This is a genomic window from Streptomyces sp. NPDC002133 (assembly GCF_040296405.1).
In the GTDB taxonomy this organism is placed as follows: Bacteria; Actinomycetota; Actinomycetes; order Streptomycetales; family Streptomycetaceae; genus Streptomyces.
In genome coordinates, this window is record NZ_JBEOXF010000008.1 from 57,434 (window position 1) to 168,532 (window position 111,099).

Genomic DNA, 111,099 nt, shown 5'->3' on the forward strand with positions numbered 1-111,099 from the left:
TGGGCGTCCACGGCGAGGCAGCGGTCGGCGTCACCGTCGTGGGCGATGCCGAGGTCCGCCCGGTGCTCGACGACCGCGGCCTTCAGCAGGCCCAGGTGGGTGGAGCCGCAGTTGTCGTTGATGTTGAGCCCGTCCGGCTCGGCACCGATCGTGACGATCTCCGCCCCGGCCCGTGCGAACGCCTCGGGCGAGACCCGGGCCGCCGCACCGTGCGCCTCGTCGAGGACGACCTTCAGCCCGTCGAGCCGGTTCGGCAGGACCCCGATCAGGTGGGCGACGTACTTGTCGAAGCCCTCGTCGTAGTCGCGCACACGGCCCACCCCGGCGCCCGTCGGCCGGTCCCACGGCGCGCCGGTGCGGTGCTCCTCGTACACGGACTCGATACGGTCCTCCAGCTCGTCGGCCAGCTTGTGGCCGCCGCGCGCGAAGAACTTGATGCCGTTGTCGGGCATGGCGTTGTGGCTCGCGGAGAGCATCACGCCGAGGTCGGCGCCCAGCGCGCCGGTGAGGTACGCCACAGCGGGGGTGGGCAGCACACCGACGCGCAGGACGTCCACGCCCGCGCTCGCGAGACCCGCCACGACGGCGGCCTCCAGGAACTCCCCGGACGCGCGGGGATCACGCCCGACCACCGCCGTCGGCCGATGGCCCTCGAACGTGCCCGCCTCGGCGAGCACGTGCGCCGCCGCGACCGACAGACCGAGCGCGAGCTCCGCCGTCAGATCCGCGTTGGCGACACCGCGCACACCGTCCGTGCCGAAGAGTCGTCCCACTGGTGTCCTCCGAAAATGCTCCGAAAACGAGGGGCCTCGTAGCGTTGTCCTGTGTTTATACGCCCGAGGCATCGAGTTGTGTCACCCCGGGGGGTCACCCCGGGTCCGTTCCCGTCCGTTCAAACGGAACGCCCCGGCAGCACGGAGTGCCGCCGGGGCGAACGTATGCCGTATGTGGCAAGCAGGCGGGATTAGCGCTTGCTGTACTGCGGCGCCTTACGGGCCTTCTTCAGACCGGCCTTCTTGCGCTCGACCGCACGGTCGTCGCGGCTCAGGAAGCCGGCCTTCTTCAGCGGGCCGCGGTTGTTGTCCACGTCCGCCTCGTTCAGCGCGCGGGCCACGCCGAGGCGCAGGGCGCCGGCCTGGCCGGAGACGCCGCCACCCGAGATGCGGGCGATGACGTCGTAGCGGTTGTCGAGCTCGAGCACCTTGAAGGGCTCGTTGACTTCCTGCTGGTGCACCTTGTTGGGGAAGTAGTCCTCAAGGGTGCGACCGTTGATCTTCCACTTGCCGGTGCCCGGAACGATCCGGACGCGGGCGATGGCGTTCTTCCGACGGCCGAGGCCGGCGGCCGGCTGCGGCTCGCCGAAGCGGGACGCGAGCGACTCGCTGGTGTACTCGCCCTCGACGGGGGTCTCGGACTCGAAGGTGGTGACCTCTGCGTAGGTCTCTTCGCCCTCGAGCGGAACTTCGGTGGTGGTCTCGTCGGCCACGATTCTCCTCAGAATTCTCTTCGTCTTAGGGGGTGGCCGGACTTACTGCGCGACCTGGGTGATCTCGAACGGGACCGGCTGCTGAGCAGCGTGCGGGTGGTTCTCGCCCGCGTAGACCTTCAGCTTCGAGAGCATCTGACGGCCCAGGGTGTTCTTGGGGAGCATGCCCTTGACGGCCTTCTCGACGGCCTTCTCGGGGTTCTTCTCGAGGAGCTCGTCGTAGCGGATCGAGCGCAGACCACCCGGGTAGCCGGAGTGACGGTACGCCATCTTCTGGGTCCGCTTGTTGCCGGACAGGTGCACCTTGTCGGCGTTGATGATGATGACGAAGTCACCAGCGTCAACGTGCGGCGCGTAGATCGGCTTGTGCTTGCCCCGCAGAAGGGTGGCGGCAGTGGTCGCCAGACGACCCAGGACGACGTCCCGGGCATCGATGACGTGCCACTGGCGGGTGACATCGCCGGGCTTGGGGCTGTACGTACGCACGGTCGTAGCCTTCGCTTCTCAGTGTTGGGGTATCCCCAAGCCCTAGGGCTTAGGGGAAGGGTCCTAAGGCCACCCGGACGATCACGACAGCCTTGGCCGCACATCGGGGACGCAACCCGAGTGCATGCCGCTGGTCATCGGCCCGGTGAACCGGCGTAAGGGCCCCTCGCGTGAGAACGACCAAGCCAATACGCATAACGAACCAGAAGAATACCTTCGGGCACCCACGCGGGTCAAAACGCCTCGGCCCACAGCCGGGGACGCGGCCGAAGGCCCAGGCGGCGCTACCGCTCCCGTTCCACCCGCCGCTCGTCCCACACCGGCTCCGCCGTCTCCCGTACGCGACCGTCCGCGCCGAAGACCAGATACCGGTCGAAGGACTTCGCGAACCAGCGGTCGTGCGTGACCGCCAGCACGGTCCCCTCGTACGCCTCCAGGCCCTCCTGCAGCGCCTCCGCCGACTCCAGGTCCAGGTTGTCCGTCGGCTCGTCCAGCAGCAGCGCGGTCGTCCCGCGCAGCTCCAGCAGCAGGATCTGGAAGCGCGCCTGCTGCCCGCCCGACAGACGGTCGAACGACTGGTCGCCCTGCTGTTCCAGCTCGTACCGCCGCAGCGCGCTCATCGCCCCGCCCCGGTCCTTGGCATGCTCCGTCCAGAGAATGTCGACGAGGGGGCGGCCCAGCAGCTCCGGGTGTGCGTGGGTCTGGGCGAAGTGCCCGGGCACGACCCGCGCCCCCAGCTTCCACTCCCCCGTGTGCGACACGCCCTCCCCTGCCAGCAACCGCAGGAAGTGGGACTTGCCCGAGCCGTTCGACCCGAGCACCGCGACCCGCTCCCCGTAGAAGACCTCCAGGTCGAACGGCTTCATCAGGCCCGACAGCTCCAGACCGGAGCAGGTCACCGCCCGCACACCCGTCCGCCCGCCCCTCAGCCGCATCCGGATGTCCTGCTCGCGCGGCGGCTCCGGCGGCGGGCCGGCCTCCTCGAACTTCCTGAACCGCGTCTGCATCGCCCGGTACCGCGACGCCATGTCGGGGCTGTTCGCCGCCTGCTGCCGCAGCTTGAGCACCAGCGCCTTCAGCCGCGCATGCTCCTCGTCCCAGCGCCGCTTCAGCTCCTCGAAGCGCGCGAACCGCTCCCGTCGCGCCTCGTGGAAGGTGTCGAAACCGCCGCCGTGCACCCACACCGTGCTGCCCGAGGGCCCCGGCTCCACCGCCACGATCTTCTGCGCGGCCCGCGACAGCAGCTCCCGGTCGTGGGACACGAAGAGCACCGTCTTACGCGTCTCGCGCAGCCGCTCCTCCAGCCACCGCTTGCCCGGCACGTCCAGATAGTTGTCCGGCTCGTCCAGCAGCAGCACCTCGTCCGGCCCGCGCAGCAGCGCCTCCAGCACCAGCCGCTTCTGCTCACCGCCCGACAGCGTCCGTACCAGCCGCCACTGCGCCTTCTCGTAGGGCATCCCGAGCGCCGCCGTGGTGCACATGTCCCAGACCGTCTCGGCCTCGTACCCCTGCACCTCGGCCCAGTCGCTCAGCGCCTGCGCGTACCGCATCTGCGCGGACTCGTCGTCGACGGACATGATGAGGTGCTCGGCCTCGTCGACCGACCGCGCCGCGTCGCGGATCCGCGGCTGGGCCACGGACACCAGCAGGTCCCGGACCGTGCGTTCGTCCCGCACCGAGCCCACGAACTGCTGCATCACGCCGAGCCCGCCGCTCCCCGACACGGTCCCGCCGTGCGGCTTGAGCTCCCCGGACAGAAGCCGGAGCAGTGTGGTCTTGCCCGCGCCGTTCGCGCCGACGAGCGCGACCACCGCGCCCTCCCCCACCCGGAAGGAGACGTCGCCCAGCAGCGGCCGCCCGTCCGGCAGGTAGTACTCCAGATGTCCGGCCTCGAGATGTCCCATGGCTGGCATTCTCACCGCCGGACACGCTCCCGCCCAACCGGTTTAGGATGCGCGGCATGAGCTTTGGGGGACCCCAGTGGCCGCAGGAGCCGCACCAGCACGCACAGCAGCCGCAGACACCCGACTGGGCCGCGCTGGCGGAAGCGTCCGCAGCGCGCGCCCGGCGCAGAAAGTGGTTGCTCATCGGCGGCGGCGCACTGGCGACGGCGGCGATCGCCGCGATCGTCGCCACGGCCGTCGTCTCGATGAACAAGGACACCGGCGACCCCGGCAAGAACGCCGGTGACCTGCCCACGGCTCCGGATCTGCCGAACGAGACGGGCCGGCCCGAGCCCTCGTTCTCGTCCGTGGCACCGCCTCCCCCGCCCAACCCCAAGGACTTCATATCCAACGAGAAGAAGGACACGGCGCCGCTCAGCGCCGACACCCTCTTCCCCGGCAAGAAGCTGACCATGGGCGACCGGGTGTACGCCAAGGGCCCGACCGCCCGCACCACCAACTGCGCAACGGCCACCCAGGGTTCACTCGGCGCCGTCCTCACCGCCAACGCCTGCGACCAGGTCATCCGTGCCACGTACACCAGGGAAGGCGTGGCCGTCACCGTCGGTGTCGCCGTCTTCCCGACGGAGGCTCAGGCCCGGGCGGCCGTCAAACGGTCCGTCAAGAATGTCGCCCCGCTGGCCGGCTCCGGCGTGGCAGGCTTCTGCAAGGGCGGCCCGGTCTGCCGCTTCGTGGGCAACTCCTACGGCCGGTACGCCTACTTCACGGCCACCGGCCATCTCAACGGAAAGTCCGTCACCAAGGGCGACACCAAGGCGTTCCAGCCGGGCGACGACCTGGCCGAGTTCACGTTCCGTCAGATCGTCGCGCGGGGCGAGATGCAGGCGTCAGCAGCAGCCACCGCTCCCGCCGGTCAGTGAGCCCGGCAGCGACCGCTTGTTGCGGGCCTCCAGGTTCCTGGCGGCCAGCAACTCGTCGGCCGGATAGCCGACTTCCTCCAGCGTGAGCCCGTGCGGCCGTACGACGTGCACGGCCGAGTCCCGCACGCCGGCGGCCAGCACCTTCCCCGGCCAGTCCGCCGGCCGGTGCCCGTCGCCGACGAACAGCATGGCGCCCACCAGCGCGCGCACCATGTTGTGGCAGAAGGCGTCGGCCCTCACGGTCGCGGTCAGGATCCCGTCCGCACCCCGCACCCAGCGCAGCTCCTTCAGCGTCCGGATGGTGGTGGCACCCTCGCGCTTGCGGCAGTACGCGGCGAAGTCGTGCTCCCCCAGCAGCCGTTCGGCGGCGGAGTTCATGGCGTCCACGTCCAACGGCCAGTCGTGCCAGAGCACATGGCCGCGCAGCAGCGGGTCGACACCGCCGGGGTGGTCGGTGACGCGGTAGGCGTACCGCCGCCAGACCGCCGAGAAGCGCGCGTTGAACCCCGCCGGGGCCTCCTCGGCCTTCCACACCCGCACATCGTGCGCGAGCCGACCGGCGAGCCTCCGCAGCAGCTTCTCCCGGTGCTCGTCCCACAGGGACTGCGGGAGATCGACGTGGGCGACCTGTCCACGCGCGTGCACCCCGGCGTCCGTGCGGCCGGCGACGGTCAGCTCGTACGTCACGGACGACCGGGTCACCGTGCGGATCGCGTCCTCGATCTCGCCCTGTACGGTCCGCTGCCCCCGGGTCTGCCGGGCCCAGCCGGAGAACTCCCTGCCGTCGTACGACAGGTCCAGCCGCACCCGCACGAATCCGGGCTTCACGTCGTCGCTCACGTCTCATATCCCTTTCACGGGAACGGGCCCGCCCCCCGATGGGGAACGGGCCCGCTCAGCCGTACAGCCGATCAGAACGCTCAGGCGTCCTTGGCCTCGTCAGCCGGCTTGGCGTCCTCGACGACCTCGGCCTCGGCGGCCTTGGTCTCCTCGGCCTTGGCCTCGTCGGACTCCTTGACCGCGCGCTTGGTGGCGGCCTCGGCCTCGGCGACGGTGGCCTTCTTCGCGATCTCGCCCTCGACGAGCTCGATCACGGCCATCGGGGCGTTGTCGCCACGACGGTTGCCGATCTTGGTGATCCGCGTGTAGCCACCCGGACGCTCGGCGTAGCGCGGGGCGATCTCGGTGAAGAGCGTGTGGACGACGCCCTTGTCCGTGATCGTCTGCAGCACCAGGCGACGGTTGTGGATGTCGCCCTTCTTCGCCTTCGTGATCAGACGCTCCGCGACCGGACGCAGGCGGCGGGCCTTGGCCTCGGTCGTGGTGATGCGGCCGTGCTCGAACAGCGACTTCGCGAGGTTCGCGAGAAGCAGCTTCTCGTGCGCGGCGCTGCCGCCCAGACGGGCACCCTTGGCGGGCTTCGGCATGGTTCTTCTCCTTGAGATCTGCACCGGCCGTATCAGGTACCGGTGTCAGGGCCCCGCAGGCGGACGCCTGCGGGCAGCTATCAGTACTGCTCGGTCTCGACGAACCCGGCGTCCGCGTCGTCGTCGGCGCCGAAGGCGTCGGCGGCGGCGGTCGGGTCGAATCCGGGCGGGCTGTCCTTGAGGGCCAGGCCCATGCCGGCCAGCTTCGCCTTGACCTCGTCGATCGACTTCGCACCGAAGTTGCGGATGTCGAGCAGGTCGGCCTCGGAGCGGGCGACGAGCTCACCCACGGAGTGGATGCCCTCGCGCTTGAGGCAGTTGTACGAGCGGACCGTGAGCTCCAGCTCCTCGATCGGCAGCGCCAGGTCTGCGGCCAGGGCGGCGTCCGTCGGGGACGGACCCATGTCGATGCCCTCGGCGTCGATGTTGAGCTCGCGCGCCAGACCGAACAGCTCGACCAGGGTCTTGCCGGCCGACGCCATGGCGTCACGCGGACGCATGGCCTGCTTGGTCTCGACGTCGACGATCAGCTTGTCGAAGTCGGTGCGCTGCTCGACACGGGTCGCCTCGACCTTGTACGTGACCTTGAGCACCGGCGAGTAGATGGAGTCGACCGGGATACGGCCGATCTCCTGGCCCACCTGCTTGTTCTGCACGGCGGAGACGTAGCCGCGACCGCGCTCGACGGTGAGCTCCATCTCCAGCTTGCCCTTGCCGTTCAGCGTGGCCAGGACCAGGTCGGGGTTGTGGACCTCGACACCGGCCGGGGGCGCGATGTCGGCGGCGGTGACCAGACCCGGACCCTGCTTGCGCAGGTACATCACGACCGGCTCGTCGTGCTCGGAGGAGACGACCAGCTGCTTGATGTTCAGGATCAGGTCGGTGACGTCCTCCTTGACGCCCGGCACGGTGGTGAACTCGTGCAGGACACCGTCGATCCGGATGGACGTGACAGCAGCGCCCGGGATCGAGGAGAGGAGCGTACGGCGGAGCGAGTTGCCGAGGGTGTAGCCGAAGCCCGGCTCCAGCGGCTCGATGACGAACCGGGAGCGGTACTCGTCGACAACCTCTTCGGTCAGCGAGGGGCGCTGAGCGATCAGCATGTCTTCAGTTCCTTCAGTCGTGGGCGCCCGCTATTTGACGCCCTCGGATACAGCAAGGGTACGGGCGGTACGTCCCCGAAGGGCCGTACCGCCCGAAAGAAACCCCTACAGGGTCGGACGCGGCGGCACCGAGCTGCGAATCGTGGGGATGACCCCCACGCCCCCAGCCGGAGGCCACCCGCCTCAGCCCTGTGTCAGACGCGACGGCGCTTCGGCGGACGGCAGCCGTTGTGCGGCGTCGGGGTGACGTCCTGGATCGAGCCGACCTCGAGGCCGGTGGCCTGAAGGGAACGGATCGCGGTCTCACGGCCGGAGCCGGGACCCTTGACGAAGACGTCGACCTTGCGCATGCCGTGCTCCTGCGCGCGGCGGGCGGCCGACTCGGCGGCCATCTGCGCGGCGAAGGGGGTGGACTTGCGCGAGCCCTTGAAGCCGACGTGGCCGGCGGAGGCCCAGGAGATCACGTTGCCGGACGGGTCCGTGATCGAGACGATCGTGTTGTTGAACGTGCTCTTGATGTGCGCGTGGCCGTGAGCGACGTTCTTCTTTTCCTTGCGGCGCACCTTCTTGACTGCGCCCTGGCGTCCCTTGGGGGGCATGTATTTCTCCCGTGGAGGTGGTCGGTCCTACAGCGAAGACCGTGGACAGTCGTCCGCTGTGGACTACTTCTTGCCCGGCTTCTTCTTACCGGCGATGGCGCGACGCGGGCCCTTGCGGGTGCGAGCGTTCGTGCTGGTGCGCTGACCGCGGACCGGCAGGCCACGGCGGTGGCGCAGACCCTGGTAGCAGCCGATCTCGACCTTGCGGCGGATGTCGGCCTGGATCTCGCGGCGGAGGTCACCCTCGGTCCTGAGGTTGGCGTCCACGTACTCGCGGATCTTGACCAGGTCCTCTTCGCCCAGGTCACGAACGCGGGTGTTCGGGTTCACACCGGTCGCGGCGAGGGTTTCCTGCGCCAGCGTGCGGCCGATGCCGAAAACGTAGGTGAGTGCGACCTCCACGCGCTTGTCGCGCGGGATGTCAACACCGGAAACGCGTGCCATTCAATGGCTCCTGTGGTGTTCGGGGGTCTTCCGCAGAACCGCTCCCGACCGCCGACCTCTCCTGATCGAAGAGGTGGTACGTCCGGGTCCCCGGCCCCCGCCGGAGGTGCCGCCGACCCTTGCGGGCTGGGCGGGTTCTGCGTATCTACATGTACTGCTCGCGTCGCGCGAAGTAACTGCGAAATGCAGGAGGTCGTGCGTCAGCCCTGGCGCTGCTTGTGGCGCAGGTTGTCGCAGATGACCATGACCCGGCCGTGACGGCGGATCACCTTGCACTTGTCGCAGATCTTCTTGACGCTCGGCTTGACCTTCATGGGATGTGAGGTTCTCCGGGTCAGTGCCAGCACCCCACGGGAGGGGTGAGGGCAAGATCTACTTGTACCGGTAGACGATCCGGCCACGCGTCAGGTCGTACGGAGAAAGTTCCACGACAACCCGGTCGTCCGGGAGGATACGGATGTAGTGCATCCGCATCTTGCCGGAGATGTGCGCGAGGACTTTGTGACCGTTCTGGAGCTCTACCTTGAACATGGCGTTCGGCAGGGACTCGATCACGGTGCCCTCAATTTCGATGGCACCTTGCTTCTTGGCCACTCTTCGCCCTTCGAATCGGCTACCTTGATCGACTCTCGTTGTCACCTGTCCGCGAGCGGACATACGGGTACACGAGAGCCGACACATCAGTCTACGTCAGGCTCCCGGGAAAAGACGAATCCGGGAAGTTTGCCCATAGGGACAGATCATCATGCGAGGGGATCCGGAGCCGCCGTGACGCCCAGTTCCGCGAGCTTCGCCCGGCCGCCGTCGACGGCGGTGAGGACCAGAGGGCCCTTCTCGGTGAGCGCCACCGAGTGCTCCCAGTGCGAGGACCAGGTGCCGTCCGTGGTGATGACGGTCCAGTCGTCCGAGAGCACCTCGGTGTGCGGGGTGCCGAGGGAGACCATCGGCTCGATGGCCAGGCAGAAGCCGGGGACCAGCTTCGGGCCCTTGCCGCGCTTGCGGGTGACGTAGTTCAGCAGGTGGGGGTCCATGTGCATCTCGGTACCGATGCCGTGGCCGCCGTACTCCTCGATGATTCCGTACTTGCCGCCGGCGGGCCTCGGCTGGCGACGGATGTACGTCTCGACGGCGCGCGAGATGTCGACCAGCCGGTTGCCGTTCTTCATGGCGGCGATGCCGGCCCACATGGACTCCTCGGTCACCCGGGAGAGCTCGAGCAGCTCCGGGGCGTGCCCGTCGCCCACGAAAGCCGTGAACGCCGCGTCGCCGTGCCAGCCGTCGACGATCGCGCCCGCGTCGATGGAGATGATGTCGCCCTCCTTGAGGACGGTCTTCTCGTCGGGGATGCCGTGGACCACGACCTCGTTCACCGACGTGCAGATGGTGGCGGGGAACCCGCCGTACCCGAGGAAGTTCGACTTCGCGCCGTGGTCGGCGATCACCTTGCGGGCGACCTCGTCCAGATCCCTGGTCGTGGCTCCGGGGACCGCTGCCTCACGGGTCGCCGCATGGATGGCGGCGACGACCAGTCCCGCCTCGCGCATCTTCGCGATCTGCTCGGGGGTCTTGATCTGCACCATGGGGGCCGGCGCCTTTCCGGGTCGGGAGCGTAGTCGTGGGTGATCAGCGTGTGGGTAATCAACGATACGGCCGCGGCGTCCAAGGGACACCGCGGCCGTATCGCGTACAACTCAGTGAATGACCGTTGTCAGGCCTGCGGGGCCCGGTCGCTACGGAGAGCCTCCATCGCCCGCTCGGTCACGTCCGCGACCTTGCCGAGCGCGGAGATCGTGACCACCAGGTCCTGCGCCTTGTAGTAGTCGATGATCGGCTCGGTCTGCGTGTGGTAGACCTCGAGTCGCTTGCGCACCGTCTCCTCGGAGTCGTCGTCCCGCTGGTACAGCTCGCCGCCGCAGGCGTCGCAGACGCCCCCGGTCTTCGGCGGCGTGTACGTCACGTGGAAGACGTGCGCGCTCTCGTTACGACAGACACGGCGGCCCGCGATCCGCTTCACGACCTCGTCCTCGGGGACCTCCAGGTCCAGCACCGCGTCGAGCTTCACTCCGTCGGCCTCCAGGGCGGCGTCGAGCGCCTCGGCCTGGGAGACGTTGCGGGGGAAGCCGTCCAGCAGGAAGCCGTTCTGGGCATCCGGCTGAGCCATGCGGTCCCGTGCCATCCCGATGGTGACCTCGTCGGGCACCAGGTTGCCGGCGTCCATGTACGCCTTGGCCTGCTTGCCGAGTTCCGTGCCCTGGCTGATGTTGGCCCGGAAGAGGTCGCCCGTGGAGATGTGAGGGATCGACAGGTTCTTGGCAAGAAACGCAGCCTGCGTTCCCTTGCCGGCACCGGGCGGTCCGACGAGGACGATTCGCATCAGCGGAGGAACCCTTCGTAATTGCGCTGCTGGAGCTGGCTCTCGATCTGCTTCACGGTCTCGAGACCGACACCCACGATGATGAGGATGCTGGTGCCACCGAACGGGAAGTTCTGGTTGGCGCCACCGAAGCCTGCCAACGCCATCGTCGGCACAAGAGCGATCAGACCCAGGTACAGCGAGCCCGGCCAGGTGATCCGGTTGAGCACGTAGCTCAGATACTCGGCGGTAGGTCGACCAGCCCGGATACCCGGGATGAAGCCACCATACTTCTTCATGTTGTCCGCGACTTCCTCGGGGTTGAACGAGATGGCCACGTAGAAGAACGCGAAGAAAACGATCAGGAGGAAGTAGGCGGTGATGTAGTACGGGTGGTCACCGGTGACGAAGTGGGATTCGATCCACGTCTTCCAGCCGGAGGTCCCGCTGGAGAACTGGGCGATCAGCGCCGGAATGTAGAGCAGCGACGAGGCGAAGATGACGGGAATCACACCCGCCTGGTTCACCTTGAGCGGGATGTACGTGGACGTACCGCCGTAGGACCTCCGGCCGATCATCCGCTTCGCGTACTGCACCGGGATCCGGCGCTGGGCCTGCTCGACGAAGACGACGAGCGCGACCATCACGAAGCCGATCAGGATGACCGTGCCGAACTCGATCCATCCCTTGGCGAGCTTGCCGCTCACCTTGATGGCCCACAGCGCGCTCGGGAAGCCGGCCGCGATGGAGATGAACATCAGGATGGACATGCCGTTGCCGATACCGCGGTCGGTGATCAGCTCGCCGAGCCACATGACCGCGGCGGTACCCGCGGTCATGGTGATGACCATGGTGATGGTCACGAAGATCGACTGGTCGGGCACGATCTCGCTCGCGACGGGGCAGCCCGAGAACAGCGCACCGCTGCGCGCGGTGGCGACGAGGCCGGTTCCCTGCAGCACGGCCAGGGCGACCGTGAGGTAACGCGTGTACTGCGTGATCTTGGCCGTGCCGGCCTGGCCCTCCTTCTTGAGGGCTTCGAGGCGCGGAATGACCACGGTCAGCAGCTGCAGGATGATGCTCGCCGTGATGTAAGGCATGATGCCGAGCGCAAAAATGGTGATCTGCAGCAGCGCTCCGCCGCTGAACAGATTGACCAGACCCAGCAGGCTGCCGTTGGACCGCTGTGCCTGGTCGACACAGATCTGGACGTTCTCGTAGCTCACGCCGGGGACCGGGATGTGCGCACCGATCCGGTACAGCACGATGATGCCGAGCGTGAAGAGGATCTTCTTGCGCAGGTCGGGCGTCTTGAACGCCCGGGCGAACGCGGTGAGCACGGTGCCTCCTGCGACCCCCGCGCAAAGCGTCAGAGGTGACGGTCTTGAGGTTCGACGAATACGTGGTTGGTCAAGAACCGCTCGGGACCCTGGTGGGGCGGACCTCGCGGCCGGTGTTCCGAGGGTCACCCCCCGGCATATACAGCAACAACGCACGCCACCTTACCGGCGAGTGCGCCCCCCTTGGAACGACCAACCGGGGATGCCCCATTTGCGAGGCATCCCCGGAAGGTGTTCAGGCCATCGGCTCGTCTCAGACGAGCTCGGTGACGGTGCCGCCGGCAGCGGCGATCTTCTCCTTGGCGGAGCCGGAGACGGCGTCAACCGAAACCTGCAGCGCCACGGAGATCTCGCCCTGGCCCAGGACCTTGACGAGGCTGTTCTTGCGCACCGCACCCTTGGCGACCAGATCGGCCACCGTGACCTCGCCACCCTGCGGGTAGAGCGCGGCCAGCTTGTCCAGGTTCACGACCTGGTACTCGGTGCGGAACGGGTTCTTGAAGCCCTTCAGCTTCGGGAGACGCATGTGGAGGGGCATCTGCCCACCCTCGAAGCGCTCCGGAACCTGGTAGCGGGCCTTCGTGCCCTTGGTACCACGACCGGCCGTCTTACCCTTCGACGCCTCACCACGACCCACACGGGTCTTGGCGGTCTTGGCGCCCGGGGCGGGACGGAGGTTGTGGATCTTGAGCGGGTTGTTCTCCGCCATGATCAGTCGACCTCCTCGACCGACACGAGGTGGCGGACGGTGTGCACCATGCCGCGGAACTCGGGGCGGTCCTCCTTGACGACCACGTCGTTGACCCTCTTCAGGCCAAGCGAACGCAGCGTGTCGCGGTGGTTCTGCTTGCTACCGATGTACGACTTCGTCTGCGTGATCTTGAGGCGAGCCATTACGCACCCGCTCCCGCACCGGCACGCGCACGCAGCAGAGCTGCGGGGGCGACGTCCTCGAGCGGCAGACCACGGCGCGCCGCGATCTCCTCGGGACGCTGCAGACCCTTCAGGGCCGCCACGGTGGCGTGCACGATGTTGATCGCGTTGGACGAGCCGAGCGACTTCGACAGGATGTCGTGAACGCCGGCGCACTCGAGCACGGCACGCACCGGGCCACCGGCGATAACGCCGGTACCGGGGGAAGCCGGCTTGAGCAGGACGACGCCCGCAGCCTTCTCACCCGTGATCGGGTGCGGGATGGTGCCCTGGATACGGGGGACCTTGAAGAAGTGCTTCTTGGCCTCCTCAACACCCTTGGCGATGGCGGCCGGCACCTCCTTGGCCTTGCCGTAACCGACACCCACGGTGCCGTCACCGTCGCCCACCACGACCAGCGCGGTGAAGCTGAAGCGACGACCACCCTTCACAACCTTGGCGACACGGTTGATCGCGACAACGCGCTCAACGTAAGCGGTCTTCTCGGCGGCAGCTGCGCCGCCGTCACGGCCCTTCCGGTCCCGCCGCTCGCCGCCACCGGCACCGCTTCCGCGGCGCTGGGGTCCAGCCATTGGAATTACCTCTCTTCGTTTTCCGCTGAGCTACGGAACCGGCTCAGAACTTCAGGCCGGCTTCGCGGGCGGCGTCCGCCAGGGCGGCGATGCGCCCGGCGTACTGGTTGCCGCCACGGTCGAACACGACAGCCTCGACGCCGGCGGCCTTGGCACGCTCGGCCACGAGCTGGCCGACCTGCTTCGCCTTCGCCGACTTGTCGCCTTCGCCGCCGCGGATGGACGAGTCCAGGGTGGACGCCGACGCGAGGGTGTGACCCGCGAGGTCGTCGATGACCTGAGCCGTGATGCCGCGGTTGGACCGGGTGACGACCAGACGCGGACGCGCCGGAGTACCCGAGATCTTCTTGCGGATGCGGATGTGGCGACGCTTCAGGGAAGCGCCCTTGTAGGCCTTGCCCTTGGCAATCTTCACGCCGTATGCCATGGCTTACTTACCAGCCTTTCCGACCTTGCGGCGGATGACCTCGCCCGCGTACTTCACGCCCTTGGCCTTGTACGGGTCGGGCTTGCGCAGCTTGCGGATGTTCGCGGCGACCTCGCCGACCTTCTGCTTGTCGATGCCCTCGACCGAGAACTTGGTCGGCGACTCGACCTTGAAGGAGATGCCCTCGGGCGCCTCCACCAGGATCGGGTGGCTGTAGCCGAGCTGGAACTCCAGGTTGGAGCCCTTCGCGGCAACGCGGTAACCGACACCGCTGATCTCGAGCGCCTTGACGTACCCCTGGGTCACACCGGTGATCATGTTGGCCACCAGCGTGCGGGACAGGCCGTGCAGGGCCTTGTTCTGACGCTCGTCGTTCGGGCGGGTGACGTTCAGAACGCCGTCCTCACCCTTCACGATCTCGATCGGCGCGGCAACGGTGTGGGTCAGGGATCCCTTGGGACCCTTCACCTGGACCGTACGGCCATCGATGGTGACATCCACGCCGGCGGGAACCGAGATGGGGAGCTTGCCGATACGCGACATGTTTCTTCTCCTCCGTTCCCGACTACCAGACGTAGGCGAGGACTTCCCCGCCCACACCCTTCTTGCTGGCCTGCTTGTCGGTCAGGAGCCCGTGCGACGTGGAGATGATCGCCACGCCCAGGCCACCCAGCACCTTCGGCAGGTTGGTGGACTTCGCGTACACCCGGAGACCGGGCTTGGAGATCCGCTTGATGCCCGCGATGGAGCGCTCACGGTTCGGCCCGAACTTCAGCTCGAGGACGAGGTTCTTGCCGACCTCGGCGTCCTCGACGCGCCAGCCCGTGATGAAGCCCTCCTGCTGGAGGATCTCCGCGATGTGAGACTTGATCTTGCTGTGCGGCATCGTCACGGAGTCGTGGTACGCCGAGTTCGCGTTCCGCAGACGCGTAAGCATGTCTGCGATCGGATCAGTCATGGTCATGAATTGGCCTTCGGCCTCTCTCGCCGGGGTTTCCTGTATGCGCCATCCCTCTCCCCACACATGGGCGGGACGGGTGCGGCGCGGGGACCTACGGCGTAGTAAGTCGATCAGGGCGGCAGGCGCCCAACCCCACAAGCCTACGGCATGTGGAGGTGGGCCCCGCCGACCCGTTGCTTACCGAGAGTCTCCGGTAATTCCCGTGAAAACGGGGATTACCAGGAGCTCTTGGTCACGCCCGGCAGCTCGCCACGGTGAGCCATCTCACGAAGGCACACGCGGCAGAGGCCGAACTTGCGGTACACGGAGTGCGGGCGGCCGCAGCGCTGGCAGCGGGTGTACGCACGCACACCGAACTTGGGCTTACGAGCAGCCTTGGCAATCAGAGCCTTCTTCGCCATCTCGCTTACGCCTCCTTGAACGGGAAGCCGAGGTGACGGAGAAGGGCACGGCCCTCAGCGTCGTTGGTCGCCGTGGTGACCACGGTGATGTCCATACCCCGGACGCGGTCGATCTTGTCCTGGTCGATCTCGTGGAACATGACCTGCTCCGTGAGACCGAAGGTGTAGTTGCCACGGCCGTCGAACTGCTTCGGGGACAGGCCGCGGAAGTCGCGGATGCGCGGCAGCGCGAGCGACAGGGTGCGGTCCAGGAACTCCCACATGCGGTCGCCACGGAGCGTGACGTGGGCACCGATCGGCTGACCCTCACGCAGCTTGAACTGCGCGATGGACTTGCGGGCCTTGGTGACGGCCGGCTTCTGACCGGTGATCGTGGTGAGGTCGCGGATGGCGCCCTCGATCAGCTTGGAGTCGCGGGCGGCGTCGCCCACACCCATGTTGACCACGATCTTCACGAGGCCGGGAACCTGCATGACGTTCTCGTACGAGAACTCCTCACGCAGCTTGCCCGTGATCTCCTCGCGGTACTTCGTCTTGAGACGCGGAGTGGTGGTGGTAGCCATCAGATGTCCTCACCCGTCCGCTTGGCAACGCGGATCTTGTTGCCCTCGTCGTCAAAGCGGTAACCGACGCGGGTCACAACCTTCTTGCCGTCCTTCTCCACGACGAGCTGAACGTTGCTCACGTGGATGGGGGCCTCGGTGGTGACGATGCCGCCGGCCTGCGAGGCACGGCCCGGCTGGTTGGCCTTGGTGTGCTTCTTGACCCGGTTGACACCCTCGACCAGGACGCGGTCCTCGCGGGGGAAGGCCGCGATGACCTTGCCCTGCTTGCCCTTGTCCTTGCCGGTGATGACCTGGACCAGGTCGCCCTTCTTGATCTTCATGCTTACAGCACCTCCGGCGCGAGCGAGATGATCTTCATGAACTTCTTCTCGCGCAGCTCACGGCCGACGGGGCCGAAGATACGGGTGCCGCGAGGGTCGCCGTCGTTCTTCAGAATGACGGCGGCGTTCTCGTCGAAGCGGATGTACGAGCCGTCCTGACGGCGACGCTCCTTGACGGTGCGAACGATGACCGCCTTGACGACGTCACCCTTCTTCACGTTGCCACCGGGGATCGCGTCCTTGACGGTGGCGACGATGACGTCACCGATGCCCGCGTAGCGGCGACCCGAGCCACCGAGAACACGGATGCAAAGGATCTCCTTGGCACCAGTGTTGTCGGCGACGCGCAGCCGCGACTCCTGCTGGATCACGTCTATCTCCTGATCGTCTGCCGGTTCCCGACGGGGTGCCGGTGAGGGCACCCCGCCGAGCCTGGCGGAACTAGTGCTGGGGACTCGCCCCCGGAGGGGTTCCCCCAGCGGGGGGCATGCGGGGGGCGTCGGCCCCCCGCAAAATTACTTGGCCTTCTCGAGGATCTCGACGACGCGCCAGCGCTTCGTCGCGGACAGCGGCCGGGTCTCCATGAGGAGGACGCGGTCGCCGATACCCGCGGCGTTCTGCTCGTCGTGCGCCTTGAGCTTGTTCGTACGGCGGATGACCTTGCCGTACAGCGCGTGCTTCACGCGGTCCTCGACAGCGACGACGACGGTCTTGTCCATCTTGTCGCTGACGACCAGACCCTCACGGGTCTTGCGGAAACCGCGCTCGGTCTTGTTCTCAGTCACGTTGCTCTCGCTCATCAGGCGCTCTCCACCGTTTCGATGCCCAGCTCGCGCTCACGCATCAGGGTGTAGATCCGGGCGATGTCCTTGCGGACGGCCTTCAGCCGGCCGTGGTTCTCGAGCTGACCGGTCGCCGCCTGGAAACGGAGATTGAACAGCTCTTCCTTGGCCTCGCGGAGCTTGGCAACAAGCTCCTCGTTGCCCAGCTCGCGCAGCTCGGACGCCTTGGTACCGGCCGACATCACGCTTCACCTGCCTCGCGCTTGACGATCCGGCACTTCATCGGCAGCTTGTGGGCCGCACGAGTCAGAGCCTCACGCGCAATCTTCTCGTTCGGGTAGGACAGCTCGAACATGACCCGGCCCGGGTGCACGTTCGCCACCCACCACTCGGGCGAACCCTTACCGGAACCCATGCGGGTCTCGGCGGGCTTCTTCGTCAGCGGGCGGTCCGGGTAGATGTTGATCCAGACCTTGCCGCCACGCTTGATGTGACGGGTCATCGCGATACGAGCCGCCTCGATCTGGCGGTTCGTCACGTACGCCGGAGTCATGGCCTGGATGCCGTACTCGCCGAACGCAACCGTCGTACCGCCCTTGGCCATACCGCGGCGCTTCGGGTGGTGCTGCTTGCGGTGCTTGACCCTACGGGGGATCAGCATGTCGGTCAGGCCTCCGTTCCGGTGCTCTCAGCAGCCGGAGCAGGGGCAGCGGCCTCGGCCTTGGGGGCCTCGGCAGCGGCGCTCTGCTGCGGCTTGCGACCGCGACCGCCACGCTCGCCACCGCGGCCACCACGGGCCGGGCGGTCGTTGCCGCCACGGGCCGGGCGGTTGCCGGCGCGGGCAGCGGCGTTCTCGGCGCGGACCTCGGCGATGTTCTTGACGTCGCCCTTGTAGATCCAGACCTTCACGCCGATGCGGCCGAAGGTGGTCTTGGCCTCGAAGAAGCCGTAGTCGACGTTCGCGCGGAGCGTGTGCAGGGGCACACGGCCCTCGCGGTAGAACTCCGAGCGGGACATCTCGGCGCCGCCGAGGCGGCCACCGCACTGGATCTTGATGCCCTTGGCGCCGGCCTTCATCGAGCTCTGCATGCTCTTGCGCATGGCACGACGGAAGGAGACGCGGGAGGAGAGCTGCTCGGCGACGGCCTGGGCCACCAGCTGAGCGTCCACCTCGGGGTTCTTGACCTCGAGGATGTTCAGCTGGACCTGCTTGCCGGTCAGCTTCTCCAGCTCGCCACGGATGCGGTCGGCCTCGGCGCCACGGCGGCCGATGACGATGCCCGGGCGGGCGGTGTGGATGTCAACGCGGACGCGGTCGCGGGTGCGCTCGATCTCAACCTTCGAGATACCGGCCCGCTCCATGCCCTTCGTCATCATGCGACGAATGGCGACGTCTTCCTTGACGTAGTCCTTGTACAGCTTGTCGGCGTACCAACGGGACTTGAAGTCCGTGGTAATGCCGAGCCGGAACCCGTGCGGGTTTACCTTCTGGCCCATTACCGGGTTCCTTCCTTGCTGCTGACGACCACGGTGATGTGGCTGGTCCGCTTACGGATCCGGTAGGCACGGCCCTGGGCACGCGGACGGAACCGCTTCAGGGTCGGGCCCTCGTCCACGTACGCCTCGCTGATGACCAGCGAAGAGGCGTCGGTGTGGTCGTAGTTGTGTGCAGCGTTGGCGATGGCGCTGTCCAGCACCTTGCCAACCGGCACGCTCGCGGCCTGCGGGGCGAAACGCAGGACCGCCTGAGCCTCCGTGGCGTCCATGCCACGGATGAGGTCCACCACGCGGCGGGCCTTCATGGGCGTGACGCGGATGTACCGCGCCTGGGCCCTGGCTTCCATGGTTGTCCCTTCAGTGTCTGACACGTTCGTCATAGTCGGTTTCACCCCGCTGCTAGCGGCGCTTCGACTTCCGGTCTTCCTTGACATGGCCTCGGAAGGTGCGGGTCGGCGCGAACTCGCCGAGCTTGTGGCCGACCATCGACTCGGTGACGAACACCGGGACGTGGGTCTTGCCGTTGTGCACCGCGATCGTGTGGCCCAGCATGGCCGGGACGATCATCGAGCGACGGGACCAGGTCTTGATGACGTTCTTGGTGCCTGCCTCGTTCTGTACGTCCACCTTCTTGCTCAGGTGGTCGTCGACGAAGGGCCCCTTCTTGAGACTGCGCGGCATCTGAACCCGCTCCTAGCGCTTCTTGTTCGTCTTGCGGCGGCGGACGATGTACTTGTTGCTCGCCTTGTTGCGATCCCGAGTACGCATTTCCTTCTTGCCCCAGGGCGACACCGGGTGGCGACCACCCGAGGTCTTGCCCTCGCCACCACCGTGGGGGTGGTCGACCGGGTTCATCACGACACCACGCACGGTCGGGCGGATGCCCTTCCAGCGCATACGGCCGGCCTTGCCCCAGTTGATGTTCGACTGCTCGGCGTTGCCGACCTCGCCGACAGTGGCGCGGCAGCGGGCGTCGACCAGGCGGATCTCGCCGGACGGCATACGAAGGTGGGCCATGGAGCCCTCCTTCGCCAGCAGCTGCACGGAGGCACCCGCGGAACGGGCGAACTTCGCGCCGCCGCCGGGCCGCAGCTCGATGGCGTGGATGGTCGTACCGACCGGGATGTTGCGCAGCGCCAGGTTGTTGCCGGGCTTGATGTCGGCACCGGGGCCGTTCTCGATCCGGTCACCCTGGTTCAGGCCACGCGGGGCGATGATGTAGCGCTTCTCGCCGTCCGCGTAGTGCAGGAGCGCGATGCGCGCGGTGCGGTTGGGGTCGTACTCGATGTGCGCGACCTTGGCCGGAACGCCGTCCTTGTCATGACGGCGGAAGTCGATCACCCGGTACGCACGCTTGTGGCCGCCACCCTGGTGGCGAACAGTCATGCGTCCCTGGTTGTTACGGCCGCCCTTGCTGTGCAGGGGGCGGACCAGCGACTTCTCCGGCGTGGACCGCGTGACCTCGACGAAGTCGGCGACGCTGGCGCCACGACGGCCCGGAGTCGTCGGCTTGTACTTGCGGATACCCATTTCTCAGTCCTCGTCCGATATCGGACGATCCGGACCGCCCTTAGGCGGTCGGACCGCCGAAGATGTCGATTCGGCTGCCCTCGGCAAGGGTCACGATGGCGCGCTTGGTGTTGGCGCGCTTGCCGAAACCGGTGCGGGTGCGCTTGCGCTTGCCCTGGCGGTTGATCGTGTTGACCCCGGTGACCTTGACCAAGAAGACCGCCTCGACGGCCTGCTTGATCTGGGTCTTGTTGGCGCGCGGGTCGACGATGAACGTGTACTTGTTCTCGTCCAGCAGCGCGTAGCTCTTCTCGGAGACGACCGGCTTGACGAGAATGTCGCGCGGGTCCCAGAACGTCTTGCTGGTGACGACGGCCTCAGTCATCAGGCCTCGCTCCCTTCGGTCTCAGCGGCCTTGGGGCCAGACACGAAGGACTCGAGAGCGGCCTGGGTGAAGACCACGTCGTCCGAGACGAGCACGTCGTACGTGTTCAGCTGGCCCGGCTCCAGGATGTGCACCTGGGGCAGGTTGCGGGCGGACAGCCACGCGGCCTCGTCGCTGCGCTCGACGATCAGGAGCAGGTTCTTGCGCTCCGAGATCTTGCCGAACAGCGTCTTGGCGGCCTTGGTGGAGATCTCACCCTCGACCACGCCGGAGACGACGTGGATACGGGAGTGGCGGGCCCGGTCGGTGAGGGCACCGCGCAGCGCGGCGGCCTTCATCTTCTTCGGGGTCCGCTGCGAGTAGTCACGCGGCACGGGGCCGTGGACGACGCCACCGCCGGCGAACTGCGGCGCACGGGTCGAACCCTGACGGGCGCGGCCGGTGCCCTTCTGGCGGTAAGGCTTCTTGCCACCGCCACGGACCTCGCCGCGGGTCTTGGTCTTGTGCGTGCCCTGGCGGGCAGCGGCCAGCTGTGCGACGACGACCTGGTGGATCAGCGGAACGCTGACCTTGGTGTCGAAGATCTCCGCGGGGAGCTCGACACTACCGGCCTTCTCGCCAGCGGGCGAAAGGATGTCAATGGTGCTCATCGTTACCTCAGGCCCCCTTGGCCGCGGTACGGACCAGGACGAGGCCGCCGTTCGGACCGGGAACCGCGCCCTTGATGAGCAGCAGTCCCTTCTCCGCGTCAACGGCGTGGACGGTCAGGTTCTGGGTGGTCACACGCTCGTTGCCCATGCGACCGGCCATGCGCATGCCCTTGAAGACACGGCCCGGAGTGGCGCAGCCACCGATGGAACCGGGCTTGCGGTGCACGCGGTGCGCACCGTGGGAGGCCTTGCCGCCACGGAAGTTGTGACGCTTCATGACACCGGCGAAGCCCTTGCCCTTGCTCTTACCGGTGACGTCGACCTTGATGCCCGCCTCGAAGGTCTCCGCGGTGATCTCCTGGCCGAGCGTGTACTCGCCGGCGTCGGAGGTGCGGAGCTCCACCAGGTGGCGGCGCGGGGTCACGTCGGCCTTGGCGAAGTGGCCCTTGAGGGGCTTGTTCACCTTGCGCGGGTCGATCTCGCCGAAGGCGATCTGGACCGAGTCGTAGCCGTCGGTGTCGTTGGTGCGGACCTGGGTGACGACGTTGGGGCCGGCCTTGACGACGGTGACCGGGACGACACGGTTGTTCTCGTCCCAGACCTGAGTCATGCCGAGCTTCTCGCCCAGGATGCCCTTGATCTGCTTAGCCATCTCGCGCGTCACCTCAGAGCTTGATCTCGATGTCGACGCCCGCCGGCAGGTCGAGGCGCATGAGCGAGTCAACCGTCTTCGGCGTGGGGTCGAGGATGTCGATGAGGCGCTTGTGCGTGCGCATCTCGAAGTGCTCGCGCGAGTCCTTGTACTTGTGCGGCGACTTGATGACGCAGTACACGTTCTTCTCAGTGGGCAGCGGCACCGGGCCTGCGACCGACGCACCAGTGCGGGTCACCGTCTCGACGATCTTCTTCGCCGAGGAGTCGATGACCTCGTGGTCGTAGGCCTTGAGCCGGATGCGGATCTTCTGTCCCGCCATGGCTACTTCGTAGTCCTGTCTGTCTCGTAACGCTCTGGAACCCGGTGTTACCAGCCTTCTCCTCCGACCCACGCGGTCGGGCGTGTCGCACTCCCGCTACGCAGATATCCGGTGACGGATTCCCTGCTCGAGGGGCTTGCGAGTCGCAGAAGAGACCGCGTGAACGAGGGCGAAGGCCCACCGGGTGCCTGGTCGGAGCCCCGCTGACGCTTCCCGGAAGATTCCCGTACGTCCGCCCCAGCGCTGCCGTGAGGCAGTTGGGGCGACGAGTACTGTGGGACTCGCTTCCGGTCCTCCCGGCGGGAGGCGCGCAGCATCGGCACTCAACCGAGCAACCCGGACAGTCTGCCATACAGGGCGGCGGGGGCGCCAATCGAGCCGAAGAGATTACCCCGCGGGGGTTGCGTGTCAAACCGGGGCACGCGCAAGGGTCCTCTACGTGCGGGAGGTCGCCGCGCCGGAACCTGATCGGGGCCTTCGATCAGGTTCCGCCGAAGATGACTCATGCCCCTGCTACCTGGTTCCCAGCGGAGAAAAGGGCCCTGAGCCTCCGGGATCAGGTCAGCGGAGCACGGGGTGTCCCGGGCGGGCGGCATGAGCGCGGTGACAGGGAGCAGCACAGCAGACGTCCCGGACACCGTGTCGGGACAACAGGTCACCATGCGTAACCGCACCAGGGTGTTCACCGACGTGACGCGGTCCGCCCTCGCCTCCGACGATCCCACCCGCGCTGCCGACGCACCTCCCACCCACCTCGTAGCGGTGATATCGGTCGACTCCGACGCCCGCGACGAGGAGCTGCGGGTGGTGTGGGGAGCCGGAGCAGGCGACAGAGACCGACAGCCTTGAGCTCCCCTCCCCCTCGAACGGCTTCGACGAGCCCGACCGGCTGGACGCATCCCTGGACGCCGTGCGCCGGAGCACGGCCGCCTCGGCCGACAAGGCAGCACTCCAGGCCCCGGCCCGCTCCGGCGCGGAGCCCCAGGACCGCCAGCTGGACCCGGTGGTCCGCGCCCTGTCGATACCGCGGACCAATCTGCTGATCGCCGACGACGTCGGCCTCGGCGAGACGGTCGAGGCCGGTCCGGTCATGCGGGAGCTGATGCTGCGGCATCGGGCCGGGACCGTGCTGATCCGCCGCCCCGCCGGTCTCACGCTCCAGACCGAGCGTGTCCGCGAGGACCTCGGCAGCGCGGGCGAGGTGATCGCCGCGCAGGTGGAGCGGATGATGCTGGGCCGCCGCTCCGACCGGACCATCGCCGACCCGGAGATCACCCGGCGCTCCGGCAGGCTGTCCTGAAGTTCGGGCGCGACCTCGCCCGCGAGCTGGAACGGTTGATGCACACCCTGGCCACCGGCCGCCAGGACCTGCATCTGAACGCCGCCACGCTCGAGCGTGTGGTGCGCACGGGGCTGCTGTGGGTCAGCGCAAGGGTCTGATCGAAGTCCCCGATCCCCGTTCCTCTGCGCATCCGCACTTCTGGCACCCGACCGTACGGCCGGCCGGACCAGCACCGCATTCGCCCGCGTGCCACAAGCAACGCCAAGCCGAACGGATCGTGGCCTTCCGCGGCCTCTCGGGGCGCCGCGGCCGGAGAGGCACCGGGTGGGGTCTGGCAAGGTCACCCGGCGGGTCGTGCCGCGACGGGCGGAGGCCCGCGCGTTCCCCTCCGGGATCGCGCGGGCCTCCTGTCATCTGCTCACCGACGCCTGCCTCATGCGGGTGGCGTGGTCCCCGCCGCGTTCGACGGCGTCGGGACGACGCCCGGCAGCGGGGTCATCACCCAGTGCTCGTCCTCCCAGGTCACCGTCTCGGTGACCCGGACGGGCCGGTTCTCCGCACGGGCCGTGCCGTGCATTTCGACCTTCCACACCCCGGCGAACTCCGAGGTGCGGTTCCACCGCACGTCCCAGTCCTGCCCGCCGTACGCCTTGATCCTGGCGCGGGCGTCCTCCGAGCCCTTGGGGTGGCCATCGAGCAACCGCGCCAACCCGTCCTCGTCCGACTCGTTGAGGAACTCCACGTACTCACGCAGAAAGCGGTCCTGGTCGGCCGGATCCGGTGACTTGGACGCGTCCCCGGACCCACCTCCACCGCACGCGGAGAGCAGGATCGCGCAGAACGCGGCCATGAACAGCGCGGCGATGCGCCGACCGGTCTTGTCAGGTGCGGAAGGCGTAGTACGTCGCCCTCGGATTGGACGCCACAATGCTCGCCACCGACTTCCGATACGTGTTGGTCGAATGGTAGGTGAGGTACGGGACGCCACCACTCTTGTAAGTGGTGATCATGGAGTGGTCCTTGGACCCGTTGTTGCTGAAATCCATCTGAAGGATGTCCCCGATGCCCAGCTTGTAGACGTTGTCCAGGTTGTAGGCGCGGTCGCTGTACAACGCGAAGGAAGCCCAGTAGTTGACGTTGACCCAGGACGTCGTCTGATTCGAGGAGTTGTACCACCAGTTCTTGTAACTCTTGTACCAGCCGGTGTCGTTCTTCCAGCCGCCCGCCCGTAGGGACTGGCTGATGAAGTTCGTGCAGTCCCCGCCCACATCGTTGAACTTGCGGTAGCTGGAGTTGTAGTTCTTCCAGTACTTCTCCGCGTACTTCGCCATGGCGCTGTAGTTGTAGCTCGCCCGGGCGGCGGCCTTGGTCTGCATCGGAGCGGCGGGGATATCGGTGCCTGCCCGGGTTTCGTCGGGTGCGGGCCCGTCGGTCTCGGGCGCGCCGCCCTCGTCGATCGGTCCCTCCGCCGTGGCTGCGGGCGCGGACCCGGCGCTCCCCCGGGCCGGGTCCGTCTCCACCGCGTTGACGGCGGCTGGCCCTCCCTCGTCGAGCGAGCTGATCCCCGTGAGCTGCCAGTTCCCGTCCACGCCCGCGACAAAGGTCAGCTCGTGCCGCGCCTGGAACCCGGTGTTCGGCGGTTCGTCCCCGCGGATCTTCTTGTACGTGAGCATCGTGGTCTCGGTGACCCGAGCAGTCGCCCGGCCCCCGTCCACGTGCACCTCGTCCACGGCGACCTCGGTGTCGGCGGCCGTGTACGCCTCCTGCAGCGAGGCGAGCCGTTCCTTGCGGTCGAGCAGGCCGGCGGCCGCAGCGTCCTCCTTGCGTGCGACACGACTGGTGACGTGCACATCGCCCGTCAGCGGCAGTGCGGCAGCACGGCGGGATGCCTGCGCCCCGTCGAGCAGGGCCGACGTCCGTCTGGTCAGAACGGTGTCGGCGAGTGCCGCAAAGCCGTCGCTGGTCGCCTGATCCACCGTACGGTCGACCGCTGCCGCGGCGTTCCCGGTGCCGCTCGCCGCGCCGTCGGTGGCGCTCGCGACCGCGGTCGGCGGCAGGACGCCCACCACGGTGATGGCGAGCGCGACTCCCACGGCCCGTTTCAGTCTGATGCCTGTCACTACGAAATTCCCCCAACTGTGGTCATCCGTCGACCACTTGAGGCAACCATGACATCAGCTGCCCCTTCGCGTGCAGCCCTTTTCTCTCCTCATTTCCGGAATGCACGGTTCAAAGTTGGACCGCGGCGGCCGAATGCGCACTGAACCGCAGGACCGGTCGGCGGCAACCACCTCGCCCAGCACCGCGAGTTGAGCCTCGTCGCGATCGGGCTCGCCGTCCACATCCAGTCGCTCAAGGCCGGGGCAGCGGTCACCATCACGAGACCCGGTACGGCGAGGACGTCACCATCGCCGACCGAACGATCTCGACCGAGTGGCTGCTCCGGCGCCCCTGACCGGCGCACGGCAAAACGGTTCGATCGCCGATCCCCGTGCTCCTAAAGTGACCGGGGCACGTCATCGTCACCGGGGGCCTTCACCATGCGGGCACATCAGCCGCGCACGCACTATCCGCGCACGCCGCATCTGCCGTGGTCGCCCGGCGCCGCCGCCGACGACACGCGGGTCGTCGATCTCTCCGGGTTCGTCGGCCGCGAGGTCGTCGTCACCGAGAAGCTCGACGGCGAGAACACGACGCTGTACGCCGACGGGCTGCACGCGCGGTCGCTCGACTCGGCGCACCATCCGTCGCGGGCGTGGGTGAAGGCGCTGCAGGGGCGGATCGGGCACGGGATCCCGGCCGGATGGCGGATCTGCGGGGAGAACCTGTACGCGCGGCATTCGCTCGCGTACGAGGAGCTGGAGAGCTGGTTCTACGGTTTCTCGGTCTGGGACGGGGCCGGGCGGTGCCTGGACTGGGACCGGACCGTGGGATTCCTGCGAGGGCTGGGGGTTCCGGTGCCGGCCGTGCTGTGGCGGGGGGTTTTCGACGAGAAGGCCCTGCGGGGGATCAAGCTGGAGCCCGCCCGGCAGGAGGGGTACGTCGTCCGCACCGCCGACGGCTTCGCGGCGGACGAGTTCGCGCGGCGGGTCGCCAAGTGGGTGCGGCCCGGGCACGTGCAGACCGATACGCACTGGATGCACGCCGCCGTGGTGGAGAACGGGCTCGGCCCGGCCGCCGCGTTGTGGGCCGTGCGGTCCGGGGCCCTGCCGGACACCTCCGCCCTGCTGCAGGCGGTCGGTGTGCCGGAGGGGGACGAGCGGGCCGCCGCCGAGGTGGCCGGCCGCTTCGAGCGGACGGGGGACGCCCGGCTCGCAGGGGTGCTGGCCGCGCTGCTGCACCGCAGCCGCCGGGGTGCGCTCGCCGGGAGGCTGGCCCGGACGCTGGGCCTGCCGCTCGCGCGGCAGGTCGCGGACGTGGTCGGGCTGCACGCCGGACTGCACCGCCCGTACCCCGACGAGGACCGCAGGTCCGGACTGGTACGGATGGCGCACGCCGTCGACCTGGACGTGCTGCACGCCGTCGCCGCCGCCGTCGCGCCCGACGCCGGGGCGCGCGAACAGGTGGAGTGGTCGGCGCTGCACGCCCAGGAGGCCGGCCCACTGGACGGGCTGCGCAAGGCCTTCGCGGACCTGGCGGTGGACGCCGCCGACCGCTGCCGGGCCGAGGCGCGGGACGCGTTCGCGCACGGCCGGATCCGGACCGCCGATGAGGCGGTCGCGGCGACCTGGCGGTGGCGGTCCGGGGAGTTCCCGAAGCTGATCCACATGGTCGGCCCGTCGGGCAGCGGGAAGAGCTCCTTCGCGCGTGGTCTGCCGGGTGTCGACGCGTACGTGTCGCTCGACGACCTGCGGGCGGCCCGTGGCTCGCGCGCGGACCAGCGGGCCAACGGTGAGGTCCTGCGGCAGGCCCTCGCCGCGCTCGACACCGCACTGGCCGAAGGTGGCACGGTGGTGTGGGACGCCACATCCCTCAACCCGCACCAGCGTTCCCTGGTGCACGCGGTCGCCCACCGCCGCGACGCGCTCGTCACGCACGCGGTCGTGCTGGGGCGCAACGCCGGCCGGACACACCCGGTGCCGGCCGAGGTGCTCACCGCGCAGCTGCACCGGTTCGTCCCGCCGTACCCGGGTCAGGCCCACCGCACCTGGTACATCGGAGCGGGCGGGACCGTCGAGGAGGAGGCGTAGGTGCGTACGAGCGAGGAGATCTACCACCGGGTCCGCTGGGATCCGCGCTTCGATCCGGCCCGCTTCGTGATCGGGGTCAACCAGCGCGGCGCCGCGCCCAAGCGGATGATGCTGGACGACTTCGACCCCGGCGGCGAGATCCCGTGGCACCGAGTGCTGTTCTTCGAGGCCGACGGCGAGCTGGTCTGGGACCGGTCCACCGGCGTGGACCGGATCGACGCCACGGACGCGGGGCGGGTGCGGGATCCGCGCCGGCTGCGGGCGCCTTTCTTCGCGGCCAGGACGCCGTACGTGTGGGACGCGACGGGCGGCTGGGTCCCGGCGGCGGAGCCTCGCGGCGTACCGGCCACCGCCGGTCTGCGCGTACTGACCTGGAACACGCTCTGGGACCGGTACGACAGCGACCTCATCGACACCGCCCGGCGCCGCCCTCTGCTGCTCACGGCGCTGCGCGACGCCGACGCCGACGTCATCGCCCTGCAGGAGGTCGAGGCGGAGCTGCTCGCGCTGCTGCTGGAGACGGGGTGGGTGCGCGAGACGTACACGCTGGGCACCGACCCGGGGGGCAGGGACGTGGGCGACTGCGGGCTGCTGCTGCTCAGCCGGCTGCCCGTCCGGGAGGCCGGGGTGCACTCCCTCGGCCCGCACAAGGCTGTGACGGCCGTCGTCGTGGAGACCGGGGCCGGGCCGGTCGTGGTCGCCGCGACCCATCTGAGCAGCGATCACTCCGAGAACGGAGCGGTACGGCGGGACGCCGAACTGACGCAGCTCGCCGAGGGGTTGGCGGGCGTCGAGGGCGACATGGTCCTGCTCGGGGACTTCAACGAGGGCGGGGACGGACCGGAGACGGCACTCGGGATGCGGGACGCCTGGAGCGAGGTCCACGGCCTCGACGACCGGACGCCCACGTTCGACCCGGGCGTCAATCCCCTCGCCGCGGTCTCGTCCCTGTCCGGGCGGGCATCCCGGCTGGACCGGGTGCTGCTGCGCGCGGAAGGGCTGCGGGTGGACGGCGTCACCCTGACAGGTGACGCGCCGGGTCCGGACGGGCTGTACGTCTCCGACCACTACGGCGTCCAGGCCGACGTGAGCCTCGACAGCCGTGACGGCGTCGGCATCGACACCGGTCTCGGCCTCGGTCTCGGTCTCGGCGAAGCGCCCGCAGGCGTCCTCGACGCACGGCCGACGCCCCGTACGGCGGTGGCGTGGCTCCCGCCGCCCGAGCTCTGGCCGCCGATCCAGGCCATCCGCCGCGACCACGACCCCCAGATCCGGCGCTGGCCGCCGCACGTCAACGTGCTCTTCGGCTTCGTGGCGGAGTCGGATTTCGATGCGGCGGCTCCGCTGCTGACGGCCGCGGCCGCAGGCGTGGCTCCCTTCGCGGCCCGGCTGGACGGCGTCCACAGCTTCGGCCACCGGGACTACGCGACGGTCTGGCTCGACCCGGCGGCGGCAGGCGAACAGCCGTGGGCCGACCTCCGGCGCGCCCTGGAACAGCGCTTCCCGCGCTGCCGGGACCATCACCACGGCTTCACGCCGCACCTGAGCCTCGGCCGCACCCACGACCCGCACGGGCTGGTGGCCGAATGCGAGTCCCGGCTCGGCGGACCGCTGCACACCCACGTCGACGAGCTGGTCCTGCTGTCACGGCGCGGCGACGAACCGATGCGGGTGCGGGCGACGATCGCCCTGGGCACGGGCGAGGTGCGGTGGGCACGGGAAGAGGGCGGCGGCGACTTCGGCTTGGGCCCGGCCGCCTGCGCCCCGGCCACGAACGACCCCGCCGACGGCCCGGCCCGGGCGACGGCCGAGGGCACGGCGCCCGGCGCCGGCCCCGCCGACGAGAAGGCGGCCGAGGACACGGCCGAAGACGGCCACGCCCGAAGGGTCGCTCAGCGCGTGGCCGACGCGCTGGCCGACGGGGTCGTGTACGTCGTCGGCTCGCGGCGCATGGGCTGCGCGTTGCCCGGAGCGGATCTGGATCTGGTGGCGGCGCTGCCGGGTGGGACCGGGGTCGCGGAGGTGCGGGCCCGGATCGAGGCCGCACTGCCGCAGGCCACGGACGTGCGGGAGGTGGTCGGGGCAAAGGTGCCGGGGCTGCGGCTGCGGGTCGGCGGGCTCGGCGTGGACCTGGTGGTCGTCGCCACGGGAAGCCTCGACCCCGCCGAGGCGGTCGCTCGCCGCACCGCCCTGGGCGAGGCCGCCGCGGTCGCGCTCAGCGCGGTCGGCGACGCGGATGCCGTGCTCGCCGCGGCCGGGGCCCACCGGGCCGCGTTCGCCCGTCTCGCCAGGGAGGTCAAGGCCTGGGCGAAGGTCCGCGGTCTGGACTCGGCGCCCTTCGGAGGGCTGCCGGGGCTGGCCTGGTCCGTGCTCGCGGCCCGTACCGCCCGCGAGGCCGGTGAGCTGCCGCCCGACGAGCTGCTGCGGCACTTCTTCGCGACCTGGGCCGTACGGGACTGGAGCAAGCCCGTCATGACCCCGACCGAACCGGTCCGCTCCTGCACCGACCAGCTCGGCCCCGGCGGCCGGGACCGCCTCACCCAGGAGCTCTACGGGGCCTGGGAAGTCCTGGAGAAGGCGGCGGAATCCGCCGCCACCGCCCGGCCCGCCACCCCCTGGCCGGAGCTGCTGTCCCCGCCGCCACTGCACCGTCGCCACGCGGCCTGGGCGCTCGTGACCGTCCCCACGGGCCCCGAGGAGGGCCGCGTGCGGGGCCGTGTCCGCGCCCTGCTCACCGCCCTGGAAACCGCCGGGGTGCCGGACGCCCACGCCTGGCCCCGTCCGTTCGCGTCCGGCCCTGCCTCGGCCAGGTACGCCGTCGGCCTCGGCGCCGCTCCCCCGGACCCGGCCCGCCTCGCGGAGATCACCGAGCGGTGGCTGCGGGGCCTGACCGGGACGACGGTCAGCTGGGCGGCGGGCGGCGAGGTTCCGAGCCTGCGCTGACTCCGGCCGCCGCCCCGGCGGCAGGCCGGCCCATGAACCCCCGCTGCCGCAGCGGCGGAAGCCCGAGCCTGGCCGCCGTCTCCTCGTCGAAGGTGTCGAGGAAGCCGTGCAGGGCGTCGGCGAGGTGCTCCAGTGACCGCGCCCCGAACAGGAAGGGCTGGTAGCCGGTCACCTGGTACGGCACGCGGGCCATGTCGGCGATGTCCCACGGCCGGATCCGGGCCAGGTGCAGCCGGTCGAGCTCGCCGTACGAGGAGAGCAGGGCCGCGCCGTACGCCTGCACGCCCCGCGGTCCGGCGGCGATGACGCCGTACTCCAGGGTGAACCAGTACACGCGGCTGATCAGGTCGAGGGCGTCGTCGCTGTCCACCCTCGCCGCGGCCGACCCGAACATGCGGTACAGATCCGCGAACCATGGTGACGCCAGATGGGTGCCGTGGCCGAAGACGTCGTGGATGACGTCCGGTTCGGGCGTGTAGAGCGGCATCGCCGGGTGGCGTACGTACTGCACCGCGTGGAAGTAGTCGCGTGCCATGGACCCGAGGAACCGCTTGTTCGGCACGATCCCGCCGGCCAGGGTGAAGGCGAAACCGGTCAGCTCGCGCAGCCGGGAGCCGACCTCGGCGTGCTGCGGCACGTGGTCGGACGGGATCGGCGCCGACTCACGGGCCTCCAGGACCTCACGCGGGACCCTGCCGCGGTGGGCGACGAGGAGCGCGGCGTGGACCCTGCGCCAGGTCCCGTGTTCCTCGTCGGTGTACGTGACGTGGGGCGAGGGATCGCCCACCCGGTGGTCGCGTGCGAGCTCCACGAGGGCGCCCCGTCGCCGGAGATAGCGGGCGTCGCTCATGCAGGGGTGCCGGTCGGCCGGACCGAGGCCCCCGTCCGGCGTCACGGGTGTCCGGGCGAGCGGATCGCCATGACCTCATCATGATCCACTTCGTCGGGCCCGCACCGCGACGCGCCGGGCCGTACGGCGCCCGGCATCACCCACAACGTCCCGGCAACCCGGCCCGTCGAAAATCCGTCTAGCTGATCGCGGAAAGGCGGCTCGACCGGCCGCTCCTCCGCGCCTGGGGAGATCACGGTACGCAGACGGGGGCCAATGCCCGCCCGCTGCGGGGGAAGCGGACGGAGCACGACAAGTGAACGACAGCGCTGCGCGAAGCGTGCCCGCGCGCGCCCTCCGGGGTGCGCGGGACTCTGCATCGACGCCGGACGTACGAGCAGGTGGACCCGGCACGGGCCCAGCCTCTCGGGCCAAGACCGCCCTGCCCGAGCGATCCGAGGTGCGGGACCCGGCAGCGCACGGCGCCGTACCCGGCGCATCCGCCGCACCCGGCACCCGCCGGACCGGCCGCACGCGCCCCCGCCGCCGCTCGGTCGTCGCCGCCATCGCCGCACTCACCGGTGCCACCGCCCTCGGCGCCTGCTCGGTGCCCGCACCCCGGCGGCCCACCCCCACCGCCGACCCCGCGCCCGGCATCCCGATCGCCAGCACGCGCCGCGCGCAGCTGATGCAGATCCTGGCTCACCCCGACGACGACCTTTACTTCATGAACCCGGACACCCAGCGGATGCTCGACTCCGGCGTGCCCCTCGTCTGCGTGTACGTCACCGCCGGCGAGCACAACGGCAAGAACCGCATACCCGGGGACCGGAACGTCCCCGCCGACCGCCCGGCCTACTCATCCGCCCGCCACCAGGGTCTGCGGCAGGCGTACGCCGTCCTCCTCGGCCTCGACAAGTTCACCGGCTGGCAGAAGGGTGTGACCACCCTGCGCGGCGACCACCGTGCCGAGATCAACACCCTCACCAACGGCCACCGCCGGGTCGAGCTGATCTTCCTCAACCTCCCGATGCACACGCCCCGCCGCTGGGAGGCCCTGCCCAGCCTCTGGCGCGACCGGGCGCTCGGCCTGCACACGGTCGTCGCCGCGGACTCGCCGCTGCGCAGGACGGTCTCGTACGACTACGACCAGCTCGTCGACGTGCTCGTCGGGCTCATGGAGCGGTACCGGCCGACCGTGATCCAGACCCTGGACCCGGACCCCGACATCCAGCACAGCGACGAGGCGACCCGCAAGCGGGACAGCGAGCAGCCCGGCTACTCGGACCACGCCGACCACACCGCCGTGGCGTGCTTCAGCTGGGACGCGATGGTGCGCTGGGTCGCCGAGGCGACGGAGGACGGCGGCCGGGTGCCCGGGTTCGTGGCCACGGCGTTCCGCGGCTACTTCAACCGGCACTGGCCCAAGAACCTCCCGCCGGCGGTCCTGCGGGAGAAGGCCGCCCACCTCGTCCCTTACGGCGGCGACCCCGACTGGGACTGCGGAAACCCGTCGGGCTGCGGCGACTACAGCGTGGGCGGCACCCGCCCGCTGACGAACAAGAAGGGCTGGGTCCGCTCGACCCATCACCGCTACCCGGGCGCCCGCCCCGTCCTCGTCACCGAGGCGGACGGGCGGCTCGCCGCGTACGGGGTGCTGGGGCTGCGGGCCGTGCGCTGGCGCGAGACCGGTCCGGGCAGCGGGCAGTGGGGCAAGCCGGACGATCTCGGCGGCGGGCCGCTCGCGCCCGCGCTGGGCTCGGCGGTGCTGAGGGACGGCTGGCAGCTGCTGTTCGGGCTGCGGTTCGCAGCGCTCGGCGGCCACGGCGGGGCGAACCGGCGCGAGGTGGTGCTGCTCGAACAGCGCACCGTCGGCGGAGACTTCGCGGCCTGGACGGGGCTCGGCAATCCTGAGCGGGAGGACGACCGGGGCCGCCGCATCGGCGTACCGGTCGCGGTGACCGCCCCGGACGGGCGCGTCCATCTCTTCGTACGCAACGCGGACAAGGGCCTCAGCACGCGGGTGCGGGACACGGACGGGCGCTGGGACGCCTGGCGTGATCTCGGCGGTGCCGAGATCCAGGACGGGCTCACGGCGGTCGTGGACGGCGCCGGGCGGGTCCATGTCTTCGGGGCGGGCCATGACTCCGTGCACCACTGGGCGCAGGAGGTCCTCGGCGAGGAGATCACCTTCAGGCCGGACGGCGGCAGCGGCCTGCCGGCCCCCGGCGGTCCGCTCGCCGCGCTCCCGGCCGACGACGGCGGAGTCGAGGTCTACTACCGCAAGCCTGCGGCCCCGGCCCTGATCGCCGTACGGGCCGGCGGCTCCCCCGCCCGGCCGCGCAAGGAACACTTCGACGGCTACGGCGCCGTGAGCACGGCCGCCGCGCCGAACGGGCCGGTGCTGCTCGGCAAGGACCTGCGGGGACGCGTACAACTCCAGGTCGACGGCAGGATCGTGACGCGACGCCAGGGAGTGGAGGCGCTGGACTTCCCCGCGCTCCGGCTGGGCCGCTCGGGCGCGACGGCGGTCGGCATGGGCGCGGACGCTCACCCGTGGATCTGGTACCCGGAGGCCGGCACGGCGAGCTAGTGCCCGGCGAGGGCCGAGCGGATGGCCTGACGGCGCGGGCCGCGCGACGCGGTGGGGGTGCCGGGTCAGTGGGTTCGGGTGGGCAGGCTGATGGTGGAGGGATGGTCGAGGTCGTGGAACACCTGCCGGCTCGCGACTTCGGTCGGGTGGCGGCCTGCCGGGGTTCGCCGGTGCCGGCGTTGCGGTTGCACTGGGGGAACGCGCCGCTGGAGACCTGGACGCGGATGCGGTGGCCGGACCGGAGCAGGTGGGCGGTGGGCGACGGCGTGACGGTGATGCGTGAGAGCTCGTCGGCGACCGTCGGCAGTCGACCGGCGGTCGTGGGACAGCCGCCCGCCACGGCCCGGTTGTCCAGCATGACCGCACCGAGTGCACCCAGCCGTCCGGGTGCCGGCCGATGTCGCGGAGCGAAGCGCGCTTCACCGACGCCCGTCTCAAGCCCGCGGGGGGGAACGGGCAAGGCCCCGGCCCACCGCGTGAACGGTGAGCCGGGGCCCTCGTACTGCTCGCCTACGGCAAGCGGCAGATCACCGGGATCGTTACTTGCTGATCTTGGTGACCTGGCCGGCGCCGACGGTCCGGCCACCCTCACGGATGGCGAACTTCAGGCCCTCCTCCATGGCGACCGGCTGGATCAGCGCGACCGTCATGGTGGTGTTGTCGCCCGGCATGACCATCTCGGTGCCCTCGGGGAGGGTCACGACGCCGGTCACGTCCGTGGTACGGAAGTAGAACTGCGGGCGGTAGTTGTTGAAGAACGGGGTGTGACGGCCACCCTCGTCCTTCGACAGGATGTAGGCCTGGGCCTCGAACTCGGTGTGCGGCGTGACCGAACCCGGCTTGATGATGACCTGGCCGCGCTCGACGTCCTCGCGCTTGATGCCACGGAGGAGCAGACCGACGTTCTCACCGGCCTGGCCCTCGTCGAGCAGCTTGCGGAACATCTCGATGCCGGTGACCGTGGTGGTGGTCTTCTCCTGCTTGATACCGACGATGTCGACGGTCTCGTTGACCTTGAGGACACCACGCTCGATACGGCCGGTGACGACGGTGCCACGACCGGTGATCGTGAAGACGTCCTCGATCGGCATCAGGAACGGCTTGTCGACGTCACGCTCGGGCTGCGGGATCGCCTCGTCGACGGCGTCCATCAGGTTCAGGACCGACTGGCCCCACTCCTTGTCGCCCTCGAGCGCCTTGAGCGCCGAGACCTTGACGACCGGCAGGTCGTCGCCCGGGAACTCGTACTCGGAGAGGAGCTCACGAACCTCGAGCTCGACGAGCTCCAGGATCTCCTCGTCGTCCACCATGTCGGCCTTGTTCAGGGCGACGACGATGTACGGCACGCCGACCTGGCGGGCCAGGAGCACGTGCTCCTTGGTCTGCGGCATCGGGCCGTCGGTGGCGGCGACCACGAGGATGGCGCCGTCCATCTGGGCAGCACCGGTGATCATGTTCTTGATGTAGTCCGCGTGACCCGGGCAGTCGACGTGCGCGTAGTGACGCGACTCCGTCTGGTACTCGACGTGCGCGATGGAGATGGTGATACCGCGCTGACGCTCCTCAGGAGCCTTGTCGATCTGGTCGAAGGCCGAGGCCTCGTTCAGGTCCGGGTACTTGTCGTGCAGCACCTTGGTAATGGCGGCCGTGAGGGTCGTCTTACCGTGGTCGATGTGACCGATGGTGCCGATGTTGACGTGCGGCTTAGTCCGCTCGAACTTCGCCTTCGCCACTGGGGTCCTCCTGTGGAGTGGTTCTGTACGCCTTACTCATCGGCGCCAGGGTGATCTTTGCTGGTGGTGCCGGCCGTCGGGGCGAGCCTCACGGGTTCGCGGGAAACGCCCCGACGGTTACGGCGTCAAGCCTAAAGCGTGTACTCGGGTGAGTTACTCGCCCTTGGCCTTCGCGATGATCTCCTCGGCGACGTTCCGCGGAACCTCGGCGTAGGAGTCGAACTGCATCGAGTAGCTTGCGCGACCCGAGGTCTTGCTGCGGAGGTCGCCGACGTAGCCGAACATCTCCGACAGCGGCACCAGGCCCTTGACGACACGGGCGCCGGCACGCTCCTCCATGGCCTGGATCTGGCCACGGCGGGAGTTGATGTCACCGATGACGTCGCCCATGTAGTCCTCGGGCGTGGTGACCTCAACGGCCATCATCGGCTCGAGGAGCACGGGGGACGCCTTGCGCGCGGCCTCCTTGAAGGCCTGCGAGCCGGCGATCTTGAAGGCGAGCTCGGAGGAGTCGACCTCGTGGTAGGCACCGTCGAGAAGAATGACGCGGACGCCCGTCATCTCGTAGCCGGCGAGGATGCCGAACTGCATGGCCTCCTGCGCACCGGCGTCGACCGAAGGGATGTACTCCTTCGGGATGCGGCCACCGGTGACCTTGTTCACGAACTCGTAAGCGGCGTCGCCGCCCTCGATCGGCTCGATCGCGATCTGCACCTTGGCGAACTGACCGGTACCACCGGTCTGCTTCTTGTGGGTGTAGTCCACGCGCTCGACGGCCTTGCGGATCGTCTCGCGGTACGCGACCTGGGGCTTGCCGACGTTGGCCTCGACCTTGAACTCACGCTTCATGCGGTCGACGAGCACCTCGAGGTGAAGCTCGCCCATACCGCCGATGACGGTCTGGCCGGTCTCCTCGTTGGTGTGCACCTGGAAGGAGGGGTCCTCCTCCGCGAGACGCTGGATGGCGACACCCAGCTTCTCCTGGTCACCCTTGGACTTGGGCTCGATCGCGACCTCGATGACCGGCGCCGGGAAGTCCATGGACTCCAGGATCACCGGGTTCTTCTCGTCCGCGAGCGTCTCACCGGTGGTGGTCTGCTTCAGGCCCATGACGGCGACGATGTCACCGGCGCCCACCGACTCGATCTCCTCACGCTTGTTCGCGTGCATGCGGTAGATCTTGCCGATGCGCTCCTTGCGGCCCTTCACGGAGTTCAGCACGGCCGTGCCGGACTCCAGACGGCCGGAGTAGATGCGCACGAAGGTGAGCTTGCCGAGGTGCGGGTCGCTCATGATCTTGAACGCCAGCGCCGACAGCGGCTCGTCGTCGGACGGCTTGCGCTTGACGACCAGGTCCGCGTCCTTGACGTCGTGGCCCTCGATGGCCTCGATGTCGACGGGCGACGGGAGGTAGCGCACGACCGCGTCGAGCAGGGGCTGAACGCCCTTGTTCTTGAACGCGGTGCCACAGAACACCGGAGTGACCGTGGTGCCCTTGCCCTTGCCGGAAGCGATGGTGATACGACGGATCGCGGCGTACAGCTGCTCCTCGGTGGGCTCCTGGCCCTCCAGGTACAGCTCCATGATCTCTTCGTCGTTCTCGGCGACGGCCTCGACGAGCTTGCCGCGGTACTCCTCGGCAGCCTCGGTGTGGGTGGCCGGGATGTCGACGACGTCGTACATCTCACCCTTGGCCGCCTCGGCCGACCAGACCAGGGCCTTCATACGGACCAGGTCGATGACGCCCTTGAAGTCGGCCTCGGCACCGATCGGGAGCTGCATGACGATCGGCTGCGCGCCAAGGCGGTCGCTGATCATGTCCACGCAGCGGTGGAACTCGGCACCCGTGCGGTCCAGCTTGTTGACGAAGCAGATACGCGGCACGCCGTAGCGGTCCGCCTGACGCCACACGGTCTCGGACTGCGGCTCGACACCGGCGACGCCGTCGAACACCGTCACGGCACCGTCGAGCACACGCAGGGAGCGCTCCACCTCAACGGTGAAGTCGACGTGCCCCGGGGTGTCGATGATGTTGATGGTGTGGTCGACGTCCTCGAGCGGCCAGTGGCAGGTCGTCGCGGCAGACGTGATCGTGATGCCGCGCTCCTGCTCCTGCTCCATCCAGTCCATCGTGGCGGCGCCGTCGTGGACCTCACCGATCTTGTACGAAACACCGGTGTAGAACAGGATGCGCTCGGTGGTGGTCGTCTTGCCCGCGTCGATGTGGGCCATGATCCCGATATTGCGGACCCTGGCCAGGTCAAGCGAAGTGGTAGCCATAAGGCTTTCGTCTTCTCTCGGTTCTCGATGGGGTTGCGACTACCAGCGGTAGTGCGCGAAGGCCTTGTTGGACTCGGCCATCTTGTGCGTGTCCTCACGCTTCTTGACCGCAGCGCCGAGGCCGTTCGAGGCGTCGAGCAGTTCGTTCATGAGGCGCTCGGTCATGGTCTTCTCGCGGCGGGCGCGGGAGTAGCCGACGACCCAGCGGAGCGCGAGGGTGGAGGCACGACCGGGCTTGACCTCGATCGGAACCTGGTAGGTGGCGCCACCGACACGGCGGGACTTGACCTCGAGAGACGGCTTGACGTTCTCGAGAGCGCGCTTCAGCGTGATGACCGGGTCAGCGCCGGTCTTCTCGCGGAGGCCTTCCATGGCGCCGTAGACGATGCGCTCAGCGGTGGAACGCTTGCCGTTGAGCAGAATCTTGTTGATCAGCGAGGTCACCAGAGGAGAACCGTAAACCGGGTCGATGATGACCGGGCGCTTCGGGGCGGGGCCCTTACGAGGCATTCTTACTTCTCCTTCTTGGCGCCGTAGCGGCTGCGGGCCTGCTTGCGGTTCTTGACGCCCTGGGTGTCAAGGGAGCCGCGGATGATCTTGTAACGAACACCCGGCAGGTCCTTCACACGGCCACCACGCACGAGCACGATGGAGTGCTCCTGCAGGTTGTGTCCCTCACCCGGGATGTAGGCCGTGACCTCGATACCGGAGGTCAGACGCACACGCGCGACCTTACGGAGGGCCGAGTTCGGCTTCTTCGGGGTGGTCGTGAACACACGCGTGCAGACGCCACGACGCTGAGGGGAACCCTCGAGTGCGGGCGTCTTGTTCTTCTCGACCTTGTCCTGCCGGCCCTTGCGGACCAGCTGCTGGATCGTAGGCACTACTTCTCCGGTTTCTGTGTGCCGTTAGTAAAGCTAACCTGGAACGTCGCCGACCCACGCGGTCGGGTGTGTCGAATGCTGCAGACTCCCGCCGGAAGGCGGAAAAGGCGCAGATTACGGTGGCCGGTCTTGGCTCGCTGTGCGGTTGAGGACACGCACATGAGCCCAGGCACACCCCAGGCACAAGGTCTGAGCGTACCTACCTCACCGAGTTCGGTCAAAACAAATGCAAGCGGGCCCGACACGCCGGTACGCCACCAGGACGCCCCGAAGCGCCCCAGAGGGCCGTACGGGCCGCGGGAGCCCGCTCTCCGGCCGCTCAGAGGCCGAGGTCGACGGCGAAGGGCGGCCACCCCGTACGCAACGGAGCAGCCGCCCTTCTGGGTCCCGTGCCCTAAGGCCAGGGGCCGTACGCCTTACTGGTTGTACGGACCGTAGTCGTAGTCCTCCAGCGGAACGGCCTGGCCGGAGCCCGTGCCGAACGGCGAGTAGTCGATGTCGTCGTAGCCGACGGCCGAGTACATCGCGGCCTTGGCCTCCTCGGTCGGCTCGACCCGGATGTTGCGGTAGCGGGACAGGCCCGTACCGGCCGGGATGAGCTTACCGATGATGACGTTCTCCTTGAGGCCGATCAGGGAGTCCGACTTGGCATTGATCGCCGCGTCGGTGAGGACCCTGGTCGTCTCCTGGAAGGACGCCGCCGACAGCCACGACTCGGTGGCGAGCGAGGCCTTGGTGATACCCATCAGCTGCGGACGGCCGGAGGCGGGGTGACCGCCCTCGGTGACCACACGACGGTTCTCCTGCTCGAAGCGCGAGCGCTCCACGAGCTCGCCCGGCAGCAGCTCCGCGTCGCCGGACTCGATGATCGTCACACGGCGCAGCATCTGCCGGATGATGATCTCGATGTGCTTGTCGTGGATCGACACACCCTGCGAGTTGTAGACCTTCTGGACCTCGCCGACCAGGTGCACCTGGACGGCCCGCTGACCGAGGATGCGCAGCACGTCGTGCGGGTTGGTGGCACCCACGGTGAGCTTCTGGCCCACCTCGACGTGGTCGCCCTCGCCCACCAGCAGACGGGCACGCTTCGAGATCGGGAACGCCGTCTCGTCGCTGCCGTCGTCCGGGGTGACGACGATCTTCTTGGTCTTCTCGGTCTCCTCGATCCGCACGCGGCCGTTGGCCTCGGAGATCGGGGCGACACCCTTCGGGGTACGGGCCTCGAAGAGCTCGACGACACGCGGCAGACCCTGGGTGATGTCGTCACCGGCCACACCACCGGTGTGGAAGGTACGCATCGTCAGCTGGGTACCGGGCTCACCGATGGACTGGGCGGCGATGATGCCGACCGCCTCACCGATGTCGACCAGCTTGCCGGTGGCGAGCGAACGGCCGTAGCAGTACGCACACGTACCGACCGCGGACTCACAGGTCAGGACCGAGCGGGTCTTGACCTCCTCGACACCCGCGCCCACGAGCGCGTCGATGAGCACGTCACCGAGGTCGACGTTGGCCGGCGCGATGACCTTGCCGTCCACGACGACGTCCTCGGCGAGCATCCGCGCGTACACGGACGTCTCGACGTCCTCCGCCTTGCGCAGGACACCGTCGGCGCCCCGCTCGGCGATCCGCAGCTTCAGACCGCGGTCGGTGCCACAGTCCTCCTCGCGGATGATGACGTCCTGCGAGACGTCGACCAGACGACGCGTGAGGTAACCGGAGTCGGCGGTACGCAGAGCGGTGTCGGCGAGACCCTTACGGGCACCGTGCGTGGAGATGAAGTACTCCAGCACGGACAGACCCTCGCGGAACGACGCCTTGATGGGACGCGGGATCGTCTCGTTCTTGGCGTTCGACACCAGACCACGCATACCGGCGATCTGACGCATCTGCATCATGTTTCCGCGAGCACCCGAGTTGACCATCATGAAGATGGGGTTGGTCTTCGGGAAGTTCGCGTTCATCGCCTCGGCAACCTCGTTGGTCGCCTTGGTCCAGATGGTGATGAGCTCCTGCGTGCGCTCCTGCTTGGTGATCAGACCGCGCTCGTACTGCTTCTGGACCTTCTCGTCCTGCGCCTCGTAGCCCGCGACGATCTCCTTCTTCGCCTCGGGAACGACGACGTCGGAGATGGCCACGGTGACACCGGAACGGGTCGCCCAGTAGAAGCCCGACGCCTTCAGGTTGTCGAGCGTCGCCGCCACGATGACCTTCGGGTAGCGCTCGGCGAGGTCGTTGACGATCTCGGAGAGCTGCTTCTTGCCGACCGAGTAGTCGACGAACGGGTAGTCCTCGGGCAGCAGCTCGTTGAAGAGCGCGCGGCCCAGGGTCGTCCGCAGACGGAACGAGTCACCCTGCTGCCACGCACCTGCTCCGACGCTGTCGTCCCCCTCCTCCTCGACCGGCGGGGTCCAGCCACGGGGCGGGACGGTGCCGATCGGGAAGCGGATGTCGACCTTCGCCTGGAGCGAGAGCTCCCGGGCGTCGAAGGCCATGATCGCCTCGGCGGTGGAGTTGAACGCACGGCCCTCGCCGCGCACCTCGCGCTCCTCCTCGTCCGTGGTGAGGAAGAAGAGGCCCAGCACCATGTCCTGGGTCGGCATGGTGACCGGTCGGCCGTCGGCCGGCTTGAGGATGTTGTTCGAGGACAGCATCAGGATGCGGGCCTCGGCCTGCGCCTCCGCGGACAGCGGCAGGTGCACGGCCATCTGGTCACCGTCGAAGTCCGCGTTGAACGCGGTGCAGACGAGCGGGTGGATCTGGATGGCCTTGCCCTCGACCAGCTGCGGCTCGAAGGCCTGGATGCCGAGGCGGTGCAGCGTGGGCGCACGGTTCAGCAGCACCGGGTGCTCGGCGATGACCTCTTCGAGGACGTCGTACACGACGGTGCGGCCGCGCTCGACCATGCGCTTGGCGCTCTTGATGTTCTGCGCGTGGTTCAGGTCGACCAGGCGCTTCATCACGAACGGCTTGAAGAGCTCCAGCGCCATGGCCTTGGGCAGACCGCACTGGTGCAGCTTCAGCTGTGGGCCGACGACGATCACGGAACGCGCCGAGTAGTCGACTCGCTTACCGAGCAGGTTCTGACGGAAGCGACCCTGCTTGCCCTTCAGCATGTCGCTGAGGGACTTCAGCGGGCGGTTACCGGGACCGGTGACCGGACGGCCGCGGCGGCCGTTGTCGAACAGCGCGTCGACGGCCTCCTGGAGCATCCGCTTCTCGTTGTTCACGATGATCTCGGGGGCACCGAGGTCGAGCAGACGCTTCAGTCGGTTGTTCCGGTTGATGACCCGGCGGTACAGGTCGTTCAGGTCGGAGGTCGCGAAGCGGCCACCGTCCAGCTGCACCATCGGACGCAGGTCCGGCGGGATCACCGGCACGCAGTCCAGCACCATGCCCTTGGGGCTGTTGCTGGTCTGCAGGAACGCGGAGACGACCTTGAGGCGCTTGAGCGCACGGGTCTTCTTCTGGCCCTTGCCGGTACGGATGATCTCGCGGAGGCGCTCGGCCTCCTCGTTCAGGTCGAAGGACTCCAGGCGCTTCTGCAGCGCCGCGGCACCCATCGAGCCGTCGAAGTACGTGCCGAAGCGGTCACGCAGCTCGCGGTAGAGCAGCTCGTCACCCTCCAGGTCCTGGACCTTGAGGTTCTTGAAGCGGTTCCACACCTCGTCGAGACGGTCGATCTCGCGCTGGGCGCGGTCGCGCAGCTGCTTCATCTCACGCTCGGCACCCTCGCGCACCTTGCGGCGCACATCGGCCTTGGCACCCTCGGCCTCGAGCTCGGCCAGGTCGGCCTCGAGCTTCTTGGCGCGGGCCTCCAGGTCGGCGTCGCGGCGGTTCTCGATCTGCTGGCGCTCGACGGAGACATGGGCCTCCAGCGAGGGCAGGTCGCGGGTGCGGCGCTCCTCGTCGACGTACGTGATCATGTACGCCGCGAAGTAGATGACCTTCTCCAGGTCCTTCGGGGCGAGGTCGAGCAGGTAGCCCAGCCGCGACGGAACGCCCTTGAAGTACCAGATGTGGGTGACGGGAGCGGCCAGCTCGATGTGGCCCATCCGCTCACGGCGCACCTTGGCGCGGGTGACCTCGACGCCACACCGCTCACAGATGATGCCCTTGAAGCGGACACGCTTGTACTTGCCGCAGTAGCACTCCCAGTCCCGGGTAGGACCGAAGATCTTCTCGCAGAAGAGTCCGTCCTTCTCGGGCTTGAGCGTGCGGTAGTTGATGGTCTCAGGCTTCTTGACCTCGCCGTGGGACCACTGACGGATGTCGTCAGCGGTGGCCAGGCCGATCCGGAGCTCGTCGAAGAAGTTGACGTCGAGCACTATGCGTCAATCCCTCTCAGGGTCGTGTCTCAATCATGGTCTGTACGGGGTCCGGGGAGAGGCCGGGACTCCTTGTGGGAGCCCCGACCGACCCGTCAGACCTCTTCGACGCTGCTCGGCTCGCGCCGGGACAGGTCGATGCCGAGCTCCTCCGCCGCGCGGAAGACGTCCTCGTCGGTGTCGCGCATCTCGATGGACATGCCGTCCGAGGACAGCACCTCCACGTTGAGGCACAGGGACTGCATCTCCTTGATGAGCACCTTGAAGGACTCGGGGATGCCGGGCTCGGGGATGTTCTCGCCCTTGACGATGGCCTCGTAGACCTTCACGCGGCCGGTGACGTCGTCGGACTTGATGGTCAGCAGCTCCTGGAGGGCGTATGCGGCGCCGTATGCCTCCAGCGCCCACACCTCCATCTCACCGAAGCGCTGGCCACCGAACTGAGCCTTACCACCCAGCGGCTGCTGGGTGATCATCGAGTACGGGCCGGTCGACCGGGCGTGCAGCTTGTCGTCGACCAGGTGGTGGAGCTTGAGGATGTACATGTACCCGACCGAGATCGGGTCCGGGAACGGCTCACCGGAGCGGCCGTCGAACAGCCGGGCCTTACCGGTCGGGAGCACCATGCGCTCGCCGTCCCGGTTCGGGATCGTGTGCTGCAGCAGACCCGCGAGCTCGTCCTCACGCGCACCGTCGAAGACCGGGGTCGCGACGTTGGTGCCCGGCTGGACCTGGTCCGCACCGATGGCCTGCAGGCGCTGGGCCCACTCGTCGGCGAGGCCGGAGACGTCCCAGCCGCGGCTGGCGAGCCAGCCGAGGTGGATCTCCAGGACCTGTCCCGGGTTCATTCGGGACGGGACACCCAGCGGGTTGAGGATGATGTCGACCGGGGTGCCGTCCTCCATGAACGGCATGTCCTCGATCGGCAGAATCTTGGAGATGACGCCCTTGTTGCCGTGACGGCCGGCGAGCTTGTCACCGTCGGTGATCTTGCGCTTCTGCGCGACGTACACGCGCACCAGCTGGTTCACACCGGGGGGAAGCTCGTCGCCCTCCTCGCGGTCGAAGACGCGGACGCCGATGACCTTGCCGGTCTCGCCGTGCGGCACCTTCAGCGAGGTGTCACGGACCTCACGGGCCTTCTCACCGAAGATCGCGCGGAGCAGGCGCTCCTCCGGGGTCAGCTCGGTCTCGCCCTTGGGCGTGACCTTGCCGACCAGGATGTCGCCGGCGACGACCTCGGCACCGATACGGATGATGCCGCGCTCGTCCAGGTCCGCGAGGACCTCCTCGGAGACGTTCGGGATGTCCCGGGTGATCTCCTCGGGGCCGAGCTTGGTGTCACGGGCGTCGACCTCGTGCTCCTCGATGTGGATCGAGGAGAGGACGTCGTCCTGGACGAGGCGCTGCGACAGGATGATCGCGTCCTCGTAGTTGTGACCCTCCCACGGCATGAACGCGACCAGCAGGTTCTTGCCGAGCGCCATCTCACCGTTCTCGGTGGCCGGACCGTCGGCGAGGACCTGGCCCTCGACGACCCGGTCGCCCTCGGCGACGACGACCTTCTGGTTGACCGAGGTGCCCTGGTTGGAGCGGGCGAACTTGGCCAGGCGGTACGTGTTGTACGTGCCGTCGTCGTTGGCGACGGTGATGTAGTCCGCGGAGAGCTCCTGGATCACACCGTCCTTCTCGGCCTTGACCACGTCGCCGGCGTCGGTGGCACAGCGGTACTCCATGCCGGTGCCGACGAGCGGGGCCTCCGCCTTGATGAGCGGAACGGCCTGGCGCATCATGTTCGCGCCCATGAGGGCACGGTTGGCGTCGTCGTGCTCGAGGAACGGGATCATGGCGGTCGCGACCGACACCATCTGGCGCGGCGAGACGTCCATGTAGTCCACGTCCTCGGGCGCGACGTAGTCGACCTCGCCGCCACGGCGGCGGACCAGCACGCGAGCCTCGGAGAAGCGCAGGTCGTCGCTGAGCGCGGCATTGGCCTGCGCGATGACGAAGCGGTCCTCCTCGTCGGCCGTGAGGTAGTGCACCTCGTCGGTGACGACGCCGTGCTCGTCGACCTTGCGGTACGGCGTCTCGACGAAGCCGAACGCGTTGACGCGGCCGTACGAGGCGAGCGAACCGATCAGACCGATGTTCGGGCCTTCGGGGGTCTCGATCGGGCACATGCGTCCGTAGTGGGACGGGTGCACGTCTCGGACCTCGAAGCCCGCCCGCTCACGGGACAGACCGCCGGGGCCGAGCGCCGACAGACGACGCTTGTGGGTCAGGCCCGACAGCGGGTTGTTCTGGTCCATGAACTGGGACAGCTGGCTGGTGCCGAAGAACTCCTTGATGGAGGCGACGACCGGCCGGATGTTGATCAGGGTCTGCGGCGTGATCGCCTCGACGTCCTGAGTGGTCATGCGCTCACGCACGACGCGCTCCATACGGGCCAGACCCGTGCGGACCTGGTTCTGGATGAGCTCGCCGACGTTGCGCAGACGACGGTTGCCGAAGTGGTCGATGTCGTCGGTCTCGACGACGATCGTCGAGCCGCTCTCTCCGACCGTCTCGGTCTCACCGGCGTGCAGCTTCACCAGGTACTTGATCGTGGCGATGATGTCGTCGGTGGTGAGCACGCCGGCGTCCAGCGGCTCGTCGGCCCCGAGCTTCTTGTTGACCTTGTAGCGGCCGACCTTGGCGAGGTCGTAGCGCTTCGGGTTGAAGTACAGGTTCTCGAGCAGCGTCTGCGCGGCTTCGCGCGTCGGGGGCTCGCCCGGGCGCAGCTTGCGGTAGATGTCGAGCAGCGCGTCGTCCTGGCCCTGGGTGTGGTCCTTCTCCAGGGTGGCGCGCATCGACTCGTACTCGCCGAATTCCTCGAGGATCTGCTCGGTGGTCCAGCCGAGCGCCTTGAGGAGGACGGTGACGGACTGCTTGCGCTTGCGGTCGATGCGGACACCGACCATGTCGCGCTTGTCGATCTCCATCTCGAGCCAGGCACCCCGGGACGGGATGATCTTGGCGGAGAAGATGTCCTTGTCGGACGTCTTGTCGATGGAGGAGTCGAAGTAGACACCCGGCGAGCGGACCAGCTGCGACACCACGACACGCTCGGTGCCGTTGATGACGAAGGTGCCCTTGTTGGTCATGAGCGGGAAGTCGCCCATGAAGACCGTCTGGGACTTGATCTCACCGGTCTCGTTGTTGGTGAACTCGGCCGTGACGAAGAGCGGCGCGGCGTACGTGAAGTCGCGCTCCTTGCACTCGTCGATCGAGTTCTTCGGGGGCTCGAAGCGGTGGTCGCGGAAGGTCAGCGACATCGACCCGGAGAAGTCCTCGATCGGAGAGATCTCCTCGAAGATCTCCTCCAGACCGGACTTCGTGGGGACGTCCTGTCCGGACTCCAGAGCCGCCTCGACACGAGCCTTCCATGCGGCATTGCCGAGCAGCCAGTCAAAGCTCTCGGTCTGCAGCGCGAGGAGGTTCGGAACCTCGAGGGGCTCCTTGATCTTTGCAAAGGAGATGCGCAGCGGGGCGGTGCTTGCGCCGTTGTTCATATTCGCGGTCGAGGCGTTGCGCGAGGCGGCCAAGAGGGGGTCCTTCCGAGGGCTCGGACTCACTACGCGCGTACCGGTCCCAAGCCAGGCACGGAGACAGAGGTCCCCAATCTGGTCAAAAAGCCAGGTCAGGGCACTTCGGTCAACGATGCTCTTGCGAGGGTATGCCCCTGGTGACGGGCAGGAGGCAGCTAACAGGCAGCGCAAAGGGTCAGTGTAGCCACTTGGCCCACTGATGTCCAGGTCGGGTTTTCCGAGACCCTCGTTGTTCTCAACTCCGCGGTATGCCGTGCGCTGGAGGCGCACACCGATCCTGCCCGTTCGGTCGCCGATCCATGCCTCGAGTTTGGACCGTTGTGACGACGCGTCCTGAGAATTGCGCGCTGCGTGCGGTTCGTCAAGGCCCTCCACTCCGTGGAGATCGTCACCTGGCGCACGGCGAAGATCACCTTACTCTCCGCAGCGGACTGCGCAAGGCAGCCGCCCAGTGCGCCGGGGAACGCCGCAGGGCGACCACCCGAATAGGTGATCGCCCTGCGGTGTGTGCGCGTTACAGCGCGAGAGTCAGAAGACTCCAGAGGTCACTTGACCTCGACGGAGGCGCCGGCGGCCTTGAGGGACTCAGCAGCCTTCTCCGCGGCCTCCTTGTTGACCTTCTCGAGGACCGGCTTCGGGGTGCCGTCGACGAGGTCCTTGGCCTCCTTCAGGCCCAGGGAGGTCAGCTCACGCACGACCTTGATGACCTGGATCTTCTTCTCGCCGGCGCCGGTGAGGACGACGTCGAACTCGTCCTGCTCCTCGACGGCCTCAGCGGCGGCGGCCGGACCGGCCGGACCGGCAACGGCGACCGCGGCAGCGGCGGTGACGTCGAACTTCTCCTCGAACGCCTTCACGAACTCGGAGAGCTCGATGAGGGTCATCTCCTCGAACTGCGCGAGCAGGTCTTCCTGAGACAGCTTCGCCATGATGGGCGATCCTTCCACTAATTCGGCTGGTGCCGGGTGTGTATGTCGGCGGGCGTACGTTGGGCCCGCTGCGACCCGCGCTCTAGGCGGCGCGGATCAATGCGCGAGCCGAATTACTCGGCACCGCCCTGCTCGTCCTGCTTGGCGCGAAGAGCGTCCACGGTGCGGACGAGCTTCGAGGGAAGCGCCTGGAAGAGCTGAGCAGTCTGCGTCTGCTTGCCCTTGAAGGCGCCCGCCAGCTTGGCGAGCAGAACCTCGCGGGACTCGAGGTCCGCAAGCTTCTTGATCTCATCGGCGGACAGCGCCTTGCCATCAAGGACACCGCCCTTGATGATGAGGTTCGGGTTCTCCTTGGCGAAGTCACGAAGACCCTTCGCCGACTCCACCGGGTCACCGGTGATGAAGGCGACCGCCGTCGGACCAGTGAACTGATCGTCGAGCGAAGTGATCCCGGCCTCGTTGGCCGCAATCTTGGTCAGCGTGTTCTTCACCACGGCGTACTGGGCGTTCTCACCGAGCGAACGACGCAGCGTCTTGAGCTGCGCCACGGTGAGACCCCGGTACTCGGTCAGCACGGCGGCGTTCGAGCTACGGAACTGGTCCGCGAGCTCGGCCACCGCGGCAGCCTTGTCGGGCCTTGCCATAGAGCGTCGGCCTCCTTCCGGGTGATGAGGACCGCTCAGAAGGGGCTGAACAAAACGAAACGCCCCGGCGCAGGCGCACGGGGCGTGGCTCGACCGGCTGCGCCCTTTGAGGAGCGGCATCCGGGAGCTCATCCACAGTCACCTGCGCGGGTCGTCCGCAGCTAGCGGATCCTTCGGCCACCGCACCGATGAAGGCACGGCAACGACCAGCGGTCTTTGGCTTCCGTGGAAGACTACGGGAGGGAGTCCCCCCAGGCAAATCGGGTGATCAGGCCCCGCCGCCGGTGCCGCTGTCGAGACCCTCGAGGATCTCCTCGGTCTCCTTCAGCTTCTCGTCGATGCCCTTCATGACGTCCTGGACACCTGGTCGGCCGGCGGCGCCTTGACGGCCGGGGCCGTGCCGCAGTCCGAGAACGTCGCCTTGGTCGTCGACGTGCCCTTGTCGTCCGTCAGAGCGTCCTCGAGACGGACCGGACAGCCGTCTCCGCCGATCCAGATGTCGATCTTGTACGTCCTGATCCCGGCCTTCTTGAGAGCGGCCCGGAGCGCCTTGCGCCGGTCGTCCTTCATGACCTTGCTCCGGGAGTCGGCCCGGAGCAGTTCAGCGAGGGTGAAGGTGCCGCGGTAGTGCTCCGTCCCGGTGCCGTCGGACTTCTCGGCGCTCACGTGCCGGAGCTTGTCCTGGTCGAGCAGCATGGCGAGGTACTCGGCCGGGTCCTGGTTCAGCCGGACGCCCGGCGCCTCGCTGTCCGCCAGGCCGATCCTCATCCAGGGCTTGCCCGTGGCGCTCTTGTCCGACGGAGCGTAGACGTCGTCGCCGATCTGGAGCAGCCGCTTGTCCTCACCGTCCGCGGTCATCGTGGGTCCTGGCCGGCCGGGTACCACCCCTTGACGCCGACCTGCCGGCCGGCCCTGCCGTTCGCCTCCGCATACGTCAGACCGGTCCTGGCGAACTTGGCGTCCACCGTCTTCAGGTAGGACGCCTCGATGGCCTCCGCGGGCCGGGCGGCGGCCGTGCCCGGCTACGCCGCGTCCTCGCCGCCCGAGCCGTCGCAAGCCGTCAGAGCGGTCGTGAGCAGGGCGCCTCCGGCGACGGCGACGCCTACTCGCGTGAGGACAGCCTTCTTCCTGTACGTCTCCCCCATGGGTGGATCTCTGCGCGAACCCCGTGACTTCAGGCGGAAGATCGGAAAAGTCCTCACGAAGATCGCGCCGGGCAGACCGGGCCGGGCAGACGACGACGGGCCTTCCACCCCGGAAAGCGGGGTGGAAGGCCCGTCGTCAGACGCTCAGCGTGAGCCCTCAGGCTCGACCCGGTCAGACAGCTGCCGGGTCCTCCTCGACGAGGAGGTTGCGGGTGCGGTTGGAGTCCAGCGGGATGCCGGGGCCCATGGTGGTGGTCAGGGTCGCCTTCTTGATGTAGCGGCCCTTCGCGGCGGACGGCTTGAGACGGAGGATCTCCTCGAGCGCCGCGGCGTAGTTCTCCACCAGCTTGGTCTCGTCGAAGGAGATCTTGCCGATGATGAAGTGCAGGTTCGAGTGCTTGTCGACACGGAACTCGATCTTGCCGCCCTTGATGTCGTTGACAGCCTTGGCGACGTCCATGGTCACGGTGCCGGTCTTGGGGTTCGGCATGAGACCACGGGGACCGAGCACACGGCCGAGGCGGCCGACCTTGCCCATGAGGTCCGGGGTGGCGACGACGGCGTCGAAGTCCAGACGGCCCTTCGAAACCTCGTCGATCAGTTCGTCGGAGCCGACGATGTCGGCGCCCGCGGCTTCCGCGGCCGCAGCACGGTCACCGGTCGCGAAGACCAGGACCCGGGCGGTCTTACCGGTGCCGTGCGGAAGGTTCACGGTGCCACGGACCATCTGGTCGGCCTTGCGCGGGTCAACGCCCAGGCGGAAGGCGACCTCGACGGTGCCGTCGAACTTGGTGGTGGCGGTGTCCTTCGCAAGACGGACGGCCTCGAGCGGGGCGTAGTTGCGCTCCCGGTCGATCTTGGCGTCCGCGTTGCGGAGAGCCTTGCTGCGCTTCACTTCTTCTCCTGTTGGTTCAGGTACGGAGTCGTGGTCCGAGCCAGCGCCTGGCCCTGCCACTGGTCAAACGGGGACTGATCAGCCCTCGACCGTGATGCCCATGGAACGGGCGGTGCCGGCGATGATCTTCTCGGCGGCGTCCAGGTCGTTGGCGTTCAGGTCGGGCATCTTGGTCGTGGCGATCTCGCGGACCTGGTCGCGCGTCAGCTTGGCGACCTTGGTCTTGTGCGGCTCGCCGGAGCCCTTGTCCACACCCGCGGCCTTGAGGATCAGCTTCGCGGCCGGCGGAGTCTTGGTCACGAAGGTGAAGGAACGGTCCTCGTAGACCGTGATCTCCACCGGCACGACCATGCCACGCTGCGACTCGGTCGCGGCGTTGTAGGCCTTGCAGAACTCCATGATGTTGACGCCGTGCTGACCCAGTGCGGGGCCGACCGGCGGAGCCGGGTTGGCCGCACCGGCCTGGATCTGGAGCTTGATAAGCCCCGTGACCTTCTTCTTCTTGGGAGGCATTGCTCTCTCCGGGTCCTAGTGAGAGTTTTTCGCCTTCCACCCGATCATCCGGATGGAGGCATACCGCACAACGATAACGGGTACCACTGCGCGGCCAAAAACCGAGCAGGTCAGAACGGCCACGAGGGCTGTTCTGACCTGGTCGGAAACCTGTGTGCCAGTTAGTTCTTCTGGATCTGGTCGAAGCTCAGCTCGACCGGGGTCTCGCGACCGAAGATCTCGACGAGGCCCTTGACCTTCTTCGAGTCGGCGTTGATCTCGTTGATCGTGGCCTGCAGCGTCGCGAACGGACCGTCGGTGACGGTGACCGAGTCGCCGACCTCGAAGTCCAGCACCTGGACCTCGACCTTGCGGGCCGGAGCCGGCCTGCCCTCGGCCTCGGCGGCCTCGCGGGCGGCCTTCTCCTCGGCCTCCGGGGCGAGCATCTTGACGATCTCGTCCAGGGTCAGCGGGTACGGGTCGTAGGCGTTGCCCACGAAGCCGGTGACACCCGGGGTGTTGCGGACGACGCCCCAGGACTCGTTCGTCAGGTCCATACGGACGAGCACATAGCCGGGCAGCTTGTTCTGCCGGACGTTCTTGCGCTCGCCGTTCTTGATCTGGACGATCTCTTCCTCGGGGACCTCGGCCTGGTAGATGAAGTCCTCGACGTTCAGCGAGACGGCACGCTGCTCCAGGTTGGCCTTCACGCGCTTCTCGTAGCCCGCGTAGGTGTGGATCACGTACCACTCGCCGGGCAGACCGCGCAGCTCGTCGCGGAGCGCGGCGATCGGGTCGACGGGAGCCTCCGGCTCGGCCTCGACCTCGGTGTCCGCTTCGGTCTCGGCGTCCGCCTCGGCGGCTTCCTCGCCCTCGTCCTCGTCGGAGAGGACCTCGTCCTCGTCGCCGATCTGGATCGCAGCTTCCTCGGCGGGCAGCCCCGCAGCGGCATCGGCAGCTTCCGCCTGGTCCTCGTCGGCAGCCTCGACGATGTCGAGCTGGTCCTCAGCGGACTCTGCCGACTCGATGGCGTCGTTCAGGTTCGGGTCAGACACGGTGGCTGCTTCTTCCTGGATACAGATGGGGTGGAACATGCGAAAGGGACGCCCGGCGAGGCGCCCTCCGCGGGATCAGCCGAAGATGTACTTGACTGCTGCCTGGAAGCCATAGTCCATCACGGTCACAAGGCCGATCATGATGACGACGAAGACAATCACCACGGTGGTGTACGTCGTCAGCTGGCTGCGAGTGGGCCAGACAACCTTGCGCAGCTCGGCGACGATCTGACGGTAGAACAGCGCGAGGCGCCCGAAGGGGCCCTTCTTCCCGCGCTTGCCGCCCTTGCGGGTCTTCTTCCGGGCGTCCGGCGCTTCGTCCTCGGCATCAGGCATGTCGATGGAGCCTACGGCGTCCGTCACGTCTCTCACCTGATTCCGGGTCGTGGCCGTGCCGCGCCCGGTGGAGCCGCACGGCGGTGCATGAAGATACGTACCTGCGCACACATCCTGGCGAAGGTGTGTGGAGCAGGGCCGGAGGGACTTGAACCCCCAACCGCTGGTTTTGGAGACCAGTGCTCTACCAATTGAGCTACGACCCTTTGTGGTTCTCCCCAAACCTACCCCATGGTTAGAGGTGGTCGGTGAGGGCCAACGAGCCAAGAGTGTACGTGGTCAGCGCCCGTGCGTCGAACAGATAGCTCCACGGCGGTTCCTGTCCGTGTTCCGACACCGTTCCGCCAGGACGTGACCCGGCCCTGTCCGCTCGGTGAAACCCTTGTGCCCGGGGCGCCCCGGGTCTGGGAGCATGGCCGTATGAGCGCTGCAACTCCTCCCACCGAGCGCCGGGTCTCCGCCCGCATCGGTGCGATCTCCGAGTCCGCGACCCTCGCCGTCGACGCCAAGGCCAAGGCCCTCAAGGCCGCCGGCCGCCCGGTGATCGGCTTCGGCGCGGGCGAGCCCGATTTCCCGACGCCCGGCTACATCGTCGACGCCGCGATCGAGGCCTGCAAGAACCCCAAGTACCACCGCTACACCCCGGCGGGCGGCCTCCCCGAGCTGAAGAAGGCCATCGCCGAGAAGACGCTCCGCGACTCCGGCTACGAGGTCGACCCCGCCCAGGTGCTGGTGACCAACGGCGGCAAGCAGGCGATCTACGAAGCCTTCGCGGCGATCCTGGATCCGGGTGACGAGGTCATCGTCCCGGCTCCGTACTGGACGACGTACCCCGAGTCGATCCGTCTCGCGGGCGGTGTCCCGGTGGAGGTCGTCGCCGACGAGACCACCGGCTACCGGGTCTCGGTGGAGCAGCTGGAGGCCGCGCGCACGGAGCGGACCAAGGTCGTCCTCTTCGTCTCCCCGTCCAACCCCACCGGCGCGGTCTACAGCGAGGCCGACGCCCGTGCGATCGGCGAGTGGGCCGCCGAGCACGGCCTGTGGGTGCTGACGGACGAGATCTACGAGCACCTGGTCTACGGGGACGCGACGTTCACCTCGCTCCCGCAGATCGTCCCGGCGCTGCGCGACAAGTGCATCGTCGTCAACGGTGTGGCCAAGACGTACGCCATGACCGGCTGGCGGGTCGGGTGGCTCATCGCCCCGAAGGACGTGGTGAAGGCCGCGACCAACCTGCAGTCGCACGCCACCTCCAACGTGTCGAACGTGGCGCAGGTCGCCGCCCTGGCCGCCGTCTCCGGCGACCTGGACGCGGTCGCGGAGATGCGCAGGGCCTTCGACCGCCGCCGCCAGACGATCGTGAAGATGCTGAACGAGATCGGCGGCGTGCTCTGCCCGACCCCCGAGGGCGCGTTCTACGCGTACCCGTCGGTCAAGGGCCTGCTCGGCAAGGAGATCCGCGGCAAGCGCCCGGCCACCTCGGTGGAGCTGGCGGCGCTGATCCTGGACGAGGCCGAGGTCGCGGTCGTCCCGGGCGAGGCCTTCGGCACGCCGGGCTACCTGCGGCTGTCGTACGCGCTGGGCGACGAGGACCTGGTCGAGGGCGTCTCGCGGATGCAGAAGCTGCTCGCGGAGGCGCGCGACTGACATCGCGTCGCGCACAAGCGGGCCTCCGGGGAGACCGGGGGCCCGCTTATGCGTTCAGACAAGCGCTCGTTCGGTGAACTCGGCTTCCTGAGGAAGGACCCATGCGGCAAGATCCTTCAGTGACTCCTCCCCCGGAGGGGCTTCTCACCCGTCCGCTCGCGCGGCCTCATGACGGACAAGCCCTGCCCGGCACCTCTCGGCACAGCGCGGAGTCCACCCGTTACGGAGGGTCCATGGAGGCGGTCCGCGACCTCAGCCTGCTGCCCAAGGCTCATCTGCATCTGCACTTCACCGGGTCGATGCGTCCCGCCACGCTGCTCGAACTCGCCGACAAGTACGGCGTCCATCTCCCCGACGCGCTGACCAGCGGCCGGCCGCCGAAGCTGCGGGCGACGGACGAGCGGGGCTGGTTCCGCTTCCAGCGGCTGTACGACATCGCACGGTCCTGTCTGCGGGAGCCCGAGGACATCCGGCGGCTGGTGCGGGAGACGGCCCAGGAGGACGTCAGGGACGGTTCCGGCTGGCTGGAGATCCAGGTCGACCCGACGTCGTACGCGCCGATGCTGGGCGGGCTGATCCCGGCACTGGAGATCATCCTGGACGCGGTGGACGCCGCGTCGCGCGAGACCGGACTCGGGATCCGGGTCGTGGTCGCGGCCAACCGCATGAAGCACCCCCTGGACGCCCGGACGCTGGCACGGCTCGCCGTGCGGCACGCGGACCGGGGCGTGGTCGGCTTCGGACTCTCCAACGACGAGCGGCGGGGCATGGCCCGCGACTTCGACCGGGCGTTCGCGATCGCCCGGGAGGGCGGGCTGCTGGCGGCCCCGCACGGCGGAGAGCTGACCGGGCCCGCGTCCGTACGGGACTGCCTGGACGATCTGCACGCCTCGCGCATCGGGCACGGTGTGCGGGCGGCGGAGGACCCGCGGCTGCTGCGGAAGCTGGCCGAGCGCGGGGTGGCCTGCGAGGTGTGCCCGGCGTCGAATGTCGCGCTCGGCGTCTACGAGAAGCCGGAGGACGTCCCGCTGCGGACGCTGTGGGAGGCCGGCGTGCCGATGGCGCTGGGCGCGGACGACCCCCTGCTCTTCGGGTCGCGGCTCGCGGCGCAGTACGAGATCGCCCGACGCCACCACGGTTTCACCGACGCGGAGCTGGCCGAGCTGGCCCGCCAGTCGGTGCGCGCGTCCGCGGCGCCGGAGGACGTACGCAGCAAGCTGCTGTCCGGGATCGACGACTGGCTGGCCGACCCGTCGGCCGGCTGATCCCGCGCAGGAGGGTGCGGGCGAGGGACGCGGCGAACGCGTCGAGAGGCTGCGGCGGCTGCCCGTCGGCGGTGGCGTGGAAGGCGAAGGCACGCTGCCCGTCGGCGGTGGCGTGGAAGGCGAAGGCACGCTGCGCGCAGGCGCCGGGCAGGAGTGAGGCCGCGGCAAAGGTGTCCGCTCCGGCCGCGATGCGGCCCGCGTCCCGCTCGGTGCGCAGATGGGCGTCGAGGCTCTCGATGGGCAGGTGCGGTCCGGTGCCCAGCTCGCGCATGGCGTCGTCGTGGCGGGCCTTGAGCGGCGCTTCCTGGCGGTGAGCGGCGCCACTGGGTCCCGTACCGGAGAACGAGACGTTCTTCCTGCGCTGGATCGGAACGCCGCTCGTGTCCCGTGTGCTGCGCAAGCACTACGACGACCTGCGGGTCATGGAGGCCGACATGCGCGCCGGCGCCACGGACTGGACGTCGGTGCGCCCGCCGCGGCTGACCGATGGACGTCAGTGCGCCCGCCGCGGCTGACCGATGGACGTCAGTGCGCCCGCCGCGGCTGACCGATGGACGTCAGTGCGCCCGCCGCGGCTGACCGACGGCCCGCTGACCGCCACTACCGCACGGCGATCGGCACGAGCCTGCGCGGCGGGGCGAAGATCTCCCGCGCGGGCGTCGCGCACGCGATGCTCGCGATGACGGAGGACCCAGCGACGGTCAAGCAGCCGGTCGCGGTGGCGTAACAGCCGCTCTACAGGCTGACGCCGACCGTCACCGGCTCGTTGACGAGCGTGACCCCGAAGGCGTCGCGGACGCCCGCGACGACCTCGCGGGCGAGGGCGAGCAGGTCCTCCGTGGTGGCCTCGCCCCGGTTGGTGAGCGCGAGGGTGTGCTTGGTGGAGATGCGGGCCGGGCCCTCGCCGTATCCCTTGGTGAAGCCGGCCCTGTCGATGAGCCAGGCGGCGGAGGTCTTGGTGTGGCCGTCGCCCGCGGGGTACGCGGGCGGCGTGACGCCGTCGCCGAGCCGGTCGCGTACGCGGCCGAGGAAGGTCTCGTACGCGGCCGCCGTCAGGATCGGGTTGGTGAAGAACGACCCGGCCGACCACGTGTCGTGATCCTCGGGGTCCAGCACCATGCCCTTGCCCGCGCGCAGCTTCAGCACCGTCTCGCGCGCGGTCGCCGCCGGGACCCGGTCGCCGGTTTCGACGCCGAGGGCGCGGGCCGTTTCGGCGTACTTGATCGGGGCGGACAGGCCCCCCGCGTCCTCCAGTTCGAACCGGACGCGCAGCACGACATGACGGTCGGGGTCCGCCTTGAAACGGCTGTGGCGGTAGGCGAAGCCGCAGTCGGAGTTGGCGATGGTGACCGTCTCGCCGCTGCGGCGGTCGTACGCCACGACCTCGGTGACGGTGCTGGACACCTCCTGGCCGTACGCCCCGACGTTCTGGATCGGGGTGGCGCCGGCCGAGCCGGGGATGCCGGACAGGCACTCCAGGCCGGCGAGGCCCGCCTCCACGGTCCGGGCCACGGCGTCGGTCCACACCTCGCCCGCGGCGAGCTCCAGCTTCGTGCCGTCGAGCCGGAATCCGGTGGTGGCGATGCGCAGGGCGGTCCCGTCGAAGCCCTTGTCACCGATGACGAGGTTGCTGCCGCCGCCGATCAGCAGCAGCGGCGTGCCGGCGGCGTCCGCCTCGCGGACGACCGCGATCACCTCGTCGTCCGTGGCGGCAGTGACGAGGCGCGTGGCCGGTCCGCCCAGGCGGAAGGTGGTCAGCGGGGCGAGGGGGGCGTCATGGAGTTCCTGCACGGGGACAAGAGTACGGTCCGTGCCACCGCGCCCCTGGAGGGCAGGGACGGCCCGGACCGCAGGTGTGCCGGGACTCACGCCGAGCGCCGGTGTCAGGCGAGCCGTACGACCGCGCGCGACATCCCCAGTACCTTCTGCCCGGCGGACATCGCGACGAGGTCGACCCGCACCCGGTTGTCGTCCAGCTTGGCCGCGACCTTGCCGCTGACCTCGATGACCGCGCCCTTGTCGTCGTTCGGCACGACCACCGGCTTCGTGAACCGGACGCCGTACTCGACGACCGCGCCCGGGTCGCCCACCCAGTCCGTCACGACCCGCGCCGCCTCGGCCATCGTGAACATGCCGTGCGCGATCACGTCCGGCAGCCCGACCTCCTTGGCGAACTGCTCGTTCCAGTGGATCGGGTTGAAGTCCCCGGAGGCGCCCGCGTACTGCACCAGCGTCGCCCGGGTCACCGGAAAGCTCTGCGCCGGCAGCTCGGTGCCGACCTCGACGTCCGCGTATGCGATCTTCGTCGCCATCTCGGTCAGGCCTCCTCGGCGCCGCGCGCCACGAGCTTGGTCCACGCGGTCACGACGTGCTCGCCCGCCTCGTCGTGCACCTCACCGCGGATGTCCAGGATGTCGTTTCCCGCGAGGGACTTGATCGCCTCGATGGTCGAGATGACCGTGAGCCGGTCCCCGGCCCGCACCGGACGCGTGTACGCGAACTTCTGGTCGCCGTGCACCACACGGCTGTAGTCCAGGCCCAGTTGCGGGTCGGCGACGACCTCTCCCGCCGCCTTGAAAGTGATCGCGAACACAAAAGTCGGCGGGGCGATCACATCGGGGTGGCCGAGCTGTTCGGCGGCACCGGGATCGGTGTACGCGGGATTCGCGTCACCCACCGCCTCCGCGAACTCCCTGATCTTTTCCCGGCCGACCTCGTACGGCGCGGTGGGCGGATAGGTCCGCCCGACGAAGGACTGGTCGAGCGCCATGGACTCGCTACCTCCTGGATTTCTTGCCTTGCCGGTGCTGTGCGTTCCGGGTGGATGCCCCCGGACCCCCGCCGGGACAAACGACACGAGGCCGCCCCCGTGATGGGGGCGGCCTCGCATTCGAGCCTGATTCAGCGCGTCTCGCGGTGCGCGGTGTGCGCGTTGCAGCGAGGGCAGTGCTTCTTCATCTCAAGACGGTCCGGGTTGTTACGCCGGTTCTTCTTGGTGATGTAGTTCCGCTCCTTGCACTCCACGCAGGCCAGCGTGATCTTCGGGCGGACGTCGGTGGCAGCCACGTGAGTGCTCCTATGACGGACAGATGGACGGATGAACGCAAGAAAGAGTAGCCGATCGGAGGACCGACCCCACAATCGGCTACTGTGTGTAGCGGTGACCGGACTTGAACCGGTGACACAGCGATTATGAGCCGCTTGCTCTACCGACTGAGCTACACCGCTTCGGTGTCGGATCACCTCGCCCGAAGGCGAGGATCTTCCAGCACCAGAGCCCCAATACGGAATCGAACCGTAGACCTTCTCCTTACCATGGAGACGCTCTGCCGACTGAGCTATTGGGGCGAGCGATGAAGACATTACACGGTCGCCCGCCGATCGCCCAAATCCGTTTACGGGGCACGATCGCCGTCATCGGGGGCGCAGGCGCGGCGGGGGTACGGCACGGGTTTCGGCGCTGCGCCGGTGCACCGCCACGTCCGTCCCGTACGCCACTCGTGGTCACACCGGTACGACTATTGCGCTCCTCCTCGAAGCGCAGTCCACACGCCCCTAGGCTCGACCACGCCGGGTGATCTTGATCGTCCGCAGGCCGGGGCCGAGGTCCAGGCCGCCCGTTCCCCGCCCCTTCAGGAGCGCGATGCCCGACAGCCAGGCGCAGCCGCCCGACGGCGCCACCGCCGACAGCACCGCACTGCTCCTGTGCGGCGCCCGCCTCACCGACGGCCGCACGGTCGACGTACGGCTCAGCCGCGGCCGTATCGAGGCCGTCGGCACCGCCGGAAGCCTGACCGCGCACTCCGCCCGCGTGGACCTGAGCGGTTTCCTGCTGCTGGCCGCACCCGCCGAGCCGCACGCCCACAGTGACACGGCCCTTACGGCGCCGACGGCCGAGGGGCCCGTGTCGTACGCCGTCGAGGACGTCCAGCGGCGCGCCACCGAGGCCGCGTTGCTGCAGCTCGGGCACGGCGCGACGGCGCTGCGCTCGCACGTGCGGATCGGGGACGTGCACGGTCTCGGCCCGCTGGAGGGGGTGCTGCAGGCCCGCCGCTCGCTGCGCGGGCTGGCCGAGTTGACCGCGGTCGCCGTGCCGCGGCTGCTCACGGGCGTGGCCGGGGCCGACGGGCTCGCGATGCTGCACGACGCGGTGAAGATGGGTGCGTCCGTGGTGGGCGGCTGCCCGGACCTGGACCCCGATCCGACGGGGTACACGGAGGCGGTCCTCCAAGTGGCCGCCGAGCACGGCTGTCCCGTCGATCTGCACACCGACGGCGAGGACCCGGCGCGCCTCGCCCGGCTCGCCTCCATGGCGGGCGGGCTGCGGCCCGGCGTGTCGATCGGCCCGTGCGCAGGCTTGGCCCGGCTGCCCTCCGCGATCGCGTCCCGCACGGCCGACCAGCTGGCCGCGGCGGGCGTGACGGTGGTCTGCCTGCCCCAGGGCGGCTGCGCGGGCGCGGAACTCCGCGGAAGCGCACCGGCACGGCTGCTGCGGGCGGCCGGGGTACGGGTCGCCGCGGGCAGCGGGGCGATGCGCGACGTGGCGAACCCGGTGGGCCGCGGGGACCCGCTGGAGGCGGCCTATCTGCTGGCCTCGCAGGGCGGGCTGCGCGTCCCCGACGCGTACGAGGCCGTCAGCGCGGCGGCGCGGCAGGCGATGGGTCTGCCCGACGTACGGGTGGAGGCGGGCTTCCCCGCCGAGCTGCTCGCCGTGCGCGGCGAGGAGCTGGCGGGCGTGCTGTCGCTCGCGTACAGCAGGATCGTCGTGCACCGCGGGCGGGTGGTGGCACGGACGAGCGCGGTACGGGAGTACTGCGATTCGGCGGCGGCCTTCGCGCTCGAACTGCCACGCCAGGGGCGGCCGGATGCGGGCCCATGAGCGTGACCGGGCCCCGGGCGGGACCCCACCGCGAACGTGACCATGACCGGATCCGTGGCCTCGGCACGGGCGCCACGAGCGAGGCGCCCGGGACCGGCGTACGGTCGTGAGCATGCGCATTGTCATCGCTGGAGGACACGGTCAGATCGCACTGCGCCTGGAGCGGCTGCTCTCCGCGTCCGGACACGAGGTCGCGGGCATCATCCGCAAGCCGGAACAGGCCGACGACCTCCGGGAGGCCGGCGCGGAGCCGGTTCTGCTGGACCTCGAGTCCGCATCGGTCGAGCAGGTTGCCGCCCACCTGCAGGGCGCGGATGCCGCGGTCTTCGCGGCGGGCGCGGGCCCCGGCAGTGGCGCCGCCCGCAAGGACACGGTGGATCGCGGGGCTGCGGTGCTCTTCGCGGACGCGGCCGAACGCGCGGGCGCACGCCGGTACATCATCGTCTCGTCGATGGGCGGGGATCCGGACCACAAGGGCGACGACGTCTTCGACGTGTACCTGCGGGCCAAGGGCGCGGCCGACGCGTACGTACGGACCAAGAGCGGGCTGGACTGGACGATCCTGCGTCCGGGGATGCTGACGAACGACGCCGGAACGGGCCTGGTCCGCCTGGAGGCCAGGACCGGCCGCGGTCCCGTGCCGCGCGACGACGTCGCGGCGGTCCTCGCGGAGCTCCTCGAGACCCCGGCGACGGCCGGACTGACACTGGAGCTGATCAGCGGATCGGTGCCGGTGGCGGTCGCGGTGAAGGCCATCGCGGGCAACTGAGCTCCGGTGCCGGGCAGGATCAGTCCCACCAGAAGCGCCGGTCGCGGCGCTCCGGAGGTTTCTCCGGGTACGTGTCCCCCTTCAGCTCCGGGTACTCGTAGAAGACCTCCGGACACACGAGGTGGCGCTCGGGTGCTCCGCCGTGAGGACGTCGGCCTGCTCGATCGACGCTGGTGGAGCGGCGACCGACAGGTGGAGGCCCGTGCTTCCCGTGCCCGAAACTCCCACGGGACGCCGAACCGGTCCCCCCACGAGCCCCGCGCTGCCGTCCACTCCCGGGCTCCCATGTGATCAGTCATCCCTCGCCGGTTGACGGCCGCGGGCAGGTCGGCGCCACGGCGGGCCCGCACGAGCGACACGAGTCCGACCGCCAAGTCCTCGGCGCACACCTCCAGATCCGCTGCCGCCACGCCTGTCGTCGCGAGCCCAGGCCGATCCGAGAAGCACCTCTGTCAGCGATGCCGGCCCGCAGGGCCACGCCGGCCACGCCGGAGTGAGGACGCTCAACTGCAGCTCGGGCTACGGCTATCAACCGATCGATGAGCCTCCGGCCCCGGTCACTTGCTGCGATTGGGCCGTTCAGCGGCGATCCCGTTCACATCTCTGCGCTCCACCGCGGGTGTGGAGCCGCGCCGGACGTTCAGGGTCATGTGTCCGAGGAGGCGGCGCTCGGTGAAGCGGGCTCGGCGAGGCGGGGCCGGTGGGCCGGGGTCGGTGAAACGGGCTGCGCACAAGGCCTGTTGGCCGTTCCGCATCATCCCGACCTTGCGCAGGGTCGACGGGCTCGCCCGCACAGGTTGCAGATTCCACTTCCTGATGTCCGGTGCCGAGGACCACCGTCCGGCCATGGGCAGGGCTGTGGTCCAGGTCCTGCCGGCCGAGCGCGTCCGGACCGCCGCACGGTCGGCTCCCCGGGCGGGATCTCCCCGTACCGTGGTCGACGCGATGAGCACAGATCGGACGGAGCAACAGCCTTGTTCATGGAGATCGTCCTCGAGGAGCTGTCCATCGACCGCGACGAGGTCGAAGATGCCCTGACGGAGGCGTTCGCTGCCGACGGCGAGATCACGGGCGCAGGTTCGGGCATGGGGCGGTCCCACCTGGATCTGGAGGTCGCAGCGGGCGTGGACCGCGGCGAGGCCGTGGAACGGGCGCGGGCGGCTCTCGCCGCACTCGGGATCGAGGGATCTGCCGAGATCACCGTCCGCGACTGATCACCGGAGTTCGCCGGTTCCGGCATCTTTCCCGGTCAGCCCGGAATTCTTCGGCCATGCCTCGCCCACAACACCTGGCAGAGCACGCGGGAGAACGAAGCGCGGCGGAAGGGGCGGCGCTTCCGCCGCGTCCGATGTGCGCCACGTCTCATCCGCGGGCTGTTACACGGGATGGGCGGCTGGTGTCTCCATGCCGAGTCCACAACACGAGGAGACATGATGAACGGGAACGTCGAGGTGGTCGTCGTCGGCGGCGGGTACGGGGGCGTGACGGCGGCCAACAGCCTGGCTCGGCACGACGGCGTGTCGGTGACCCTGGTCAATCCGCGTCCCGACTTCGTCGAGCGGATCCGCCTGCACCAGCTGGTGACCGGCTCCGATGACGCGGTCGAGGGCTTCGGGAAGGTCATGGGCGGGAACGTCCGGCTGGTGGTCGACACCGCGACCCGGATCGACGCTGCCGAGCGCCAGGTGTCGCTGGCGGGCGGTGGCACGGTCTCCTACGACTACCTCGTCTACGCGGTCGGCAGCGGCGCCTCCGATCCCGGCGTGCCCGGAGCGGTGGAGTTCGCTCACTGGGTGTCGGACCTCGAGGGGGCGGAACGACTGCGGTCGACGCTGGCCGCGACGCCCGCGTCGGCTCCGGTGACCGTGGTCGGGGCCGGCCCGACCGGCCTGGAGACCGCCGCCGAGCTGGCGGAAGCGGGCCGCAAGGTCACCCTGGTCTGCGGCAACGTGCTCGGCCCCTCCCTGCATGACCGAGTCCGCCGCCCGGTCGCCCGCCGGCTCGCCAAGGTGGGTGTGACCGTCCTCGAAGGTCCCCGTGCGCAGGTGACGGAAGTGACACGCGACGGCGTACGGCTCGACGACGGCCGCGAGCTGCCCAGCGCGGTGACGATCTGGACCGCGGGATTCCGTGTTCCGGACCTGGCCACCCGCAGCGGGCTGCGTACCAACGCCGAAGGCCGTCTGGTCGCCGACACGACGCTGACCAGTGTGGACGACGAGCGCATCGTCGCCGCTGGGGACGCGGGGGTGATGCCGGACCACCCGTTCCGGATGAGCTGCCAGGCCGCCGTGCAGCTGGGCCCGGCCGCCGCCGACACGATCCTGCGCCGGATCGCGGGGAAGAAAGCCGCACCCGTCCGGATGTTCTTCGCCGGGCAGTGCCTCAGCCTCGGCCGGGACGAGGGCGTCACCCAGTTCTCCTACCCGAACGACAAGGTGAACGCGCTCAGCATCAGCGGGGGGCTCGGTGCCGGCGTCAAGGAGACCGCCTGCCGGTTCACCCTCAACAAGTTGGTGTCCGGGGCACGCAAGGCCAATTCCCGCGGATCCCACGGCGACCGCCTGGAATCGCCGCAGTCGGAAAACCGCACGACGCCGTCCGGCACCCGACGCTCGGCCTAGCCGCCAAGACCCTCCGTGGGCCGGCCCCGACCGGTCCGGCCCACGGAGGACCGAGCCGGAGTGACAGGCACACAACGCCTCGTATGCCGTGGCCGGGCGCCGGGGCGCCATTCCCACCAGCCCGCCCCACGCGGCCTGACCAGTGGGGAGGCTGCTGCCGACGACCCCGTCATCAGACCGGGTACATGTTCCACGGCCTGCTTCCGACCCATGGCGCCGACCACGAGAGAGTGAAGCGCACGACATGAACGACCACCTCACCGACCCCGCGACGGAGGCCTTCGTCGCCCACCGCGACCTGCTGTTCACCGTCGCCTACGAGATGCTCGGATCGGCGGCGGACGCCGAGGACGTCCTCCAGGAGGCGTGGCTGCGGTGGGTCAAGGTCGACCTGGCGCAGGTGCGGGACCAGCGCGCCTACCTGGTACGGATCACGACCCGGCAAGCACTCAACCGGCTGCGCACCCTCAAACGGCGCAAGGAGGCCTATGTCGGCCCCTGGCTGCCCGAGCCCCTGCTCACCGCGCCGGACGTGGCCGAGGACGTCGAACTGTCCGAGAACCTGTCGCTGGCACTCATGTTCATCCTCGAAACCCTCTCACCGACCGAACGCGCCGTCTTCGTGCTGCGCGAGGTCTTCGACATCGGCTACGACGACATCGCGGACGCGATCGACAAGAGCCCCGCCGCCGCACGCCAGATCGCCTACCGCGCCCGCCAACACGTCGACGCCCGCCGGCCACGCACACCGGTTTCCCCGGAAGAAACCCGGGCAGCGTTGGATTCTTTCCAGTCCGCCCTCGTGACCGGGGACCTGCAGGGGCTGCTCGACGTACTCGCCCCGGACGTTGTCTTCGTCAGCGACGGCGGCGGCCTCAAGCTGGCGGCCCTGCGGCCGGTCGTCGGCGCCGACAAGGCACTCCGTTACATGGCCGGCAGTGTCGACAAGGCCGGCGGCATCCTCACCAGTGAGCCCACGACGGTCAACGGCAACCCCGGACTCATCCTGCGCCTGGACGGCATGATCGACGGCGTGCTGGCCTTCCGCGTGGAGAACGCCCGCGTCACCGGCCTCTACTACGTCCGCAACCCCGAAAAGCTCACCCGCGTCGAGTCCGAAACCCCCCTCACCTCCCGCTGACCGTCCCCCCGCGACACGGCCGACCGAGGTGCGCGGTAGCGCAGGCGACTCGGAACAAGCCGCTGACCGCACCGAGAAGCAAGCGAACCGGCTGGTCAGCCGGGAACGCGCGGCGAACGAGCACGGCTTCGGCGACCTGAAGAACTGGCGCGTACTCACCAAGCCCCGCCTGAACGCGAAGCACGCCGTCACCCTCGGACGAGGGCCCGGCGGCCGGCGCTGAGCGGCGGCACCTCGCAGCGGTGGGAAGCGGGGTGCCGCCGATGGCCACCGGGGCGAACCCGTTCAGCCGGTGACCGGTGGTTCAGCGGTGGCCTCTGCAGCTGCCGAGGCTGTGGGCGGCACGAGCAGACGGCGCGCCGGGCATGGCGTCAGGCCGCTGTGCCCTGGACGATGACCTCGTTGACGTTGACGTCGGCCGGCTGAGCGATGGCGTAGCCGATGGCCTGGGCGATGGCCGAGGCGTCGACACCGACGGCTTCGAGTGCTGCCCGCACCGCGTTCTGCTGCTCGGGGTTGCCTCCGGAGTGGGTGAGCTCGGTCTTGGTGAGGCCGGGGCTGACGACGGTGACGCGGACGTCGGCGGTCTCCTGGCGCAGGCCGTCGGACAGGGCGCGTACGGCGAACTTCGTCGCGCAGTACACGACCCCGGTCGGGTCGACGCGGTGCGCGGCGGTGGAGGCGACGTTGATGATGTGCCCGAACCGGCGCTCGCGCATGGCGGGCAGGACGGCCGCAATGCCGTACAGCACGCCGCGCAGGTTCACGTCGATCATCTGGTCCCATTCGTCGACGCGCAGCTCCTCCATGAGGCCCAGCGGCATCACACCGGCGTTGTTGACCAGGACGTCGACGCGCCCGTGACGTTCGAGCGCTCCGGCGACGAAGGCGTTCACGCTGTCGCGATCGGTGACGTCCAGCTGCGCGGACTCGGCGTGCCGGCCGGCCTCGGTGAGCTCGGTGACCAGACGGTCCAGGCGGTCCAGGCGACGGGCGCCGAGGACGACCTGGTGCCCGGCGGCGGCGAGGTGGCGGGCGGTGGCCTCGCCGATGCCGCCGGAGGCGCCGGTCACCAGGACGATCTTGCGGTCGGAGGACGGGACGGGGTGGTTCATGGCTGTGCTTCCTCAGATGTTCTGCCGGCCCTTGTGGCCGGGTGACACATCCAGAGCACCAGCGGCCCGGAACACCAGGAAGAACTCTCCTTGACCCGGGGCGTGGCCTACGGGGGGTACGGCAGTACCCCCGCGGACAAGGGACGCGGCCAGCTCGCAGGGCTAGCCTGAAACATATGAGCCAGCACGTGCCCGAGCCCGATATCCGGGACTTCCTGCGGACACGCCGGGCCCGCATCACCCCGGAGCAAGCCGGTCTGCCCCCGCACCCGGGCGTGCGCCGGGTGCCCGGTCTCAGGCGCGAAGAAGTCGCCCAGCTGGCCGGAGTGAGCGTGGACTACTACGTACGGCTGGAACGCGGACGTACGACGAGCGTCTCCGCTGCCGTCCTGGACGCCGTCGCTCGCGCGCTGCAACTGAACGACACCGAGCGTAACCATCTGTTCGCCCTGGCCAACCCCACCCGGCAGCGCCCGCATGCGAGAGCGACCCAGCGTGCCCGCCCCGGGCTGCTGCGGGCGCTGGAGAACATCGCCGACGCCCCGGCCCTGCTCCTGGGCCACCGCCTGGACGTCCTGGCCACCAATCACCTGGCCCGCGCCTTCTACCGTGATTTCGAGGGCCTGCCGGCCGGCGAGTGGAACATGGCCCGCTACATGTTCCTCCACGCCGCGGCCCGCGATCTCTACGTCGACTGGCCCGAGACCGCCCGCGAAAACGTGGGCATGCTGCGCCTGTACGCGAGCCACCATCCGCACGATCCCCGGCTCGCCCAGCTGGTCGGTGAACTGTCCGTCGGCGACGGGGACTTCCGCAGGTGGTGGGCGGACCACGACGTGTACCAGCCCAAGTACGGCTCCAAGCGCTACCACCACCCACTCGTCGGGGACCTCACCCTTGGCTTCGAAGCCTTCACACCCGTGGGCGACCCCGACCAGACGCTCGGCCTGTACACCGTCGAACCCGGATCACCGTCGGAAAACGCCCTGCACTTGCTTGCCAGCTGGACCGCTGACAGCACGCACATCCAGTCCGAGGAAGGCCTGGAGGGTACGCCTGGCCCGCCCGGCCGTGGGGCGGCGGGGCGGGCCTGAGAGGCGAGGCCGGGATCGATCGGTGCCTGTCCGGCCGATCATGCGTCCCGCCAAGGTGACCTGGGCTGAGGGGACCTGATGGGTGCAGTGGAGATGAGCCGGGCCGAGGCGGTGGCCCTCGTACAGAGGATCATGGACGCGGACCATGCCTCCGTGTCGATGTCCGGCAGCGACGCCCGCCGCACGCTGAGGAAGCGTTCCATGAGCAAGCCATGATCGAGTGGGTTGGCCGTCGCGATGAACAGGCAGTGGTTGACCATCGACCCTGCCCCCGAGCCGCAGGCGGCGACCCGGATCCCCATCTCCCGCACATCCGTCTTTCACGGCACGGTTACCCTCGCCGCGATCCGGCTGTGGCTCCGATGATGGTTCACCGGACAGTCCTTAGAGCCGCCCGACCAGGGCCACGACTTCGCCGGCCGCTGTCGGAGGGACACTGGTGCTTTTCGCGCGGACTTTCAGATACGCCTCGATGGCCCGCTCGTTGCGCTGGAGTACGTCAATGCGGCGCTTGATGGCAGCGAGATGACGACGCAGCCCGTCCAGCTCCGTCACGTCGATGTCCGGGCAGGTCCGGGCCTTCCCCTCCTCCTTCTGGGCATCGAGACAGGGCAGGACCTCGCGGATCATGTCCGTCGTCAAGCCCGCTTCCAGCAGTTCGCGGATCTGCAGGACCCGCTCGACGGCGGGCTCGCCGTAGCTGCGGTATCCGTTGGGTGCCCGCCACGGGGTCAGGATGCCGACCTCTTCGTAGTAACGAAGCAGCCGCGGCGCCACTCCGGTCTTCGCAGCCAGCTCGCCGATCTTCATAGCGTTCTCCCTCGCCAGGTGGTCGCGAGGCCGCCGCTCCGTCGTCCCGAGGGCTACCTGTCCGCCGGAGGTCAACCTTTACATCAGTGTAAAGGTTCAGATTGGGCTTGACGTTCACACTAGTGTCAATCTTTAGCTTCGGTTGCGTAGCTGAAAGGCAGCTCAGCAGCGCATAAGGAGTTATCACCATGTCCACCTTGTCCAAGGCTCTGACAGGACGCACGGTGCTCGTGACCGGAGGGTCGCGGGGTATCGGTGCGGAGATCGCCCGTGAATGCGCACGCGAGGGTGCGCATGTCGTGATCACCTACCAGAAGTCGCGCGAGCGGGCCGAGACCGTTGTCGCCGAACTGACCGGCCTTGGGGCGAAGGCGCTCGCCGTGCAGGCGGATCAGGCTGTTCCGCACGAGGCGTCGACCGCTGTGGAGAAGGCCGCCGAATTCTTCGGGGGCCAGATCGACGTACTGGTGAACTCGGCCGGCATCGCCGTCATGGGCACCGTGGACCAGGTGGACCTCGAACTCCAGGAAGGGGTTCAGCGGATGATGGCCACCAACGTGATGGGAACCATCGTCACCACACACTCCGCGTCGCGCTTTCTGACCGACGGCGGGCGCGTCATCCTGGTGGGAAGCACCGTCGCCCACCGTGTCCCCGTCCCCGGTGTCGCCGAATACGCGGCGAGCAAGGCGGCGATCGATCAGCTCGGCCGGGGGTGGGCGCGCGACTTCGGCTCACGGGGCATCACCGTCAACGTCGTGCAGCCCGGGGCCACCGACACGGACATGAATCCCGCAGACGGACCGAATGCGGCCCCCCAGGCAGCCATGACGGCACTCGGACGCATGGGCACCCCCAGCGACGTCGCCAAGGCGGTCGTGTTCCTCGCCAGTGAGAAGGCCGCCTACATCACCGGCGCGCTGCTGACCGTGGACGGCGGATCCAGCATCTGAACCGGATTCGGCAGTCCGTGGCATGCGAATCTCCGGTGCGTCGACGCCATGTGACGGCACCGGAGCATCGCGGCCGAACGACTGTCGCGGTCCCGCCCTACCGGGTCTCACTCCAGCGCGAGGAATCCGCGGTGAATTCTCTGCGGTGCACCTGCGGGAGAAGAGGCTGTGACGGATTCTCTAATGCGCCATTGTGTGGCCGCACGGCCGTGCTCGAGGGAGGGGTCGCCGACAACCATCGCTGATATCAGCGACCTTGAATGCGGGTATGTCGGAGCACCCCCGCTCCAGCCTGCGACGACAGGCGGCAATGACCGACAGTGCCCGGACCGAACTCCTGCTCGCAGTGCGGTGGGCTCGGCTGCGGCGCACGCTTGAGGCAAGGCAGCACGGCGGCACTCACGGTCGGAAGACCCAGGCGCCCGTGGGCTGTCACCGGGACACGGGCAGGAGGCGCTCCTGAAAGAGTTGTGTCCCGGTTCGGGCGAGGGAGCCTTCGGTGAACACGTACCGCCTATCGTCGATCGCGGGATGGTCGGTGACCTGCAGACTGCCGCGCTGGTGTCCACTGAGGGGACGACCGACTGGTGGTGCACACCACGGTTCGACTCCCCCGGCGTGTTCGCCTCCCTCCTCGACAGATCGCCACTCCGGCCCGGTGGACCAGGCGCCTCCGGCCAGGGCCCCGCAGGTCGCGCAACCCGCCTCGCAGGACGAGCTCGTGGCCATCCGAAAGGTGGCGGCGCGGCTGAGAGTCGCCTACCCCTGGGTCGACGTGGCCATCGTCGAGGCGGCGGTCGGGACCGCATACGGCTCGTTCAGCCAGGCCAGGGTCAGAACCTACGTCCCGATCCTGGTAGAACGGCGAGCCCGAGCGGTGATTGGTGCCGCCTGCCGCGCCGCTGACGCTGAGGCCGCCGACGGCGGGGTCGCCGTCCAGCAGCACGGTGCGGCTGACCATGCGGCGGTGGTGGAGGCGGAGGACACTCCGGCCCTCACCGGCGGCGGGGAGAGGGCCGTCACCGTGCCAGGGTCCGACGCAGGCAGCGCTCACCGGGATCGGAGAGAAGGCTGATCGGTGATGGCGGACGAGAGTGCCGAACGCATCGCGGAGTTCATCAAGCCGTTGCGGGTGAAACCGGGGGCGAAGGTGAACCTGGACCGGGACTTCGACCCTCGCTACAAGGCCGGCCTGAGGAAGAGGGATGCGGCCGAGCTTCTGCGGACCGGGGTGTCCCTGCTGGCCGAGTACCAGGAGCGGCTGGCCGCCCAGGACACGTACGGCGTACTGCTCTGTCTCCAGGCGCTCGACTCCGGAGGCAAGGACGGGACGATCCGCCACGTCATGAGCGGCGTCAATCCCCGGGGCGTGCGGGTCAGCAGCTTCAAGGTGCCCTCCGGCGAGGAACTCGACCACGACTACCTGTGGCGTTACGTCCGCCGGCTGCCCGAGCGCGGGGAGATCGCCATCTTCAACCGCTCGCACTACGAGGAGGTCCTCGTCGTACGGGTGCACCCCGAGAACCTCGTCCGGCAGAAGCTGCCGGACGACGCGCGCGGGCCGGACGTATGGGACCGGCGCTACCGGGAGATCAACAACTGGGAGCGCTATCTCACGGACAACGGGTTCAAGGTGGTGAAGATCTTCCTGAACCTGTCCAAGGAGGAGCAGCGCACCCGCTTCCTGAAGCGGATCGACCTGCCGGAGAAGAACTGGAAGTTCTCAGCGGCGGACGTCCGGGAGCGGCATCGGTGGGACGACTACCAGTACGCCTTCTCCGAGATGCTGTCGGCCACGAGCACGGAGTGGGCGCCGTGGTACGTCGTGCCGGCGGACCGGAAGTGGTTCGCGCGCATATGCGCGGCGGCGGTGCTGGCGCACACCCTGATGGACATCGATCCCCAGTACCCATCGGTGGGGGAACAGGCGCGGAAGGATCTGCTCGTCACCAAGCGGGAGCTGGAGGAGGAGGCCCCCGCTGGGGCCCCGGCCGATCCGTACGCCGCCCGGCACCCGGCCGCCGCTCAGGCCGCCAGCGGGAGAGACACGCCGACGGGAGGCAGGCGCACGTCCGGCACCGGGCGTCCGGCGAGGAAGAAGCACTGCTAGGACCCGGCGGATCGGTGGGGACCGGCCCGGATCGGAGGCTCGACCATGACGGTGCAGTCGCAGTCGGAACCCGAGGGAGAGCGGCCCACAGCTCCGGAGGACCGCTGGTACGCGCGTTCTCCCGAGCAGGTGGTGGCAGCGTTGGGCGTGGATCCGACGGTCGGTCTCTCCGCGGCACGGACCGCCGAACTCCAGGCTGCCCATGGCCCGAACGCACTGCCCGAGGAGAAGCGGACTCCTGCCTGGCGCCGGTTCCTCGATCAGTACCGCAGCTACATGCAGATCGTCCTCGTCGCCGCGGTGGTCGTCTCGCTCCTCATCAGGGAGTGGACCACCGCGACCCTGCTGTTCACGCTGACGCTGCTGAACGCGGTCGTGGGCCTGCGCCAGGAGGGCAAGGCCGAGAGCGCGATGAACGCCCTGAAGTCGATGATGAAGGCGACGGCGCGGGTGCGCAGGGGCGGGACGGAATCGGAGATCCCCGCCGAACAGCTCGTCGTCGGCGACATCGTGGTCATCGCCGCCGGGGACCAGGTGCCGGCGGACGGACGCATCATCGGGGCCAACGCCCTGCAGATCGACGAGTCGGCGCTCACCGGCGAGAGCGTGCCCGCGACGAAGAACGCCGGCACTCTGCCGGCCGGCCGACCCGCACCGGGTGACCAGGCCAACATGGCGTTCATGAACACCCCTGTCACCCACGGCAGCGGTGTAGTCGTCGTCACCGCGATCGGCGCCGACACCGAGCTCGGCAGGATCTCCGGCATGTTGTCGGCCACCGAGAAGGAGGAGCCGCCGCTCACCAGGGAACTCAACAACCTGACGTTGTGGATCACGGGGGCAGCGGCCCTGACCATGATCGTGATGTTCGCCTTGGGTCGCGAGCGGGGCCAGGCCTGGGACGTCTTGTTCGTCAGCGCCGTCTCGCTGGCCATCGCCGCCATCCCCGAGGCCCTGCCGACCGTGACCCAGGCGATCCTGTCCGTCGGCAGCCTCAACCTGGCGAGGCGGAACGCCATCGTGAAGGAACTGCCGTCGGTCGAGACCCTGGCGTTCACATCGGCGATCAATTCGGACAAGACCGGCACCCTGACGATGAACCAGATGACCGCTGTCGAAGTGGTGAGTCCCACCGATCGGTACACCGTCTCGGGTACGGGCTACGGGCTCGAGGGGAAGATCCACCATGCGGCGGGTTCCTCCGCAGGGATCGAGGACACGATCCTGCCGTACGTGGTGGCGGCCGACGCGAAGCTGGTGGACGGCGAGGTGGTGGGCGATCCCACCGAGGGCGCGCTGCTGGTGCTCGCACACAAGGCCGGGCTGGACATCGACGCCACCCGGGAGGGCCTCCCCCGGCTCGCCACGCTGCCTTTCGACCCGGACTACAAGCTGATGGCCACCTTCAACTCAGCCATCGACGCCTCCGGGCAGCAGGTGGTCCGCTGCTTCGTCAAAGGCGCGGCCCCGGCGGTGATGGCGCGGGCCGCCACCGCGCTCGCGGCGGGCGAGACCATCCCGTGGGACGCCGAACTGCTGCGGCGCGCAGACGCGCAGACGGAGCGTATGGGCGGCGAGGGGCGCCGGGTGATGGCCGCGGCCACCCGCGATCTGGACCCAGCCGGCTTCGATCCGGACGGAGACCTGCTCGCCTACGTCACCGATTTGCGGATGACCAGCCTCGTCGGCATGGTCGATCCGCCCCGAGAGGAGTCCAGGGCCGCCGTGGCCGGCGCCCAGGCGGCGCACATCCGGGTCCGCATGGTGACCGGGGACGACGTCACCACCGGGGCGGCGATCGCCAAGCAGCTCGGCATCCCCGGCGAGGCTGTCCTCGGCGCCGATTTCGCCGCCATGAGCAAGGACGAGCAGCTTGCCCGCATCGACGGCATCGGCGTGGTGGGGCGGGTCGCGCCGGAGCACAAGGTGCTGCTCGCCAACACGCTCAAGAGGCGGGGTGATGTCGTGGCGATGACCGGGGACGGCGTCAACGATGCACCCGCCATCAAGGCCGCCGACATCGGCATCGCCATGGGCAGCGGCACGGACGTGGCGAAGAGCGCCGGACGCATGATCCTCTCCGACGACAACTTCGCCACCATCGTCTACGCCGTGGAGCAGGGCCGGAAGATCTACGACAACCTCACCAAGTACATCCGGTTCGTACTGCTTCTGCTGGTCACGTTCGTGCTGACATTCCTCGGAGCGACCGTCTTCAACATCGCCTCCGGTGAACCCTTCACCCCTCCGCAGGTCCTCTGGATCCACTTCGTCGTCAACGCCTCCTTCGGCTTCGCACTCGGCTTCGACCAGGAGAGCCCCGGGCTCATGCGACGCAGACCGCGTCCGCGAGGAGAGTCGGTGCTCACACGGGCCGTGCTGGTCACGGTCGGGCTCGGCGGACTGGCGATCACCGTCGTCCTGCTCGGACTGATCAAGCTGGGTCAGGACCACTTCGGGAGCGTCGAGGTCGGTCAGTCGACCGCGTTCACTGCCTTCGCGCTCTGTCTGATCGTGGCCGCTTTCGAATGCCGCAACGAGACGGATTCGGCGCTGACGACGTCCACCTTCGACAGCAAGCAGATGAACTGGGTGGCGGTGGGACAGTTCGTGCTCGCGGCAGCGGTGACCCAGATGGACGGGTTCCGACGCATCCTCGGAACGACCGAGATCAACGCTCGCCAATTCGGCTGGGCGCTGCTGTCCGCCGTCGTGCTCCTGGTGGTGTGGGAACTGGGCAAGTTCCTCGCCCGCCGGTCGAGGGGCACAGGGTGAGCCGTCGCTCGGCCCTGCCTCATGCGCCGGGCCTCGCCGTTCTCAAGGAAGGCTGGCTGCGAGGACGGTGGGCTACTCAAGAAGGCCGGCCTCGCCAAGGCCCAAGGTCTACCGTCGCAGCAACCTGCGAATGGGCTTGGCCCGCGTATGGCCCGCACGTCCTGGTCAGCGCCCAGATCCGGGCGACACAGAGTGAGGCAGGTCATCTGGTTTCGATTCCACTCGAAAGATCGCCCACAAGCAACGAGAAGACCCCCGTTGACCTGCGTTTCCGCAGTTCAACGGGGGTCTTACATCGCGTGGCGGCGCCAGGATTCGAACCTGGGTAGGCTAAACGGACGGATTTACAGACTCCTGACGTTCGCGCACCTGCACCCGTCTGACCTGCGGCGGAGAGTGCAAAGCGCACGGTGCGCAGGTCGGCCGTCCACGTCTCGTCCAGATCTTGCTCAGGATGCATTGGAAGTCGCCTTCGGCGCCTGCGCCCCAAGGCTCGGCTTCGCCGACGCTGCAACACCCCGGGGTGTTGCAGCCCGCCTGTGCCCGGATACCCCGGACAGCCTCCCTTTGAGCTGTCCGGTCCGTGATCTGGATCTTGGTGTCGCCTGCCTTCTTCATGGCGCATGTCACGCGTTCAGCACGTGGCCTGTCATAGGGAGTGGGAGCAGGAAAGAGCCTGCCGATTCAAGGAGTGCAGTGATCACTAAGCCCGTTCTTGAGCCTGCGGCGCAGGAGCTCGCGGACGCGACGTCCTCCCCGCCGTTCCTGTATGAGCTCGGCCCTGAGCGTGCCCGGAAGGTCCAGGACGACCTGCATGCGGCGCCGATCGACAAGCCCGAGGTGGACGAGAAGTGGATCACGGTGCCCGCCGAGGTCGGCGATGTGCAGGCCCGCATCGTCAAGCCCGTCGGCGCCGAGGGCACACTGCCGGTCGTCCTGTACGTGCACGGCGGCGGCTGGGTCCTCGGCAACGCCGGCACCCATGACCGTCTGGTGCGCGAGCTGGCCGTCGGCGCGGACGCCGCCGTCGTGTTCGTCGAGTACGACCGCTCGCCGGAGGCCAGGTACCCGGTCGCCATCGAGCAGGCATACGCGACTGCTCGATGGATCACCGCGAAGGGCGCCGAGGAAGACCTGGACGCTTCACGTCTGGCGGTGGCCGGCGATGGCGTCGGCGGCAACATGACCGCGGCACTGACCATCATGGCCAAGCAGCGCGGCGACGTGACCTTCGTGCACCAGTCGCTGTACTACCCCGTCACGGACGCGGCCCAGGACACCGAGAGCTACCGGGAGTTCGCGGACGGGCCCTTCCTCACGGCGAAGGGCATGGCCTGGTTCTGGGACTGCTACACCACCGATCCCGCCCAGCGGGCGGAGACCACCGCCTCCCCGCTGCGGGCGAGCCTGGAGGAGCTGGAAGGACTGCCGCCCGCGCTCGTCATCGTCGACGAGGACAACGTGCTGCGCGACGAGGGCGAGGCCTACGCCCGCAAGCTCACCCAGGCCGGTGTTCCCACCACGAGCCTCCGCTACTACGGCATCCTGCACGACTCCATGGTGCTCGACCCCCTCCGGCCCACGCAGGCCATAACTGCCGTGATGGAGCAGGCCATTCACACCCTGCGCACCGTCCTTGGCAGCAACTGAGAGTACTGCGCTGCTCAGCCGCAGCACCTACTGCCGGGCCCTTTAAAGGACCAGCAGCACTGAACCTGTTCACCACCTCGGCGCTCGTGCGCGTGGACCTTACCGGCGAAGCACAGTGATCATCCGTTTCCTCCACTGTTCATCGATCCCACAGACGCGATGAGCACTGTGGGCGAGCCGATCAGCACGGTCGCTCGGCACCCTGCCACCCGCGCACGGGACCGTCGAGCCCGATCGATTCACCGAGCCCGTCCTCGGCCGTAGCCCGCCCCTGGCAAGCCCCGGGCATGTCCCCGCTTGCCGCCCACGGTCTGCCTCTCCATGACTTGCGTCAGCATCCTGCCGCAATGCGGCCATGTCCATCTGTCCGGACATGGCTGAAACCTCTGCCTCGAAAGGGCTTTTCATGTCTCGTCATTCGCGTTATCGGCGCGCCCGCACTCCTCTCGTCCTCGTGGCCACGGCGGCTGTCGCCGCCGGCGTTTTCGCTGCGTCGGTCGGTCCGGCGAGCGCCACCAAGACCACTCCCGTCCAGAAGCCGCAGGAGCCCAAGCCGACCGTCGTGCTCGTCCACGGCGCGTTCGCCGACTCCTCCAGCTGGAACGGCGTCATCAAGCGGCTGAAGGAGGACGGCTACCCGGTGGTGGCCGCGGCCAACCCGTTGCGGGGTGTGAGCGTCGACGCCGCCTCCGTCAAGTCCGTGCTGGCCAGCATCGACGGTCCGGTGGTTCTTGTCGGGCACTCCTACGGCGGAATGGTGATCAGCAACGCCGCCCACGGCTCCGACAACGTCAAGGCGCTGGTGTACGTCAACGCCCTCCTCCCCGACAAGGGCGAGAGCGCCAACGAGCTGGCGAGCAAGTTCGAGGGCAGCGTCATCGGCGACATTCTGCGTCCCGTCCCGATCACCAACCCCGACGGCTCCAAGGACGTCGACCTCTACATCGACCAGTCCAAGTTCCACCAGGCGTTCGCTGCGGATGTCCCCGCGCACACCGCCGGCCTGATGGCGGTCACCCAGCGTCCCGGGACCGGCACTGCCCTTAACGAGCCTTCTGGCGAGCCTGCCTGGAAGACCATCCCTTCCTGGGGCCTGGTGGGCACCAATGACCAGATCATCCCCCGGGAGCTTCAGGTCTACATGGCCAAGCGCGCCAACGCCCACATCGAGGAGGTCCAGTCCTCCCACGCTGTGAGCGTGTCCCACCCGGACGCCGTCACCCGCATCGTCGAGAAGGCGGCGCGGACGGTCCGCTGACCGGCACACCGAGCAGGGCGGGGTGGCAAAGGCGCCACCCCGCCCGTTCGTCCCTCGCCCTGGTGAAGGACACCAAGGGCATGGCCGAGCACAAGGCCGTACGGCGAGCGCTCTACACCTGGGGCTTCAACGTGAACCGCTGGAAGGAGAAGCCGCCGGCCGACGTGGCCGCCATGCTCACGTGGATCGAGCGGAAGTCGGTCCCCCGCCGTCGCGGATCGGATGCTCCTACGGAAGGCCCTGGACGCCTGCGCGCGACGACTGGACGGAAAGACGTCGTCGGGGGCCGTCATCGCCCGGAAGCGGGCCATCTTCCATCAGGCCCTCGGCTTTGCGGTGGACGCCGAGTTGCTGACCGAGAACCCGCTCCCGGCCGTCCGCTGGAAGGCCCCGGAGAAAGTGGAGGAGGAGGTGGACCCCGAGGCCGTCCCGGACCCGGAACAGGCAACCGAGCTCTTCGCTGCCGTGCGAAAGCAGGGTGCCCGCGGGCGGCACCTGGAGGCGTTCTTCGGGTGCATCTACTACTCCGCTGCCCGCCCCGGTGAGCTGGTCGGGCTCCGGCTCCGGGACTGCGACCTCCCGCGCCAGGGCTGGGGCCTCATCCGGCTCCGGGAAAGCCGGGCCCGCTCCGGCTCCTCCTGGACGGACACGGGTGAGGCCCACGACCGGCGCGGGCTCAAGCACCGCACCCGGAAGACCGTCCGCTACGTGCCGATCCCACCCGACCTTGTGGCCATGCTCCGGTGGCACGTCACTCTGTACGGCACTGAGGACGACGGCCGACTGTTCCGGACCGCTCGCGGAGGCATGGTCCAGGAGAGCGGGTACGCAGAGGTGGGCGCGGGCCCGGGAGGATGTCCTCTCGCCCGCTGAACAGGAGACGAAGCTCGCCAAGCGCCCGTATGACCTTCGCCATGCGGCCGTCTCCACCTGGCTCAGTTCAGGAGTCGAGCCACAGCTCGTCGCCCAGCGAGCCGGGCACAGCACGGCCGTCCTCTCCCGGGTGTACGCAAAGTTCCTGAAGGGTGGTGACGACGCGGCCAACGCCAAGATCTCCGCCCGCCTCAATCAGCGCCGAGCGGTCTCGTCCACAGCCTGAAACGCCCATCGGCCTGTCTACGCAGGTGGCGCCCGGAAATCTCGTCCACGTGTCGTCCAGGGACGCTGGTAGAGAGCGGGATTCAGTGAGACAGGGCGAGACAGTCATGCCTTGAGCGCAGGCATAGCAGAACGGCCCCTGATCCACGTTTCCGCAGATCAAGGGCCGTTTTCATCGCGTGGCGGCGCCAGGATTCGAACCTGGGTAGGCTAAGCCGACGGATTTACAGTCCGCTCCCATTGGCCACTCGGGCACACCGCCATGGGATCGATGCCAAAGCGCCCGCTTTTCGGCGGTGCTCCCTGGCAACGACGTAAACGATACCCGATGCCCAGGGGTGCTTCGCCACCCGATTGATCAGCGCCTCGGCGGGGTGCGGATGGCTAGGCTTGCCACAGCGGCCCGGGAGTGCGGCCGCCTGTCCATGCACCCGATTCGCCCCCGACTTCAAGGAGCCACAGCACATGGCCGACTCCAGTTTCGACATCGTCTCGAAGGTCGAGCGGCAGGAGGTCGACAACGCCCTCAACCAGGCCGCCAAGGAGATCTCGCAGCGCTACGACTTCAAGAACGTCGGCGCCTCGATCTCGTGGTCCGGCGAGAAGATCCTGATGCAGGCGAACTCCGAGGAGCGCGTCAACGCCATCCTCGACGTCTTCCAGTCCAAGCTGATCAAGCGTGGCATCTCGCTGAAGGCGCTGGACGCGGGCGAGCCGCAGCTCTCCGGCAAGGAGTACAAGATCTTCGCATCGATCGAGGAAGGCATCTCCCAGGACAACGCCAAGAAGGTCGCGAAGATCATCCGCGATGAGGGCCCCAAGGGCGTCAAGGCGCAGGTGCAGGGTGACGAGCTGCGGGTCAGCTCGAAGAGCCGTGACGACCTGCAGGCCGTGATCGCACTGCTGAAGGGCAGGGACTTCGACTTCGCGCTGCAGTTCGTGAACTATCGCTGAATCGATCGGCGGGCGGTTTCCCGGCACTCGGGGGCGGACGTGGCCAGGGCCGCGCCGCCCCCGCCGCATGCGATGTCCGAATACCGCCAGCTCGGGCGGGGTCGCGGGAGCAGACTCGTCACGTGAGGCGCTGCACAGTACGAGGTGAGGAAGAGGGCAGGGCCATGACGGTGTACGCGACGGTCGACAGTCCGCTGGGTGAGCTGCTGCTGGTCGGCGAGGAGTCCGCCACCGCCCCGGGCGGTACCGCGCTGGCGTCGCTCTCCGTGCCGGGGCAGAAGGGCGCGGCGGTCGTCCAGGAGGACTGGCGACAGGACGCGCGGGCGTTCGAGGAGATCGCCGGGCAGTTGCGGGCGTACTTCGCGGGGGAGATGACGCGCTTCTCGATCGAGTACGCCGAAAGGGGCTGCGGGAGCACCGAGTTCCAGCGGCGCGTCTGGCAGGCGCTGGAGGAGATCCCGTACGGGGAGACGGTGACGTACGGACAGATCGCCGGGCGGATCGGTTCCACGGGCGCCGGTGTGCGGGCGGTCGGGACCGCGATCGGGCGGAACCCGCTGCTCGTCGTGCGGCCGTGCCATCGGGTGATCGGCGCCGACGGCGCGCTGCGCGGCTACGCCGGCGGACTGGAGCGCAAGGAGCGGCTGCTCGGTCTGGAAGGCGCGCTGGTGTCGTGACTGACGGGCTCTTCCCGAAGGAGCGGGCGGAGGTGGCGCCCGGGGCGGTGCATGTCCCCGGGTGGCTGACGCTCGCGCGCCAGCGCGAACTCGTCGACGCCTGCCGGAAGTGGGCGCGCGGGCCGGTGCCCATCCGGCACACCAGGCTGCCACGTGGCGGGGTGATGTCGGTGCAGACGGTGTGCGTGGGCTGGCACTGGCAGCCCTACCGGTACACGCGCACCGCCGATGACGTGAACGGTGCGCGCGTCGCCGAGTTCCCGGACTGGCTGATCCGGCTGGGGCGTGAGGCGCTCGTCGCGGCGTACGGGGACGACGCGGTGACCGGCGGGGCCGGGGGCACGGCGGGCAAGCCGTACACACCGGACACCGCACTGATCAATTTCTACGACGGCGACGCGAAGATGGGCATGCACCAGGACAAGGACGAGCGGTCGAGTGCCCCGGTGGTGTCACTGAGCATCGGTGACACATGCGTCTTCCGCTTCGGGAACACGGAGAACCGGGGGCGGCCCTCCACGGATGTCGAGCTGTTCTCCGGGGACCTCTTCGTCTTCGGCGGGGCGTCCCGCTTCGCGTACCACGGCGTGCCGAAGGTGTACCCGGGCACGGCCGACCCTGCGCTGGGCCTGGCCGGCCGACTGAACATCACCCTGCGCGAGACCGGGCTCCGGGGCTGATCGAAGCGGGCACGGCGGCCTAACGCGAGCGCGAGTGGCCGAAGAGGATCCGGTACGCGATCAGGAGGACGAGTGCGCCGCCGATGGCCGACACCCACGTGGCACCGTCGTAGAACTCCTTGGTGATCGGCCGGTCCAGCCAGCGGGACGATATCCAGCCGCCGATGAACGCACCGGCGACGCCGATCAGCGTCGTGCCGATCAGACCGCCGGGGTCGCGGCCGGGAAGAAGAATCTTGGCTATCGCCCCGGCGAGCAGCCCGAGGATGATCCAGCTGATGATGCCCATGGCCGTGACCTGCCTTTCTTCGTACGCATTCTTCGTTCGACGTTGCTGTCGGAGACGACCGGCGTGCGGGGCGCGGTTGCGCTCGTCAGTAGGGTGCGGCTTGTGACAAGGGAGCTGCGGCGGTCGCTCGGCATGTTCGACGCCGTCATCATCGGGCTGGGCTCGATGGTGGGAGCGGGCGTTTTCGTGGCGTTGGCGCCTGCGGCCGGAGCGGCCGGCTCCGGTCCGCTGCTGCTTGCGGGTCTGGGGCTGGCCGCGGTGGTGGCGTACTGCAACGCGATGGCGTCGGCACGGCTCGCGGCCCGTTACCCCGAGTCGGGCGGGACCTATGTGTACGGGCGGGAAAGGCTCGGCCCGTTCTGGGGCTGTCTGGCGGGCTGGGGCTTCGTCGTCGGCAAGACCGCATCGTGCGCGGCGATGGCGCTGACCGTCGGCGCATATGTCTGGCCGGGGCAGGCGCATGCGATTGCGGTCGCCGCGGTGGTGGCACTGACTGCCGTGAATTGTGCGGGCGTTCAGAAGTCGGCGTGGCTGACCCGCGCGATCGTGGCGGTCGTGCTCGCGGTCCTGGCTGCGGTGGTCGTCTCCTCTCTCGTGTCGTCGTCGGCGGATCTGACGCGGCTGGAAGCGGGCGGCACCGGCAGCGGGGCGGGTGGCGTACTGCAGGCGGCCGGGCTGCTGTTCTTCGCGTTCGCCGGGTACGCACGGATCGCCACGCTCGGCGAAGAGGTCCGGGATCCTGCCCGGACGATCCCGCGGGCGATTCCGCTGGCACTCGGGATCGCGCTGGTCGTCTACGCATGTATCGCGGTGGCGGTCCTTTCCGTGCTGGGGACGGACGAGCTGGGTCGGGCGACGGCTCCCCTCGCAGATGCCGTGCGGGCGGCCGGGGCGGAGTGGCTGACCCCGGTGGTGCGGGCCGGCGCGGCGGTGGCCGCGCTCGGTTCACTGCTGGCGCTGATCCTCGGTGTCTCACGCACGACGCTCGCGATGGCCCGCGACGGCCACCTCCCGCGCACGCTTGCGGTGGTCCACCCCCGCTTCCAGGTGCCGCACCACGCGGAACTGGCGGTGGGCGCGGTGGTGGCCGTGGTCGCGGCAACGGCCGATGTGCGGGGCGCGATCGGCTTCTCGTCGTTCGGCGTGCTCGTGTACTACGCCATTGCCAACGCCTCGGCCTGGACGCTCGGTTCCGGGTGGCGAGTTCTCGCCGGATGCGGGCTCGCGGGGTGCCTGGCGCTGGCGTTCGCCCTGCCGCTGTCCTCCGTGGTGTCGGGCGCGGCGGTGCTGGCGGTGGGCGCGGCGACGTACGCGGTACGGGCGCGGATGCGGGCACGAGCCGGCCGCTGACTGCGGCTACGGCTACGGCTACGGCTACGGCTCATATTCGGGCGCGGGCCGCGAAGTCCGGCCAGGAAGGCATGTCGTCGTCGCCGATCCCGTCCTCGTCCGCGTACCAGCCGGTGCCGTCGAGCCATGTCCGGAGCCACGTCTCGAGACTCGGTGCGTCCACGTACCGGGCGTGGTCCGTCTCGTCCGCGTCCGGCTCGTAGAGCAGCACCGGGGCGTCCTCCACGCGGCAGTCGACGCAGGCGAGCATCGCGCAACCCCAGCCGGATACGGGCAGCACGTCTTCGGGCCAGGGCCAGACGGGATCCTTGCGGCCCGCGTCACGGCCGGCGCGGTACTTCACGACGGCGGTATCAAGGGTCAGGAGTCCGTATGCCGGGCCGATTCCACCGTCAGCGATCCGCGTGTCGAGCGCGGTGAGCAGCGGCGGCAGCGCGAAACCGAGCGCGGCCTCGGCGCGGGCGACGGCGTCCGCGCTCGCCGGCGCCGAGAGGGAAGTCCGGCCCCAGGGCAGGGCCTTGGGCGTCTCGGCCGCAACGCGGTCCAGCAACTGCTCGATCTCGGCCATGCGTTCATGGTGGACCACGGCACCGACAATCCGACCCGGGGCGTCATTCGCAATCGGCCTTGATGCCCTTCCCGTCGAGGAAGTCGAGGATCTCCTCGAAGACGGACGGGCCGCTGAGCAGCGAAGCGCGGACAGTCGGCGAGCGCGCCGAGGCGCCGCCCGAGATGCGTACCCGGTCCGTCCCCGGCAGGCCGAGATCGGAGGCCGCCCGTCGACCGGTCACCATCCCCGTCGGGCACAGGCCCGTCGGCGGGCACGCCCTCGACCGCCGCCCTCGGCGATCACGGACTCGCCCTCGTCGTCGACCACATACCGGGGCGCATCCGGCCCTTCATCACCGCGTCGCGAACGGCTCGTCCGTCGGGACGATCTCCTTGCCCAGTGGCAGCAGCGACACCGGGATCAGCTTGAAGTTCGCGATCCCCAGCGGAATGCCGATGATCGTGATGCACAGCGCGATGCCCGTGAAGATGTGACCGAGCGCCAGCCACCAGCCGGCGAGGACCAGCCACAGCACATTGCCGACGCAGGACGGCGCGCCCGCGTCCCTCCGGTCGACCACCGTGTAGCCGAAGGGCCAGAGCGCGTAGACGCCGATGCGGAACGCTGCCAGCCCGAAGGGGATCCCGATGATCGTGATGCACAGCAGCACACCGGCCAGCAGGTAGCCGAGGAACATCCAGAAGCCGCACAGGATGAGCCATATGACGTTCAGGATGGTTCTCATGATCGGCGACCTGCCATCTGCTCGAGTCGGGCGATGCGCTCCGCCATCGGCGGGTGTGTGGAGAACAACTTGGAGACGCCCTGGCCCGGACGGAACGGATTGGCGATCATCATATGACTCGCGGTCTCGATCCGCGGCTCGGGCGGCAGGGGGAGTTGCTTCGTGCCCGCCTCGAGCTTGCGCAGGGCGCTGGCGAGGGCGAGCGGGTCGCCGGTGAGCTGGGCGCCGGACGCATCCGCCTCGTACTCGCGGGAGCGACTGATGGCGAGCTGGATCACGGAGGCCGCGAGCGGGCCGAGGATCATGATCAGGAGCATGCCGAGCAGGCCGGGGCCCTCATCGTCGTTGGAGCGGCCGATCGGGATCAGCCAGGCGAAGTTGACCAGGAACATGATCACGGAGGCGAGGGCTCCGGCGACCGACGAGATGAGGATGTCCCGGTTGTAGACATGGCTCAGCTCATGGCCGATGACGCCGCGCAGCTCTCGCTCGTCGAGTATCCGTAGGATGCCTTCGGTGCAGCAGACCGCTGCGTTGCGCGGATTGCGGCCCGTGGCAAAGGCGTTGGGCGCCTGGGTCGGCGAGATGTACAGCCGGGGCATCGGCTGGCGGGCCTGGGTGGAGAGCTCCCTGACCATCCGGTAGAGGGCCGGCGCCTCGAACTCACTGACAGGGCGGGCGCGCATGGCGCGCAGGGCCAGCTTGTCGCTGTTCCAGTACGCGTAGGCATTCGTCCCGAGAGCCACGACGACAGCGACGATCAGGCCCATACGGCCGAAGAGACTGCCGATGACGATGATGAGGGCGGACATTCCGCCGAGGAGAACGGCGGTCCTCAGCCCGTTGTGCCGGCGGTGCACGGTACGCCCTCCAAGTGGTGCGGCAGGGGAACCCTCTGCTGGTCGTGGTCCGCTCTCCAGTGGACCCTCCCGTACTGGTCAACGCCAGGCGAGAGCCGCGGGTTCCCCTGCCCCTCCAGGTGGAGGGCTGGGCCGTTCGGGTGATGCGGGCCGTCAGCGCTGGGCGGGCAGCAGCCCGGCCTTCTCCAGGGCTTCGGCGACCGGCTCGACCTCACTGGTGCAGTGGGCACAGCGGCTGGCGATCGCGGGGATCTCGGTGTAGCAGCGGGGGCAGTCCCGCACGGCCGCCTTGACGCTGACCGGCTCCTCCTTGGTGAAGCGGTTCTGCACCTTCATCATCGGGACGACGACGCAGAAGTAGAGGACCGCGGCGGTGATCAGGAAGGCGAGCAGGGCGCTCACGAACAGCCCGTAGGGGAACTCCACGCCCTGGACGATGAACACGGCCTCGCTGAAGTCGCCGGTACCGCGGGTGGCGAGGCCGATCAGCGGGGTGATGAAGGCGTTGCTGAACCCGGTGACGACTGCGGTGAAGGCGGCCCCGATGGCGAGACCGATCGCCATCGAGATCACGTTTCCGCGGAGAATGAAGTCCTTGAACCCGCTGAGCACGGCCGGCTCTCCCTGTGTTGTTCTGCTGGTGTCCAGATGCGCTGAACACCGTGCCCGGCACGGCCGCCCTTTGTCGAACCGCGAGGTCAGCAGGCGTTTGGACCAGATCAGAAGAGGCTGACCGCCGCGAAGCGCAGCACCAGCTGGGGCCATCCGGACAGCACGATGCCCGCCACGGCGGTGATCGCGATCGTCGCGGTGACCAGGACGGGCGCCCTGTGCCGCTCCGGCGCGCCTTCCGCTGCCTTCTCGGACACGCCCTCGGGCGCCCGGAAGAGGACCGCCGTCCACTGCAGGTAGTAGTAGAGCGCGATCACGACGTTGGCGCTCATGACGACCGCGAGCCATCCCAGGCCCGCGTCGACGGCTGCGGAGAAGACGGTGACCTTCGCGAAGAGCCCGATGATGCCGGGCGGCAGGCCGGCCAGGCAGAGCAGGAAGAAGCCCATCGCCAGGGCGGTCACCGGACGCGTGGCGTAGAGGCCGCGGTAGTCGGCGATCCGGTTCAGCGGCTTCGTACGGGCGACGAGGGCGACGACGGCGAAGGCACCGAGGTTGACGATGGCGTACATCAGCGCGTACGCGACCGTGGAGCCGATCTGGTCGTCGCTGGAGTACGCGGCGGCCGCGATCGGCACCAGGATGTAGCCCGCCTGCGCGACCGACGACCAGGCGAGCAGCCTGACCGCGCTGTGTGCGCGCGTGGCCGACTGGCGTACAGCCGCCACATTGCCCGCGGTCATCGTGAGAGCCGCGAGTACGGCCATGGCCGGGCCCCACACATCCGCGTACATGGGGAAGGCGATGACGGTCACCAGGATGAGCCCGGAGAATCCGACCGCCTTGCCGACGACGGAGAGGTACGCGGCAACGGGCAGCGGCGCGCCCACATACGTGTCGGGCACCCAGAAGTGGAAGGGAACGGCGGCCGTCTTGAAGGCGAAGCCGACGAGGGTGAGCGCAACGCCCGCCTGGGCGAGGGTCTCCAGCTGACCCGGGACGTCGTCCAGGCGCGTCGCGATCTGGGTGAGATGCAGGGTGCCGGTCGACGCGTAGACGAAGCTGACGCCGAGGAGCGTCACGGCGGTGGCAGTCACCGAGGAGAGGAAGAACTTGAGCGCGGACTCGCTGGACATCCGGTCGCCGCGCCGCAGGCCCACCAGGGCGAACGCGGGCAGCGAGGCCACTTCGAGGGCGACGACGAGGGTGGCCAGGTCCCTCGAGGCGGGCAGCAGAGCGGCCCCGGCGGCCGAGGACAGCAGCAGGAACCAGTACTCGCCCGCCGGCAGCCGGTCCTTCGTCTCCGTGACCGAGAGCAGCGCCGTGAGCAGCGCGCCGCCGAGCACCAGGAACTGGATCACCAGCGCGAAGTGGTCCGCCGTGTAGCTGCAGACGTCCGGGGCCGTGGTGAGACAGAAGGTGGAACGGTCCCCCTTGCGCAGGGGGGCGAGGGACAGCACCGCTACGGCGAGACCGGCGATGGCCGCACAGCCGAGGAGCGGCTTGCTCCGCTCCGGTACGAAGAGGTCGGCGACCAGGATGAGCATGCCGACCACCGCGGTGATGGTGGGCGGGGCGATCGCCAGCCAGTCGACGGACTGGACGACGGGCGCGGACAGGCTCTGGGTGGCGGCGGTGGCCAGCGGGGTCATGCCTTTCCTCCTGCGAGGAGCTTCTGCACGGCCGGGTCGGTGAGGCCGAGGAGGACCGCGGGCCACAGTCCGGCGAGGACGGTGAGGGCGACGAGCGGCGTCCAGGCGGCGAACTCGTACCCCTTGACATCGGCGATCTTCACCTCGTCGGCCGGCCTCTCACCGCCCATGCAGACACGGCGGACGACGACGAGGAGGTACGCGGCCGTCAGCAGGGTGCCGAGGCCGCCGATCGCCATGAAGGTGAGGAAGGCGGGCCGGTTGAGGCCGTCGGCGGGGGCGAAGGCACCGAACAGGGCGAGCATCTCCCCCCAGAATCCGGCGAGACCGGGCAGGCCGAGCGAGGCGACCGCGGCGAATGCGAGCAGTCCGCCGAAGCGCGGGGCGCGGCCGTACAGCGCGGCGCCGGTCTGCTGGGCGAGGGCGTCGAGGTCCGTGGTCCCGGTGCGGTCCTTGAGTGCTCCGACCAGGAAGAAGAGGAGGCCGGTGATGAGGCCGTGCCCGATGTTGGCGAACAGCGCGCCGTTGACGCCGGTGGGGGTCATGGTCGCGATGCCGAGGAGAACGAAGCCCATGTGGCCGACGGAGGAGTACGCGATCAGGCGCTTGAGGTCGCCCTTCGAGCCCGGTCTGGCGAGGGCGAGGCAGGCGAGCGATCCGTAGATGATCCCGGCGACGGCGAAGGCCCCGAGATACGGGGCGAAGACCTGCATGCCGTCGGGCGCGATCGGCAGGACGATCCGGACGAAGCCGTACGTACCCATCTTCAGCAGGACGCCGGCGAGGAGCACCGAGCCGACCGTCGGGGCGGCGGTGTGCGCGTCCGGGAGCCAGCTGTGCAGGGGCCACATCGGGGTCTTGACGGCGAGGCCGATCCCGATCGCGAGAACGGCGATGACCTGCACGGACAGGCTCAGACCCCGGCCGTTGTCAGTGGCGAGTGCCACCATGTCGAAGGTGCCGGCCTTGACTCCGACGAGGAGCAGGCCGAGCAGCATGACGACCGAGCCGAGCAGTGTGTAGAGGATGAATTTCCAGGCCGCGGGGCGGCGGCCCTCGCCGCCCCAACGGGCGATGAGGAAGTACATCGGGATGAGGACCATCTCGAAGGCCAGGAAGAAGAGCAGCAGGTCGAGGACGGCGAAGGTGGCGAGGGTGCCGGACTCGAGGACGAGCAGCAGGGCGACGAAGGCCTTCGGGGACGGGCCCGCGGGCATCTTGTAGTAGCTGTACAGCGCGCAGAGGAAGGTCAGCAGCGCGGTCAGGACCAGGAGGGGGAGGGAAATGCCGTCGGTGCCGAGGTGGATCCGCACGTCCAGGGCCGGGATCCAGCTGATGTCCGTCGTGGCCTGCATCTTCGACGGCTGGTCGTGGTCGAAGCCGAGCGTGAGGACGATCGCGGCGGCGAGGACCACGCCGGTGACGGTCACTCCGTGGCGGAGCACGGCCTGGTCCGGGGACTTCCCCTTCAGCCCGGGCGGGGCGGGCAGGAGAGCCGCGACGGCGCCGATGAGCGGGCCGACGACAATGAACGCGAGAAGGAACTGCATCACGGATTCGCTGATATCGATCACGGCTCACACTCCGGCGGCAACGAGTACGGCGGCGATCGCCAGGACGACGGAGCCGGCGAGCAGGGCGCTCAGGTAGGTCTGCACATTGCCGGTCTGGGCCCGGCGTACCAGCCATCCCAGCCAGTTGGTGCCGGTCCCCGCGCCGCGTACGTACGTGTCGACGACCTCGCGGTCCAGGAAACGGACCAGCTCGGCGCCGGCCTGGACGGGGCGGACGAAGAGGGTGCGGTAGACGGCGTCGAGGTGGAAGCCGGCCGCTGCGGGACGGTGCAGCGGGCCGAGCAGCAGCCGGCCCGGGTCGGCGGGGTCGGCCAAGGGGTGCGGCATGTGCAGGGCCTCCGCCTCGACCAGGCCGGGCTCGGCCTCGGGGTGGGCGACGAGCTGGGGCTGTTCCACGGCGGGCGCGCCGGCCCGGGCACGGGCGGCGAGGGCCGTGGTGTGCCGCCAGGTGCCGTACGTGATCAGTCCGCCGACGAGGGCGACGCCCGTGCCGAGGACGGCGGTGGTGAGCGTCGGGCTGAGGGCGCGACCGTCGAACCAGTCGTCGAGGTAGGCCGCGGTGAGGCCGAAGCCGAGCGACGGAACGGCGAGCACCCAGAGCACCCCGGTCATGGCGAGCGGCTGCCTGCCGTGGTCGGGGGCCTCGGCGCCGTGGCCACGGAACGCGAGCAGCCACAGGCGGGTCGCATAGGCAGCGGTGAGGAGGGCGGTCAGCAGTCCCGCGACCAGAACGGTCCAGCCCGCGCTCGCCGGGGCGAAGGCGGACTCGCCGAGCGCGGTGTGCTCGGCGGCCACGAGCACGGCCTCCTTGGAGAAGAAGCCGGCGAAGGGAGGGATGGCGGCGAGCGCAAGCAGGGCGATGGTCATCGTCCAGTACGCGTCGGGGATCCGCCTGGCCAGTCCGCTCATGCGGGACATGGCGGACAGCGAGTTGGTGCCCGCGGCGTGGATGATCACGCCGGCGGCGAGGAAGAGCAGCGCCTTGAACGCGCCGTGCGCGAGGAGGTGGAAGACGGCGGCGCCACGGTCACCGACGGCCAGGGCCCCTGACATGTAGCCGAGCTGGCCGATGGTCGAGTAGGCGAGGACGCGCTTGATGTCGTCCTGGGCGAGGGCGGCGAGCGCCGAGCCGACCATGGTGACGGCGGCCATCACGGCGAGCACGACCAGAGCGGCCGCGGACGCGGCGAAGACGGGCAGGAGCCGGGCCACGAAGTACACACCGGCGGCGACCATCGTCGCGGCGTGGATCAGCGCGGAGACCGGAGTGGGGCCCGCCATGGCGTCGGGAAGCCAGGTGTGCAGCGGGAACTGCGCGGACTTGCCCGCGACGCCCGCGAGCAGCAGCAGCGCGATGAGCGTGGGGTGGTCGACGGCGCCCGCGGCGACGGCGCCGAGGATTCCGGTGATGCGGAACGTACCGGCGTCCACGGCGAGCGCGAAGAGACCGAAGAGGAAGGGGACGTCGCCGAGCTTGGTGACCAGGAAGGCCTTCAGGGAGGCGGCGCGCGCCTCGGGCGTCTCCCAGTAGTGGCCGACCAGGAAGTACGAGCAGATGCCCATGATCTCCCAGCCGACCAGCAGCACCATCAGGTCGCCGGAGTAGACGACGAGCAGCATCGCGGAGGTGAAGAGGGAGACGAGAGCCGCGTACGAGGGGTAGCGCGGGTCGTCGCGCAGATACGCCGTGGAGTAGATCTGCACGCAGGACGCGACGACCCCGACGAGGACGGCGACCAGCACCGCGAAGCCGTCCAGGTACAGGGCGAGGTCGATGGGGACCGAGCCGGTGGGGGTGAGTTGTGTGGAGGCGACGATCGGCTTCCCGCCGCCCTGGCGCACGGCGACGACGGCCGCGAGCACGGCGGCGGCCAGCGTCGGCAGGACGGCCAGGGGGCGTACGAAGCCGGGCGCGGCACGGCCGGTGAGCAGGCCGGCGGCGGCGCCGAGGAACGGAAGGAGGGGGACGAGTACGGCGAGGGTCGTCGTGGTCACGCGGTGGCCTCAGCCTTCTCTGCCGGGGCGGGCTCGTCCGCCTCCTCGGCGCCGATGGCGCCCTCGGCGGTGTCACGGAGCTTGTCGATGTCCGAGGTGCCGCGGTTGCGGTAGACCATCAGGACGATCGCCAGGCCGATGCCGATCTCCGCGGCGGCGATGGCGATGGTGAAAAGAGTCAGGGCCTGGCCCGTGTGCAGGGTGTCGCGGAGCCAGACGTCGAAGGCGACCAGGTTGAGGTTGACCGCGTTGAGCATCAGCTCGACGGACATGAGGACCAGGATCGCGTTGCGGCGGGCGAGCACTCCGTACAGCCCGGTGCAGAAGAGCAGGACGGAGAGCACGGCGGGATAGGCGAGGTGCATCAGTGCTCTTCCTTACCGCTCTTGCGGGACAGGACGATCGCGCCGACGAGAGCGGCCAGGAGAAGGACGGAGAGCGCCTCGAACGGCAGCACCCAGTGCCGGAACAGCATCTCGCCGGACACCCGGGTGGAGCCCTGCACGGGGCCGTCGAGGTCGATCCATGTGGCGCGGAAGGCGTCGACGACCACCCAGACCAGGGCGGCCGCGGCGGACACGGCCACGGCCAGGGCCGCGGGGCGGTTGCCCGAGTCGGCGTCCGGGGAGCGGCCGATGGGGGCCTTGGTCAGCATCAGCCCGAAGAGAAGGAGGACGACGACGGAGCCGACGTAGATCAGCACCTGGACCCAGGCGATGAACTCGGCGGTCAGGAGCAGGTACTCGACGGCGAGGCCGCCCAGCGCCACCACCAGCCAGAGTGCGGCGTGCACCAGCTGCCTGGTCGTGACCGTGACGACGGCGGCGGCCAGGGTGGCGATGCCGACGAGGACGAAGGCGATCTCGACACCGGTCGGGGAGAGGAAGCCGCTCGCTGCGGCTGCGAGGCTCACGACGTTCCCTCCCGGGTCTTCTCGGCAGCGGCGGTCGGCTCGTCGGCGGCCTGCTCTTCGGCAGCGAGCTTCTCGGCCGCGAGCTTCTCGGCGGCCAGCTTCTCGGCGGCCTTGCGGGCGGCGGCGAGCTCCTTGGGGTCCTCCGCGGCCGGGTCGAGAGCGGGCGGCTCCGGGACCGTCCACATCCACTCGCGGAGCTTGTCCCGCTCATGGGTCAGTTCGCGGATGTCCGTCTCTGCGTACTCGAACTCCGGCGACCAGAACAGAGCGTCGAAAGGACACACCTCGATGCAGATACCGCAGTACATGCAGAGCGAGAAGTCGATCGCGAAGCGGTCGAGGACATTGCGGCTGCGCTCACGGCCACCGGGAGCGGCCGCAGGGACCGTCTCCTTGTGGGAGTCGATGTAGATGCACCAGTCGGGGCACTCACGGGCGCAGAGCATGCAGACCGTGCAGTTCTCCTCGAACAGGCCGATCACACCGCGCGTGCGCGGCGGGAGCTCGGGCTGGACGTCCGGGTACTGCGCGGTGTGGGACTTCCGCGTCATCGTGCGGAGCGTGACGGCAAGGCCCTTGGCCAGGCCGGATCCGGGGATCGGCATTACTGGATCACCACCTTCACGACGCCGGTGAGGGCGATCTGGGCAAGGGCGAGCGGGACGAACGTCGTCCAGGCGAGCTTCTGCAGCTGGTCCTCGCGCAGCCGCGGATAGGTCACGCGCAGCCAGATCACGATGAAGGCGAGCACGGCCGTCTTGAGCAGGGTCCAGACCCAGCCGAGGCCCTCGGCCCCGAACGGGCCGTGCCAGCCCCCGAGGAAAAGGACGGTGGTGAGACCGCAGAGCACGACGATGCCCGCGTACTCGGCAAGCATGAAGAGCGCGAAACGAAGTCCGGTGTACTCGGTGTACGCGCCGAAGATGATCTCGGAGTCGGCGACCGGCATGTCGAAGGGGGGACGCTGCAGCTCGGCGAGGCCGGCGACGAAGAAGACGACGGCGCCGACGATCTGCCAGGGCAGCCACCACCACTCGAAGGCGTTCAGGATGCCCGGGAGCGAGACGGTGCCGGCTGCCATCGCGACGGACGCGGCGGCGAGCAGCATCGGTAGCTCGTACGCGAGGAGCTGAGCGGCGGTGCGAAGGCCGCCGAGGAGGGAGAACTTGTTGGCAGAGGCCCAGCCCGCCATGAGCGAGCCGAGCACGCCGACGCCCATGACGGCGAGCACGAAGAAGATGCCCGCGTCGACGATCATTCCGACCGCGCCCTCGCTCGGGCCGATCGGGATCGCGACGAGGACAAGAAGATAGGGGAGAAGCGCGACGGCGGGCGCGAGCTGGAAGATGCGGCGGTCGGCGTTGGCCGGGACCACGTCCTCCTTCTGCGCGAACTTCACGCCGTCGGCGACGAGCTGGGCCCAGCCGTGGAAGCCGCCGGCGTACATCGGGCCGAGGCGGCCCTGCATATGGGCCATCACCTTGTGCTCGGTCTGCCCGACGACGAGGGGCAGGACGAGGAACACCGCGAAGATGACGACCAGCCGCAGGGCTACGTCGAGAGCGTCGTTCACGCGGGGTCGCCTCCTTCGGAGTCGGCCGGCTCGTTGTCGGGTCCTTCGTCGGACCTGGTCGCCGGGCGTGCGGTCGGTGTGGTGCCGGACTCGGGCTGCGCTTCAGACGCGGGCGTCGGGTCGGGCTTCGCTTCCCGCTCGGGCAGGGCCTTGGGCGCGGGCGTCGGGTCGGGCTGCGCTTCAGGGTCGGGCTTCGCTTCCCGCTCGGGCAGGGCCTTGGGCGCGGGCGTCGGGTCGGGCTTCCCTTCCGGCTCGGGCTCCGGCTTCGCTTCCCGCTCGGGCAGGGCCTTGAGCGCGGGCTCGGTCTGAGTCCTTGACTCGGGCTCCGGCTTCCCTTCCGGCTCGGGCTCCGGCTTCGCTTCCGGCTCGGGCTTCGCCTGGGCCTCGGGCGCGGGCTCGGTCTGAGTCCTTGGCTCGGGCGCCGGCTCGGGTTTCGGCTGAGCCTGCGGCTCGGCCTCGGGCGCAGGTCTGGCCTCGGCGTCCTCGAACGCGGGGCGGGCGTGATGCCAGGGGGCGTCGGCACTGCGAGGGCGTGCGGCCGGGGCCGCGGCCGGCGATGCGGCGTCGGTCTTCGCCTCGCGCTGCGTCGCCGAGCCTTCGCTCGCACTGCGTGCGCGCCGGGCGGGGCGCGCCGCGGGCGTCGTCTCCTCCCCCGGCGCCGCCGGCTCGGTGGCCGCAGGGCGCCGGCTCGCGGAGCCCTCCGCCACACTGCGGGCGCGGCGGGCCGGGGCCGCAGGGGCCTCCGGCGTCTCCGGCGTCTCCGGGGCCTGACTCGCGGAGCCTTCCGTCACACTGCGGGCGCGGCGCGCGGGCCGTTCGCCTGCTGCGCGAGGGGTGCGGGCCGGACGGGCCGGGGCAGGGGGGAGCTGTCCTTTGAGCGGACCCCACTCGTTCGGGTCGGGGACGCCGGGCGGGAGCATCTGACGGCGCTTCGGGCCGCCGTGCTCGGACTCCCCCGGCTCCTTCGCGCCGGGCCAGGCCTTGGCGACGCGGGCCGCAAGGACGAAGTCCTTGCGCAGCGGGTGTCCTTCGAAGCCCTCCGGGAGGAGCAGCGGCACGAGATGCGGGTGGTCGGTGAAGGAGACGCCGAACATCTCGTACGTCTCCCGCTCGTGCCAGGCCGCGCCCGCGTAGACGCCGATGGCCGTCGGGAGGGCCGGGGCGTCGTGCGGGACGGTCGTGCGGAGCAGAAGACGGCGAACCGTGCGCCCCTCCGGGCCGGACTCGCCCGACCCGAGCGCGACGACGTGCGCGCAGACACGAAAACCCGTGCCCGGCTCGTCGACGGCGCTCAGCCAGTCGAAGTAGGTGCAGCCGAGCTCGTCGCGGGCCGTGCGCAGCGCGTCGAGCCAGCCGGCGGCGGGCACGTCCACGGTCAGCACGTCGTACGCCGCCTCGGCGGTGGCGTCCGGTCCGAAGCGCTCGGCGACGTCGGTGTCGAAGGCGCTCACGAGGCGGCTCCCGGGGAGGCCTCGGGGGCGGGAGGCGGGGTGACCAGGCCGCTGCGGAGTTCGCTCACGGAGGCACGGCCCGGGGCGGAGCCGTAGCGCTCGCCCAGCGACTCGCGCGCGATCTTCTCCTGGAGCTTGAGAATGCCCTGGAGCAGCGCTTCGGGCCGCGGCGGGCAGCCCGGGACGTACACGTCGACGGGGATGATCTGGTCGACGCCCTTGGTCACGGAGTAGGAGTCCCAGTAGGGCCCGCCGCAGTTCGAACAGGCGCCGAAGGAGATGACGTACTTCGGCTCGGGCATCTGTTCGTACAGCCTCTTCACCGCCGGTGCCATCTTGTCGGTCACGGTGCCCGAGACGACCATCAGATCGGCCTGGCGCGGCCCCGGCGCGAAGGGGATCACGCCGAGCCGGATGAAGTCGTGCCGGGACATCGACGCGGCGATGAACTCGATCGCGCAGCAGGCGAGCCCGAAGTTGAAGACCCAGAGGCTGTAGCGGCGGCCCCAGTTCAGGACCACCTTCATCGGCTCGGGAGCGAGCCGGGCGAGGGCGCCCAGCCGCTTCGGCTCCGGAAGCAGCACGGGCTCAGGGGTCTGCGGGGTCACGTCCATGCCAGGACGCCCTTCTTCCATGCGTAGAGCAGTCCCACGGCCAGGAAGCCGAGGAAGATGAACATCTCCACGAGCGTCGTCGCCCCGTATCCGGCCGCGGCGAAGACCGTCGCCCACGGGAAAAGGAAGATCGAGTCGACGGCGAAGATCACGTAGAGGAATGCGTAGACGTAGTAGCGGACCTGGGTGTGGGCCCAGCCCTCGCCCACGGGGTCGACTCCGCATTCGTACGTGAGCAGCTTCTCGGGGGTCGGTACGACCGGCCGCAGCAGGCGGCTCGCGCCGAAGGCCACCGTGACGAAGAGGACTCCGATGACGGCGAGCAGCCCGACGACCGAGTAGCTCTGGAAGTAGTCGGCCGCGAGTACGGTCGGTTCGGTGGGTTCCGGCACGTCCGTCCCTCGCTCCCTGCCCCGATGTTCGACGATTCGTTCGACGAATCCAATTCGACGATCCTTTCGCACGGGAGTCTAGGCCCTGCTAAGGGCACGGTAAGCAGCCGTGTCCCGCCTTGGTCCGGATCGGGCGGTCCAAGGGGTGGGGATATCCCTACTTCGCCCCACCCACCTACCCCATGGCGTGCGCGGATGCGACCCGGCAAGGTGGAGCGCATGACCGTGACCAGCGAAGCAAGCGCCATCGAGAACGAAGGGCCGCCGCCCGCTCGTTTCGCGTACGACCGGCACACCTGGAAGGAGATCGCGTCTCTCCTGTCCGGTCTGCCGTGCGCGCTTCTCGGTTTTGTTTACACGGTTTTCATGGTGGCGACCGGTGCGGCGCTTTCGGTCACGGTCATCGGGCTGCCTGTCCTCGCCGGCGGCCTGGCGGGATCGCGGCTGCTGGGCAGGTGGGAGCGGGCGCGGGCGCGCGGGCTGCTCGGCGTGCGGGTGGACGAGCCGAGCCCGCTCCCGCACCGCCCCGGCGACAGCGTCCTCGGCCGACTGTGGGCCGGGCTGAAGGACCCGGTGGCCTGGCGGTCCGTGCTGTACGCGTTCATACGCCTGCCGTGGGGCGTGCTCGGCTTCGCCATCACCCTGACCGGGCTGTTCGTGCTCTGGCCCGTCCTGCCGTACGTGGTACGGGGCCTGACGAACGTCGACCGTGCCCTGGTGCGCGGGCTGCTGTCGCCGTCCGACGAGCTGGAGCGCCGGATAGCCGAGCTCGAGTCCGACCGGGGCGTGGTCGTCGACACCGCGGCCGCCGACCTGCGGCGCATCGAGCGCGACCTGCACGACGGGGCGCAGGCCAGGCTGGTCGCCCTCGCCATGGGGCTCGGCCTGGCCAAGGAGAAGCTGCAGGAGGGCAGGGCCGACGAAACCGTCGCGGCGATGGTCGACGAGGCACACGGCGAGGTGAAGCTGGCGCTGCAGGAGCTACGGGACCTGGCGCGCGGCATCCATCCGGCCGTCCTCACCGACCGAGGGCTCGACGCCGCCCTCTCCGCCGTTGCCTCGCGCTGCACCGTGCCGGTGCAGGTCACCGTCGATCTGAAGGCCCGCCCGGCCGAGGCCATGGAAGGCATCGCGTACTTCACGGTGTCCGAGCTGCTGCAGAACGTGAGCAAGCACGCGCAGGCACGTCAGGCGACCGTCGATGTGTGGCGCAGGGACGACCGGCTGCTGATCCAGGTGCAGGACGACGGGCGCGGCGGGGCATCGGCCGAAGGCGGTACGGGCATGGCCGGCCTGGCGGAACGGCTCGGAGCGGTGGACGGACTGTTCGTCGTGGACTCCCCGCCGGGCGGCCCGACGGTCGTCACGGCAGAGCTGCCCTGGCGCGACCGGGCGCCCGCGGAGCGGTCCACCGCGGCACACGGGGACGCCCAGTCACGCAGCCGATAGGGCTCACCTCACGGCAGCGAGTGTCGGTGGACCTGCGCCCGCGACGTAGGTGTGGACCTGCGCACCGAGGTAGGTAGGGAAAACCCCCGGCCAAGAGGGATACCGGCCACATGGTGCGACGCTTCCGCGCTCAGCAGCATGGAGGCAGAGAGTCACTCGCTGTACCGCAGCGGCAACACCGACGAGACGACGAGCAGAACGGACGACGACGATGGCCACGGCATTCGGAACGGAACCGGCGACGACCCGGCGCCACCGGCTTCCCCAAGCCCTGCGCGCGCCGTTCGAGGCCCGGGCCTGGCGCGAGTTCGGGTATCTCATGCTGAGCCTGCCGCTGAGCATCGTGTTCTTCTGTCTCGCCGTCTCGCTGACGGCGGCCGGCAGCGGCCTGGTGATCACCTTCCTCGGCATTCCGATCCTGGCGGCCACGCTGGCCCTGTGCCGTGGCTTCGGTGTGCTGGAGCGTTCCCGGGCGCGCGCCCTGCTCCGTCTCGACGTCGCCGACCCGGCGCCGGTCCGGCCCCGGAGGGGCGGGGCGATGGCGTGGATGGGGGCGATGCTGAAGAGCGGGGTGTCCTGGCGGCATCTGCTCTATGCACTGCTGCACATGCCCTGGGCGGTGTTCGCGTTCTCCGTCGCGCTGACCTTCTGCGTGTACGGCTGGGGATTCGCCACGTATCCGCTCTGGTACTGGGTGTTCCCCGTGTACGCAGGGACCGACGGGCTCCAGATGTACGGCGACGGAACGCACAACTTCTCCCTCGACTCGCCCTTCGAACTGGCCCTGACCAGCGCGATCGGGCTGCTGCTGGTGCTGGTGACCCCGTGGATCGTGCGAGGGCTCGCCACGGTGGACCGGCTGCTGGTCATGGGACTGCTGGGTCCGTCCCGGCTGGAGGGCCGCGTCGTGGAGCTGGAATCGGACCGGGGCGTGGTCGTCGACACCGCGGCCGCCGACCTGCGGCGCATCGAGCGCGACCTGCACGACGGGGCGCAGGCCCGGCTGGTCGCCCTGGCGATGGATCTGGGCCTGGCCAAGGAGAAGCTGCAGGAGGACCCCGAGGTTGCCGCCCGGATGGTGGAGGAGGCACACGGAGAGGTGAAGACGGCTCTGCAGGAGCTGCGCGACCTGGCGCGGGGCATACATCCCGCGGTGCTCACCGACCGTGGCCTCGACGCCGCGCTGTCCGCCGTGGCCTCCCGCTGCACGGTTCCGGTGCGGGTGGAGGTGGACCTGTCGGCCCGCCCGGTCCCGGCGATCGAGGGCATCGCCTACTTCACGGTCTCCGAGCTGCTGCAGAACATCAGCAAGCACGCGCAGGCACGACACGCGTCCGTCGATGTGTGGCAGGCGCAGGACCGGCTGATGCTGCAGGTGAGGGACGACGGGCGGGGCGGCGCGGAGATATCGGCCGGCAGCGGCCTCGCGGGGTTGGCCGAGCGGCTCGACGCGGTCGACGGGATCCTCCTCGTCGACTCGCCTCCCGGCGGGCCGACGGTCGTCACGGCGGAGCTCCCCTGGCGGGCCGCCTGACCGGCCGGCCTTCTGACCGGCGGACCTGCTGACCGGCAGCCGCAGGTACGCGTGGCGGCTCGGCAGGAGGGCGACGCCCGCCGCGCCGCACGCCCGTACGGCCGGGCGAACCGGCGATGCGCGGCCACCCGGCACGCGCCGTGACGCCGCCGAGCAGACCGTGGCACGCCGCGCCGGGCGTGGATTACGCGTGGGTGAGCGCGTCCGGGTGCCGATGCTGGGATGCTGGAGGTGCAGGGGCGGGAGACAGAGCGACATATGGGGGCTGCTGGTCGTGGAGGACAGGGTGCGGGTGGTCATCGCCGAGGATTCCGTTCTGCTTCGGGAGGGCCTGACCCGGCTGCTGACCGACCGCGGGCACGATGTGGTCGCGGGCGTGGGGGATGCCGACGCACTGATCAAGACGGTCGGGGATCTGGCGGCGCAGGACACACCGCCGGATGTCGTGGTCGCCGATGTGAGGATGCCGCCGACGCACACCGACGAGGGGGTGCGCGCGGCCGTCAGGCTGCGCCGCGACCACCCCGGTATAGGGGTGCTGGTCCTGTCGCAGTACGTCGAGGAGCAGTACGCCACGGAGCTCCTCGCCGGGAACAGCCGGGGCGTGGGCTATCTGCTGAAGGACCGGGTCGCCGAGGTCCGCGAGTTCGTCGACGCCGTCGTCAGGGTGGCCCGGGGCGGCACCGCCCTGGACCCGGAGGTGGTGGCGCAGCTGCTGGGCCGCAGCCGTAAGCAGGACGTCCTCGCGGGGCTGACGCCGCGCGAGCGGGAGGTCCTCGGTCTGATGGCGGAGGGCCGGACGAACTCGGCGATCGCGAAGCAGCTGGTCGTGAGCGACGGAGCAGTGGAGAAGCACGTGAGCAACATCTTTCTGAAGCTCGGGCTGTCCCCCAGCGACGGGGATCACCGGCGTGTTCTGGCCGTACTGACCTATCTCAACTCCTGATGACCTGACACTCTTTCAGATAGAGAGGCCGAGACCTAGAACCAAAGGACCAGTCGGGAGCGTCTCACAGAAAGGACCCGGGGGGCGAACGGAACATGGCAAACCAGGGCATCGATACGTCTCGGATTGACGTCCAGTATGTGAGCGATCCAGGGAAGGCGACCCTTACCGACGTAGGGTTGGCCTTGGAGCGACCGGTGAGCCGGCCGCAGCCCAGCCGCCTCGAAGGAGGTCCAGTTCAGTGACCAGCCAGGTCAGTAGCCCAGCCGAGCATGCAGACGAGGCAGACGAGACCGGTGAGACCGTCGTCGGGGGACAGCGCAGGCCCACCGCCGAGAAGGAGGTCCGTCATCTGGACCGGGTGATCATCCGGTTCGCGGGTGACTCCGGTGACGGTATGCAGCTGACAGGTGACCGTTTCACGTCGGAGACGGCGTCGTTCGGCAACGACCTGTCCACGCTGCCGAACTTTCCGGCGGAGATCCGCGCGCCCGCAGGCACGCTGCCGGGTGTCTCGTCGTTCCAGCTCCACTTCGCCGACCACGACATCCTCACTCCTGGTGACGCGCCGAACGTCCTGGTGGCGATGAACCCTGCCGCGCTGAAGGCGAACATCGGCGATGTGCCGCGCGGTGGCGAGATCATCGTCAACACGGATGAGTTCGCCAAGCGCGCCATGGCCAAGGTCGGCTACGACGTCTCCCCGCTCGAGGACGGCTCGCTGGACGGCTACAACGTCCACCCGATCCCGCTGACGACGCTGACCATCGAGGCGCTGAAGGAGTTCGGGCTCTCCCGCAAGGAGGCCGAGCGCTCCAAGAACATGTTCGCGCTGGGCCTGCTGAGCTGGATGTACCACCGGCCGACCGAGGGCACCGAGAAGTTCCTGCGGGCCAAGTTCGCGAAGAAGCCGGAGATCGCCGAGGCGAACGTGGCGGCCTTCCGGGCCGGCTGGAACTTCGGGGAGACCACCGAGGACTTCGCCGTCTCCTACGAGGTCGCCCCGGCCGTCAAGGCCTTCCCGGCGGGCACGTACCGCAACATCTCCGGGAACCTGGCGCTGGCGTACGGCCTGATCGCCGCGTCCCAGCAGGCGGATCTGCCGCTCTACCTGGGCTCCTACCCCATCACCCCGGCCTCGGACATCCTGCACGAGCTCTCCAAGCACAAGAACTTCGGCGTACGGACCTTCCAGGCCGAGGACGAGATCGCGGGTATCGGCGCGGCGCTCGGAGCGGCCTTCGGCGGCTCCCTGGCGGTGACGACGACCTCCGGCCCGGGTGTGGCGCTGAAGTCCGAGACGATCGGCCTCGCGGTTTCGCTGGAGCTTCCGCTGCTGATCGTCGACATCCAGCGCGGCGGCCCTTCGACCGGTCTGCCCACCAAGACCGAGCAGGCGGACCTGCTGCAGGCGATGTACGGGCGCAACGGCGAGGCCCCGGTCCCGATCGTGGCTCCGAAGACACCCGCGGACTGCTTCGAGGCGGCGCTGGAGGCGGCCCGGATCGCGCTGACGTACCGCACGCCGGTGTTCCTGCTCTCCGACGGCTACCTGGCCAACGGCAGCGAGCCGTGGCGGATCCCGGACGTGGACGAACTGCCCGACCTGCGCGTGCAGTTCGCCACCGGCCCTAACCACGCCACCGAGGACGGCACCGAGGTCTTCTGGCCGTACAAGCGGGACCCGCAGACGCTGGCCCGCCCCTGGGCACTGCCCGGCACGCCCGGTCTGGAACACCGGATCGGCGGCATCGAGAAGCAGGACGGCACGGGCAACATCTCCTACGACCCGGCCAACCACGACTTCATGGTCCGCGTGCGCCAGGCCAAGGTCGACGGCGTCGAGGTGCCCGACCTCGAGGTCGACGACCCGGACGGCGCCCGCACGCTCGTGCTGGGCTGGGGCTCGACGTACGGCCCGATCACGGCCGCCGTGCGCCGGCTGCGGATCGCCGGACTTCCCATCGCGCAGGCCCATCTGCGCCATCTCAACCCGTTCCCGAGGAATCTGGGCGAGACTCTGAAGCGTTACGACAAGGTAGTGGTGCCGGAGATGAACCTCGGCCAGCTCGCCGGACTGATCCGGGCGAGATTCCTGGTCGACGCGCAGTCGTACAACCAGGTCAACGGTATGCCGTTCAAGGCCGAGCAGCTCGCCACGGCTCTCAAGGAGGCCATCAATGACTGAGACAGCGTCCTCACTGCTGTCCCTGGTTCCGAAGGCCGAGGCCAAGCAGTCCATGAAGGACTTCAAGTCGGACCAGGAGGTCCGGTGGTGCCCCGGCTGCGGTGACTACGCCGTCCTCGCCGCCGTGCAGGGCTTCATGCCCGAGCTCGGCCTGGCGAAGGAGAACATCGTCTTCGTCTCCGGCATCGGCTGCTCCTCGCGCTTCCCGTACTACATGAACACCTACGGGATGCACTCCATCCACGGCCGTGCCCCCGCCATCGCGACCGGACTCGCCTCCTCGCGCCGCGATCTGAGCGTCTGGGTCGTCACCGGCGACGGCGACGCCCTCTCCATCGGCGGCAACCACCTGATCCACGCCCTGCGCCGCAACGTCAACCTCAAGATCCTGCTCTTCAACAACAGGATCTACGGCCTGACCAAGGGCCAGTACAGCCCGACCTCCGAGGTCGGCAAGATCACCAAGTCGACGCCGATGGGCTCGCTCGACGCGCCCTTCAACCCGGTGTCGCTGGCGATCGGCGCCGAGGCGTCCTTCGTCGCCCGCACCGTCGACTCCGACCGCAAGCACCTGACCGAGGTGCTGCGCGCCGCCGCCGAGCACCCGGGCACGGCGCTGGTGGAGATCTACCAGAACTGCAACATCTTCAACGACGGCGCCTTCGACGCCCTCAAGGACAGGGAGCAGGCCGAGGAGGCCGTCATCCGGCTGGAGCACGGTCGGCCGATCCTCTTCGGCAAGGACGCCGGCAAGGGTGTCGTCCGGGACGAGGCGACCGGGGATCTGAAGGTCGTCGCTGTCACTCCGGAGAACGAGTCGCGGATCCTCGTCCACGACGCGCACAGCTCCAGCCCGACCACCGCCTTCTCGCTGTCGCGCCTGGCGGACCCCGACACGCTGCACAACACTCCCATCGGGGTGTTCCGCAGCGTGGAGCGGCCGGTCTACGACACCCAGATGGCCGACCAGCTGGACGCCGCCATCGAGCAGAACGGCAAGGGAGACCTGGCCGCACTGCTGTCCGGCGGCGACACGTGGACCGTCGTGGGCTGACCGGTACGGTCCGCCGAGGTCTTCCTCCCGAAGCCCGGGCTCCTTTCAGGAGGCCCGGGCTTCGTCGTACGCCGTCCGCGCCCGCTCCACGTCCGCCACGTGCCGCTCGCTCCAGCGGGCCAGTGCCCACACCTGCTCGGCGGCCTCCCTGCCGAGCGGGGTCAGGGAGTAGTCCACGCGCGGCGGGATGACGGGCTTGGCGTCGCGGTGCACGAAGCCGTCCCGCTCCAGGGTCTGGAGCGTCTGCGCCAGCATCTTCTCGCTGACCCCGCCGATCGCGCGGCGCAGTTCGCTGAAGCGGTGCGATTGGCCCAGCAGCGCCGCGAGGACGAGGACGCCCCACCGGCTGGTGACGTGCTCCAGAACGATCCGGGAGGGGCACATCGCCTCGTTGACGTCAGGCTTCATCCTTACGCTCATGCCAGTACCTTACTTCAAAGTGGGTACTTTCTGATAGTTAGCACCGGCCGTAGGGTGAGTGCCGAGTCCCGATGAAACGGAGAAATCACCCATGAGCATCGTCGTCACCGGCGCCACCGGGCACCTCGGCCGCCTCGTCGTCGAGCAGCTCCTCGCCGCCGGCACCCCCGCAGGAGAGATCGCCGCCGCCGTACGCACCAAGGAGAAGGCCGTCGGCCTCGCCGAGCAGGGCGTCGAGCTCCGCATCGCCGACTACGACGCGCCAGAGACCCTCACCGGCGCCTTCACCGAGGGCGACCGGGTGCTGCTGATCTCCGGGAACGAGGTCGGCCGACGCGCGGCGCAGCACCAGGCCGTGATCGATGCGGCAAAGGCGGCCGGGGTCGCCCGGCTCGCGTACACCGGAGTCCTCGGCGGGCCCGGGGCCGACTTCCAGCTCGCGGCCGAGCACAAGGCCACCGAGCAGGCGATCCTCGGCTCCGGCCTGCCGTACACCTTCCTGCGCAACGGCTGGTACACCGAGAACTACACCGACAACCTCGCCCCGGTGCTGGAGCACGGCGCCGTCGTCGGCAACGCCGGTGACGGCCGCGTCGCGTCCGCCGCGCGCGCCGACTACGCCGCGGCCGCGGCGGCGGTGCTGACCGGCGAGGGCCACCTCGGCCGGGCGTACGAGCTCAGCGGGGACACGGCCTGGTCCTTCGCCGAATACGCGGCCGAGGTCGCGAAGCAGACCGGCAAGGACATCACGTACAACGTCGTGTCCGCCGAGGCGAACCGGCAGATCCTGGCCGCCGCCGGACTGGCGGAGGGCTTTGCGGCGATCCTCGTCGACGTGGACAGGGCGATCGAGCGCGGACTGCTCGCCCACAGGAACGGCGATCTCGCCCGGCTCATCGGCCGACCGACGACGCCGCTCGCGGACACGGTCGCCGAGGCTCTCACGAAGCAGTAATGACCGTATTACGGATACGGACATGACAGCCGGCCCTGCCCGGCGCTACCTTCGACAAGACAGCGCGGCGCAGGGCGGCAGGAGGGTCAGTGAAGGACAGCGAGCAGCGGGCAGGACTGCTGTACGCGATCGGTGCCTACGGCATATGGGGTCTGGTCCCGCTCTTCTGGCCCCTGCTGAAGCCGGCCGGCGCCGTCGAGATCCTCGCCCACCGCATGGTCTGGTCCCTGGCCGTGGTGGCCGTCGCGCTGCTGGCGCTGCGCCGCTGGGCCTGGATACGCGGGCTGCTGCGCCAGCCGCGCAAGCTCGGCCTGATCACCGTCGCCGCGGCGGTGATCACGGTGAACTGGGGCGTCTACATCTGGTCCGTCAACGCCGGTCAGGTGGTCGAGGCGTCGCTCGGCTACTTCATCAACCCGCTGGTCACCATCGCGATGGGCGTGCTGCTGCTGAAGGAGCGGCTGCGGACCGCGCAGTGGGCGGCGGTCGGCATCGGCTTCGCGGCGGTGCTGGTGCTGACCGTGGGCTACGGGCGACCGCCGTGGATCTCGCTGATCCTGGCCTTCTCCTTCGCGGTGTACGGACTGATCAAGAAGAAGATCAACATCGGGGGCCTGGAGTCACTGGCGGCGGAGACCGCAGTGCAGTTCCTGCCGGCGCTCGGCTATCTCGTGTGGCTGGGATCCCAGGGGTCGGCCACGTTCGGCACGGCGGGGGCGGGGCACGCTGCCCTGCTGGCGGCCACGGGCGTGGTCACCGCGGCGCCGCTGGTGTGCTTCGGCGCGGCGGCGATACGGGTACCGCTGTCCACGCTGGGGCTGCTGCAGTATCTGGCACCGGTGTTCCAGTTCCTGCTGGGCGTCGTGTACTTCCATGAGGCCATGCCGGCCGAACGGTGGGCCGGGTTCTCGCTGGTCTGGCTGGCGCTGACGATTCTGACCTGGGATGCGCTGCGCACGGCTCGGCGCACGCGGGCGAAGGCGGCACGGCTGGTCGCGGCGGCGGCGACTGTGGAGGTGGGCCAGGCCGTGGGCCCGGCCACGAAGGTGGACCCGGCCGTGAGCGCGGCCCCACGGGAGGCCCCAGCGGGCTGAGCGTGCACGCCTCCCCCGCCCACCCCGCGCGGCCACCAGTGCGGGGTTTGCGCCGGCACCGGTGTGGGCGGTGCCGCGGCGACGGCCGGTGTGTCCGTTCTCGAACTCCCCCGGAGCATCGCCTGGAAGGTTGTTCCCCCAACGGGCCTGGTGCCGCTGCTGCCTGTGGGGGGTGCGGGGCCCTCCGGGCTCACCTCCTCCGAAATCGGCGGGTACGGCGTCATCACGAACCACCGCCAGATTGCTGCGGAGGCGACCCTGCACGGCCCCGCCCCGGTAGTCCGCCGACTGCGGCCAGGTGGGTGGAGCCAACCGCAACGCCACGGTACGAGGCACCCCCGACCACCCAGCCCGTCCCGCGAGGACGGACAGACTCACCGGGTCCCGACCCGGAATCGGTGTCCACCCCGCCGGAATCGGTATCCGCCCCGCGGCACCGGGCCCCCGCCGGAGGCGTCAGTGCCCGTCAGGGGGCTGACGCGCGCGGTGGGCCCTGGCCTTGTGCCGGTTGCCGCAGCGCTCCATCGCGCACCGGCGGCGGCGCCCGGGACGGGAGGTGTCGACGGAGAGCAGAGGCAGTCCTGTGCGGCGCATTCGCGGACGCGGTCCGCGTGCGGGCCGGTGAAGAAGCCGACGGCATCGCGGGCAACGGTCGACTGGATGTGGGGGCCGGTCGCCCCCGAGGCCCAGTCGCGGGTTCCGTCCGGCGCGAGGCGGGTGACGACGGGCGGGTGACGAGGGGCGGGGGGCTGCTGCCTCGTTCAGCACGGCCAGATCGTCCGGGGCGGCGGAGCGGCCGTGGGCGCGGGCGCCGGTCGGTCGCCACAGCGCGTCCCGCAGCGCGCGGGCAGCGGCGCCGCCTCCGCCTCGTCCACGGCGGGCCGCGGCCCGGCAGCAAGCCGGCTCTCAGCGGCCCAGCACACCAACCCGTCGGGCTCGCCCGGCACTTCGTAGTGCGCGAGACCGCCCGGGCCTCCGGTGAGAAGCAACTCCGGACAGGGCGCGCCCGGCTCGAAGCGGAACGCCCCGCCCTCCGGTGTGCGCAGCGTCAGTCCGGGTGCTGTCGGCGAGTCCATTGCCACCTCCCTCATGCAACCAATATGACTGGCTTCCATGACGCTGCACTGGAAGCTAGTGATCGACGCGACCGACCCGCTCGCCCAGGCCGACTTCTGGGCGGAGGCCCTCGGTTACGTGACCGAGGACAACAGCGCGCTCATCGAGCGGCTGCTCGGCGTCGGGGCTGTACCGCCCGAGCTGACCGTGGAACGGCACGGCCGTCGCTTCTGGCGTGATCTGGCCGCGGTCCGGCATCCGGACGACCCGTACGAGGAGGAGAGCGGCACCGGTCTCGGGAGGCGGCTGCTGTTCCAGCGGGTCCCGGAGGTCAAGACGGTCAAGAACCGGCTCCATCTCGACCTGCACCCCGGACCGGAGCGGCGGGACACGGAGGTCGCCCGGCTGGAGGGGCTGGGCGCGACGGTGCAGCGACGGGTGAAGGAGCCGGGCGGCGAGTGGGTCGTCATGCAGGACCCGGAGGGCAACGAGTTCTGCGTGCAATAGCGTCCGCTCACCGAACCTGACTGACCGGTTTCCGCCCTTGACGGTCAGTCAGGTTCTCGCTGAACATTCACCCACACGCCGCACCGAGTACAGCTCCAGCACCCTGCAGCACCGCCGCCGCGGGGTGTCTCGCACGTTCCGTCCAATCCCCGTACGGAATCTTGGAGCCCCCCACATGACCCACTCCGTGCACAGACGCGCCGTCGCAGTCACGGCACTTGCCCTCGCCGGCCTGCTCGCCGCAGTCGTCCCGACCGCAGCCGCAACCGACACCGCCGCCGCACCGGGCGCCGCACCTTCCCCGGCGGCGCTCGCCGCGCCCGACATCCCTCTCGCGAACGTCAGGGCCCATCTCACCGACCTCCAGTCGATCGCCACCGCCAACGGCGGAAACCGCGCGCACGGCCGCGCGGGGTACAAGGCCTCGGTCGACCATGTGAAGGCCAAGCTGGACGCGGCCGGATTCACCACCACGGTCCAGCAGTTCACGTCCTCCGGCGCCACCGGCTACAACCTGATAGCCGACTGGCCCGGCGGTGACGCCAACCGGATACTGATGGCCGGCGCCCATCTCGACTCGGTCAGCTCCGGCCCCGGCATCAACGACAACGGTTCCGGCTCGGCAGGCGTCCTGGAGACCGCGCTCGCCGTCTCCCGCGCCCAGCTCCAACCGGACAAGCATCTGCGCTTCGCCTGGTGGGGCGCGGAGGAGCTGGGCCTGGTCGGGTCCCGGTACTACGTCAACAACCTTGCGGCCACCGACCGTTCGAAGATCACCGGCTATCTCAACTTCGACATGATCGGCTCGCCCAACCCCGGATACTTCGTCTACGACGACGACCCGGCCATCGAGAAGACCTTCAAGGACTACTTCGCGGGCCTCGGTGTCCCGACCGAGATCGAGACGGAGGGCGACGGCCGCTCCGACCACGCCTCGTTCAAGAACGTCGGGATACCGGTCGGCGGCCTCTTCACCGGCGCCAGCCGCACGAAGTCCACGGCGCAGGCCCAGAAGTGGGGCGGCACGGCAGGCCAGGCCTTCGACCGCTGCTACCACTCCTCCTGCGACACCACGTCCAACATCAGCGACACCGCCCTCGACCGGAACAGCGACGCGATCGCCCACGCGGTCTGGACCCTGTCGGCCGGTACGACCGTCCCGCCGGACGGTGACGTCTACGAGAACGCGGCCGACGTCTCCGTTCCGGACAACGGGGCCGCCGTCACGTCCTCGGTGACCGTCTCGGGCCGTACCGGCAACGCACCCTCCGCGCTCCAGGTCGGCGTGGACATCAAGCACACCTGGCGGGGCGACCTGGTCATCGACCTGGTGGCACCGGACGGCACGGCGTACCGCCTGAAGAACTCCAGCGGCAGCGACTCGGCGGACAACGTCATCACGACGTACACCGTGAACGCGTCGAGCGAGGCCGCGAACGGCACCTGGCGGCTCAGGGTCCAGGACGTGGCGGCCCAGGACACCGGCTACATCGACAGCTGGAAGCTCACCTTCTGAGCATCACACCCCCAGGCATCGCGCCGTACTTCCAGGCATCTCACGGCAACCGCGGTGCGGGGCGCCCCCTTTGAGGGACGCCCCGCACCGTCCGCCGAGCCACAGACCTCAGGCCACAGGCCCCGCAAGCCCGCAGACCCGCAGACCCGCAAGCCCGCAGACCCGCAGACCCGCAGCGGGCCGGCTACTTCGCCTCGTTCGCCGCCTTCACCAGCGCGTCCTGCGTGACCGCGCCGACGTAGACCTTGCCGTCGTCCGTCATCAGGGCGTTGACCAGGCGGGTCTTGAAGACCGTGCCCGTGCCGAAGTCGCCCTTCACCTGGTCGCCGAGGGCGTCCAGGAACTTGCCGGCCTCCGGCGGGACATCGCCCCCGCCGGCCTTCGGCGACTCGAAGCCCTCGCCGCCGGGGGCGGAGAGCTCGGCGATGGAGGTCCAGCCCTCGCCGATGACGTTCAGACCGTTGAAGCCCTCCAGCCCCTCGAACTCCTCGAGTCCCTCCTTGGACTTGGGGGCCTCCTTCTCGAGGGCGTTCAGCTCGTCCGCCTCGGTGACCTTCGCGCCCTTCGGCGGCGTGAAGTCGAAGGTGGAGGCGGCGGGCTTCGAGAAGTCGACCTTGGTGAAGCCCGCGTCGACCGCCGCCTTGCCCCCGTCGCTCGGCAGCAGCGTGAACTTCAGCGGCACGCCGTTCTCGGCATCCACCGCGACCTTGATCGAGGCGATCGTCGAGCCGCTCTGCTTCGGCTTGATGACCAGCTGGTACGCGTCCCGGCCGGCGATACGGGCCGTGCCGTCGACCGTCACCGAGGTCGACGTCTCGTCCGCGGCCTTCAGCGCCTCCTCGGCGAGCTCCTTGGGCGTGGTCGGGAGCTCCTTCGTGGCCTCCTCGCCCGCGCCGTCGTGCTTGCCCTCGCCCGCGCCGCCGTCCTTGCCGTGGACGACCTCGTTCGAGGCGCTGTCGTACGTCCAGACGTCCTCCCCGTTGTGGACGACGCTGTACTCCTCGTCGCCCGACCGGAACGACACCCGCTGCTTGTCCTCGCCGTCGGCCGCGACGTCCACCCGGTGCGTGCCGGAGGCCAGCTCCATCAGCTTGGCGTCGGGCGACGCGGAGGCGCCGGACGCGCCCTTGCCGGCCCCTGGTACGAGGCTGTTCGCCAGACCGCCCAGGTCCGGCAGGCCCAGGTCCGTGCTGATCTTCACCGTGCCGGAGAGCTGCTGCGCGTCCGATGCGGCGATCTTCTCGATGAGCTCCTGTGCCGTGACCTTCGGCAGATCGGAGTCTCCTGACGCGGCGAGCGCCGGGACAAGCCCGATGGTCGCCGCGGCAACGCCGGCCACCGCGGCCGGGACGACGTAGCGCGCCGCCCTCCGGCGTGCCGGGACGTCCTCCCCCGGCTCTTCGGTGATCGGTGCGTTCTCGTTCGGTGCCATGGTGTGCCCTACCTCCGTGATAGCGGCGTCGTCCGTCCACACCATCTGACCAAATCGCCCTGCCGGAAACGTCAGCCCCCGGGCTCAACTCCACGTACTGCTGCGGTATGACCCGGGGGCCTCACGTCTCACCCGACCCGTAGGGGATGGGCGGTGGTCAGTGCTGGACGAAGACGCAGTCGGCCCCTTACGGGACCCCGACGATCGAGCCCTTGTGGCAGCTGCCGGCCGGTGCGACGCCGCCCACCGTGTTCAGCCGGAGGATCCGCCGGTGTCCACGAACAGCCCCGGTTCTCCCCGGACCGGGGGGCCTTCAGGTCCAGGAGTGAGCCCTGATCCGGACTCCCCCAAGAATGCGACCCGGATCGCACGCCCCGTCGATGCGGGAGAACGAGCCCGAGAGGCTCAGCCGGCGCGGTGCACCACCGCGTCGCACAGCTCCTCCAGCGCGGCCCTGGCGTAGCACTTCGGCAGCGGCGCCAGCAACGCCCGCGCCTCCTCCGCGTACCGCACGGTGTCGCGCCGCGCCTGCTCCAGCGCGGGGTGCACCCGCAGCCTGCCCAGCGCCTCAGCGTGCCGCGCGTCGTCCGTGAGGTCGCCCTCCAGCAGCTCGACCAGCTCCAGGTCCTCGGCCCGGCCGTGCGCGGCGGCCCGCTCCCGCAGCCGGAGCACCGGCAGCGTGGGGATGCCCTCGCGCAGATCGGTGCCCGGGGTCTTGCCGGACTCGTGCGAGTCGGAGGCGATGTCGAGTACGTCGTCGGCGAGCTGGAAGGCGACGCCGAGCCGCTCGCCGTACTGGGTGAGGATGTCGGTGATGCCCTCGTCGGCGCCGGACATCATCGCACCGAAGCGCCCGGAGACGGCGATCAGCGAACCGGTCTTGCCGCCGATGACGTCGAGGTAGTGATCGACCGGATCGCGGCCGTCACGCGGGCCCGCGGTCTCCAGGATCTGGCCCGTGACCAGCCGCTCGAACGCCTCGGCCTGGATCCGTACGGCCTCGGGACCCAGGTCGGCCAGGATGTGCGAGGCGCGGGCGAAGAGGAAGTCGCCGGTCAGGACCGCCAGCGAGTTGCCCCAGCGGGCGTTGGCGCTCGCGACACCGCGGCGCACGTCGGCCTCGTCCATCACGTCGTCGTGGTACAGCGTCGCCAGGTGTGTCAGCTCGACGACCACGGCCGAGGGCACGACACCCGGCGCGTAGGGATCGCCGAACTGGGCCGCCAGCATGGCCAGCAGCGGCCGGAAGCGCTTCCCGCCCGCGCGGACGAGGTGCTGTGCGGCCTCCGTGATGAAGGGGACCTCGCTCTTGGTGGCATCGAGCAGGCCCGCCTCGACAGCCGCCAATCCGTTCTGGACATCGGCCTCAAGTGCCTGGTCCCGCACGCTCAGCCCGAAAGGCCCGACGACGGTCACGAGAGGTACTCCTGTCTGCTGACGATCACGCGGATTGTCGATGTGTCGCTGTCATCACTCAAGTCAGCCTATCCGGTCCCCTTTCGATCAACGGCGGCGCCTTCCCGCCACCCCCGGTATGTTCGTGATCAACTCATACGACCGGAAGCATCACTTTGTCCGGAACCGCGACCGAACTCGACGAGAACGGCGAACGGCCTCCGCCCGAAGACCGCCCCGCCTTCCGCGGCCCCGGGTCACCTGCTCGGACGCGGGCCCGCCGCCCCGTCCTCCCCTGAGGTTCCCATGCGCATCCGCACATCCTTCCCGTACGAGACCCGCCACGAGGACATCCGCATCCCGGTGGCCGGGCGGACCCCCACGCGGGCCGCAGGCTCCGGGGGAGGCACACGGCTGTACGCGCGGGTCTGGCGGCCGCTGACCGACGAGCCCGTACCGGCGCTCCTCGAATACGTCCCGCACCGGCTGACCGACTGGTCGGCGAGCTTCGAGTTCGCGGTCCCCGACCGGGTGGAGATCCTCGGACGCCCCCCCGGGTGACGTTGCGGCTCCGGATGGACGTGCCTCACGGCCAGGCGGTGGCGCGCCTCTGCGACGTGGCGCCCGACGGCTCCTCGACCCTCGTCACTCGTGGCGCGCTCGATCTCTCGGCCCGGCACGGCCGCGAGACGGCCGGCGCCCGAGAGCCGGCGGCCGCCGGCGAGACGGCCGGGGCCCGGCTGCCCGATGCCACCGAGGACGTCACGTTCGAACTGAGCGGCATCGGCCACACGTTCCCGCCCGGTCACCGCATCCGGCTGTCGGTCTCCTCCGCGTACTGGCCGTGGATCTGGCCCCGGGCCGGCAGTGCAGGCTTCACGCTCGACCCCGCGGGCTCCTCCCTCGAACTACCGGTCCGCGACCCCACGACCGACGCGATCGCTTTCGAGGACCCCGAGCGGTCCGAACCCCTCGGCGTCGTCACTCCCGTGACCCTGGACGAGCCCCGCCCCCCGCGGCTGATCGTCCGTGACGTGGCCAAGGGCGAGTGGCGCCTCGAGGCCACGGCCGGCTTCGGCGGCACCCGTGTTCACCCCGACGGCCTCGAGTTCACCGAGGACGGACTGGAGACGTACACGATCAGGGAACGGGACCCACTGTCCGCCCGCACCCGCTCCGACTGGAGGATCCGGCTGCACCGGCCCGAACTCGGCCGGGACGTCCGCATCGAGACCCGCTCCGAAGTCACGTGCGACGCGGCGCACTTCCTGACCTCGAACGAAGTGGTGTGCCGGCA

Annotated in this window: 114 protein-coding genes, 4 tRNA genes and 6 pseudogenes (2 of these 124 only partly in view); 40 read left to right on the forward strand and 84 right to left on the reverse strand. The window is 69.3% G+C overall.

Going from position 1 to position 111,099, the window contains the following annotated elements:
- The 4 genes from glmM to ABT078_RS11920 form a co-directional block, all read right to left on the reverse strand.
- A protein-coding gene (gene glmM / locus ABT078_RS11905) for a phosphoglucosamine mutase (protein WP_351226517.1) crosses the window boundary here: on the reverse strand, nt 1-773 show its 5' portion. 586 nt of this gene lie to the left of the window's left edge; only the first 773 of its 1,359 coding nucleotides appear in the window; it begins with the start codon at nt 771-773; its stop codon lies off the left edge, out of view.
- Nucleotides 774-964: 191 nt separating this feature from the next.
- A complete protein-coding gene (gene rpsI, locus ABT078_RS11910; RefSeq protein ID WP_351226519.1) occupies nt 965-1,486 on the reverse strand; it encodes a 30S ribosomal protein S9 in 522 nt (173 codons plus the stop codon).
- A 42-nt stretch (nt 1,487-1,528) separates the two neighbouring features.
- Nucleotides 1,529-1,972, reverse strand: coding sequence for a 50S ribosomal protein L13 (gene rplM, locus ABT078_RS11915; RefSeq protein ID WP_351226521.1), 444 nt, complete (start codon nt 1,970-1,972; stop codon nt 1,529-1,531).
- A 284-nt stretch (nt 1,973-2,256) separates the two neighbouring features.
- A complete protein-coding gene (locus ABT078_RS11920; protein WP_351226523.1) occupies nt 2,257-3,885 on the reverse strand; it encodes an ABC-F family ATP-binding cassette domain-containing protein in 1,629 nt (542 codons plus the stop codon).
- A gap of 47 nt (nt 3,886-3,932) precedes the next feature.
- On the opposite strand from ABT078_RS11920, the gene ABT078_RS11925 reads away from it, so the two are divergent.
- Complete coding sequence (locus tag ABT078_RS11925) at nt 3,933-4,796, forward strand: hypothetical protein (protein ID WP_351226525.1); 864 nt, start codon at nt 3,933-3,935, stop codon at nt 4,794-4,796.
- Here ABT078_RS11925 and truA read toward each other — a convergent pair.
- The 31 genes from truA to rpsJ all read right to left on the reverse strand — a co-directional run bounded on the left by truA (nt 4,764) and on the right by rpsJ (nt 22,039).
- On the reverse strand, nt 4,764-5,636 hold the full coding sequence (gene truA / locus ABT078_RS11930; RefSeq protein ID WP_351226527.1) for a tRNA pseudouridine(38-40) synthase TruA: 873 nt from the start codon (nt 5,634-5,636) through the stop codon (nt 4,764-4,766). The two genes, ABT078_RS11925 and truA, sit on opposite strands and share 33 nt — an antisense overlap.
- A gap of 80 nt (nt 5,637-5,716) precedes the next feature.
- On the reverse strand, nt 5,717-6,223 hold the full coding sequence (gene rplQ, locus ABT078_RS11935) for a 50S ribosomal protein L17 (protein WP_351226529.1): 507 nt from the start codon (nt 6,221-6,223) through the stop codon (nt 5,717-5,719).
- Nucleotides 6,224-6,303: 80 nt separating this feature from the next.
- Nucleotides 6,304-7,326, reverse strand: a complete 1,023-nt coding sequence (locus ABT078_RS11940; protein WP_003956430.1) for a DNA-directed RNA polymerase subunit alpha — start codon at nt 7,324-7,326, stop codon at nt 6,304-6,306.
- Nucleotides 7,327-7,520: 194 nt separating this feature from the next.
- The gene (rpsK, locus tag ABT078_RS11945) at nt 7,521-7,925 is read right to left on the reverse strand and encodes a 30S ribosomal protein S11 (RefSeq protein WP_017949643.1); all 405 of its coding nucleotides are present in this window, start codon (nt 7,923-7,925) and stop codon (nt 7,521-7,523) included.
- A gap of 63 nt (nt 7,926-7,988) precedes the next feature.
- Nucleotides 7,989-8,369 carry a 30S ribosomal protein S13 gene (gene rpsM / locus ABT078_RS11950; RefSeq protein WP_351226532.1) on the reverse strand — a complete coding sequence of 127 codons (381 nt, stop codon included), beginning with the start codon at nt 8,367-8,369 and terminating at the stop codon, nt 7,989-7,991.
- Between the two features lie 200 nt (nt 8,370-8,569).
- Nucleotides 8,570-8,683, reverse strand: a complete 114-nt coding sequence (rpmJ, locus tag ABT078_RS11955) for a 50S ribosomal protein L36 (RefSeq protein ID WP_003956441.1) — start codon at nt 8,681-8,683, stop codon at nt 8,570-8,572.
- Nucleotides 8,684-8,741: 58 nt separating this feature from the next.
- Entirely contained in the window at nt 8,742-8,963 is a 222-nt protein-coding gene (gene infA / locus ABT078_RS11960; protein ID WP_003956442.1) for a translation initiation factor IF-1, read from the reverse strand.
- A 149-nt stretch (nt 8,964-9,112) separates the two neighbouring features.
- Nucleotides 9,113-9,949, reverse strand: a complete 837-nt coding sequence (gene map / locus ABT078_RS11965; RefSeq protein WP_351226534.1) for a type I methionyl aminopeptidase — start codon at nt 9,947-9,949, stop codon at nt 9,113-9,115.
- Between the two features lie 128 nt (nt 9,950-10,077).
- Nucleotides 10,078-10,743, reverse strand: a complete 666-nt coding sequence (locus tag ABT078_RS11970) for an adenylate kinase (protein WP_351226536.1) — start codon at nt 10,741-10,743, stop codon at nt 10,078-10,080.
- Entirely contained in the window at nt 10,743-12,062 is a 1,320-nt protein-coding gene (secY, locus tag ABT078_RS11975) for a preprotein translocase subunit SecY (protein ID WP_351226538.1), read from the reverse strand. The genes ABT078_RS11970 and secY overlap by 1 nt, the downstream gene beginning before the upstream one ends.
- Before the next feature lie 253 nt (nt 12,063-12,315).
- Nucleotides 12,316-12,771 carry a 50S ribosomal protein L15 gene (gene rplO / locus ABT078_RS11980; protein ID WP_351226540.1) on the reverse strand — a complete coding sequence of 152 codons (456 nt, stop codon included), beginning with the start codon at nt 12,769-12,771 and terminating at the stop codon, nt 12,316-12,318.
- 2 nt (nt 12,772-12,773) lie between these two features.
- Entirely contained in the window at nt 12,774-12,956 is a 183-nt protein-coding gene (rpmD, locus tag ABT078_RS11985; RefSeq protein WP_351226542.1) for a 50S ribosomal protein L30, read from the reverse strand.
- The gene (gene rpsE / locus ABT078_RS11990) at nt 12,956-13,567 is read right to left on the reverse strand and encodes a 30S ribosomal protein S5 (RefSeq protein ID WP_242329302.1); all 612 of its coding nucleotides are present in this window, start codon (nt 13,565-13,567) and stop codon (nt 12,956-12,958) included. The genes rpmD and rpsE overlap by 1 nt, the downstream gene beginning before the upstream one ends.
- 43 nt (nt 13,568-13,610) lie before the next feature.
- Complete coding sequence (rplR, locus tag ABT078_RS11995) at nt 13,611-13,994, reverse strand: 50S ribosomal protein L18 (RefSeq protein ID WP_336547169.1); 384 nt, start codon at nt 13,992-13,994, stop codon at nt 13,611-13,613.
- 3 nt (nt 13,995-13,997) lie between these two features.
- The gene (gene rplF, locus ABT078_RS12000) at nt 13,998-14,537 is read right to left on the reverse strand and encodes a 50S ribosomal protein L6 (protein WP_351226545.1); all 540 of its coding nucleotides are present in this window, start codon (nt 14,535-14,537) and stop codon (nt 13,998-14,000) included.
- Nucleotides 14,538-14,559: 22 nt separating this feature from the next.
- The gene (gene rpsH, locus ABT078_RS12005; protein WP_351226547.1) at nt 14,560-14,958 is read right to left on the reverse strand and encodes a 30S ribosomal protein S8; all 399 of its coding nucleotides are present in this window, start codon (nt 14,956-14,958) and stop codon (nt 14,560-14,562) included.
- A 212-nt stretch (nt 14,959-15,170) separates the two neighbouring features.
- Nucleotides 15,171-15,356 (reverse strand): type Z 30S ribosomal protein S14, encoded by a 186-nt coding sequence (locus tag ABT078_RS12010; protein ID WP_003956452.1) that lies wholly within the window; start codon nt 15,354-15,356, stop codon nt 15,171-15,173.
- Between the two features lie 5 nt (nt 15,357-15,361).
- Nucleotides 15,362-15,919: a 50S ribosomal protein L5 gene (gene rplE / locus ABT078_RS12015; protein WP_351226549.1), complete on the reverse strand. Its 558-nt coding sequence runs from the start codon at nt 15,917-15,919 to the stop codon at nt 15,362-15,364.
- Nucleotides 15,919-16,242 (reverse strand): 50S ribosomal protein L24, encoded by a 324-nt coding sequence (gene rplX, locus ABT078_RS12020; protein ID WP_351226551.1) that lies wholly within the window; start codon nt 16,240-16,242, stop codon nt 15,919-15,921. Before rplX ends, rplE begins: the two co-directional genes overlap by 1 nt.
- Nucleotides 16,243-16,244: 2 nt before the next feature.
- Nucleotides 16,245-16,613 carry a 50S ribosomal protein L14 gene (gene rplN, locus ABT078_RS12025; RefSeq protein ID WP_003956455.1) on the reverse strand — a complete coding sequence of 123 codons (369 nt, stop codon included), beginning with the start codon at nt 16,611-16,613 and terminating at the stop codon, nt 16,245-16,247.
- A 144-nt stretch (nt 16,614-16,757) separates the two neighbouring features.
- Nucleotides 16,758-17,042, reverse strand: coding sequence for a 30S ribosomal protein S17 (gene rpsQ, locus ABT078_RS12030; protein WP_351226553.1), 285 nt, complete (start codon nt 17,040-17,042; stop codon nt 16,758-16,760).
- Entirely contained in the window at nt 17,042-17,266 is a 225-nt protein-coding gene (gene rpmC, locus ABT078_RS12035) for a 50S ribosomal protein L29 (RefSeq protein ID WP_017949657.1), read from the reverse strand. The genes rpsQ and rpmC overlap by 1 nt, the downstream gene beginning before the upstream one ends.
- Nucleotides 17,266-17,685 carry a 50S ribosomal protein L16 gene (rplP, locus tag ABT078_RS12040; RefSeq protein WP_005313579.1) on the reverse strand — a complete coding sequence of 140 codons (420 nt, stop codon included), beginning with the start codon at nt 17,683-17,685 and terminating at the stop codon, nt 17,266-17,268. The genes rpmC and rplP overlap by 1 nt, the downstream gene beginning before the upstream one ends.
- 5 nt (nt 17,686-17,690) lie before the next feature.
- Nucleotides 17,691-18,521, reverse strand: coding sequence for a 30S ribosomal protein S3 (gene rpsC / locus ABT078_RS12045; RefSeq protein WP_351226556.1), 831 nt, complete (start codon nt 18,519-18,521; stop codon nt 17,691-17,693).
- Nucleotides 18,521-18,868 carry a 50S ribosomal protein L22 gene (gene rplV, locus ABT078_RS12050; RefSeq protein ID WP_004571827.1) on the reverse strand — a complete coding sequence of 116 codons (348 nt, stop codon included), beginning with the start codon at nt 18,866-18,868 and terminating at the stop codon, nt 18,521-18,523. The genes rpsC and rplV overlap by 1 nt, the downstream gene beginning before the upstream one ends.
- A gap of 52 nt (nt 18,869-18,920) precedes the next feature.
- Nucleotides 18,921-19,202: a 30S ribosomal protein S19 gene (gene rpsS / locus ABT078_RS12055; protein WP_351226558.1), complete on the reverse strand. Its 282-nt coding sequence runs from the start codon at nt 19,200-19,202 to the stop codon at nt 18,921-18,923.
- A gap of 12 nt (nt 19,203-19,214) precedes the next feature.
- Complete coding sequence (gene rplB / locus ABT078_RS12060; RefSeq protein ID WP_351226560.1) at nt 19,215-20,051, reverse strand: 50S ribosomal protein L2; 837 nt, start codon at nt 20,049-20,051, stop codon at nt 19,215-19,217.
- Between the two features lie 40 nt (nt 20,052-20,091).
- Nucleotides 20,092-20,415 (reverse strand): 50S ribosomal protein L23, encoded by a 324-nt coding sequence (gene rplW / locus ABT078_RS12065; RefSeq protein WP_351226562.1) that lies wholly within the window; start codon nt 20,413-20,415, stop codon nt 20,092-20,094.
- Nucleotides 20,415-21,065: a 50S ribosomal protein L4 gene (gene rplD, locus ABT078_RS12070; RefSeq protein WP_351226564.1), complete on the reverse strand. Its 651-nt coding sequence runs from the start codon at nt 21,063-21,065 to the stop codon at nt 20,415-20,417. The genes rplW and rplD overlap by 1 nt, the downstream gene beginning before the upstream one ends.
- A 7-nt stretch (nt 21,066-21,072) precedes the next feature.
- Nucleotides 21,073-21,717 (reverse strand): 50S ribosomal protein L3, encoded by a 645-nt coding sequence (gene rplC, locus ABT078_RS12075; protein WP_351226566.1) that lies wholly within the window; start codon nt 21,715-21,717, stop codon nt 21,073-21,075.
- Nucleotides 21,718-21,730: 13 nt separating this feature from the next.
- Nucleotides 21,731-22,039 carry a 30S ribosomal protein S10 gene (gene rpsJ / locus ABT078_RS12080; RefSeq protein ID WP_003948644.1) on the reverse strand — a complete coding sequence of 103 codons (309 nt, stop codon included), beginning with the start codon at nt 22,037-22,039 and terminating at the stop codon, nt 21,731-21,733.
- Between the two features lie 660 nt (nt 22,040-22,699).
- Here rpsJ and ABT078_RS12085 point away from each other — a divergent pair.
- Both ABT078_RS12085 and ABT078_RS12090 read left to right on the forward strand, forming a co-directional pair.
- On the forward strand, nt 22,700-22,888 hold the full coding sequence (locus tag ABT078_RS12085; RefSeq protein WP_351226568.1) for a hypothetical protein: 189 nt from the start codon (nt 22,700-22,702) through the stop codon (nt 22,886-22,888).
- 61 nt (nt 22,889-22,949) lie between these two features.
- Entirely contained in the window at nt 22,950-23,339 is a 390-nt protein-coding gene (locus ABT078_RS12090) for a DEAD/DEAH box helicase family protein (protein WP_351226570.1), read from the forward strand.
- Nucleotides 23,340-23,754: 415 nt separating this feature from the next.
- On the opposite strand, the gene ABT078_RS12095 is transcribed toward ABT078_RS12090, so the two are convergent.
- Together ABT078_RS12095 and ABT078_RS12100 are read right to left on the reverse strand one after the other, a co-directional pair.
- Nucleotides 23,755-24,171, reverse strand: coding sequence for a hypothetical protein (locus tag ABT078_RS12095; protein ID WP_351226572.1), 417 nt, complete (start codon nt 24,169-24,171; stop codon nt 23,755-23,757).
- Between the two features lie 31 nt (nt 24,172-24,202).
- A complete protein-coding gene (locus ABT078_RS12100) occupies nt 24,203-25,441 on the reverse strand; it encodes an amidase domain-containing protein (protein WP_351226574.1) in 1,239 nt (412 codons plus the stop codon).
- A gap of 156 nt (nt 25,442-25,597) precedes the next feature.
- On the opposite strand from ABT078_RS12100, the pseudogene ABT078_RS12105 reads away from it, so the two are divergent.
- From ABT078_RS12105 to ABT078_RS12115, 3 genes and pseudogenes are all read left to right on the forward strand, one after another.
- A pseudogene (locus ABT078_RS12105) lies at nt 25,598-25,699 on the forward strand (helix-turn-helix domain-containing protein); the annotation flags it as partial.
- 162 nt (nt 25,700-25,861) lie between these two features.
- The gene (locus ABT078_RS12110) at nt 25,862-27,511 is read left to right on the forward strand and encodes an RNA ligase family protein (protein WP_351226576.1); all 1,650 of its coding nucleotides are present in this window, start codon (nt 25,862-25,864) and stop codon (nt 27,509-27,511) included.
- Nucleotides 27,512-30,454, forward strand: a complete 2,943-nt coding sequence (locus ABT078_RS12115; RefSeq protein WP_351226578.1) for a poly(A) polymerase — start codon at nt 27,512-27,514, stop codon at nt 30,452-30,454. It begins immediately after the preceding gene.
- Here ABT078_RS12115 and ABT078_RS12120 read toward each other — a convergent pair.
- Complete coding sequence (locus ABT078_RS12120; RefSeq protein ID WP_351226580.1) at nt 30,414-31,304, reverse strand: phenylalanine 4-monooxygenase; 891 nt, start codon at nt 31,302-31,304, stop codon at nt 30,414-30,416. The two genes, ABT078_RS12115 and ABT078_RS12120, sit on opposite strands and share 41 nt — an antisense overlap.
- Nucleotides 31,305-31,848: 544 nt before the next feature.
- On the opposite strand from ABT078_RS12120, the gene ABT078_RS12125 reads away from it, so the two are divergent.
- Nucleotides 31,849-33,876: a PIG-L family deacetylase gene (locus ABT078_RS12125; RefSeq protein WP_351226805.1), complete on the forward strand. Its 2,028-nt coding sequence runs from the start codon at nt 31,849-31,851 to the stop codon at nt 33,874-33,876.
- 163 nt (nt 33,877-34,039) lie between these two features.
- Here ABT078_RS12125 and ABT078_RS12130 read toward each other — a convergent pair.
- From ABT078_RS12130 to ABT078_RS12205, 16 genes and pseudogenes are all read right to left on the reverse strand, one after another.
- Nucleotides 34,040-34,234: pseudogene (locus ABT078_RS12130) on the reverse strand (CocE/NonD family hydrolase C-terminal non-catalytic domain-containing protein); the annotation flags it as partial.
- Nucleotides 34,235-34,415: 181 nt separating this feature from the next.
- Nucleotides 34,416-35,609, reverse strand: coding sequence for an elongation factor Tu (tuf, locus tag ABT078_RS12135; RefSeq protein ID WP_351226582.1), 1,194 nt, complete (start codon nt 35,607-35,609; stop codon nt 34,416-34,418).
- 153 nt (nt 35,610-35,762) lie between these two features.
- Complete coding sequence (fusA, locus tag ABT078_RS12140; RefSeq protein ID WP_351226584.1) at nt 35,763-37,889, reverse strand: elongation factor G; 2,127 nt, start codon at nt 37,887-37,889, stop codon at nt 35,763-35,765.
- Between the two features lie 39 nt (nt 37,890-37,928).
- On the reverse strand, nt 37,929-38,399 hold the full coding sequence (gene rpsG / locus ABT078_RS12145) for a 30S ribosomal protein S7 (RefSeq protein ID WP_262006819.1): 471 nt from the start codon (nt 38,397-38,399) through the stop codon (nt 37,929-37,931).
- Between the two features lie 2 nt (nt 38,400-38,401).
- Nucleotides 38,402-38,773 (reverse strand): 30S ribosomal protein S12, encoded by a 372-nt coding sequence (rpsL, locus tag ABT078_RS12150; RefSeq protein ID WP_003948652.1) that lies wholly within the window; start codon nt 38,771-38,773, stop codon nt 38,402-38,404.
- 416 nt (nt 38,774-39,189) lie between these two features.
- Nucleotides 39,190-43,104 (reverse strand): DNA-directed RNA polymerase subunit beta', encoded by a 3,915-nt coding sequence (locus ABT078_RS12155; protein ID WP_351226587.1) that lies wholly within the window; start codon nt 43,102-43,104, stop codon nt 39,190-39,192.
- A 95-nt stretch (nt 43,105-43,199) separates the two neighbouring features.
- On the reverse strand, nt 43,200-46,688 hold the full coding sequence (gene rpoB / locus ABT078_RS12160; RefSeq protein WP_351226589.1) for a DNA-directed RNA polymerase subunit beta: 3,489 nt from the start codon (nt 46,686-46,688) through the stop codon (nt 43,200-43,202).
- Between the two features lie 548 nt (nt 46,689-47,236).
- Nucleotides 47,237-47,620: a 50S ribosomal protein L7/L12 gene (gene rplL, locus ABT078_RS12165; RefSeq protein ID WP_351226591.1), complete on the reverse strand. Its 384-nt coding sequence runs from the start codon at nt 47,618-47,620 to the stop codon at nt 47,237-47,239.
- 113 nt (nt 47,621-47,733) lie between these two features.
- Complete coding sequence (gene rplJ / locus ABT078_RS12170; RefSeq protein WP_351226593.1) at nt 47,734-48,264, reverse strand: 50S ribosomal protein L10; 531 nt, start codon at nt 48,262-48,264, stop codon at nt 47,734-47,736.
- Nucleotides 48,265-48,609: 345 nt separating this feature from the next.
- On the reverse strand, nt 48,610-49,122 hold the full coding sequence (locus ABT078_RS12175) for an SCO4651 family lipoprotein (RefSeq protein ID WP_351226595.1): 513 nt from the start codon (nt 49,120-49,122) through the stop codon (nt 48,610-48,612).
- Nucleotides 49,123-49,286: 164 nt separating this feature from the next.
- Nucleotides 49,287-49,409, reverse strand: coding sequence for a hypothetical protein (locus tag ABT078_RS12180; RefSeq protein ID WP_351226596.1), 123 nt, complete (start codon nt 49,407-49,409; stop codon nt 49,287-49,289).
- A gap of 172 nt (nt 49,410-49,581) precedes the next feature.
- Nucleotides 49,582-50,304 carry a 50S ribosomal protein L1 gene (gene rplA, locus ABT078_RS12185; RefSeq protein ID WP_351226598.1) on the reverse strand — a complete coding sequence of 241 codons (723 nt, stop codon included), beginning with the start codon at nt 50,302-50,304 and terminating at the stop codon, nt 49,582-49,584.
- Nucleotides 50,305-50,382: 78 nt separating this feature from the next.
- Entirely contained in the window at nt 50,383-50,817 is a 435-nt protein-coding gene (gene rplK, locus ABT078_RS12190) for a 50S ribosomal protein L11 (RefSeq protein ID WP_031076594.1), read from the reverse strand.
- Between the two features lie 161 nt (nt 50,818-50,978).
- Nucleotides 50,979-51,851 (reverse strand): transcription termination/antitermination protein NusG, encoded by an 873-nt coding sequence (nusG, locus tag ABT078_RS12195; RefSeq protein ID WP_351226600.1) that lies wholly within the window; start codon nt 51,849-51,851, stop codon nt 50,979-50,981.
- A 75-nt stretch (nt 51,852-51,926) separates the two neighbouring features.
- On the reverse strand, nt 51,927-52,214 hold the full coding sequence (secE, locus tag ABT078_RS12200; RefSeq protein WP_351226602.1) for a preprotein translocase subunit SecE: 288 nt from the start codon (nt 52,212-52,214) through the stop codon (nt 51,927-51,929).
- Between the two features lie 106 nt (nt 52,215-52,320).
- A tRNA-Trp gene (locus tag ABT078_RS12205) sits at nt 52,321-52,393 on the reverse strand.
- A gap of 214 nt (nt 52,394-52,607) precedes the next feature.
- Here ABT078_RS12205 and ABT078_RS12210 point away from each other — a divergent pair.
- The 4 genes from ABT078_RS12210 (at nt 52,608) to ABT078_RS12230 (ending at nt 55,826) form a co-directional block, all read left to right on the forward strand.
- A complete protein-coding gene (locus tag ABT078_RS12210) occupies nt 52,608-53,834 on the forward strand; it encodes a pyridoxal phosphate-dependent aminotransferase (protein WP_351226604.1) in 1,227 nt (408 codons plus the stop codon).
- Between the two features lie 233 nt (nt 53,835-54,067).
- Nucleotides 54,068-55,099 (forward strand): adenosine deaminase, encoded by a 1,032-nt coding sequence (locus tag ABT078_RS12215; protein WP_351226606.1) that lies wholly within the window; start codon nt 54,068-54,070, stop codon nt 55,097-55,099.
- A 380-nt stretch (nt 55,100-55,479) separates the two neighbouring features.
- Nucleotides 55,480-55,614 carry a hypothetical protein gene (locus tag ABT078_RS12225; protein WP_351226608.1) on the forward strand — a complete coding sequence of 45 codons (135 nt, stop codon included), beginning with the start codon at nt 55,480-55,482 and terminating at the stop codon, nt 55,612-55,614.
- 35 nt (nt 55,615-55,649) lie between these two features.
- On the forward strand, nt 55,650-55,826 hold the full coding sequence (locus tag ABT078_RS12230) for an NAD(P)-dependent oxidoreductase (RefSeq protein ID WP_351226610.1): 177 nt from the start codon (nt 55,650-55,652) through the stop codon (nt 55,824-55,826).
- Nucleotides 55,827-55,834: 8 nt separating this feature from the next.
- Here the strand turns inward: ABT078_RS12230 and ABT078_RS12235 are convergent, their stop codons facing one another.
- From ABT078_RS12235 to ABT078_RS12260, 6 genes are all read right to left on the reverse strand, one after another.
- Nucleotides 55,835-56,890: a UDP-N-acetylmuramate dehydrogenase gene (locus ABT078_RS12235; RefSeq protein ID WP_351226612.1), complete on the reverse strand. Its 1,056-nt coding sequence runs from the start codon at nt 56,888-56,890 to the stop codon at nt 55,835-55,837.
- 92 nt (nt 56,891-56,982) lie between these two features.
- On the reverse strand, nt 56,983-57,411 hold the full coding sequence (locus ABT078_RS12240) for a MaoC family dehydratase (RefSeq protein ID WP_351226614.1): 429 nt from the start codon (nt 57,409-57,411) through the stop codon (nt 56,983-56,985).
- 5 nt (nt 57,412-57,416) lie between these two features.
- On the reverse strand, nt 57,417-57,869 hold the full coding sequence (locus ABT078_RS12245) for an FAS1-like dehydratase domain-containing protein (RefSeq protein ID WP_351226616.1): 453 nt from the start codon (nt 57,867-57,869) through the stop codon (nt 57,417-57,419).
- A 131-nt stretch (nt 57,870-58,000) separates the two neighbouring features.
- On the reverse strand, nt 58,001-58,165 hold the full coding sequence (gene rpmG / locus ABT078_RS12250) for a 50S ribosomal protein L33 (protein WP_003948671.1): 165 nt from the start codon (nt 58,163-58,165) through the stop codon (nt 58,001-58,003).
- Between the two features lie 89 nt (nt 58,166-58,254).
- A tRNA-Met gene (locus ABT078_RS12255) sits at nt 58,255-58,327 on the reverse strand.
- Nucleotides 58,328-58,374: 47 nt separating this feature from the next.
- Nucleotides 58,375-58,447, reverse strand: a tRNA-Thr gene (locus tag ABT078_RS12260).
- Between the two features lie 295 nt (nt 58,448-58,742).
- Here ABT078_RS12260 and ABT078_RS12265 point away from each other — a divergent pair.
- The 6 genes from ABT078_RS12265 (at nt 58,743) to ABT078_RS12290 (ending at nt 64,735) form a co-directional block, all read left to right on the forward strand.
- Nucleotides 58,743-59,978, forward strand: a complete 1,236-nt coding sequence (locus ABT078_RS12265) for an amidohydrolase family protein (protein WP_351226618.1) — start codon at nt 58,743-58,745, stop codon at nt 59,976-59,978.
- A gap of 112 nt (nt 59,979-60,090) precedes the next feature.
- On the forward strand, nt 60,091-60,747 hold the full coding sequence (locus tag ABT078_RS12270; RefSeq protein WP_351226620.1) for an SDR family oxidoreductase: 657 nt from the start codon (nt 60,091-60,093) through the stop codon (nt 60,745-60,747).
- Nucleotides 60,748-61,727: 980 nt separating this feature from the next.
- Entirely contained in the window at nt 61,728-61,961 is a 234-nt protein-coding gene (locus ABT078_RS12275) for a hypothetical protein (RefSeq protein WP_351226807.1), read from the forward strand.
- Between the two features lie 219 nt (nt 61,962-62,180).
- Nucleotides 62,181-63,371, forward strand: coding sequence for an NAD(P)/FAD-dependent oxidoreductase (locus ABT078_RS12280; protein ID WP_351226809.1), 1,191 nt, complete (start codon nt 62,181-62,183; stop codon nt 63,369-63,371).
- A gap of 244 nt (nt 63,372-63,615) precedes the next feature.
- The gene (locus ABT078_RS12285; protein ID WP_351226622.1) at nt 63,616-64,512 is read left to right on the forward strand and encodes an RNA polymerase sigma-70 factor; all 897 of its coding nucleotides are present in this window, start codon (nt 63,616-63,618) and stop codon (nt 64,510-64,512) included.
- 28 nt (nt 64,513-64,540) lie between these two features.
- Nucleotides 64,541-64,735, forward strand: a complete 195-nt coding sequence (locus tag ABT078_RS12290; protein WP_351226624.1) for a hypothetical protein — start codon at nt 64,541-64,543, stop codon at nt 64,733-64,735.
- Nucleotides 64,736-64,883: 148 nt separating this feature from the next.
- On the opposite strand, the gene ABT078_RS12295 is transcribed toward ABT078_RS12290, so the two are convergent.
- Complete coding sequence (locus ABT078_RS12295; protein ID WP_351226626.1) at nt 64,884-65,627, reverse strand: SDR family oxidoreductase; 744 nt, start codon at nt 65,625-65,627, stop codon at nt 64,884-64,886.
- A 176-nt stretch (nt 65,628-65,803) separates the two neighbouring features.
- Between ABT078_RS12295 and ABT078_RS12300 the strand changes: the two genes are divergently transcribed.
- Nucleotides 65,804-66,721 carry a helix-turn-helix transcriptional regulator gene (locus ABT078_RS12300; RefSeq protein ID WP_351226628.1) on the forward strand — a complete coding sequence of 306 codons (918 nt, stop codon included), beginning with the start codon at nt 65,804-65,806 and terminating at the stop codon, nt 66,719-66,721.
- A 137-nt stretch (nt 66,722-66,858) separates the two neighbouring features.
- Here ABT078_RS12300 and ABT078_RS12305 read toward each other — a convergent pair.
- Nucleotides 66,859-67,035 (reverse strand): annotated as a pseudogene (locus ABT078_RS12305) (hypothetical protein); the annotation flags it as partial.
- A gap of 70 nt (nt 67,036-67,105) precedes the next feature.
- Nucleotides 67,106-67,531, reverse strand: a complete 426-nt coding sequence (locus ABT078_RS12310) for a MerR family transcriptional regulator (RefSeq protein WP_351226630.1) — start codon at nt 67,529-67,531, stop codon at nt 67,106-67,108.
- A 188-nt stretch (nt 67,532-67,719) separates the two neighbouring features.
- Here ABT078_RS12310 and ABT078_RS12315 point away from each other — a divergent pair, with 188 nt between their 5' ends.
- The 8 genes and pseudogenes from ABT078_RS12315 to ABT078_RS12350 all read left to right on the forward strand — a co-directional run bounded on the left by ABT078_RS12315 (nt 67,720) and on the right by ABT078_RS12350 (nt 77,150).
- Nucleotides 67,720-68,484 (forward strand): SDR family NAD(P)-dependent oxidoreductase, encoded by a 765-nt coding sequence (locus ABT078_RS12315; RefSeq protein ID WP_351226632.1) that lies wholly within the window; start codon nt 67,720-67,722, stop codon nt 68,482-68,484.
- Nucleotides 68,485-68,952: 468 nt separating this feature from the next.
- Nucleotides 68,953-69,123 (forward strand): annotated as a pseudogene (locus tag ABT078_RS42650) (trehalase-like domain-containing protein); the annotation flags it as partial.
- A gap of 82 nt (nt 69,124-69,205) precedes the next feature.
- A complete protein-coding gene (locus tag ABT078_RS12325) occupies nt 69,206-69,559 on the forward strand; it encodes a three-helix bundle dimerization domain-containing protein (protein ID WP_351226823.1) in 354 nt (117 codons plus the stop codon).
- Between the two features lie 6 nt (nt 69,560-69,565).
- Complete coding sequence (locus tag ABT078_RS12330; RefSeq protein ID WP_351226634.1) at nt 69,566-70,594, forward strand: polyphosphate kinase 2 family protein; 1,029 nt, start codon at nt 69,566-69,568, stop codon at nt 70,592-70,594.
- A 45-nt stretch (nt 70,595-70,639) separates the two neighbouring features.
- Nucleotides 70,640-73,369, forward strand: a complete 2,730-nt coding sequence (locus ABT078_RS12335) for a cation-translocating P-type ATPase (RefSeq protein ID WP_351226636.1) — start codon at nt 70,640-70,642, stop codon at nt 73,367-73,369.
- A 699-nt stretch (nt 73,370-74,068) separates the two neighbouring features.
- On the forward strand, nt 74,069-75,019 hold the full coding sequence (locus ABT078_RS12340) for an alpha/beta hydrolase (protein ID WP_351226811.1): 951 nt from the start codon (nt 74,069-74,071) through the stop codon (nt 75,017-75,019).
- 406 nt (nt 75,020-75,425) lie between these two features.
- A complete protein-coding gene (locus tag ABT078_RS12345; protein WP_351226638.1) occupies nt 75,426-76,277 on the forward strand; it encodes an alpha/beta fold hydrolase in 852 nt (283 codons plus the stop codon).
- Between the two features lie 222 nt (nt 76,278-76,499).
- Nucleotides 76,500-77,150, forward strand: a complete 651-nt coding sequence (locus ABT078_RS12350) for a tyrosine-type recombinase/integrase (protein ID WP_351226640.1) — start codon at nt 76,500-76,502, stop codon at nt 77,148-77,150.
- 405 nt (nt 77,151-77,555) lie between these two features.
- Here the strand turns inward: ABT078_RS12350 and ABT078_RS12355 are convergent.
- Nucleotides 77,556-77,637 (reverse strand) — tRNA-Tyr (locus ABT078_RS12355).
- A gap of 203 nt (nt 77,638-77,840) precedes the next feature.
- Here ABT078_RS12355 and ABT078_RS12360 point away from each other — a divergent pair.
- The 3 genes from ABT078_RS12360 to ABT078_RS12370 all read left to right on the forward strand — a co-directional run bounded on the left by ABT078_RS12360 (nt 77,841) and on the right by ABT078_RS12370 (nt 79,686).
- Nucleotides 77,841-78,329: a YajQ family cyclic di-GMP-binding protein gene (locus ABT078_RS12360; protein WP_351226642.1), complete on the forward strand. Its 489-nt coding sequence runs from the start codon at nt 77,841-77,843 to the stop codon at nt 78,327-78,329.
- A gap of 164 nt (nt 78,330-78,493) precedes the next feature.
- Complete coding sequence (locus ABT078_RS12365; RefSeq protein ID WP_351226813.1) at nt 78,494-79,006, forward strand: methylated-DNA--[protein]-cysteine S-methyltransferase; 513 nt, start codon at nt 78,494-78,496, stop codon at nt 79,004-79,006.
- On the forward strand, nt 79,003-79,686 hold the full coding sequence (locus tag ABT078_RS12370) for an alpha-ketoglutarate-dependent dioxygenase AlkB family protein (RefSeq protein ID WP_351226644.1): 684 nt from the start codon (nt 79,003-79,005) through the stop codon (nt 79,684-79,686). Before ABT078_RS12365 ends, ABT078_RS12370 begins: the two co-directional genes overlap by 4 nt.
- Nucleotides 79,687-79,705: 19 nt before the next feature.
- Here the strand turns inward: ABT078_RS12370 and ABT078_RS12375 are convergent, their stop codons facing one another.
- Complete coding sequence (locus ABT078_RS12375; RefSeq protein WP_351226646.1) at nt 79,706-79,975, reverse strand: GlsB/YeaQ/YmgE family stress response membrane protein; 270 nt, start codon at nt 79,973-79,975, stop codon at nt 79,706-79,708.
- A 132-nt stretch (nt 79,976-80,107) separates the two neighbouring features.
- On the opposite strand from ABT078_RS12375, the gene ABT078_RS12380 reads away from it, so the two are divergent.
- The gene (locus tag ABT078_RS12380; protein ID WP_351226815.1) at nt 80,108-81,325 is read left to right on the forward strand and encodes an APC family permease; all 1,218 of its coding nucleotides are present in this window, start codon (nt 80,108-80,110) and stop codon (nt 81,323-81,325) included.
- 31 nt (nt 81,326-81,356) lie between these two features.
- On the opposite strand, the gene ABT078_RS12385 is transcribed toward ABT078_RS12380, so the two are convergent.
- The 15 genes from ABT078_RS12385 to ABT078_RS12455 all read right to left on the reverse strand — a co-directional run bounded on the left by ABT078_RS12385 (nt 81,357) and on the right by ABT078_RS12455 (nt 94,256).
- The gene (locus ABT078_RS12385; protein ID WP_351226648.1) at nt 81,357-81,893 is read right to left on the reverse strand and encodes an SMI1/KNR4 family protein; all 537 of its coding nucleotides are present in this window, start codon (nt 81,891-81,893) and stop codon (nt 81,357-81,359) included.
- Between the two features lie 43 nt (nt 81,894-81,936).
- The gene (locus ABT078_RS12390) at nt 81,937-82,119 is read right to left on the reverse strand and encodes a hypothetical protein (RefSeq protein ID WP_351226650.1); all 183 of its coding nucleotides are present in this window, start codon (nt 82,117-82,119) and stop codon (nt 81,937-81,939) included.
- A 108-nt stretch (nt 82,120-82,227) separates the two neighbouring features.
- Nucleotides 82,228-82,620, reverse strand: a complete 393-nt coding sequence (locus ABT078_RS12395) for a YccF domain-containing protein (RefSeq protein ID WP_351226652.1) — start codon at nt 82,618-82,620, stop codon at nt 82,228-82,230.
- Nucleotides 82,617-83,480, reverse strand: a complete 864-nt coding sequence (gene htpX, locus ABT078_RS12400; protein ID WP_351226654.1) for a zinc metalloprotease HtpX — start codon at nt 83,478-83,480, stop codon at nt 82,617-82,619. The genes ABT078_RS12395 and htpX overlap by 4 nt, the downstream gene beginning before the upstream one ends.
- Nucleotides 83,481-83,633: 153 nt before the next feature.
- Nucleotides 83,634-84,092, reverse strand: a complete 459-nt coding sequence (mscL, locus tag ABT078_RS12405; RefSeq protein ID WP_351226656.1) for a large conductance mechanosensitive channel protein MscL — start codon at nt 84,090-84,092, stop codon at nt 83,634-83,636.
- Nucleotides 84,093-84,199: 107 nt separating this feature from the next.
- The gene (locus ABT078_RS12410; protein WP_351226658.1) at nt 84,200-85,744 is read right to left on the reverse strand and encodes an NADH-quinone oxidoreductase subunit N; all 1,545 of its coding nucleotides are present in this window, start codon (nt 85,742-85,744) and stop codon (nt 84,200-84,202) included.
- On the reverse strand, nt 85,741-87,318 hold the full coding sequence (locus tag ABT078_RS12415) for an NADH-quinone oxidoreductase subunit M (RefSeq protein WP_351226660.1): 1,578 nt from the start codon (nt 87,316-87,318) through the stop codon (nt 85,741-85,743). Before ABT078_RS12415 ends, ABT078_RS12410 begins: the two co-directional genes overlap by 4 nt.
- A 3-nt stretch (nt 87,319-87,321) precedes the next feature.
- The gene (locus ABT078_RS12420) at nt 87,322-89,313 is read right to left on the reverse strand and encodes an NADH-quinone oxidoreductase subunit 5 family protein (RefSeq protein ID WP_351226662.1); all 1,992 of its coding nucleotides are present in this window, start codon (nt 89,311-89,313) and stop codon (nt 87,322-87,324) included.
- Nucleotides 89,310-89,678, reverse strand: a complete 369-nt coding sequence (gene nuoK / locus ABT078_RS12425) for an NADH-quinone oxidoreductase subunit NuoK (protein WP_351226664.1) — start codon at nt 89,676-89,678, stop codon at nt 89,310-89,312. The genes ABT078_RS12420 and nuoK overlap by 4 nt, the downstream gene beginning before the upstream one ends.
- Nucleotides 89,678-90,226 (reverse strand): NADH-quinone oxidoreductase subunit J family protein, encoded by a 549-nt coding sequence (locus tag ABT078_RS12430; RefSeq protein WP_351226666.1) that lies wholly within the window; start codon nt 90,224-90,226, stop codon nt 89,678-89,680. The genes nuoK and ABT078_RS12430 overlap by 1 nt, the downstream gene beginning before the upstream one ends.
- Nucleotides 90,223-90,831, reverse strand: coding sequence for a NuoI/complex I 23 kDa subunit family protein (locus ABT078_RS12435; protein WP_351226668.1), 609 nt, complete (start codon nt 90,829-90,831; stop codon nt 90,223-90,225). The genes ABT078_RS12430 and ABT078_RS12435 overlap by 4 nt, the downstream gene beginning before the upstream one ends.
- Nucleotides 90,831-91,799 carry a complex I subunit 1/NuoH family protein gene (locus ABT078_RS12440; protein WP_351226670.1) on the reverse strand — a complete coding sequence of 323 codons (969 nt, stop codon included), beginning with the start codon at nt 91,797-91,799 and terminating at the stop codon, nt 90,831-90,833. The genes ABT078_RS12435 and ABT078_RS12440 overlap by 1 nt, the downstream gene beginning before the upstream one ends.
- Nucleotides 91,796-93,250 carry an NADH-quinone oxidoreductase subunit C gene (locus tag ABT078_RS12445; protein ID WP_351226672.1) on the reverse strand — a complete coding sequence of 485 codons (1,455 nt, stop codon included), beginning with the start codon at nt 93,248-93,250 and terminating at the stop codon, nt 91,796-91,798. The genes ABT078_RS12440 and ABT078_RS12445 overlap by 4 nt, the downstream gene beginning before the upstream one ends.
- Nucleotides 93,247-93,864, reverse strand: a complete 618-nt coding sequence (locus ABT078_RS12450; protein ID WP_351226674.1) for an NADH-quinone oxidoreductase subunit B — start codon at nt 93,862-93,864, stop codon at nt 93,247-93,249. Before ABT078_RS12450 ends, ABT078_RS12445 begins: the two co-directional genes overlap by 4 nt.
- A complete protein-coding gene (locus ABT078_RS12455; RefSeq protein ID WP_351226676.1) occupies nt 93,855-94,256 on the reverse strand; it encodes an NADH-quinone oxidoreductase subunit A in 402 nt (133 codons plus the stop codon). Before ABT078_RS12455 ends, ABT078_RS12450 begins: the two co-directional genes overlap by 10 nt.
- A gap of 219 nt (nt 94,257-94,475) precedes the next feature.
- Between ABT078_RS12455 and ABT078_RS12460 the strand changes: the two genes are divergently transcribed.
- The 5 genes from ABT078_RS12460 to ABT078_RS12480 all read left to right on the forward strand — a co-directional run bounded on the left by ABT078_RS12460 (nt 94,476) and on the right by ABT078_RS12480 (nt 101,427).
- Nucleotides 94,476-95,705 (forward strand): sensor histidine kinase, encoded by a 1,230-nt coding sequence (locus ABT078_RS12460; RefSeq protein ID WP_351226678.1) that lies wholly within the window; start codon nt 94,476-94,478, stop codon nt 95,703-95,705.
- A gap of 211 nt (nt 95,706-95,916) precedes the next feature.
- Nucleotides 95,917-97,239 (forward strand): sensor histidine kinase, encoded by a 1,323-nt coding sequence (locus ABT078_RS12465; protein WP_351226680.1) that lies wholly within the window; start codon nt 95,917-95,919, stop codon nt 97,237-97,239.
- A 286-nt stretch (nt 97,240-97,525) separates the two neighbouring features.
- Nucleotides 97,526-98,185 (forward strand): LuxR C-terminal-related transcriptional regulator, encoded by a 660-nt coding sequence (locus ABT078_RS12470; protein ID WP_351226817.1) that lies wholly within the window; start codon nt 97,526-97,528, stop codon nt 98,183-98,185.
- Between the two features lie 241 nt (nt 98,186-98,426).
- Nucleotides 98,427-100,373 (forward strand): 2-oxoacid:acceptor oxidoreductase subunit alpha, encoded by a 1,947-nt coding sequence (locus ABT078_RS12475; RefSeq protein ID WP_351226682.1) that lies wholly within the window; start codon nt 98,427-98,429, stop codon nt 100,371-100,373.
- Entirely contained in the window at nt 100,366-101,427 is a 1,062-nt protein-coding gene (locus tag ABT078_RS12480) for a 2-oxoacid:ferredoxin oxidoreductase subunit beta (RefSeq protein ID WP_351226684.1), read from the forward strand. The genes ABT078_RS12475 and ABT078_RS12480 overlap by 8 nt, the downstream gene beginning before the upstream one ends.
- A gap of 45 nt (nt 101,428-101,472) precedes the next feature.
- Here the strand turns inward: ABT078_RS12480 and ABT078_RS12485 are convergent, their stop codons facing one another.
- The gene (locus tag ABT078_RS12485; protein ID WP_351226686.1) at nt 101,473-101,847 is read right to left on the reverse strand and encodes a winged helix-turn-helix transcriptional regulator; all 375 of its coding nucleotides are present in this window, start codon (nt 101,845-101,847) and stop codon (nt 101,473-101,475) included.
- Nucleotides 101,848-101,938: 91 nt separating this feature from the next.
- On the opposite strand from ABT078_RS12485, the gene ABT078_RS12490 reads away from it, so the two are divergent.
- Nucleotides 101,939-102,802, forward strand: a complete 864-nt coding sequence (locus ABT078_RS12490; protein ID WP_351226688.1) for an SDR family oxidoreductase — start codon at nt 101,939-101,941, stop codon at nt 102,800-102,802.
- Nucleotides 102,803-102,891: 89 nt separating this feature from the next.
- Nucleotides 102,892-103,896 carry an EamA family transporter RarD gene (gene rarD, locus ABT078_RS12495; protein WP_351226690.1) on the forward strand — a complete coding sequence of 335 codons (1,005 nt, stop codon included), beginning with the start codon at nt 102,892-102,894 and terminating at the stop codon, nt 103,894-103,896.
- Nucleotides 103,897-104,352: 456 nt separating this feature from the next.
- On the opposite strand, the pseudogene ABT078_RS12500 reads toward rarD, so the two are convergent.
- Nucleotides 104,353-104,972, reverse strand: a pseudogene (locus tag ABT078_RS12500) (CGNR zinc finger domain-containing protein).
- A 37-nt stretch (nt 104,973-105,009) separates the two neighbouring features.
- On the opposite strand from ABT078_RS12500, the gene ABT078_RS12505 reads away from it, so the two are divergent.
- A complete protein-coding gene (locus ABT078_RS12505) occupies nt 105,010-105,459 on the forward strand; it encodes a VOC family protein (RefSeq protein ID WP_351226692.1) in 450 nt (149 codons plus the stop codon).
- A gap of 175 nt (nt 105,460-105,634) precedes the next feature.
- Nucleotides 105,635-106,975, forward strand: a complete 1,341-nt coding sequence (locus tag ABT078_RS12510) for a M28 family metallopeptidase (protein ID WP_351226694.1) — start codon at nt 105,635-105,637, stop codon at nt 106,973-106,975.
- Nucleotides 106,976-107,159: 184 nt separating this feature from the next.
- On the opposite strand, the gene ABT078_RS12515 is transcribed toward ABT078_RS12510, so the two are convergent.
- Together ABT078_RS12515 and ABT078_RS12520 are read right to left on the reverse strand one after the other, a co-directional pair.
- Complete coding sequence (locus ABT078_RS12515) at nt 107,160-108,407, reverse strand: LolA family protein (RefSeq protein ID WP_351226696.1); 1,248 nt, start codon at nt 108,405-108,407, stop codon at nt 107,160-107,162.
- A gap of 405 nt (nt 108,408-108,812) precedes the next feature.
- Entirely contained in the window at nt 108,813-109,823 is a 1,011-nt protein-coding gene (locus tag ABT078_RS12520) for a polyprenyl synthetase family protein (protein ID WP_351226698.1), read from the reverse strand.
- Between the two features lie 477 nt (nt 109,824-110,300).
- Between ABT078_RS12520 and ABT078_RS12525 the strand changes: the two are divergent.
- A pseudogene (locus tag ABT078_RS12525) lies at nt 110,301-111,099 on the forward strand (CocE/NonD family hydrolase C-terminal non-catalytic domain-containing protein) (its annotated part continues 61 nt past the right edge of the window); the annotation flags it as partial.

Excerpts from the sequence above, each read along its gene's own strand:
- ABT078_RS11920 (WP_351226523.1), bottom strand. The coding sequence starts at position 3,885 with ATGCCAGCCATGGGACATCTCGAGGCCGGACATCTGGAGTACTACCTG.
- ABT078_RS11925 (WP_351226525.1), top strand. The coding sequence starts at position 3,933 with ATGAGCTTTGGGGGACCCCAGTGGCCGCAGGAGCCGCACCAGCACGCA.
- rplQ (WP_351226529.1), bottom strand. The coding sequence starts at position 6,223 with ATGCCGAAGCCCGCCAAGGGTGCCCGTCTGGGCGGCAGCGCCGCGCAC.
- ABT078_RS11940 (WP_003956430.1), bottom strand. The coding sequence starts at position 7,326 with ATGCTGATCGCTCAGCGCCCCTCGCTGACCGAAGAGGTTGTCGACGAG.
- rpsK (WP_017949643.1), bottom strand. The coding sequence starts at position 7,925 with ATGCCCCCCAAGGGACGCCAGGGCGCAGTCAAGAAGGTGCGCCGCAAG.
- rpsM (WP_351226532.1), bottom strand. The coding sequence starts at position 8,369 with ATGGCACGCGTTTCCGGTGTTGACATCCCGCGCGACAAGCGCGTGGAG.
- rpmJ (WP_003956441.1), bottom strand. The coding sequence starts at position 8,683 with ATGAAGGTCAAGCCGAGCGTCAAGAAGATCTGCGACAAGTGCAAGGTG.
- map (WP_351226534.1), bottom strand. The coding sequence starts at position 9,949 with ATGGTGCAGATCAAGACCCCCGAGCAGATCGCGAAGATGCGCGAGGCG.
- ABT078_RS11970 (WP_351226536.1), bottom strand. The coding sequence starts at position 10,743 with ATGCGAATCGTCCTCGTCGGACCGCCCGGTGCCGGCAAGGGAACGCAG.
- rplO (WP_351226540.1), bottom strand. The coding sequence starts at position 12,771 with ATGGCGGAGAACAACCCGCTCAAGATCCACAACCTCCGTCCCGCCCCG.
- rpmD (WP_351226542.1), bottom strand. The coding sequence starts at position 12,956 with ATGGCTCGCCTCAAGATCACGCAGACGAAGTCGTACATCGGTAGCAAG.
- rpsE (WP_242329302.1), bottom strand. The coding sequence starts at position 13,567 with ATGGCTGGACCCCAGCGCCGCGGAAGCGGTGCCGGTGGCGGCGAGCGG.
- rplR (WP_336547169.1), bottom strand. The coding sequence starts at position 13,994 with ATGGCATACGGCGTGAAGATTGCCAAGGGCAAGGCCTACAAGGGCGCT.
- rplF (WP_351226545.1), bottom strand. The coding sequence starts at position 14,537 with ATGTCGCGTATCGGCAAGCTCCCCATCTCGGTTCCCGCCGGCGTGGAT.
- rpsH (WP_351226547.1), bottom strand. The coding sequence starts at position 14,958 with ATGACCATGACTGATCCGATCGCAGACATGCTTACGCGTCTGCGGAAC.
- ABT078_RS12010 (WP_003956452.1), bottom strand. The coding sequence starts at position 15,356 with ATGGCGAAGAAGGCTCTGATTGCCAAGGCTGCTCGTAAGCCCAAGTTC.
- rplE (WP_351226549.1), bottom strand. The coding sequence starts at position 15,919 with ATGGCTACCACCACCACTCCGCGTCTCAAGACGAAGTACCGCGAGGAG.
- rplX (WP_351226551.1), bottom strand. The coding sequence starts at position 16,242 with ATGAAGATCAAGAAGGGCGACCTGGTCCAGGTCATCACCGGCAAGGAC.
- rpsQ (WP_351226553.1), bottom strand. The coding sequence starts at position 17,042 with ATGAGCGAGAGCAACGTGACTGAGAACAAGACCGAGCGCGGTTTCCGC.
- rpmC (WP_017949657.1), bottom strand. The coding sequence starts at position 17,266 with ATGTCGGCCGGTACCAAGGCGTCCGAGCTGCGCGAGCTGGGCAACGAG.
- rplP (WP_005313579.1), bottom strand. The coding sequence starts at position 17,685 with ATGCTGATCCCCCGTAGGGTCAAGCACCGCAAGCAGCACCACCCGAAG.
- rpsC (WP_351226556.1), bottom strand. The coding sequence starts at position 18,521 with ATGGGCCAGAAGGTAAACCCGCACGGGTTCCGGCTCGGCATTACCACG.
- rplV (WP_004571827.1), bottom strand. The coding sequence starts at position 18,868 with ATGGAAGCCAGGGCCCAGGCGCGGTACATCCGCGTCACGCCCATGAAG.
- rpsS (WP_351226558.1), bottom strand. The coding sequence starts at position 19,202 with ATGCCGCGCAGTCTCAAGAAGGGGCCCTTCGTCGACGACCACCTGAGC.
- rplB (WP_351226560.1), bottom strand. The coding sequence starts at position 20,051 with ATGGGTATCCGCAAGTACAAGCCGACGACTCCGGGCCGTCGTGGCGCC.
- rplW (WP_351226562.1), bottom strand. The coding sequence starts at position 20,415 with ATGACTGAGGCCGTCGTCACCAGCAAGACGTTCTGGGACCCGCGCGAC.
- rplD (WP_351226564.1), bottom strand. The coding sequence starts at position 21,065 with ATGAGCACCATTGACATCCTTTCGCCCGCTGGCGAGAAGGCCGGTAGT.
- rplC (WP_351226566.1), bottom strand. The coding sequence starts at position 21,717 with ATGGCTAAGCAGATCAAGGGCATCCTGGGCGAGAAGCTCGGCATGACT.
- rpsJ (WP_003948644.1), bottom strand. The coding sequence starts at position 22,039 with ATGGCGGGACAGAAGATCCGCATCCGGCTCAAGGCCTACGACCACGAG.
- ABT078_RS12085 (WP_351226568.1), top strand. The coding sequence starts at position 22,700 with ATGCGTAACCGCACCAGGGTGTTCACCGACGTGACGCGGTCCGCCCTC.
- ABT078_RS12095 (WP_351226572.1), bottom strand. The coding sequence starts at position 24,171 with ATGGCCGCGTTCTGCGCGATCCTGCTCTCCGCGTGCGGTGGAGGTGGG.
- ABT078_RS12110 (WP_351226576.1), top strand. The coding sequence starts at position 25,862 with ATGCGGGCACATCAGCCGCGCACGCACTATCCGCGCACGCCGCATCTG.
- ABT078_RS12120 (WP_351226580.1), bottom strand. The coding sequence starts at position 31,304 with ATGAGCGACGCCCGCTATCTCCGGCGACGGGGCGCCCTCGTGGAGCTC.
- fusA (WP_351226584.1), bottom strand. The coding sequence starts at position 37,889 with ATGGCTACCACTTCGCTTGACCTGGCCAGGGTCCGCAATATCGGGATC.
- rpsG (WP_262006819.1), bottom strand. The coding sequence starts at position 38,399 with ATGCCTCGTAAGGGCCCCGCCCCGAAGCGCCCGGTCATCATCGACCCG.
- rplL (WP_351226591.1), bottom strand. The coding sequence starts at position 47,620 with ATGGCGAAGCTGTCTCAGGAAGACCTGCTCGCGCAGTTCGAGGAGATG.
- rplJ (WP_351226593.1), bottom strand. The coding sequence starts at position 48,264 with ATGGCAAGGCCCGACAAGGCTGCCGCGGTGGCCGAGCTCGCGGACCAG.
- ABT078_RS12175 (WP_351226595.1), bottom strand. The coding sequence starts at position 49,122 with ATGACCGCGGACGGTGAGGACAAGCGGCTGCTCCAGATCGGCGACGAC.
- ABT078_RS12180 (WP_351226596.1), bottom strand. The coding sequence starts at position 49,409 with ATGGGGGAGACGTACAGGAAGAAGGCTGTCCTCACGCGAGTAGGCGTC.
- rplK (WP_031076594.1), bottom strand. The coding sequence starts at position 50,817 with ATGCCTCCCAAGAAGAAGAAGGTCACGGGGCTTATCAAGCTCCAGATC.
- ABT078_RS12210 (WP_351226604.1), top strand. The coding sequence starts at position 52,608 with ATGAGCGCTGCAACTCCTCCCACCGAGCGCCGGGTCTCCGCCCGCATC.
- ABT078_RS12215 (WP_351226606.1), top strand. The coding sequence starts at position 54,068 with ATGGAGGCGGTCCGCGACCTCAGCCTGCTGCCCAAGGCTCATCTGCAT.
- ABT078_RS12230 (WP_351226610.1), top strand. The coding sequence starts at position 55,650 with ATGGACGTCAGTGCGCCCGCCGCGGCTGACCGACGGCCCGCTGACCGC.
- ABT078_RS12240 (WP_351226614.1), bottom strand. The coding sequence starts at position 57,411 with ATGGCGACGAAGATCGCATACGCGGACGTCGAGGTCGGCACCGAGCTG.
- ABT078_RS12245 (WP_351226616.1), bottom strand. The coding sequence starts at position 57,869 with ATGGCGCTCGACCAGTCCTTCGTCGGGCGGACCTATCCGCCCACCGCG.
- ABT078_RS12265 (WP_351226618.1), top strand. The coding sequence starts at position 58,743 with ATGCCCGACAGCCAGGCGCAGCCGCCCGACGGCGCCACCGCCGACAGC.
- ABT078_RS12270 (WP_351226620.1), top strand. The coding sequence starts at position 60,091 with ATGCGCATTGTCATCGCTGGAGGACACGGTCAGATCGCACTGCGCCTG.
- ABT078_RS12275 (WP_351226807.1), top strand. The coding sequence starts at position 61,728 with ATGGAGATCGTCCTCGAGGAGCTGTCCATCGACCGCGACGAGGTCGAA.
- ABT078_RS12280 (WP_351226809.1), top strand. The coding sequence starts at position 62,181 with ATGAACGGGAACGTCGAGGTGGTCGTCGTCGGCGGCGGGTACGGGGGC.
- ABT078_RS12285 (WP_351226622.1), top strand. The coding sequence starts at position 63,616 with ATGAACGACCACCTCACCGACCCCGCGACGGAGGCCTTCGTCGCCCAC.
- ABT078_RS12295 (WP_351226626.1), bottom strand. The coding sequence starts at position 65,627 with ATGAACCACCCCGTCCCGTCCTCCGACCGCAAGATCGTCCTGGTGACC.
- ABT078_RS12300 (WP_351226628.1), top strand. The coding sequence starts at position 65,804 with ATGAGCCAGCACGTGCCCGAGCCCGATATCCGGGACTTCCTGCGGACA.
- ABT078_RS12310 (WP_351226630.1), bottom strand. The coding sequence starts at position 67,531 with ATGAAGATCGGCGAGCTGGCTGCGAAGACCGGAGTGGCGCCGCGGCTG.
- ABT078_RS12315 (WP_351226632.1), top strand. The coding sequence starts at position 67,720 with ATGTCCACCTTGTCCAAGGCTCTGACAGGACGCACGGTGCTCGTGACC.
- ABT078_RS12330 (WP_351226634.1), top strand. The coding sequence starts at position 69,566 with ATGGCGGACGAGAGTGCCGAACGCATCGCGGAGTTCATCAAGCCGTTG.
- ABT078_RS12335 (WP_351226636.1), top strand. The coding sequence starts at position 70,640 with ATGACGGTGCAGTCGCAGTCGGAACCCGAGGGAGAGCGGCCCACAGCT.
- ABT078_RS12345 (WP_351226638.1), top strand. The coding sequence starts at position 75,426 with ATGTCTCGTCATTCGCGTTATCGGCGCGCCCGCACTCCTCTCGTCCTC.
- ABT078_RS12350 (WP_351226640.1), top strand. The coding sequence starts at position 76,500 with ATGCTCCTACGGAAGGCCCTGGACGCCTGCGCGCGACGACTGGACGGA.
- ABT078_RS12360 (WP_351226642.1), top strand. The coding sequence starts at position 77,841 with ATGGCCGACTCCAGTTTCGACATCGTCTCGAAGGTCGAGCGGCAGGAG.
- ABT078_RS12365 (WP_351226813.1), top strand. The coding sequence starts at position 78,494 with ATGACGGTGTACGCGACGGTCGACAGTCCGCTGGGTGAGCTGCTGCTG.
- ABT078_RS12375 (WP_351226646.1), bottom strand. The coding sequence starts at position 79,975 with ATGGGCATCATCAGCTGGATCATCCTCGGGCTGCTCGCCGGGGCGATA.
- ABT078_RS12380 (WP_351226815.1), top strand. The coding sequence starts at position 80,108 with ATGTTCGACGCCGTCATCATCGGGCTGGGCTCGATGGTGGGAGCGGGC.
- ABT078_RS12385 (WP_351226648.1), bottom strand. The coding sequence starts at position 81,893 with ATGGCCGAGATCGAGCAGTTGCTGGACCGCGTTGCGGCCGAGACGCCC.
- ABT078_RS12390 (WP_351226650.1), bottom strand. The coding sequence starts at position 82,119 with ATGGTGACCGGTCGACGGGCGGCCTCCGATCTCGGCCTGCCGGGGACG.
- ABT078_RS12395 (WP_351226652.1), bottom strand. The coding sequence starts at position 82,620 with ATGAGAACCATCCTGAACGTCATATGGCTCATCCTGTGCGGCTTCTGG.
- ABT078_RS12410 (WP_351226658.1), bottom strand. The coding sequence starts at position 85,744 with ATGACCCCGCTGGCCACCGCCGCCACCCAGAGCCTGTCCGCGCCCGTC.
- nuoK (WP_351226664.1), bottom strand. The coding sequence starts at position 89,678 with ATGCACCTCGCCTATCCCGCCGTGCTCTCCGTCCTGCTCTTCTGCACC.
- ABT078_RS12435 (WP_351226668.1), bottom strand. The coding sequence starts at position 90,831 with ATGCCGATCCCCGGATCCGGCCTGGCCAAGGGCCTTGCCGTCACGCTC.
- ABT078_RS12450 (WP_351226674.1), bottom strand. The coding sequence starts at position 93,864 with ATGGACGTGACCCCGCAGACCCCTGAGCCCGTGCTGCTTCCGGAGCCG.
- ABT078_RS12460 (WP_351226678.1), top strand. The coding sequence starts at position 94,476 with ATGACCGTGACCAGCGAAGCAAGCGCCATCGAGAACGAAGGGCCGCCG.
- ABT078_RS12465 (WP_351226680.1), top strand. The coding sequence starts at position 95,917 with ATGGCCACGGCATTCGGAACGGAACCGGCGACGACCCGGCGCCACCGG.
- ABT078_RS12480 (WP_351226684.1), top strand. The coding sequence starts at position 100,366 with ATGACTGAGACAGCGTCCTCACTGCTGTCCCTGGTTCCGAAGGCCGAG.
- ABT078_RS12485 (WP_351226686.1), bottom strand. The coding sequence starts at position 101,847 with ATGAGCGTAAGGATGAAGCCTGACGTCAACGAGGCGATGTGCCCCTCC.
- ABT078_RS12490 (WP_351226688.1), top strand. The coding sequence starts at position 101,939 with ATGAGCATCGTCGTCACCGGCGCCACCGGGCACCTCGGCCGCCTCGTC.
- ABT078_RS12505 (WP_351226692.1), top strand. The coding sequence starts at position 105,010 with ATGACGCTGCACTGGAAGCTAGTGATCGACGCGACCGACCCGCTCGCC.
- ABT078_RS12510 (WP_351226694.1), top strand. The coding sequence starts at position 105,635 with ATGACCCACTCCGTGCACAGACGCGCCGTCGCAGTCACGGCACTTGCC.
- ABT078_RS12515 (WP_351226696.1), bottom strand. The coding sequence starts at position 108,407 with ATGGCACCGAACGAGAACGCACCGATCACCGAAGAGCCGGGGGAGGAC.